The organism is Corynebacterium evansiae (assembly GCF_027570065.1).
Taxonomy (GTDB): Bacteria; Actinomycetota; Actinomycetes; order Mycobacteriales; family Mycobacteriaceae; genus Corynebacterium; species Corynebacterium evansiae.
The window spans coordinates 115,343-230,365 of record NZ_JAKMUT010000004.1; the positions used below are offsets into that span (position 1 = coordinate 115,343).

General features: G+C 63.3%; 102 protein-coding genes and 6 tRNA genes (2 of these 108 only partly in view). 72 read left to right on the forward strand and 36 right to left on the reverse strand.

What is annotated here, in order from left to right:
• From L8V00_RS05670 to L8V00_RS05710, 9 genes are all read left to right on the forward strand, one after another.
• Positions 1-366 carry the 3' portion of a DUF2017 domain-containing protein gene (locus tag L8V00_RS05670; RefSeq protein WP_049049686.1) on the forward strand. The gene continues 204 nt to the left of window position 1, outside the view, so the window shows 366 of its 570 coding nt (coding positions 205-570); the start codon falls outside the window, past its left edge; the stop codon is at positions 364-366.
• Positions 366-1,559 carry a P1 family peptidase gene (locus L8V00_RS05675; protein ID WP_269944464.1) on the forward strand — a complete coding sequence of 398 codons (1,194 nt, stop codon included), beginning with the start codon at positions 366-368 and terminating at the stop codon, positions 1,557-1,559. Before L8V00_RS05670 ends, L8V00_RS05675 begins: the two co-directional genes overlap by 1 nt.
• A 15-nt stretch (positions 1,560-1,574) precedes the next feature.
• Positions 1,575-2,432: a glutamate racemase gene (murI, locus tag L8V00_RS05680; protein WP_269944525.1), complete on the forward strand. Its 858-nt coding sequence runs from the start codon at positions 1,575-1,577 to the stop codon at positions 2,430-2,432.
• Positions 2,433-2,660: 228 nt separating this feature from the next.
• Positions 2,661-3,365: an adhesin domain containing protein gene (locus tag L8V00_RS05685; protein ID WP_269944465.1), complete on the forward strand. Its 705-nt coding sequence runs from the start codon at positions 2,661-2,663 to the stop codon at positions 3,363-3,365.
• The gene (locus L8V00_RS05690) at positions 3,331-8,712 is read left to right on the forward strand and encodes a G5 domain-containing protein (protein ID WP_269944466.1); all 5,382 of its coding nucleotides are present in this window, start codon (positions 3,331-3,333) and stop codon (positions 8,710-8,712) included. Before L8V00_RS05685 ends, L8V00_RS05690 begins: the two co-directional genes overlap by 35 nt.
• A gap of 137 nt (positions 8,713-8,849) precedes the next feature.
• On the forward strand, positions 8,850-9,656 hold the full coding sequence (locus L8V00_RS05695; RefSeq protein ID WP_269944467.1) for an MBL fold metallo-hydrolase: 807 nt from the start codon (positions 8,850-8,852) through the stop codon (positions 9,654-9,656).
• A gap of 77 nt (positions 9,657-9,733) precedes the next feature.
• Entirely contained in the window at positions 9,734-10,504 is a 771-nt protein-coding gene (gene rph, locus L8V00_RS05700; RefSeq protein WP_269944468.1) for a ribonuclease PH, read from the forward strand.
• A gap of 41 nt (positions 10,505-10,545) precedes the next feature.
• Positions 10,546-11,199 (forward strand): non-canonical purine NTP pyrophosphatase, encoded by a 654-nt coding sequence (locus L8V00_RS05705; RefSeq protein ID WP_269944469.1) that lies wholly within the window; start codon positions 10,546-10,548, stop codon positions 11,197-11,199.
• A gap of 143 nt (positions 11,200-11,342) precedes the next feature.
• On the forward strand, positions 11,343-12,737 hold the full coding sequence (locus L8V00_RS05710; RefSeq protein WP_269944470.1) for an amidohydrolase: 1,395 nt from the start codon (positions 11,343-11,345) through the stop codon (positions 12,735-12,737).
• A gap of 3 nt (positions 12,738-12,740) precedes the next feature.
• Here the strand turns inward: L8V00_RS05710 and L8V00_RS05715 are convergent, their stop codons facing one another.
• Positions 12,741-13,106, reverse strand: a complete 366-nt coding sequence (locus tag L8V00_RS05715; protein ID WP_269944471.1) for a DUF3817 domain-containing protein — start codon at positions 13,104-13,106, stop codon at positions 12,741-12,743.
• A gap of 3 nt (positions 13,107-13,109) precedes the next feature.
• A complete protein-coding gene (locus L8V00_RS05720) occupies positions 13,110-13,553 on the reverse strand; it encodes a hypothetical protein (RefSeq protein ID WP_269944472.1) in 444 nt (147 codons plus the stop codon).
• Positions 13,554-13,654: 101 nt separating this feature from the next.
• Between L8V00_RS05720 and L8V00_RS05725 the strand changes: the two genes are divergently transcribed.
• Positions 13,655-13,736, forward strand: a tRNA-Leu gene (locus L8V00_RS05725).
• 24 nt (positions 13,737-13,760) lie between these two features.
• On the opposite strand, the gene bcp is transcribed toward L8V00_RS05725, so the two are convergent.
• Positions 13,761-14,252, reverse strand: coding sequence for a thioredoxin-dependent thiol peroxidase (bcp, locus tag L8V00_RS05730; RefSeq protein WP_269944473.1), 492 nt, complete (start codon positions 14,250-14,252; stop codon positions 13,761-13,763).
• 88 nt (positions 14,253-14,340) lie between these two features.
• Here bcp and L8V00_RS05735 point away from each other — a divergent pair, with 88 nt between their 5' ends.
• Both L8V00_RS05735 and L8V00_RS05740 read left to right on the forward strand, forming a co-directional pair.
• Positions 14,341-14,619: a DUF3618 domain-containing protein gene (locus tag L8V00_RS05735; RefSeq protein WP_011273177.1), complete on the forward strand. Its 279-nt coding sequence runs from the start codon at positions 14,341-14,343 to the stop codon at positions 14,617-14,619.
• 10 nt (positions 14,620-14,629) lie between these two features.
• Positions 14,630-15,835, forward strand: a complete 1,206-nt coding sequence (locus L8V00_RS05740; RefSeq protein ID WP_269944474.1) for an AbrB family transcriptional regulator — start codon at positions 14,630-14,632, stop codon at positions 15,833-15,835.
• A gap of 38 nt (positions 15,836-15,873) precedes the next feature.
• Here L8V00_RS05740 and L8V00_RS05745 read toward each other — a convergent pair whose 3' ends face one another.
• The 4 genes from L8V00_RS05745 to L8V00_RS05760 form a co-directional block, all read right to left on the reverse strand.
• Positions 15,874-16,998 carry an LLM class flavin-dependent oxidoreductase gene (locus L8V00_RS05745; RefSeq protein ID WP_269944475.1) on the reverse strand — a complete coding sequence of 375 codons (1,125 nt, stop codon included), beginning with the start codon at positions 16,996-16,998 and terminating at the stop codon, positions 15,874-15,876.
• A gap of 305 nt (positions 16,999-17,303) precedes the next feature.
• Positions 17,304-18,050, reverse strand: coding sequence for a hypothetical protein (locus tag L8V00_RS05750; protein WP_269944476.1), 747 nt, complete (start codon positions 18,048-18,050; stop codon positions 17,304-17,306).
• 5 nt (positions 18,051-18,055) lie between these two features.
• Positions 18,056-18,247: a hypothetical protein gene (locus L8V00_RS05755; RefSeq protein WP_035005397.1), complete on the reverse strand. Its 192-nt coding sequence runs from the start codon at positions 18,245-18,247 to the stop codon at positions 18,056-18,058.
• Between the two features lie 145 nt (positions 18,248-18,392).
• Positions 18,393-18,465 (reverse strand) — tRNA-Lys (locus L8V00_RS05760).
• A 394-nt stretch (positions 18,466-18,859) separates the two neighbouring features.
• Between L8V00_RS05760 and L8V00_RS05765 the strand changes: the two genes are divergently transcribed.
• Entirely contained in the window at positions 18,860-20,068 is a 1,209-nt protein-coding gene (locus L8V00_RS05765) for a L,D-transpeptidase (protein WP_269944477.1), read from the forward strand.
• Between the two features lie 38 nt (positions 20,069-20,106).
• On the opposite strand, the gene L8V00_RS05770 is transcribed toward L8V00_RS05765, so the two are convergent.
• Positions 20,107-21,093 (reverse strand): squalene/phytoene synthase family protein, encoded by a 987-nt coding sequence (locus tag L8V00_RS05770; protein WP_269944478.1) that lies wholly within the window; start codon positions 21,091-21,093, stop codon positions 20,107-20,109.
• Positions 21,094-21,503: 410 nt separating this feature from the next.
• Here L8V00_RS05770 and L8V00_RS05775 point away from each other — a divergent pair, with 410 nt between their 5' ends.
• Positions 21,504-21,722: a heavy-metal-associated domain-containing protein gene (locus L8V00_RS05775; protein ID WP_035005376.1), complete on the forward strand. Its 219-nt coding sequence runs from the start codon at positions 21,504-21,506 to the stop codon at positions 21,720-21,722.
• A 119-nt stretch (positions 21,723-21,841) separates the two neighbouring features.
• Here the strand turns inward: L8V00_RS05775 and L8V00_RS05780 are convergent, their stop codons facing one another.
• The 4 genes from L8V00_RS05780 to cmrA form a co-directional block, all read right to left on the reverse strand.
• The gene (locus L8V00_RS05780; RefSeq protein WP_269944479.1) at positions 21,842-22,339 is read right to left on the reverse strand and encodes a flavin reductase family protein; all 498 of its coding nucleotides are present in this window, start codon (positions 22,337-22,339) and stop codon (positions 21,842-21,844) included.
• A 27-nt stretch (positions 22,340-22,366) separates the two neighbouring features.
• A tRNA-His gene (locus L8V00_RS05785) sits at positions 22,367-22,442 on the reverse strand.
• A gap of 85 nt (positions 22,443-22,527) precedes the next feature.
• Positions 22,528-23,160: an oligoribonuclease gene (orn, locus tag L8V00_RS05790; protein WP_034964791.1), complete on the reverse strand. Its 633-nt coding sequence runs from the start codon at positions 23,158-23,160 to the stop codon at positions 22,528-22,530.
• Positions 23,161-23,218: 58 nt separating this feature from the next.
• Positions 23,219-24,022, reverse strand: a complete 804-nt coding sequence (gene cmrA / locus L8V00_RS05795; RefSeq protein ID WP_269944526.1) for a mycolate reductase — start codon at positions 24,020-24,022, stop codon at positions 23,219-23,221.
• A gap of 159 nt (positions 24,023-24,181) precedes the next feature.
• Here cmrA and L8V00_RS10095 point away from each other — a divergent pair, with 159 nt between their 5' ends.
• Positions 24,182-24,697, forward strand: a complete 516-nt coding sequence (locus L8V00_RS10095) for a DUF6882 domain-containing protein (protein WP_420840038.1) — start codon at positions 24,182-24,184, stop codon at positions 24,695-24,697.
• 296 nt (positions 24,698-24,993) lie between these two features.
• On the opposite strand, the gene L8V00_RS05800 is transcribed toward L8V00_RS10095, so the two are convergent.
• Positions 24,994-25,323 carry a hypothetical protein gene (locus L8V00_RS05800; RefSeq protein WP_049049698.1) on the reverse strand — a complete coding sequence of 110 codons (330 nt, stop codon included), beginning with the start codon at positions 25,321-25,323 and terminating at the stop codon, positions 24,994-24,996.
• 236 nt (positions 25,324-25,559) lie between these two features.
• Positions 25,560-25,636: transfer RNA gene (locus L8V00_RS05805), tRNA-Arg, on the reverse strand.
• Between the two features lie 198 nt (positions 25,637-25,834).
• Between L8V00_RS05805 and L8V00_RS05810 the strand changes: the two genes are divergently transcribed.
• The 5 genes from L8V00_RS05810 to L8V00_RS05830 all read left to right on the forward strand — a co-directional run bounded on the left by L8V00_RS05810 (position 25,835) and on the right by L8V00_RS05830 (position 32,148).
• Positions 25,835-28,129, forward strand: a complete 2,295-nt coding sequence (locus L8V00_RS05810) for a bifunctional copper resistance protein CopD/cytochrome c oxidase assembly protein (RefSeq protein WP_269944480.1) — start codon at positions 25,835-25,837, stop codon at positions 28,127-28,129.
• A gap of 183 nt (positions 28,130-28,312) precedes the next feature.
• Positions 28,313-28,837: a single-stranded DNA-binding protein gene (locus tag L8V00_RS05815; protein WP_035005371.1), complete on the forward strand. Its 525-nt coding sequence runs from the start codon at positions 28,313-28,315 to the stop codon at positions 28,835-28,837.
• 166 nt (positions 28,838-29,003) lie between these two features.
• Entirely contained in the window at positions 29,004-30,674 is a 1,671-nt protein-coding gene (gene ettA / locus L8V00_RS05820) for an energy-dependent translational throttle protein EttA (protein ID WP_269944481.1), read from the forward strand.
• Positions 30,675-30,839: 165 nt separating this feature from the next.
• Entirely contained in the window at positions 30,840-31,322 is a 483-nt protein-coding gene (locus tag L8V00_RS05825; RefSeq protein WP_035005369.1) for an acyl-CoA thioesterase, read from the forward strand.
• A gap of 115 nt (positions 31,323-31,437) precedes the next feature.
• Positions 31,438-32,148, forward strand: a complete 711-nt coding sequence (locus tag L8V00_RS05830) for a DUF8185 domain-containing protein (RefSeq protein WP_269944482.1) — start codon at positions 31,438-31,440, stop codon at positions 32,146-32,148.
• A 46-nt stretch (positions 32,149-32,194) separates the two neighbouring features.
• On the opposite strand, the gene L8V00_RS05835 is transcribed toward L8V00_RS05830, so the two are convergent.
• The 3 genes from L8V00_RS05835 to pepN all read right to left on the reverse strand — a co-directional run bounded on the left by L8V00_RS05835 (position 32,195) and on the right by pepN (position 36,143).
• Positions 32,195-32,989, reverse strand: coding sequence for a TSUP family transporter (locus tag L8V00_RS05835; RefSeq protein ID WP_269944483.1), 795 nt, complete (start codon positions 32,987-32,989; stop codon positions 32,195-32,197).
• A 2-nt stretch (positions 32,990-32,991) separates the two neighbouring features.
• Positions 32,992-33,381 carry a globin gene (locus tag L8V00_RS05840; RefSeq protein ID WP_111712251.1) on the reverse strand — a complete coding sequence of 130 codons (390 nt, stop codon included), beginning with the start codon at positions 33,379-33,381 and terminating at the stop codon, positions 32,992-32,994.
• An 83-nt stretch (positions 33,382-33,464) separates the two neighbouring features.
• On the reverse strand, positions 33,465-36,143 hold the full coding sequence (gene pepN, locus L8V00_RS05845; RefSeq protein ID WP_269944484.1) for an aminopeptidase N: 2,679 nt from the start codon (positions 36,141-36,143) through the stop codon (positions 33,465-33,467).
• Between the two features lie 42 nt (positions 36,144-36,185).
• Between pepN and L8V00_RS05850 the strand changes: the two genes are divergently transcribed.
• A complete protein-coding gene (locus L8V00_RS05850) occupies positions 36,186-36,848 on the forward strand; it encodes a mycothiol-dependent nitroreductase Rv2466c family protein (protein WP_269944485.1) in 663 nt (220 codons plus the stop codon).
• A gap of 67 nt (positions 36,849-36,915) precedes the next feature.
• Complete coding sequence (locus L8V00_RS05855) at positions 36,916-37,389, forward strand: ribose-5-phosphate isomerase (protein ID WP_005296514.1); 474 nt, start codon at positions 36,916-36,918, stop codon at positions 37,387-37,389.
• A gap of 34 nt (positions 37,390-37,423) precedes the next feature.
• Here L8V00_RS05855 and L8V00_RS05860 read toward each other — a convergent pair whose 3' ends face one another.
• Positions 37,424-37,660, reverse strand: coding sequence for a hypothetical protein (locus L8V00_RS05860; RefSeq protein ID WP_269944486.1), 237 nt, complete (start codon positions 37,658-37,660; stop codon positions 37,424-37,426).
• Positions 37,661-37,842: 182 nt separating this feature from the next.
• On the opposite strand from L8V00_RS05860, the gene L8V00_RS05865 reads away from it, so the two are divergent.
• The 6 genes from L8V00_RS05865 (at position 37,843) to clpX (ending at position 42,846) form a co-directional block, all read left to right on the forward strand.
• Positions 37,843-37,917 (forward strand) — tRNA-Gly (locus L8V00_RS05865).
• Between the two features lie 126 nt (positions 37,918-38,043).
• Positions 38,044-38,117, forward strand: a tRNA-Pro gene (locus L8V00_RS05870).
• Positions 38,118-38,375: 258 nt separating this feature from the next.
• Positions 38,376-39,980: a trigger factor gene (gene tig, locus L8V00_RS05875; RefSeq protein WP_269944487.1), complete on the forward strand. Its 1,605-nt coding sequence runs from the start codon at positions 38,376-38,378 to the stop codon at positions 39,978-39,980.
• 251 nt (positions 39,981-40,231) lie between these two features.
• Positions 40,232-40,798: an ATP-dependent Clp protease proteolytic subunit gene (locus tag L8V00_RS05880; protein WP_011273208.1), complete on the forward strand. Its 567-nt coding sequence runs from the start codon at positions 40,232-40,234 to the stop codon at positions 40,796-40,798.
• A 3-nt stretch (positions 40,799-40,801) separates the two neighbouring features.
• Complete coding sequence (locus L8V00_RS05885; RefSeq protein WP_005296507.1) at positions 40,802-41,431, forward strand: ATP-dependent Clp protease proteolytic subunit; 630 nt, start codon at positions 40,802-40,804, stop codon at positions 41,429-41,431.
• Positions 41,432-41,571: 140 nt separating this feature from the next.
• The gene (gene clpX / locus L8V00_RS05890; protein ID WP_011273210.1) at positions 41,572-42,846 is read left to right on the forward strand and encodes an ATP-dependent Clp protease ATP-binding subunit ClpX; all 1,275 of its coding nucleotides are present in this window, start codon (positions 41,572-41,574) and stop codon (positions 42,844-42,846) included.
• Here clpX and L8V00_RS05895 read toward each other — a convergent pair.
• Positions 42,843-43,652, reverse strand: a complete 810-nt coding sequence (locus tag L8V00_RS05895) for a hypothetical protein (protein ID WP_237746315.1) — start codon at positions 43,650-43,652, stop codon at positions 42,843-42,845. The two genes, clpX and L8V00_RS05895, sit on opposite strands and share 4 nt — an antisense overlap.
• A gap of 175 nt (positions 43,653-43,827) precedes the next feature.
• Here L8V00_RS05895 and L8V00_RS05900 point away from each other — a divergent pair, with 175 nt between their 5' ends.
• The 7 genes from L8V00_RS05900 to ndk all read left to right on the forward strand — a co-directional run bounded on the left by L8V00_RS05900 (position 43,828) and on the right by ndk (position 52,872).
• Complete coding sequence (locus L8V00_RS05900; protein ID WP_269944488.1) at positions 43,828-44,820, forward strand: malate dehydrogenase; 993 nt, start codon at positions 43,828-43,830, stop codon at positions 44,818-44,820.
• A gap of 100 nt (positions 44,821-44,920) precedes the next feature.
• A complete protein-coding gene (locus L8V00_RS05905) occupies positions 44,921-46,009 on the forward strand; it encodes an alpha/beta hydrolase (RefSeq protein ID WP_269944489.1) in 1,089 nt (362 codons plus the stop codon).
• Positions 46,010-46,044: 35 nt separating this feature from the next.
• Positions 46,045-48,843 carry a valine--tRNA ligase gene (locus tag L8V00_RS05910; protein ID WP_269944490.1) on the forward strand — a complete coding sequence of 933 codons (2,799 nt, stop codon included), beginning with the start codon at positions 46,045-46,047 and terminating at the stop codon, positions 48,841-48,843.
• Positions 48,840-50,378 carry a bifunctional tetrahydrofolate synthase/dihydrofolate synthase gene (gene folC / locus L8V00_RS05915; RefSeq protein WP_269944491.1) on the forward strand — a complete coding sequence of 513 codons (1,539 nt, stop codon included), beginning with the start codon at positions 48,840-48,842 and terminating at the stop codon, positions 50,376-50,378. The genes L8V00_RS05910 and folC overlap by 4 nt, the downstream gene beginning before the upstream one ends.
• A gap of 80 nt (positions 50,379-50,458) precedes the next feature.
• Complete coding sequence (locus L8V00_RS05920) at positions 50,459-50,956, forward strand: DUF4233 domain-containing protein (RefSeq protein WP_269944492.1); 498 nt, start codon at positions 50,459-50,461, stop codon at positions 50,954-50,956.
• Positions 50,957-51,069: 113 nt separating this feature from the next.
• Positions 51,070-52,407 (forward strand): peptidoglycan recognition protein family protein, encoded by a 1,338-nt coding sequence (locus L8V00_RS05925; RefSeq protein ID WP_269944493.1) that lies wholly within the window; start codon positions 51,070-51,072, stop codon positions 52,405-52,407.
• A 54-nt stretch (positions 52,408-52,461) separates the two neighbouring features.
• Positions 52,462-52,872, forward strand: coding sequence for a nucleoside-diphosphate kinase (ndk, locus tag L8V00_RS05930; RefSeq protein WP_005296491.1), 411 nt, complete (start codon positions 52,462-52,464; stop codon positions 52,870-52,872).
• Positions 52,873-52,951: 79 nt separating this feature from the next.
• Here ndk and L8V00_RS05935 read toward each other — a convergent pair whose 3' ends face one another.
• Positions 52,952-53,716 carry a cation diffusion facilitator family transporter gene (locus tag L8V00_RS05935; RefSeq protein ID WP_246816898.1) on the reverse strand — a complete coding sequence of 255 codons (765 nt, stop codon included), beginning with the start codon at positions 53,714-53,716 and terminating at the stop codon, positions 52,952-52,954.
• 118 nt (positions 53,717-53,834) lie between these two features.
• Here L8V00_RS05935 and L8V00_RS05940 point away from each other — a divergent pair, with 118 nt between their 5' ends.
• The 3 genes from L8V00_RS05940 to rpmA all read left to right on the forward strand — a co-directional run bounded on the left by L8V00_RS05940 (position 53,835) and on the right by rpmA (position 57,850).
• Positions 53,835-56,957 (forward strand): Rne/Rng family ribonuclease, encoded by a 3,123-nt coding sequence (locus tag L8V00_RS05940; RefSeq protein WP_274707112.1) that lies wholly within the window; start codon positions 53,835-53,837, stop codon positions 56,955-56,957.
• 278 nt (positions 56,958-57,235) lie between these two features.
• Positions 57,236-57,538 (forward strand): 50S ribosomal protein L21, encoded by a 303-nt coding sequence (gene rplU / locus L8V00_RS05945; protein ID WP_034985382.1) that lies wholly within the window; start codon positions 57,236-57,238, stop codon positions 57,536-57,538.
• A gap of 45 nt (positions 57,539-57,583) precedes the next feature.
• Positions 57,584-57,850, forward strand: coding sequence for a 50S ribosomal protein L27 (gene rpmA, locus L8V00_RS05950; RefSeq protein ID WP_035005351.1), 267 nt, complete (start codon positions 57,584-57,586; stop codon positions 57,848-57,850).
• Positions 57,851-57,997: 147 nt separating this feature from the next.
• On the opposite strand, the gene L8V00_RS05955 is transcribed toward rpmA, so the two are convergent.
• The 3 genes from L8V00_RS05955 to L8V00_RS05965 all read right to left on the reverse strand — a co-directional run bounded on the left by L8V00_RS05955 (position 57,998) and on the right by L8V00_RS05965 (position 61,134).
• Entirely contained in the window at positions 57,998-58,780 is a 783-nt protein-coding gene (locus L8V00_RS05955; RefSeq protein ID WP_269944495.1) for an ABC transporter ATP-binding protein, read from the reverse strand.
• Positions 58,781-58,782: 2 nt separating this feature from the next.
• Positions 58,783-59,769, reverse strand: coding sequence for a FecCD family ABC transporter permease (locus tag L8V00_RS05960; protein WP_070487403.1), 987 nt, complete (start codon positions 59,767-59,769; stop codon positions 58,783-58,785).
• 177 nt (positions 59,770-59,946) lie between these two features.
• Positions 59,947-61,134: an ABC transporter substrate-binding protein gene (locus tag L8V00_RS05965; RefSeq protein WP_269944496.1), complete on the reverse strand. Its 1,188-nt coding sequence runs from the start codon at positions 61,132-61,134 to the stop codon at positions 59,947-59,949.
• Between the two features lie 250 nt (positions 61,135-61,384).
• Between L8V00_RS05965 and obgE the strand changes: the two genes are divergently transcribed.
• From obgE to L8V00_RS05980, 3 genes are all read left to right on the forward strand, one after another.
• A complete protein-coding gene (obgE, locus tag L8V00_RS05970) occupies positions 61,385-62,896 on the forward strand; it encodes a GTPase ObgE (protein WP_269944497.1) in 1,512 nt (503 codons plus the stop codon).
• Positions 62,897-63,034: 138 nt separating this feature from the next.
• A complete protein-coding gene (proB, locus tag L8V00_RS05975; protein WP_420840042.1) occupies positions 63,035-64,294 on the forward strand; it encodes a glutamate 5-kinase in 1,260 nt (419 codons plus the stop codon).
• Positions 64,295-64,313: 19 nt separating this feature from the next.
• The gene (locus tag L8V00_RS05980; RefSeq protein ID WP_269944499.1) at positions 64,314-65,618 is read left to right on the forward strand and encodes a glutamate-5-semialdehyde dehydrogenase; all 1,305 of its coding nucleotides are present in this window, start codon (positions 64,314-64,316) and stop codon (positions 65,616-65,618) included.
• Positions 65,619-65,676: 58 nt separating this feature from the next.
• Here the strand turns inward: L8V00_RS05980 and L8V00_RS05985 are convergent, their stop codons facing one another.
• Positions 65,677-66,519: a YwiC-like family protein gene (locus tag L8V00_RS05985; RefSeq protein WP_269944500.1), complete on the reverse strand. Its 843-nt coding sequence runs from the start codon at positions 66,517-66,519 to the stop codon at positions 65,677-65,679.
• 135 nt (positions 66,520-66,654) lie between these two features.
• Between L8V00_RS05985 and nadD the strand changes: the two genes are divergently transcribed.
• The 7 genes from nadD to holA all read left to right on the forward strand — a co-directional run bounded on the left by nadD (position 66,655) and on the right by holA (position 73,749).
• Positions 66,655-67,293 (forward strand): nicotinate-nucleotide adenylyltransferase, encoded by a 639-nt coding sequence (nadD, locus tag L8V00_RS05990; RefSeq protein WP_269944501.1) that lies wholly within the window; start codon positions 66,655-66,657, stop codon positions 67,291-67,293.
• A gap of 56 nt (positions 67,294-67,349) precedes the next feature.
• Positions 67,350-67,823: a ribosome silencing factor gene (gene rsfS / locus L8V00_RS05995; protein ID WP_005296457.1), complete on the forward strand. Its 474-nt coding sequence runs from the start codon at positions 67,350-67,352 to the stop codon at positions 67,821-67,823.
• Positions 67,824-67,842: 19 nt separating this feature from the next.
• Positions 67,843-68,652: a histidine phosphatase family protein gene (locus L8V00_RS06000; protein ID WP_070487374.1), complete on the forward strand. Its 810-nt coding sequence runs from the start codon at positions 67,843-67,845 to the stop codon at positions 68,650-68,652.
• 3 nt (positions 68,653-68,655) lie between these two features.
• A complete protein-coding gene (locus L8V00_RS06005) occupies positions 68,656-69,732 on the forward strand; it encodes a DegV family protein (RefSeq protein ID WP_269944502.1) in 1,077 nt (358 codons plus the stop codon).
• Between the two features lie 136 nt (positions 69,733-69,868).
• Positions 69,869-70,756: a ComEA family DNA-binding protein gene (locus L8V00_RS06010; RefSeq protein ID WP_035005338.1), complete on the forward strand. Its 888-nt coding sequence runs from the start codon at positions 69,869-69,871 to the stop codon at positions 70,754-70,756.
• Positions 70,740-72,701, forward strand: a complete 1,962-nt coding sequence (locus tag L8V00_RS06015) for a ComEC/Rec2 family competence protein (protein WP_269944503.1) — start codon at positions 70,740-70,742, stop codon at positions 72,699-72,701. The genes L8V00_RS06010 and L8V00_RS06015 overlap by 17 nt, the downstream gene beginning before the upstream one ends.
• Before the next feature lie 34 nt (positions 72,702-72,735).
• On the forward strand, positions 72,736-73,749 hold the full coding sequence (holA, locus tag L8V00_RS06020) for a DNA polymerase III subunit delta (RefSeq protein ID WP_070487373.1): 1,014 nt from the start codon (positions 72,736-72,738) through the stop codon (positions 73,747-73,749).
• Here the strand turns inward: holA and L8V00_RS06025 are convergent.
• The 3 genes from L8V00_RS06025 to L8V00_RS06035 all read right to left on the reverse strand — a co-directional run bounded on the left by L8V00_RS06025 (position 73,736) and on the right by L8V00_RS06035 (position 76,100).
• Positions 73,736-74,773, reverse strand: a complete 1,038-nt coding sequence (locus L8V00_RS06025) for an ADP-ribosylglycohydrolase family protein (RefSeq protein WP_035005335.1) — start codon at positions 74,771-74,773, stop codon at positions 73,736-73,738. The genes holA and L8V00_RS06025 overlap by 14 nt on opposite strands.
• A gap of 213 nt (positions 74,774-74,986) precedes the next feature.
• On the reverse strand, positions 74,987-75,250 hold the full coding sequence (rpsT, locus tag L8V00_RS06030; protein WP_005296442.1) for a 30S ribosomal protein S20: 264 nt from the start codon (positions 75,248-75,250) through the stop codon (positions 74,987-74,989).
• 250 nt (positions 75,251-75,500) lie between these two features.
• The gene (locus L8V00_RS06035) at positions 75,501-76,100 is read right to left on the reverse strand and encodes a type II toxin-antitoxin system PemK/MazF family toxin (protein WP_035005334.1); all 600 of its coding nucleotides are present in this window, start codon (positions 76,098-76,100) and stop codon (positions 75,501-75,503) included.
• A 116-nt stretch (positions 76,101-76,216) separates the two neighbouring features.
• On the opposite strand from L8V00_RS06035, the gene lepA reads away from it, so the two are divergent.
• Positions 76,217-78,067 (forward strand): translation elongation factor 4, encoded by a 1,851-nt coding sequence (gene lepA, locus L8V00_RS06040; RefSeq protein WP_070487372.1) that lies wholly within the window; start codon positions 76,217-76,219, stop codon positions 78,065-78,067.
• A 34-nt stretch (positions 78,068-78,101) separates the two neighbouring features.
• On the opposite strand, the gene L8V00_RS06045 is transcribed toward lepA, so the two are convergent.
• A complete protein-coding gene (locus L8V00_RS06045; RefSeq protein WP_269944504.1) occupies positions 78,102-79,841 on the reverse strand; it encodes an FUSC family protein in 1,740 nt (579 codons plus the stop codon).
• A 137-nt stretch (positions 79,842-79,978) separates the two neighbouring features.
• Here L8V00_RS06045 and L8V00_RS06050 point away from each other — a divergent pair, with 137 nt between their 5' ends.
• Positions 79,979-80,509 carry a hypothetical protein gene (locus L8V00_RS06050; RefSeq protein ID WP_269944505.1) on the forward strand — a complete coding sequence of 177 codons (531 nt, stop codon included), beginning with the start codon at positions 79,979-79,981 and terminating at the stop codon, positions 80,507-80,509.
• Between the two features lie 35 nt (positions 80,510-80,544).
• On the opposite strand, the gene L8V00_RS06055 is transcribed toward L8V00_RS06050, so the two are convergent.
• Genes L8V00_RS06055 through L8V00_RS06065 form a run of 3 tightly spaced genes read right to left on the reverse strand, consistent with a single transcriptional unit; the run spans position 80,545 to position 83,241 of the window.
• Positions 80,545-81,231 carry a hypothetical protein gene (locus L8V00_RS06055; protein ID WP_269944506.1) on the reverse strand — a complete coding sequence of 229 codons (687 nt, stop codon included), beginning with the start codon at positions 81,229-81,231 and terminating at the stop codon, positions 80,545-80,547.
• A gap of 57 nt (positions 81,232-81,288) precedes the next feature.
• A complete protein-coding gene (locus L8V00_RS06060; protein WP_239316949.1) occupies positions 81,289-82,218 on the reverse strand; it encodes an NADP-dependent oxidoreductase in 930 nt (309 codons plus the stop codon).
• 21 nt (positions 82,219-82,239) lie between these two features.
• Positions 82,240-83,241 carry a bile acid:sodium symporter family protein gene (locus tag L8V00_RS06065; RefSeq protein WP_269944507.1) on the reverse strand — a complete coding sequence of 334 codons (1,002 nt, stop codon included), beginning with the start codon at positions 83,239-83,241 and terminating at the stop codon, positions 82,240-82,242.
• Between the two features lie 123 nt (positions 83,242-83,364).
• Between L8V00_RS06065 and L8V00_RS06070 the strand changes: the two genes are divergently transcribed.
• The 6 genes from L8V00_RS06070 to L8V00_RS06095 all read left to right on the forward strand — a co-directional run bounded on the left by L8V00_RS06070 (position 83,365) and on the right by L8V00_RS06095 (position 89,529).
• The gene (locus L8V00_RS06070) at positions 83,365-84,030 is read left to right on the forward strand and encodes a metallophosphoesterase (RefSeq protein ID WP_034985356.1); all 666 of its coding nucleotides are present in this window, start codon (positions 83,365-83,367) and stop codon (positions 84,028-84,030) included.
• Positions 84,031-84,169: 139 nt separating this feature from the next.
• A complete protein-coding gene (locus tag L8V00_RS06075) occupies positions 84,170-85,135 on the forward strand; it encodes a serine hydrolase family protein (RefSeq protein WP_070487367.1) in 966 nt (321 codons plus the stop codon).
• Between the two features lie 87 nt (positions 85,136-85,222).
• On the forward strand, positions 85,223-86,074 hold the full coding sequence (locus tag L8V00_RS06080) for a hypothetical protein (protein WP_269944508.1): 852 nt from the start codon (positions 85,223-85,225) through the stop codon (positions 86,072-86,074).
• A gap of 417 nt (positions 86,075-86,491) precedes the next feature.
• Positions 86,492-88,348 carry a BCCT family transporter gene (locus L8V00_RS06085; RefSeq protein ID WP_269944509.1) on the forward strand — a complete coding sequence of 619 codons (1,857 nt, stop codon included), beginning with the start codon at positions 86,492-86,494 and terminating at the stop codon, positions 88,346-88,348.
• Between the two features lie 85 nt (positions 88,349-88,433).
• Positions 88,434-89,288 (forward strand): 3-hydroxybutyryl-CoA dehydrogenase, encoded by an 855-nt coding sequence (locus tag L8V00_RS06090; RefSeq protein WP_011273238.1) that lies wholly within the window; start codon positions 88,434-88,436, stop codon positions 89,286-89,288.
• 43 nt (positions 89,289-89,331) lie between these two features.
• Entirely contained in the window at positions 89,332-89,529 is a 198-nt protein-coding gene (locus L8V00_RS06095) for a CsbD family protein (RefSeq protein ID WP_192816666.1), read from the forward strand.
• 130 nt (positions 89,530-89,659) lie between these two features.
• On the opposite strand, the gene L8V00_RS06100 is transcribed toward L8V00_RS06095, so the two are convergent.
• From L8V00_RS06100 to L8V00_RS06115, 4 genes are all read right to left on the reverse strand, one after another.
• A complete protein-coding gene (locus tag L8V00_RS06100; protein ID WP_269944510.1) occupies positions 89,660-91,048 on the reverse strand; it encodes an aspartate aminotransferase family protein in 1,389 nt (462 codons plus the stop codon).
• 47 nt (positions 91,049-91,095) lie between these two features.
• Positions 91,096-93,063 carry an ABC transporter ATP-binding protein gene (locus L8V00_RS06105; protein ID WP_269944511.1) on the reverse strand — a complete coding sequence of 656 codons (1,968 nt, stop codon included), beginning with the start codon at positions 93,061-93,063 and terminating at the stop codon, positions 91,096-91,098.
• A gap of 11 nt (positions 93,064-93,074) precedes the next feature.
• On the reverse strand, positions 93,075-94,343 hold the full coding sequence (locus L8V00_RS06110; protein ID WP_269944512.1) for a MalY/PatB family protein: 1,269 nt from the start codon (positions 94,341-94,343) through the stop codon (positions 93,075-93,077).
• Positions 94,344-94,432: 89 nt separating this feature from the next.
• On the reverse strand, positions 94,433-95,914 hold the full coding sequence (locus L8V00_RS06115; RefSeq protein ID WP_269944513.1) for a carboxylesterase family protein: 1,482 nt from the start codon (positions 95,912-95,914) through the stop codon (positions 94,433-94,435).
• Between L8V00_RS06115 and L8V00_RS06120 the strand changes: the two genes are divergently transcribed.
• Both L8V00_RS06120 and L8V00_RS06125 read left to right on the forward strand, forming a co-directional pair.
• Positions 95,913-98,048, forward strand: a complete 2,136-nt coding sequence (locus L8V00_RS06120) for a M3 family metallopeptidase (protein WP_269944514.1) — start codon at positions 95,913-95,915, stop codon at positions 98,046-98,048. The genes L8V00_RS06115 and L8V00_RS06120 overlap by 2 nt on opposite strands.
• A 63-nt stretch (positions 98,049-98,111) precedes the next feature.
• Positions 98,112-98,357 carry a hypothetical protein gene (locus tag L8V00_RS06125; protein ID WP_049050220.1) on the forward strand — a complete coding sequence of 82 codons (246 nt, stop codon included), beginning with the start codon at positions 98,112-98,114 and terminating at the stop codon, positions 98,355-98,357.
• 177 nt (positions 98,358-98,534) lie between these two features.
• Here L8V00_RS06125 and L8V00_RS06130 read toward each other — a convergent pair whose 3' ends face one another.
• Positions 98,535-100,703 carry a 4-alpha-glucanotransferase gene (locus tag L8V00_RS06130; protein ID WP_269944515.1) on the reverse strand — a complete coding sequence of 723 codons (2,169 nt, stop codon included), beginning with the start codon at positions 100,701-100,703 and terminating at the stop codon, positions 98,535-98,537.
• Positions 100,704-100,968: 265 nt separating this feature from the next.
• Here L8V00_RS06130 and L8V00_RS06135 point away from each other — a divergent pair, with 265 nt between their 5' ends.
• From L8V00_RS06135 to L8V00_RS06200, 14 genes are all read left to right on the forward strand, one after another.
• The gene (locus L8V00_RS06135) at positions 100,969-102,807 is read left to right on the forward strand and encodes an AMP-dependent synthetase/ligase (RefSeq protein WP_269944516.1); all 1,839 of its coding nucleotides are present in this window, start codon (positions 100,969-100,971) and stop codon (positions 102,805-102,807) included.
• 123 nt (positions 102,808-102,930) lie between these two features.
• Entirely contained in the window at positions 102,931-103,734 is an 804-nt protein-coding gene (locus L8V00_RS06140) for a hypothetical protein (protein ID WP_070487314.1), read from the forward strand.
• Positions 103,735-103,773: 39 nt separating this feature from the next.
• A complete protein-coding gene (gene hemW / locus L8V00_RS06145; RefSeq protein WP_269944517.1) occupies positions 103,774-105,048 on the forward strand; it encodes a radical SAM family heme chaperone HemW in 1,275 nt (424 codons plus the stop codon).
• Between the two features lie 54 nt (positions 105,049-105,102).
• A complete protein-coding gene (hrcA, locus tag L8V00_RS06150; protein ID WP_269944518.1) occupies positions 105,103-106,128 on the forward strand; it encodes a heat-inducible transcriptional repressor HrcA in 1,026 nt (341 codons plus the stop codon).
• 80 nt (positions 106,129-106,208) lie between these two features.
• Positions 106,209-107,354 carry a molecular chaperone DnaJ gene (dnaJ, locus tag L8V00_RS06155; RefSeq protein WP_011273245.1) on the forward strand — a complete coding sequence of 382 codons (1,146 nt, stop codon included), beginning with the start codon at positions 106,209-106,211 and terminating at the stop codon, positions 107,352-107,354.
• A gap of 3 nt (positions 107,355-107,357) precedes the next feature.
• The gene (locus L8V00_RS06160; protein ID WP_269944519.1) at positions 107,358-108,164 is read left to right on the forward strand and encodes a 16S rRNA (uracil(1498)-N(3))-methyltransferase; all 807 of its coding nucleotides are present in this window, start codon (positions 107,358-107,360) and stop codon (positions 108,162-108,164) included.
• Between the two features lie 11 nt (positions 108,165-108,175).
• A complete protein-coding gene (locus tag L8V00_RS06165; RefSeq protein ID WP_035005293.1) occupies positions 108,176-109,171 on the forward strand; it encodes a PhoH family protein in 996 nt (331 codons plus the stop codon).
• 55 nt (positions 109,172-109,226) lie between these two features.
• Positions 109,227-109,775, forward strand: a complete 549-nt coding sequence (gene ybeY, locus L8V00_RS06170) for an rRNA maturation RNase YbeY (protein WP_269944520.1) — start codon at positions 109,227-109,229, stop codon at positions 109,773-109,775.
• Between the two features lie 39 nt (positions 109,776-109,814).
• Positions 109,815-111,182: a hemolysin family protein gene (locus L8V00_RS06175; RefSeq protein ID WP_070487310.1), complete on the forward strand. Its 1,368-nt coding sequence runs from the start codon at positions 109,815-109,817 to the stop codon at positions 111,180-111,182.
• A 64-nt stretch (positions 111,183-111,246) separates the two neighbouring features.
• Positions 111,247-112,203, forward strand: a complete 957-nt coding sequence (gene era, locus L8V00_RS06180) for a GTPase Era (protein ID WP_173362254.1) — start codon at positions 111,247-111,249, stop codon at positions 112,201-112,203.
• Positions 112,204-112,372: 169 nt separating this feature from the next.
• A complete protein-coding gene (locus L8V00_RS10060; protein WP_269944521.1) occupies positions 112,373-113,137 on the forward strand; it encodes a DUF4282 domain-containing protein in 765 nt (254 codons plus the stop codon).
• 3 nt (positions 113,138-113,140) lie between these two features.
• A complete protein-coding gene (locus L8V00_RS06190; RefSeq protein ID WP_269944522.1) occupies positions 113,141-113,524 on the forward strand; it encodes a DUF4282 domain-containing protein in 384 nt (127 codons plus the stop codon).
• Between the two features lie 47 nt (positions 113,525-113,571).
• Positions 113,572-114,321 carry a DNA repair protein RecO gene (gene recO / locus L8V00_RS06195; protein ID WP_034985321.1) on the forward strand — a complete coding sequence of 250 codons (750 nt, stop codon included), beginning with the start codon at positions 113,572-113,574 and terminating at the stop codon, positions 114,319-114,321.
• Positions 114,322-114,345: 24 nt separating this feature from the next.
• A protein-coding gene (locus L8V00_RS06200) for an isoprenyl transferase (protein ID WP_070487307.1) crosses the window boundary here: on the forward strand, positions 114,346-115,023 show its 5' portion. The gene runs 81 nt beyond the window's last position; only the first 678 of its 759 coding nucleotides appear in the window; the start codon lies at positions 114,346-114,348; the stop codon falls past the right edge of the window.

A 115,023-nucleotide genomic window follows, 5' to 3' on the forward strand; every position in this document is an offset into this window, starting at 1 on the left:
GGGCTGGCGCGGCTGCTGCCGAGTTTCTTCCGCGAGGGGGACGAGGAAGTCGACGGCGATGCGGCGCTGACCCGCCAGCTGAACGAGACGGACATCATCAAGACGAAGCTGACGAACCTGCGCTTCGTGGTGGACTACCTGGGGCCGAATGGTTCGGTGAATGTTTCGCTGACGCAGGACGAGGTCCACCCGTGGCTGAGCGCGATCAACGACATTCGTCTGTACCACTCCGCCCAGTACGAGGAGTTCAAAAAGGAGCTGCTGGAGGGGGAGGAGAATTCCGACCAAGCGACGGCGGCGCAGAACTACCTGGATTGGTTGGGCTACCACCAGGACAGTCTGTTGTCGGCGATGATGGGTGAGTAATGAGCATAGAGTTGTTCGGCTGCCAGCCGGGGCCCGCTAATTCTTTGGCGGACGTGGCAGGCATTGGCGTGGGGCACGCGGTGTGCGAGGACGGTGCGGGGGATTCGGGCGTGACCATGATCGTCGCCCCGAAATCCGCCACCGCCAGCGTGGATGTGCGAGGCGGTGGCCCGGGCACGCGCGAAACAGATCTTCTGGCGCCGCACAACACGGTGCAGGCCGTGCACGCCATTGGTCTGTGCGGTGGTTCTGCTTTTGGTCTTGACGCCCTCACGGGGGCAATGGCCGAGCTGGAGCGTAGGGGGATCGGCTTCCCCGTGCTGGGGCCGGAACACCCGGATAAGTTGGTGCCGATCGTACCGGGGGCCGTGATTCTTGATCTGCTGTTGGGGCGCTGGGATTCGCGGCCGGATGCGGCCACGGGAGCAGCAGCGACGGCGGCGGCGCTGGATGCTGTGGTTGGAGATGCGGTTGGCGGGGTCGTCGGCGCGGCTGAGCAGGGCGCTTCGGAGCAGAGAGCGTCAGGGCGGGGAGTACTGAACGGCAACGTCGGCGCGGGGCTGGGAGCCTCGGCTGGCGCGCTGAAGGGCGGCTTTGGTCAGGCCAGCGCCGTGTTCCCCGAAGGCACCCCGCTGGCGGGAGTGACTGTGGCCGCGGGCATTGTGGTGAACCCGCAGGGCGCGGTTTTCGATCCAGCAACCGGCCTGCCGTGGGGACTCGCCGCGGAGCTGGACGGGGAGTTTGCCAGATACGGACTGGCCGACGGCCTGGTTGATGGTGAGCCGGTGGGGGCTGAGGGCGTCAATAGATTAAAGAGCAAGAACGTGCTCGGCACGAAGATCACGGCGGACATGCTGGCGCCGAAGCTCAACACGACGATCGGGGTGGTATCGACGGATGCGCCGCTGACGAAGGCGCAGGCCAAGAGGCTGGCGCTGGCGGGGCACGACGGGATTGCGCGGGCGATTCGGCCGGCGCACATGCCGATGGATGGGGACACGCTGTTCGCGATGGCGACAGGTGAGCACGGTTCGGGGGCTACTGGAGTTGAGAGGGGCGTGGATGACATTGGCATGAGCCTGCTTTCGGCGGTCGCGGCCAACACGGTAGAGCGGGCGATTGTGCATGCCGTGTTGGCGGCGGAATCGGCGTTTGGTGTGCCGAGCTGGCGCGACGTAGTGAAGGAGATGTAGTGAAAGGTGAGTGCCGTGGCTGAGGCTGCTGAGACTGCTGGGGCTAACGTACAGGCGACGCAAGCAAACAATGCGCCGATCGGAGTGTTTGATTCGGGCGTGGGTGGGCTGACCGTGGCGCGCGCTATTGTGGACCAGCTACCGCACGAGAACCTGGTGTACATCGGGGACACGGCTAACTCTCCATACGGGGACAAGCCTCTGGCGCGGGTGCGCGAGCTATCGATTGGGATTGCGGACACTCTGGCGGAGCGTGGCTGCAAGATGATTGTGGTGGCGTGCAACTCTGCCTCGTCGGCGTTTATTCGGGATGCACGGGAGAGGTACTCCATTCCGGTGGTTGAGGTGATCCTGCCTGCGGTGCGGCGCGCGGCGGCGGCGACCCGCAACGGCAAGATCGGTGTGATCGGCACCCAGGCGACGGTGAGCAGTAGGTCGTATCAGGATCTTTTCGCGGCGATTCCGGGGGTCGAGGCGTATGCGCAGGCCTGCCCGCAGTTTGTGCCTTTCGTGGAGCGTGGCATGACCAGCGGGCGGCAGCTGATGGGGCTGGCGGAGAACTATCTGGCGCCGTTGAAGGCCGAGGGGGTGGATACCGTGGTGCTCGGGTGCACACACTATCCGCTGCTGGCCGGGGTGGTGCAGCTGGTGATGGGGGAGGACGTCACGCTGATTAATAGCGCCGAAGAGACGGCGAAGACTGTTTATCGCACGCTGGCAGAGCAGGATCTGCTGGCGGATGAAGATCCGGAGCGGGCGGTGGACCTTTCCTTCGAGTCGACGGGGGATCCGCAGAGGTTTGCGAAGCTGGCTGGGAGGTTCCTGGGGCCGGCGATTAGTTCGGTGTCGCAGATACCGGAGATGGTGCGCTAACGCTTAGGGTTCTCTTATGAAGTGCACCCAGGAGTTTTGCTGTTTTTAGAACTATTGTTCCGGTTGTTTCTGAACCCTGAATACGGTTAGACTATTCGTGCACTTTTAGGCTGACTGTCGTTTAATGAATCAAGATTTAGTACATTCTCAGCCTTTGTGGCTACCTGATCTGTGGAAACTCTAACGGAGCGGGTAGGCGCGTTTAAGTTTTTCAGGAAGGACTGGGGAATGAATTCCTCTCAGAACAAGGTTTCATGGCGGAACGCTCGTAAGGGCGCTGCCGCACTGTCTGCCATCACGCTCGCGTTGGGCTCACTCAGTATCTTTGCCCCCAGCGACTTCGCGCCCGAGGCTACCGCCGCAGAACTCTCCGGCGGCATTCGCGATAAGTCCGGCGCGGTGGAGAAGGATGCTCAGAAGGCCTCCGACCTGCCGGCTGGTTCGTGTACTGTCTCGGAGAGCGCTCCGGAGGGTAGCCAGGCTGGTTTCAGCTGGAATACCTCTGAGCCGTCTGGGAGCAGCCCCGACAAGAAAGCCTGGGGCTTGAGCGTCGCCTTTGATAACTCAAAGGATCGCACGTTCGCTGATTGGAGTTTTACCAATTCAGGCCTTATGGGTGGGTACCTCGATGAGGCTCAAATTCCCGCTATGAATGCCGGTCAGACCCTTGTTGACAAGAAAGTCACGCACAAGGCCGACGAAGCCCTCGTCATTGATGGCTTTAGGCAACAGCGAAACCTGAACCTCAACGCAAAACTGACCGATGCGAAAGTCAAGCAGTTCGCTGAGGCCACTGCCGCGAACCCGGTACGTTACGCCTGGCAGGGAAACTATAAGACTGACCGTACCTCCTCTCCGTTTGCCACCCAGGGGGGACAGCGCAGCCTTTGCGGCCGTCGTGAACCCGTGGCCGAGCGAGAACATCGAATGTAACCCGATCACGGTTTCGTGGGAGAGCTTCGAAAAGCACGTCATTGTCCCTGGCGATGAAACCAAGGTCGGTAAGATCAACATCCCGGATGTGACGGGCGGCGGCACGGATGACTCCATGTCCCGCATGGTTGTGGAGGCCTACGACGGCAACGGCAAGTTCATCGGCACCACCGACCCAGCGGCGTCTGGCGGCACCAAGAACCTGCGTATCGACGAAAAGACCGGTGAGATCTACTTCACCTGGCCTGAGTACCGCGGTACTGACCTGGCAACTGACAAGAACGTGAACTTCTCCGTTCTGGCAAAGCCTCGCAGCGTGGACCAGCTCCAGGCTGCTGCTAAGAGCAACAATGAGTTTATCGAGCACGACGGAGCCTTCAACAGCTCCAACTCGCTGACGCGCTACAACAAGGCGAACGTCATCGACTCCAAGGCGTTCTCCCTGGACGACACCGAGTACCACTCCCCGAAGTACGACAAGACGGATGCTTCGATCATCTCCGGCGTTGATAGCGCTACCGGCCCGCTGGCTACTGAGCCGCAGAAGGTCACCTTTACCCAGACTCCGGATCTGATCAAGGACCTGGCAAAGAAGAAGGGCGACGGCGGCTACGAGGCCAAGGTCGAGCTGGATGAGAAGTACGTCTACGACGGCTGGACTGTCGAGATGGACGAGAACTACAACGTCACCGTCACCGCTCCGGAAAACCCGAAGCCGGGCACCTTCGCTCGCCCTGTCGTTACGGTGGAGTACTCCAACGGTTCCACTGACAAGCTGGAACTCCTCGTGGTTGTTGACCCGAACAACACCCAGGTCACCGACCTCGTGCGCCCAGGCCTGGCCAAGGGCACCATTGGTACCAAGATCACCGCTCAGGTGGGCACCAAGTCCATCATGAAGGGCCACAAGCCGGTTCACCCGGCCAAGTTCGAGATCGACCCAGCCACCGTGCCGGACGGCTGGACCGTCACGGTTGACGAGACCGGTAAGGTCACCGCGGAGGCTGACGACACCGTCGCACCGGGCACGATCATCACCCCGAAGGTCAAGGCAACCTACCCAGACCAGACCACGGACGAGATCGAGACCCAGTTCCAGGCGATCGTGGATATCAAGATCCCGACCTACGACACGGTCACCAATAAGCCGGCGGCAAAGGTCTCACTCAAGCCTCAGGTTCCGGAGCGTGGCCTGAGCGGTAACACGACCGACGAAGCGCCGAAGCGCTACACCTTCCCGGACGGTAAGACTGAGTACACCGTCGAGGACGATAGCGGTAAGTGGACCGTCAAGATTGACGAGAACACTGGTGAGATCACCACGACGATTCCGCGCACCGCTCCTGAGGGCTACATCCTGAACGTCCCGGTTCTCGCGTACTACGACAACGCTGACAAGCCGCAGGAAGTCAAGGGCACCGTCGTCGTTCTCAAGAGCGACCACGCCCCGACCTACTCTGTGGAGTCGACTGGCCCGAACCAGGCCGTGAACCACCAGGTGCAGGACGCACCGAAGGGTTCCAAGTTCTCCTTCGGTAACGATGAGAACGGTGCCCCGATCACTGAACAGGAAGTTGACGGCTGGAAGTACAAGGTTGACCCGAAGACCGGTGTTGTCTCCTCTACCCCGCCAGCAGACTCCAAGCCGGGTGACAAGAAGACCATCAACGTCACTGTGACCACTCCGGATGGCTCCACCCCGCTGGTGCCGGTCACCACCGTGGTGAAGTTGTCTAACAACTGGGAAGCAGAGCCGGTTGTTCCGTCGCAGACGGTCTACCCGGGTGGTACGGCTACCTCGCCGATTGGCGTCGAAAAGCCGGAAGGCATCAACCTTGCTGCGGACAAGCCGTTCATGATCAACCCGGAGGGCAAGGGCCTTGAGGCCACGGGTGAGAACAACGAGTTCGGCAACCCGACCTACAAGGTGAAGACGGCTAACGGCGACTGGATCGTCGGCCTGGATGACAAGGGCAACGTCATCTCGACCGCGCCGGAGACCGCGAAGCCGGGCGACAAGATTGACGTTCCGGTCATCGTGACCTACGAGGACGGCTCGAAGGACAACACCACCGCTACCGTGAACGTCATCGACGTCCCGAAGCGTGAGGTTCCGTTCGACGTTGAGTATAAGTACGACGACACCATTCCGGCCGGCGAGTACAAGGTTGAAACCGAGGGCGTGCCGGGCGAAGAAAAGATGAAGAAGGACGGCACCTGGGAGCGCACCGAGGAGCCGAAGAACGAGGTCGTTGTCATCGGCACCAAGCCTGCCGAGAGCGCGAAGGACGTCGAATGGACGTTCCCGATCCCGTACCCAACCGAGGTTCGCGAGAACCCGGCGCTCAAGCCTGGTGAGATGAAGGTCATTCAGGAAGGCGAGAACGGCGAGCGGACCTACAAGGCTAAGTTCACCTCCAAGGGCGACCAGGCCTCGGTAAGCGAGTCGAAGGTAACCAATGAGCCCCAGCCCCGCATCATCGAGGTCGGCCCAGGTATCCCTGATCAGGAACTGACCAGCAAGAAGACCCAAGAGGTACCGTTCGAGATCGAGTACGTCTACGACGACACTCTTGAGTCCGGCAAGCAGGTTGTCGACGAAGAGGGCGTTCCGGGTGAACAGACCATCACCTCTACCCAGAAGATCAAGGACGGCAAGCCGGACGGCGAGCCGAGCATCAACATCGAGCAGACCAAGGCGCCGAAGAACGCGAAGATCCGCATCGGTACCAAGACCACTGGTGAGACCAAGAAGACTGTTGAGTCTGAGGTTCCGTTCGGTGTGAAGATCGAGTTTGATCCGAACCTGCCTGCTGGCACCTCTGAAACTGTTACTGAGGGCAAGCCGGGTAAGAAGACCATCACCGTGACTCAGAAGGTCACCAACTCTCAGCCGGATGGCGAGGCCACCGTTGAGGAGAAGGTCATCGAGCAGCCGGTTGATCAGGTCATCAAGGTCGGCACCAAGCCGTCCGAGGCGTCTTCGAAGGTCACGTGGACTGCCCAGGTTCCGTTCGAGGTTGAGACCCGCCCGAACCCGGAGTTGAAGCCGGGTGAGGTCAAGGTTGTCCAGAAGGGCGTGCCTGGTGAGAAGACCTACACGGCTGACTTCACCGCTAAGGGTGATCAGGCAACGGTGACCCCTGAGGAGAAGCAGACCAAGGATCCGGTTAGCGAGATCATTGAGTACGGCCCTGCTGCTGAGGACACCACTGTGGTGACCAAGGTTGAGAAGCCGGTTCCGTTCGACACCGAGATCGTCTTCGATGACTCTCTTGAAGAGGGACAGCAGAAGGTTGATCAGCAGGGTGAGCTTGGTACTGAGGTTGTGACCTCGACTCAGAAGATCGTCGACGGCAAGCCGTCCGGTGATCCTGAGGTGAACACTGAGCGCACCAAGGAGCCAAAGAAGCAGATCATCCGCGTTGGTACCAAGACCACCGGCACGAACACTGAGTCCGTTGAGACTGAGATTCCGTACGATGTGAAGGTCGTCTACGACCCGAGCCTGAAGCCGGGCGAGTCCAAGGTCACTCAGGAAGGTAAGCCGGGCAAGAAGAAGGTGACGATCGAGCGAGACATCGTCAACTCCAAGCCGGGCGACCCGAAGATCTCCGAGGAGACCATCGAGGAGCCGGTGGAGAAGATCATCACTGTCGGCACCAAGCCGGCTGAGGCGACCAACAAGGCAACCTGGGTTGCGCCGCTGCCGTACGACACGATCGTGCGCGTGAACCCGGAACTGAAGCCGGGTGAGATGAAGGTTGTCCAGAAGGGTGAGTACGGTGAGAAGGAATTCACCGCCGACTTCACTGCAAAGGACAACACCTCCACGGTGAACACCACCGAGAAGGTGACCAAGCAGCCGGTCCAGCAGATCATCGAGTACGGCCCGAAGGCTGATGACAGCGAGGTTGTGACCAAGCTGGAGAAGCCGGTTCCGTTCGAGACCGAGATCGTCTTCGATCCGGAACTGAAGGCGGGCGAACAGGTCGTCGATAAGCAGGGCGAGCTGGGCACTGAGGTTGTTACCTCTACGCAGAAGATTGTTGACGGTAAGCCTTCCGGCGAGCCGACCGTAACCACTGAGCGCACCAAGGAACCGACCAACGCAATTATCCGCGTCGGTACGAAGCCGGAAGAGACCAAGCCGGTTTCTACGAAGGTCGAGTGGACCGAGATGACCCCATTCGAGACCGAGATCCGCGTGAACCCTGACCTGCAGCCTGGCGAGACCAAGGTTGTGCAGGAGGGTACGCCTGGTGAGATCAAGCACACAGTCAATGTGACTGTGAATAACGGTGAGGTAAGCAAGGAAGAGTCTTCTGAGGAGATCAGCAAGCCTTCTCCGCGCATCATCGAGGTTGGCCCAGCTAAGGGCGTCGAGACTGAGCTGACGGACAAGCACACCGAAGAGATTCCGTACGACACCGTCATCGAGTATGATCCGGACCTCGAAGCTGGCAAGGTCGTCGAGGACCAGGCTGGCAAGACCGGTTCGAAGGAGATCACTAAGACCTGGAAGCTCGTCGACGGCCAGCCAGTAGGCGAGCCTGAGACCTCCGAGGAGATCACGCAGCCGAAGCAGGATCGCAAGATCCGCGTGGGCACCAAGTGCGATTGCAAGCCGACGGAGGACCCGAAGCCGGAAGATCCGAAGCCTGAGGGCCCGAAGCCGGAAGATCCGAAGCCTGAGGACCCGAAGCCGGAAGATCCGAAGCCTGAGGACCCGAAGCCTGAGGACCCGAAGCCTGAGGACCCGAAGCCGGAAGATCCGAAGCCTGAGGACCCGAAGCCTGAGGACCCGAAGCCTGAGGACCCGAAGCCTGAGGACCCGAAGCCGGAAGATCCGAAGCCTGAGGACCCGAAGCCTGAGGACCCGAAGCCGGAAGATCCGAAGGACCCGAACACGCCTGGCGGTTCCACTGGTTCGGTAACCCCGAAGCCGAGCCTGCCTGGCATCATCGGTTCCCTGGGAATCGGCGGGGCCATCGTGGGCAGCGGATCGCTTGGTTCCACCCCGAAACCGGACTCCAAGCAGCCGGGCAAGCCGGGTGCCCCGAGCAAGCCGGACGCAAAGCAGCCGGGCCAGCCGGGCAACGCAGACAAGCCGGGCACCCCTGGCAAGTCCAGCACCCCGAGCCAGCCGGGCTCCAAGGGCGGCACGTCCACCGGCAGCTCCGCAAGCAGCGGCAGCTCCAGCTCTCAGAAGCAGGTTGATAGCCCGCGGATGAGCACCCTGGCCTCCACCGGCGCGAACGTGCTCGGCGTGTTCGCAGTCGGCCTGGCGCTGATCATCGGTGCCATCCCGCTGCTGCGCCGCCGCCGCGAAGAAGGCGAGGCCTAACCGCCACTAGCGTTCAGCGCTAGCGCCTAGCGGACCAGCCAGTTCCGGCTAGTCCTGCGAAAGAAAGGGCGACCACCAACACAACGGTGGTCGCCCTTTCGCACATTTGCCACCGCTTCGTGGCAGAATGACAACCTATGGAACTGGTAGTGCTGGGATGCTCCGGAAGCGTCGAAGGACCCGATAGCGCCGCATCGGGATATCTCGTCCGCGACACAACCACGGCCAACCCCGACCTCCTCCTCGACTGCGGCCCCGGCGTACTCAGCGCCATGCAACGCGCAGACGGCATCGACCCCTCCGCCTGCCACGTCGCCTTCAGTCACATGCACGCCGACCACTGCCTAGACTTCCCCTCGCTACTCGTCTGGCGCCGATTCCACCCCACAGCCTCCTCCACCCAACGCCACCAACTACTCGGCCCCACCATCGCCCAGCGCCACCTCTCCGCAGCCGGCGCCGACGCGCCCGAGCATCCCGACGACTTCACCGACACCTTCGACATCAACGCCTACAAGGTAGGCGAGGGTCTTTTTGACGCCACCACGTACCCAGCCCACCCAATCGGCCCATTCACCCTTTACGCCGCCACCGCCGTACACCCCACAGAGGCCTACCTGCTCCGCGTGGAAGACAACGCAGGCAACTCCCTGGTGTACTCCGGGGACACTGCCTGGACCGACAACCTGGCCCACATCGCAGCGGGCGCAGACGTATTCCTCTGCGAAGCCACCTGGGGCGAAAATGCGGATGGCCAACCCAGCGGCATGCATATCTCCGGCGAAGACGCAGGCCGTGCAGCGCAGGCAGCGGGTGTGGGCAAGCTCGTCCTCACCCACATCCCACCGTGGGGCGACGCAGACGCGGCGGTCCGCGGCGCGGCCCGCCACTACGACGGCGAGATCCTCGTCGCCCGCCCCGGCATGCGCCTGACCGTCGGCTAGGCGCCAGAGCTGCTCCCACGCAACGTCGCAAGCGTCGGCAAGTAGCCCGTCCGGGGCGACTAGTAAACTTAAGCCCCATGACGGAAACCAACGTAGAAAACACCTCCAACGCAGGCAGCAACTTCACCCGCGCGGACGGGCGCGCCACCAACGAGCTGCGCCCGGTGCGCATCACCCGCGGATTCACCAGCAACCCCGAAGGCAGTGTGCTGGTGGAATTCGGCAACACCCGAGTCATGTGCACCGCCAGCGTGGAAGAGGGCGTGCCTCGCTTCAAGAAGGATTCCGGCGAAGGCTGGCTGACCGCCGAGTACGCGATGCTGCCGGCCTCTACCCACGAGCGCATGCCGCGCGAATCCATGAAAGGCAAGGTCAAGGGGCGTACCCAGGAGATCTCCCGCCTCGTCGGCCGCGCGCTGCGCGCCGCCGTGGACCTGAAGGAACTGGGGGAGAACACCGTCAACATCGACTGTGACGTTCTGCAGGCCGACGGCGGCACTCGCACCGCAGCCATCACCGGCGCCTACGTGGCTCTGGCTGATGCGCTGGCCGTGCTGCAAGCTAGGGGCGTCGTACCAGGGCAACCGCTTCGCGCACCCGTCGCCGCAGTATCCGTGGGCATCATCGACGGCGTGCCGTGCCTCGATCTGCCTTACGAGGAAGACTCGCGGGCGGACGTGGACATGAACGTGGCGATGACGGCCGAGGGGCGCTTTGTAGAAATCCAGGGAACCGGAGAGAACGCGGAGTTCACTCGCGAGGAACTGAACACCCTGATGGACCTGGCCGAGGGCGGCCTGCGTGAGCTCATCGAAGCGCAACGGGCGGCGCTGGCGCAGGAACTCTAGATCAGCAGAAGCAAACGCGACAAGAGAAGGGGAGTAGCACCGTGCGGGTACTGGTGGCATCAAGGAACAAGAAGAAGCTGGCGGAGCTGAACCGCATGCTGGAGGCGGCGAACGTGACCGGCATCGAACTCGTCGGGCTGGGGGACGTGCCGGAATACCCGGAGACCCCGGAGACCGGCGCGACGTTCGTGGACAACGCGCGGATTAAGACCAACGATGGCGTGCGCCGCACCGGCCTGCCGACGATCGCCGATGATTCCGGGCTGGCCGTCGACGCGCTGAACGGCATGCCGGGTGTACTAAGCGCCCGGTGGTCCGGCGGCCACGGCGACGACAAGGCCAACAACGACCTGTTGCTGGCGCAGATGGGTGACGTGCCGGACGAGCGACGCGGGGCGCACTTCGTATCCTCCTGCGTGCTGCAGCTGCCCGCCGAAGTGGCGGCGGAGCGCGGCATGGAGACCGAGTATGCAGTGGAAGGGCGCTGGTATGGCCGAGTACTGCGCGCCGAGCAGGGCGAGGGTGGCTTCGGCTACGACCCCCTGTTCGCCCCCGACGAGCTACCGGAAGGCCAGGAAGATCAGCTGGCGGGTAAGTCCGCAGGCGAGCTGACGGCGGAGCAGAAGGATGCTGTCTCCCACCGTGGCAAGGCCCTGCGCCAGCTGGTGGAGATCCTGGCGCAACTAGCGGACTAAAGCCCCACAAGAGGCCGAAGAAGCCGCGGGCCAGTGCGCCGCAGGCCTTGGCGCCGGGCGTGTGCAACCCACGTATGATAGGGCAAGACGCAAGCTCAAACGTGTAACCCGAAGAACGACAAACAAGTGAAAGGATCCCCCGCGTGACCGCCCCCGGCACAGACAGCGACCAGGCCACTTTTAGCCCCACAAGCCCCAGCGGCATCGTGGCCGGATCGCAGGCCGACCTCAGCTGGATGGAGGATGTGTACAAGTTCTTCCACCAGCACCCCGAACTCTCGGGGGCGGAAGAAGTCACCGCACAGCGGATCGCCAAGGAGCTGGAGAACTTCCCAGACTGGGAAGTCACCACAAATATCGGCGGCTATGGCATCACCGCCGTGTTGGAAAACGGCGACGGGCCGACAGTGCTGATGCGCGCCGACTTCGACGGCCTGCCCGTCGCGGAGAAAACCGGCGTGGACTACGCCTCTACCTACTCGCAGCTCAACGCATCCGGTGAGCGCGTGGCAACCATGCACGCCTGCGGCCACGACCAGCACACCACCAGCCTGCTGGGAGCCATGCGCATCCTCACCGAAGAACGTGCCCGCTGGTCCGGTACGGTCGTGGCACTATTCCAGCCGGCCGAAGAGGCGTCCATCGGTGCGCACAAGATGGTCTCCGACGGTCTGGGCGGCATCATCCCCCGGCCCGACGTCTGCCTGGCGCAACACATCGTCGCTGGACCGGCGGGCCAGGTTTACTCCGCGCCCGGCCCGGTGATGACGTCCTCCACCACCATCGAAATCACCCTCCACGGCCGTGGCGCCCACGCCTCCATGCCGCACCGTTCTGTAGACCCGGTAGTGCTGGCGGCCTCGACGGTGATGAAGCTGCAGACAATCGTCTCCCGCGAAGTCCCGCCGAATAAGTTCGCGGTGATTACCGTCGCCTCGGTGGAGGCCGGTAAGGCGAACAACGTGATCCCCGACTCCGCGAAAATCTCTCTATCCTGCCGCTTCTACGATGAGGAACTGCGCCAGAAGTGTGTGGATGCCATCAAGCGCGTGGTGCGTGCCGAGGCGCTGGCCGCGGGTGCTGACCGCGAGCCGGACTTCAAGTTCGTTGGTTTGCTGGGCGCTACGGACAACGCCTCCGAGGTTTACGACGTTGTCCGCCCCCACTTCGATAGCACCTTCGGCGAGGATTCCCTAGAAATGGAGCCCTGGACCGCCTCCGAAGACTTCTCCGTGATCCCGAAGTCCTTCGGCTGCCCCTACATGCTCTGGACCATCGGCATTACCCCGCGCCGCCAGTGGCAGCGCGCCGAATCCGCCGGGCGGTTGGACATCGACATCCCCACCAACCACAACCCGGGCTTCCTGCCGGACCTTTCAACCCTGCAGGTCTCCACGCGCGCGGCGGCCGTAGCGATCCTGGCTTGCCTGCAGTCCGCGTGGGAGAAGCCGGAAGCGGAGCCGCACGCGATGGGCGCGCCCGTGCCTACCGACGAGGAGATCGACGCAGTCGCCGTGGAGACCTCGCTGGTCGAGTAGCCGCTAGTCCAGCTGGAACGCGGTTTTAACCTCGTCGCGGCGCCGCTTCTCCACCACGAAGCTCAGGAAAGGCACCACGCCCGCCAGCATCGTGGTCACCCACTTCGACGGCTCCCACCGCGCCTTCGTGCCCAGATCCAGGCAGGAAATCACGTACACCATAAACACCAAGCCGTGCGCCGGGCCGATGTAGCTAAACCACTCCGGCGCGTTCTCGCTGCCCAGGATCAGATACTTAACAATCATCTCTACCAGCAGAATCAGCAGCCAAATACCCGTCACCACCGCCGCCACGGAGTAAAACTTCAGCGACTTCGCCACGCGCGCCCGGCGCTCCGGGTGGATCGCAGTGGTCTGCTCGTTGGTCATTGCTTAGTGCCCTTTCTGGTCGTTGTTCTCGCGCTCTTTATCTTTGGACGCCCTCATCCGCGCCCGCTCGCGCCTATCATCTACCCAAATATCCTCAGTCTCTTTAGCAGGCTCTTCGGTCTGCAGGAAGTCTTCCGGAACCTCGGTGATTTCATCAGTCGGCTGGGTGGGAGCGGCCGGGGCTTCGTCTCCCAGTAGGCGCTCCTTTTCGTACTGGATGTACTTGCGGTACGCCACAACGAAGAAGATGCCGAAGATCGGCCACTGGATGGCGTAGCCCAAGTTCTGGAAGCTACCGCCGTTGGACTGCCAGCGATCCCACTGCCACCACGCCAGCAGGAGGGTGGCGATGACCGCCAGGATGAGGAAGATGATTTGGATGATGCGAACGCGCAGCGGAAACGGGTGGGCGGGTGCCTTGCCGTCATTGTCTGAGTGTTCGTTCACACTGCAACATTCTACCTGTACTGCCTGTTCCGCCTAATTTCTTTTCACGCCGGATCGCTTGCTAGCATGAAGGGGGAAACGCGGTTGTCCGCGTTCTTTTTGCGCCTGTGGCGGAATTGGCAGACGCGCTGGATTTAGGTTCCAGTGTCTTATGACGTGGGAGTTCAAGTCTCCCCAGGCGCACAAAATTTTTTCAGAGCTCCTTTGCTAGAGCTCCTTGGCGATACGCGCGACGTGGCCGGTGGCCTTCACGTTGTACTTCGCCACGGCGATCTTGCCTTCCTCGTCAATAACGAACGTGGAGCGGATCACGCCCTGGACGATCTTCCCGTAGTTCTTCTTCTCCCCAAATGCGCCATAGCTCTCCATGACGGACTTGTCGGCGTCAGAAAGGAGAGGGAAGGTCAGCTCGTACTTATCGCGGAACTTTTCCAGAGCCTCCACCTTGTCGGGGGAGATACCGACCACGTCCACGCCCTGACCGTTGAGCTCGGTGAGGGAATCGCGGAAATCGCAGGCCTCGGTAGTGCAGCCGGGAGTATCAGCCTTGGGGTAGAAGTACACGATGACCTTGCGGCCCGCGTAGTCCGCCAGGCTCACGTTCTCGCCGGAATCGCTGGGAAGAGTGAACTCCGGGGCCTTGTCGCCGACCTCAAGTCGGATGGGCTGGTTTGCGGTGGTGTTGCTGTTATCAGTCATGCATTCCACCCTAGCGAAAGCGCCGGAGGGTGCGATCATTTACAATGTTCAGGTAGCACTTAAACGTTCGAATAAGGGAGAAACTTCCGTGGCCCGTAGCATCGATGCCATCCAGCGCGACATTGAACGCACCCGCAACCAGCTGGGACGGACGCTGGAGGAGCTGTCCGTCCGTGCGGATCCGAAGAACCTGGCGGATGACGCTCGCGGCCAGGCCGTGAACACCCTCAAGGAGCCGAAGGTGCAGATGGTCATCGGCGGCGTAGTCGCCGGTGTTGTACTGCTTACCGCCCTGGCCGTTGGCTCCAAGCGCAAGGAAAAGAAGCAGATCAAGGAAATCCAGCGCCTGCTGGCCGCAACCCGCTAAGCGGGTAGCGTTGCCCGACTCAGACTCACTGCCTGGCGAAACCATACGCAGCGCCAGGCCGGGCGGGTTCACACTACCCAGCCCCGCGAAGCTGGCCACGCTGGCTCTGCTGACCGTCCTGTCGATCGCCGCAGGCTTCGCCTGCGAAGCGGTGGGAGTGCCCGCTGCCTGGATCTTTTCCTTCCTGATCGTCTTCGGCGTCTACGCCATCTTCAGCGACCGACAGGTCAGCCCGCCCAAAAAGGCGATGATCCCCTCCCAGGTGATCATCGCCCTTTTGTGTTCCTCGCCCCTGACAACTATCGACTTCGGCACCATCGTTTCCTATGCCGGGCCGACGGCCATGTCGCTGATCGTCACGCTGGCGGTTTGCTTGCTGGCCTCCTGGCTGCTGGTGCGCATCCACCGGGTCGGCCCGGCCACGTCGGTGCTGGCCACGCTCGCAGGCGGCGCCAGCGCGATGGTGATGCTCTCCCGAGAACTCAACGCGGACACGCGCTTTGTTACCCTCACCCAATACCTGCGCGTATCTATCATCGTCCTCACACTTCCCGGGCTGGTCACGCTGCTCGGCCGCGTCGAAGGCGACGAGGCAGATGCGGCCGAGGGGGCGTCAACAGGAAAAGAAGGTCTCCTCAACGGCCTGCAGACGAACTGGCAGGGCGTGGTAGGCGCGGTGGTCGTGGGGCTAGCCGTGTGGGCGTTCACGCGGGCGACGGCGCGGTGGTTCAGCATCAGCTCGCCGTACCTGCTGCTGAGTATCGCGTTCGCCATGATCGGCGTGATGGTGTTTGGCGTGCCGCACGAGTTCATCGCGCCGAACGGGCTGCTGGAGAAGCTGGCGTACGCGCTCGTCGGCGTGCAGGCCGGCGGCACCCTGACGAAGGGCGCGCTGCGGCAATTTGTGAAGGCCCTGCCCGTGATCCTGGGCGTGATTGCCCTGATGATCGCCAGCTCTATCGGCACTGCTTTCGCCATCGCGGGCCTGTGGGACTTTAAGGTTCTGGACGCCTACCTCGCCACCGTGCCGGGCGGCATCTACGCAGTTCTCGCATTTGCGCACGACGCTGGCAGCCAGCCGATCGTCACTGTCATTCAAGTGATGCGCATGATCGCCATGCTGGTGGTGGGCGCTTACGCGCCGCAGATCATCCGGTGGGTATTCGGCGCGGGCGCGGCCGACGGGCGGCCGGAGCCGCGCGAAACGCAGCGCTAGTGGGCTGCGATAGGGGAGCAGGTCTGATGGCCTAGTGGTTAGCGCTGGGCGGGGGAGAGTGAGGCGGCGTCCGCAAGAATCTCCATCGACCGCAGCGACTCGGCCGTCGACGGCGACTGCAGAGACACCATGAGCTCGTCGGCTTGAGCGTGCGTGCGGAACTCCTCCAGGTAACGGCGGACAACATCGCCCGTGCCGACAGCGGAGTAACGCAACATATCCAGGATTTGCTGGCCGGCGGGGGAATCGATGAGCATGTCCAGCTCCTCCTCCGTGAGGCTGCGGCCGCGGCCGGCCATGACGCGCACGCGGGTGCGGCAGACCTGGCGGAACTGCTCCTCGGCTTCCTCCTGTGTGTCTGCGGCGGTGACATTGACCGCGGCGATGACGTAGGGCTCCGGGTGGCGCTCCGAGGGCTTGTAGTTATCGCGGTACACCTGCACTGCCTGAGTGAGGGCGGCGGGGGCGAAGTGGCTGGCGAAGCTGTACGGCAGGCCCAGGTGCGCGGCCAGCTGCGCGCCGAACAGGGAGGAGCCGAGGATGTACAGAGGCACCTTCGTGCCCATGCCTGGCACGGCCTCCACGCCGGGGATCTTCGACGGGCCGTTGAAGTAGCCGTAGAGCTCGGCGACGTCCTGCGGGAACGTCTCCGCAGCGGAAGGCTCGCGGCGCAGGGCGCGCAGGGTCATTTGGTCGGTGCCGGGGGCGCGGCCGAGACCCAGGTCAATACGGCCGGGATGCAGCTCCGCGAGGGTGCCGAACTGCTCGGCGATGACCAGCGGGGCGTGGTTCGGGAGCATGACGCCACCCGCGCCCAGGTTGATAGTGGAAGTCTTCGCCGCGATGTGAGCGATGAGGACCGCGGGGGCGGAGCTGGCGATGGACTTCATGTTGTGGTGCTCGGAGTACCAGATGCGCTCGAATCCGAGCTTTTCGGCCTGCTGGGCCCACTGGACGGAACGGTCGAAGGCATCCGCGGGGCGTTCGCCCTTGAAGACGGTGGCGAAGTCGAGGAGGCTCAGCGGGGCGAGGGAGTGGGCTGGGTTTTCCTCGTTCGCTGGGGTTTCGGCGTGCACTGAGTTTGCCTTGCTGGCCGGGGAGTTTCCGCTTGCCGGGGTGCTGCCGTTCGCCTGGGAGCTTCCGTTCGCCGTCGTGTCCGTCATGGTGGGGTTGATGCCTCCTGTTTGGGGTTTGGTTGGGGTTTGCGGGCCTGCACTGCTTTCGGCGCTGAGTGACTTACGTTGTCGGTGCGCTTGCGTTCTTAACTAACGACAACCGCGCTGACAGGGCGAATATTCCCGTTGGGGGAGGAGTACATATTCCGGTTGGGTGGGGAGGGAGAGAGAAACGGCGCGAGCGGGTCGATTTCGGCGGAAACTACCCCGCAGCGGCCGACGACTGCCTGGCAAACGAGGGCAAGTGTCCCAAATCTTCCACTCTACTTTTATAACCTTTCTGTTCGTGCTGGTCAGGGGCTTTTGACGGAACCGTCAAATCGCCCAGAATCCCGAAAGTGGAAGATTTGGGACATTCGGCTCTTTAACCGTTTCCATAGCGGATACCGGGCAGGTGGCTTCACTTTGTACCCTTGCTGTTCCAAGAGCTTGATGGCAAGGTCCGGGTTCTTGCGGATCACGGTCTCCGCCTGTTTTGACAGGTATCGGTTTCTGCCTCGTGCTATGTGCTGTTGCCAACCGTCATGCGTCGGCGCATTGAATTCGTTGGCAAGAAGCTCAATCACATCTTCAAGGCAGACGCGAAAACGCTCATCTCCCATCGGATAATGAATATCTTGCTGTTGAGCCGCGGCATCATACCTTCCTGCTCTAGCAAGTAAGAGGCCAAGGGGGACTGAGTCGGAATGAAACTGGAAGTGGCTGGCAGGCTTGTTACGAGAATTTCTGTCGTACTCGAAGCGAACTACCGGGCGATACTTTTGGCCAGACTGGTACTGAACTTTGAAGGTGCTTGACTCTATCGCCAGATGTTTCTTTGTTGAATTAGTGCATAGGCGAAATTCGCAGGCTAACTGCAGCTTCTTACTGTTTGAGCGGCCAATCTCAAGCTGCTTCGAACGTTTGATTACCGCCCTGAGTTTTTCCTCGTTGATCTCGAAAGCATTAGCCGTGATCTCCCCTACGAGGGTCACGTCGAGGAGAGTAGCGATTTCTTGCGCGAACTCCGTGGCTTGTTCCTCGAAAGTCGCGCGATCCAATGTGATTAGCCTTCAATCAGCCAAGTGAGGGACTCGTAGCGATCTAAAAGGTCAGCCTCTTTGACGTCGAGCGCATCTGCTGCGCGAAGGCGACGTAGGCCATCCACGCCGAGGGGACCCATCTGCTTCACAACCTTGGTACGTTCAGCACGCAGCTCGGCGCTGGTATGGGTGCGCGGAGTTAATGGCGTGGCCATGATCTCTCCAATCGTTGTGTGCGAACGGTGTATCTGAAGTATATAACGCAGAGGCGACAACAGGGCGCGGCCGTTGAAGTCGATGAAGCGAAAGCAAAACCCTCGCCCGCTGGATATGATTCCAAGCGAGCGAGGGGTGAGAATGTGGGCTATCAGGGACTCGAACCCCGAACCCGCTGATTAAGAGTCAGCTGCTCTGCCAATTGAGCTAATAGCCCGTGTTATTCGAAGCGCTGTGCGCCTCGGCAACGTGGAAAACTTTATACCCAGGTAGCATGACAATACAAATCGCCTGGTCAGGGTGGGTAAATTGATGTGTTGTTTAAGCGGCTTATGTGACTGTCCACGTACAGAATTCGGGACGGTACCCCGCGCTGTGTGTGGCAAAGAGACCGATCAATCCGCACCCATACGCCCGCATCCGCAATGTGCTCGTCCGGCCCGTGCGGCAGGGAGCACTCGGACGGTTCGCCGACCCAATCACCGTTTATAACGTTTACGCTACGAACTGCTGGAACCCGCCGAAATGACTAACGCTCCACTGCAGCCAAGCGTTAAGGTTTAGGACAGTCACTTTTCTTACACACACCTTTCCCTTTCTTGGAGTTAGTCTTGCGCAACACCAAGGTTTTCGGACAAACCTTCTCACGGATCACTGCGGCGTCACTAAGCATCGCCCTAGTTACCTTCACCGCATCGTGCACAATCGACCGCGACAGCGACGACCCGCAGATCAGCTCTAATGCCTCAACCGGCGAGAACGGCGAGGGCGAAGAGAAGAAGGATGAAAACAAGCTGACCTCCAACGTGAAGGACGGCGACACCGAGGTCGACGTCACCGAGCACGTGCAGGTCAAGGGCGACAAGAAGATCGACAAGGTCTCGCTGACCAACGACGCAGGCGAGGAAGTCAAGGGCAAGTTCAACGAGGACAAGACCGAGTGGACCGTTCCCACCAAGCTCGGCTACTCGCGCACCTACACCCTCACTGCGAAGTCCGGCGGCCAGAAGCTCGAGCAGACCTTCACCACCATGACCCCCGGTATGACGCTCAACGGTGCCCTGGCCCCGCTTGACGGGTCGACCGTGGGCATCGGCCAAACCATCTCTCTTCGTTTTGACGCCCCCGTGGAAGACCGCAAGGCAGTGGAAGATGCCATTACCGTGGAAACCACGCCGAAGGTGGAAGGTGCTTTCTACTGGATCACAGCCCAGGAGGTGCGCTGGCGCCCAGAGAAGTATTGGAAGCCCGGCACTAAGGTCAGCGTGAAGGCCGACCTGTACGGCACGAAGATCGGCGAAGGCGTGTACGGCGGTGAAGATCGCAGCGCAAAGTTCACCATCGGTGATGCGATGCGGGCCATCGTGGACGACAGCACCAAGATGATGACCATCAAGAAGAACGGCAAGACCGTGCAGACCATGCCGGTTTCCCTGGGGCGCGACTACCAGTACCCCACGCCGAATGGAAAGTACATCATCGGCGACCAGTTCGAGCACCTGACCATGGACTCCTCGACGTTCGGCCTGACGGGTGCGGGGTCGTACGTGACGGACGTGCAGTACGCGACGCAGATGAGCTACTCCGGCATCTACATCCACGCCGCGCCGTGGAGCGTGTACGCGCAAGGCAACACCAACACCTCGCATGGCTGCATCAACGTGACCGTCGAGAATGCCGCCTGGGTGTTTAACAACATGAAGCGCGGCGACATCGTTGAGGTGAAGAACACGCAGGGTGAGACGCTGAACGGCTCTGATGGTCTGGGCGACTGGAACATCCCGTGGAAGACCTGGAAGGCCGGAAACTCGGAGGGGTAGCTGGGGCTGGCTAGTGCAGGCTAGCGCTAGCGCTAGCGTTAGCGCAGGCGCGCGGCGCGGGGGACTGCGCGCGCGATGATCTTCGCCTTTTCGGCTCGCGGCACTTGCACGCGGGCCGTTTTTAGTTCCGCGACTGGGGTGCGGTCTAGCCGCTCGTTCAGCGCGGCGAACAAGTCGTGCGCGCCGAGCACCCCCACCCGGGCCGTCAGCGGCAGCAAAGCCATGGTGCCGCGCGCCTGGGCAAGCTCCGCGCGGATCTCGGAAACCAGTTCAGCCTTCAACTCTTCGGTGAGTTTCGGCAGGTAAGAGCGGTTCAGCCCGACCGTGTCCTCCTGGTAGTCTCGCAGGAAATTCACCTTCTGGAAGGCGCTGCCCAGCGCGTAGGCGCCCTCGTCAGTGCGGGAGCGCTGCTCCGCGGTCAGCGGGTTCCCGGCCTGCTCGGCGTGCGTGGCGAACACCGCGTTGCACATCCACCCGATCACGCCCGCGGATCCGTGCACGTAGGCGGCAAGTGGCAAGGGGTTGGAGCTGGGGGCGTCCGAACGCATGGACGCGAAGAAGTCCACCGTCCAGGATCGTTCGAACCCCGCCCAGCGCGCGGTGGTGGCGAATGCGTGCGCGATGGGGTCGGTGCTGAAGCCGGTGTCTAGCGCCGTGAGGGTGGTCTGTTCGTAATCGTTGAGGGTCTTTGTGACGCCGCAGGCCGGCACGCCCAGCGTCTCAGCCGTACCGTCGACGATTTCATCCGCGATGCGGGCGAGCGCGTAGATGTTGCGGATGTGCAGCTTGATCGTGGGCGCGAGGAGTTCGCTGGCCAGGTAGAAGCTGGTGGAGTAGTGGCGGATGATGCGGGAGGCCGCGGCGGTGGAGGCCTGCGTGTACAGCGCGCCGGGGTCGTCGTGGATACTGGTGGCGGGGTGTGCGGTAGCGCTGGCGCTGCGGTGTGTGGTGGGGCTGGCGCTGGGGTGTGTGGTGACGGTGGCGCTGGGGCGTGTACGAAAGGGGAGTTTGGGCAGGCGGGCCATGGTGATTAATGCTAGCCCACGAGGGTTTGGAGGCTGGGGAGTGCCCTGGGAGGGCAAATGTCCCAAATCTTCCACTCTGCTTTTATATCTATTATGTTTGCGCTGGTAAGGACGTTTTGACGTATTCGTCAAAACCGAAAAAATCTCGAAAGTGGAAGATTTGGGACATTCGCCTTCTAGAGGGGAGGGTGAAGTCCGCGAACATCCGCGCGCATATTTTGGAGAATGCAGGCGTTGTGAGCCCACGCAGCCCACAAAGACATGCTCGCTATGGCGTACCCGCTAGGTAATGCCCGCTAAGGAATCCCCACTATGGCGTTCCCGCTAAGGCATACCATGGAATAAAGCGCGTTCCGAAGCGCTGAATATTAAGAAGGTTACGAAAGCTACGTCAAAGAGAGGCGAACGTCATGAGCACATACACCTACAACGTCACTGGAATGAGCTGCGGGCACTGCGAGAACGCCGTCAAGGAGGAAGTTTCCAACCTTCCGGGCGTTTCGAACATTGAGGTCAGCGCAGACAAGGGGCTGCTGACGTTCGAGCACGACGGGGCAGCAGGGGAGCTGACGGATCAGCAGGTCATCGACGCAGTCGACGAGGCCGGCTACGAAGCCACCCGCGCATAGCGAGAGTGCAGCGCGCTTTGGCGCACGGAGCGCGGTGAGACGTGTGCGTGCCCCGAAGGGGGGAGCGGGGAGGCGCACCGCCGCGCAAACTGTGCGCGCTGCGCACGAGCGCCCCGCCGCTAGAAGGGGCGCAGCCCAGCGATGCTGTAGAACTGGTGGCCCAGGAAAAGTAGCGCAGAATCGTCGGAGATCTCCGACACGTCCAGGACCTCCGCCGCCACCAGCGTAGATTCCCCCGCCTGGGCCGTATCTGAAATGCGCGCCCGCATCACGGCTCGGGAGTTCGGCAGCAGCGGCTCGCCCGTCTCGGCGGTCACCCACCCTTGAGATTCCGCGAAGCGGTCCGCGCCTGAGGTGGCGAAGGAGTGCGCGATGGGGGACTGGGCGTCATTAAGAAAGTGCACCAACATGCTGCTCGACCGCAACAATTTGCCTGCCGAGCCCGTGCGCTTCATCAGCGAGAAACTGATCGATAGTGGGTCGAGCGACAGTGAAGCAACAGATGATGCGGTCAGGCCGACAGGCTTGCCGTCGACGGTCGCGGTGATCAGCGTTACCCCCGCCGGATGTCCGCGGAAGACATCTCGAAACGCTGCTTCAAGATCGGTGTTACTCATTAGCATCACTAGACCTTTGGAAAAATTTGGGGTGACTGACGGGACTCGAACCCGCGACACCTAGGATCACAACCTAGTGCTCTACCAGCTGAACTACAGTCACCATTGCTGTTGAAAACAGCGGATTTCATGTTAGCCCACGCCCTGCGCCTTAACCAAAAGGCCAGCTCGCAAGGGGTGAAACTGGCCTAGATAGGGAAGCGCTCCGTCGCTGCCTTCGCCGCGGCTGTCGCGTCCGCGTTCGATGGGTCGGCCTCCACCAGCATCGCCCGGCGGTAGTAATCCAGCTCGCGGATGGATTCCTTGATGTCCGCCAGCGCGCGGTGCGCCATCCCCTTGGCAGGCTGGCCGTTGTACACATGCGGGTACCAGCGGCGGGCGAGCTCCTTCAGGCTGGAGACGTCGATCATGCGGTAGTGCAGGTACTGGTCCAGGTGTGGCATGTAGCGGTTGATGAACTTCCGGTCCGCGCTGATGGTGTTGCCAGCCAGCGGTGCCACGCCTGCGGTGGGCACGTGCTTCTTCACGTAGTCGAGCACCTGCTCCTCGGCCTCTTCCAGCGTGATGTCGGAGGCGCGGATCTGTTCCGTCAGGCCGGATTCGCCGTGCATCTTCGTCACGACGGCATCCATGCGGGCGAGGTCGCGTTCGGTTGCGTGAATCACCAGGTCCAGCCCCTCGTCGAGTGGGGTGAGGTCCGCATCCGTCACAATCACCGCAATCTCGACGAGCACGTGTTGGTCCGGGTCGAGGCCCGTCATTTCGCAGTCGACCCACACGAGTCGATCGTTTTTGGCAACTTGATTCGGGGTGGTGTTCACGGATGTTCCTTTCTGTTGTTGATAATTCTATGTCTTTTTTGGTGACGCCCCCTCGGAATCAGTCGCTTTCGGTTGCCATTTGGGCATAGAACTTACCCACGATCGGCGCGGTGACCTTCCGCGGCAGGTACGTGGAGACGAAGTTCATGGCCTTGGACAGTGGGCCGGGGACTACACGGAGCTTGTTCTTGGACAGGGCGGTCAGGGTGTCGATGGCGCAGTCTTCGTAGGTAGTCCAGAGGAAATCCGGGACGGCATCGTCAACCTCGGTGAGCTGCTCGTCTTCCTTGCGGGCCTCGCGCACAGGGCCGGGTGCCAGCAGGGTGCACTTAATGCCGTGGTCCTTGAGCTCGTAGTGCAGGGACTCGGTGAAGGTATTGACCATCGCCTTAGTGCCGACGTAGGTGGCGTTTCCGGGGATGGCCATGTTGCCGGCGGCGGAGCCGACGTTAACGATGCCGCCCTCGCCGCGTTCCAGCATGCCGGGTAGTACGGCCTGGGTGAGTTCGTAGAGTGCGGTGGCGTTCAGCTCGAACTGCAGACGCTCGTAATCCCAGTCGAGGTCCTTGAACTGGCCGAAGGTAGCAATGCCGGCGGAGTTGATGATGATGCTGACCGGGGTGGTACGCAGCTCTTCCAGCAGCTCTGTGCGGGCGGGGGCATCCGCCAGGTCGACGGAACGGATCTGCACATCGCGGTTCGGGAATGCATCCGCGATCTCCTGCATGGGGGCCACGGTGCGGGCGACTAGAAGTAGGTCGTAGCCGCGCCGGGCGAGCTCCTCGGCGATGGCCTTGCCGATGCCGGAGGAAGCGCCGGTGATCACAGCGTAGGAGCCCGGGGTGGGGGCGGGGAGGTCCAGCTCTACGGACTTCTGGGACTTGCCCAGGGGGAGGGAGCGGAGGGCGTCAATAGGGTTAAAGCGGCTATTCGCAGTCATGGCTACAACCATAGCGGGCGGCTCGGACAGGGGGTCGAGGTTCAGCGGGCGAGCTGAATTGGGCGGTGTTAGTTTAACCGCATGATCCCCGATATTCGCAGAGTCGGGCAGCACGCGACTCTCTACGCAACAGCACGTAACGAGCAGATTATTGACTTCATAATCGACCACACCGGCGAGGGGTGGCAGTACAACATTGAATCCTATGGCGGCATTCACCGCTTTGTGTTCCAGGGGCCTAAGGGGGAGCTAACAGCTAATGCCCACCTGATCGCTTCTGTCGCTGAGAACCCTCCAACGCTTCTGTGGCGATGGTCTGGGCAAGCTCAGGAAGGGAATACAGCCGGTCTGAATGTCAGCAACGCTGCGGAAGCGATGCGAAAGTGGGGCAACAACAAGATCTACCTGGCTTTGTTAATCAGGAGGTTCCATATCAGCCGGGCGAGGATGCTGTTACTTCGGTTGCGGGGGACGTTGGCGATGCCGCGTTTGAGATTTTTGGCCCACAGACCGTTTTCTTGTACGTCCCCATCAATCAGAGCGGCACATTCGCAACCTTCTTGCTGGATGGGTTTAGCATTCCTATACCAGAGATGACTATCGAAGAGATCTTCGTTAAGTGGGATCGCATACTTTCGCACTGCGATGACCAGCGTGGAGTATCGAAGGTATTTCCCACATGCGACCAGACTGGCGAGTCGAAGAAGTTGAACCCGAGGAGTATCAGCGCGCGTGGAAAATCGTTGACGAAAAGGGCCGTTACTTCGTGGCCGAAATAACGGTTAACAGGGGAGAGCGCTACATGTCCCTTAGTAAGAAGGGACTTTTCACGGAAGAAGGTACCTGACGAGAACTGTCAGGCACCTTCGTGGCCAGAAAAGTGATGCAGTGGTTTAACGCAGGAGGCCAGCCTGCTTTGCAGCGGCGCCGATCAGGCCGATGCCTGCGGCAGCCACGGCGATCCAGGTGAGGGTCCAGCCGAACTGAGTGGCGCCGTAAGCAGTCTTGGCAGAGGAACCTGCCATGACGGATCCTGCAGCCATCTCTCCGGTCGCCTTGGTGTTCGGTGCAGCACCGGTTCCACGGAGGACGAACATACCAACTAGCTTTGCGGCTTCAATCTTCTGAGCGTCAGTGGGCGTACTCGGGGCAGCCTGAGCTGGGGCAGCAGCGAGGCTGAGGGCTGTCGCAGCAGCGACGGCAGCAGTAGCAAAACGCTTCATGGGGTCTCCTTTTGAGGTTTCAAAAACATGCAATTTCTATTGCAATCGCTCTTAGGTTAGACCAAGAAAAGGGGTCGACGCTCAGGAAACGTTAAACCCTTTCTTAGATGAGACGCGTTTCACATCCACGGCAACTCACAAGTAGGGGGCTGAGGCGCCAACGTGTCCACGATGCCGTGGCCGAACTGGCAACCTTGCCACGACTGAAGTGTCAATTATGTCGTGACTCATGACAATGGCGCCCCCGGCAGGACTCGAACCCGCGACACATGGGGTAGAAACCCACTGCTCTAATCCACTGAGCTACGGAGGCATACGAGTAGATGATAATGCACGCGCACGTGCGCTGAATTTGCGGGGCAGCCATACCGTAAGCGTGGCACAGCCGCGCAGGTCGGTACGGGGCAGCGTGGCACTGTCGCGGGGGTTCAGTGCGCCACCACTGTGACGCAACCAACAACACAAAACCGGGAAGTTCACCCTGTCCGGAGCGGAGGGTAAGGTTCCAAACATGTCCTCCCAGGCAGATCAGGAAGCTAAGCAAGCAGCGCAAGCCAAGCCCGCACAGGCGGAAGCGCAAACCCCGACCCAGCCCGCGAAGCTGGGCAACCCCGGCCTCGTGTACCTCATCGGTGCACTCGTCGCCGGGTGTTTCGGCGCGGTCATCGGCTACTCTTTCCTCGGCGAATCGCTCGCCCTGCTGGGCATTCCGGATCCCGGTCCGCTGACCACCATCGGTCTGCCCTTCGTCCGCGGCGCGGCGATTTTCATCGGCTGTCTGGGCCTCGGCGGGTTCCTCATGTCCGCCTTCGGCACGCCCCCGGACAAGCAGGGTTATCTCACCCTCGACGGCTTCCGTGCCGCACGCACGGGCACCTGGGGAATGATCGGTTTCGCAGTCCTGTCGATCCTGCTGATCCCCATGTACATGTCGGACATCTCCGGCAGCCCCCTCAAAGAGGTGCTCAAGCCCGAGTATTGGGGGATTGCGCTGGATCAGGTGTCGGCGTCAAAGGCTTGGCTCTGGGTTGCCATCTTCGCTGGCGTGGCCGGTGGGCTTTCGCTGCTCACGCGCAAGTGGATCTGGCAGCCGATCTTCCTGGCGCTGTCGGTTCTTTCGCTGATCCCGCTGGCGCTGGAGGGGCACTCCGCGGCGGGCGGTAACCACGACTACGGTGTGAACTCGCTGCTCTGGCACATCATCTGCGTCTCACTGTGGGTGGGTGGCTTGCTGGCCCTGCTGGCGCACGCGAAGCGCCGCGGCCCGCACCTGGCCCTCCTCGTCCAGCGCTACAGCACCTTGGCGCTGTTCTGCATCATTGCCGTTGCGATCTCCGGCTTCATCAACGCACTGCTGCGCGTCCACCTGGACGAGCTCTTCACCACCCAGTACGGCCTGGTCATCGTCGCAAAAATGGTCATGACGTTGCTCCTGGCTTGGTTCGGCTGGGAGCAGCGCTCCCGCATCATCCCGAAGCTACGCGAAGGCGAGGGCGAAAGCGGTAAAACCACCAACGCTCAGCGCAAGCCGTTCATCCGCTTCGCTGCACTGGAGATCTTCATCATGGCCGCCACCATCGGCATCGCCGTCTCCCTGGGCCGCATCCCGCCGCCGATCGAGCAGATCGTTGACCTCACGCAGCAGGACGTACTGCTGGGCTACACCCTCACCGAGCCGCCGAGTATCGGGCGTTACTTCACCATGTTCCGCCTGGACCTCATCTTCGGCGTGGGCGCGATCCTCCTCCAAGCCGGTTACATGTGGGCCTGGCTGAGCATCCGGAAGCGCGGCATCGAATGGCCCATCCAGCGCCTGATCTGGTGGACCGCCGGCAACGTCACCCTGCTGTTCGCCACCAGCTCCGGCCTGGGCATGTACTCCATGGCGATGTTCGGCCCACACATGCTGCAGCACGTGATTCTCTCCATGGCCGTGCCCGTGTTCTGGGTCCTTGGTGGCCCCATGACGCTACTACTGCGCGCCCTGCCCGCCGCCGGCCGCGACGGCGTGGCGGGCCCGCGCGAATGGTTGGTCGTGTTCATCAACAACCCGTTCTCGCGCTTCCTGACGCACCCTATTGTCGCCGGAACGCAGTTCGTTGTCGGCTTCTATTACCTCTATCTTTCGCCGCTTTTTGACGCCATTGCGGGTGAGCACGCCGGCCACCTGTTTATGATGCTGCACTTCATCATCTCGGGGTACATCTTCTATTGGGTGATCATCGGCGTGGATGCTGCACCGCGGAACCTCTCGCCGTTCATCAAGATGCTGACCCTGTTTGCGATGGTGACCTTCCACGCGTGGTTCGGTATCGCAATGATGCAGATTTCCGAGCCGCTGAACGCGGAGTTCTACAACCAGCTGGACTTCCCATTCCCGGTGGACCTGGACCACCAGCAGTACTTGGGTGGCAGCATCACCTGGGCTCTGGGTGAGATTCCGCTGCTGGTGGTTTCCATCGCCCACGGGTTCCAATGGCTGCGTTCCGACCGGCGCGAGGCCAAGCGTTTCGACCGCCGTGAAGAGCGCACGGGTGACGAAGAGCTGGAGGCGTACAACGCGATGCTGGCTGGGCTTTCCAGTGGGCAGATCGATACTGGCAACCGCGCGTACTACGGCGATGATTACCACGACCAGGACGTGCAGAGCACTCTGCACTCGGCCAAGCACAAATCGCAGCACAAGGCCCAACATAGGAGCCAGAGCCAAGCCCAGCGCCAGGCTCAGGGGCAGGGCAAAAACCAGGCTCAAGGCAAGGCTGAAACCAAAGCCGAGAACAAGCAATCCCGCGGAAAGTCGGACTAACGCACACCCGGCCGCGAACTGTCAACCCCCTTCTTTTCAACCTGTGGATAAGCGCCTTTGAAGGGCAGAGTTGTCCACAGGGTGGCGTCACGAAGAAAAAGAAAAACCCCGAAACGCGCTAACAATAAAGCCACGCGCCGGGGAACAAGCTTCGGTGCGACAACAAGGAAGGGGACAAGTCAGATGAGCAACAATCTGGCGCAGGCATATCTGGTGGGGAACGCGGTTGACCACCCGCAGATTCGGATCAAAGGGCTGGACGGCGGGCCCACACTCACCACGTTCCGCGTGGCGATGAACCACCGCTACCAAGGCGCGGACGGGCAGTGGAAGGACGGCGACCCGTGCTACATGGAAGTGCAGTGCTGGGGAGCGCTGGGCGACAACGTCAGCGCGACGGTGTGCAAGGGGATGTCCGTGATCGTCGTCGGACGCATCGTGCAGAGCACGTGGGAAGCCAACGGCGAAGATGGCCAGCCCGTGACCCGCAGCGTGCTGCGCGTGCGTGCGACTCACGTGGGTCCGGACCTGAGCGCCCGGAACGTGTTGGTGAACGTCCGCAAGGCTGTGGAGCAAAACGCACAGCAGGCCGTGGAACAGAACGTTCAGCAGAACCTGGCGCAGAACACGGCGCAGAACGGTGGCTCGCCGGAGCTGGTGGGAGTCGGCGCAGGCGGCCAGGAAGAGGAAGTGGAACCTGCGTTCTAAGCGCTAGTCTCAGCGCTAATCCAAGCGCTTAATGGGCGCTAAATGGTGAGGCCGACCTGGGCCGCTCGGGGGAGTAGCCCAGGTCGGCCTTCGCACGGTGGCACCACGTACACTGGGTGGGCGAATACATTGGGACACTAACCACGAAAGGTCAAAAGAGTTCACCGTGGGCGAGTTCATTTACACCATGAAGAACGTGCGCAAGGCGCACGGCGACAAAGTCATCCTGGATAACGTCACGATGGCGTTCTACCCCGGCGCCAAGATCGGCGTGGTGGGCCCGAATGGTGCAGGTAAGTCTTCCATCCTGAAGATCATGGCGGGCATCGATCAGCCCTCCAACGGCGAGGCTTTCCTGGACCCCGGCGCAACCGTCGGCATCCTGCTGCAGGAGCCGCCGCTGAACGAGGAAAAGACCGTTCGCCAGAACGTCGAAGAGGGCATGGGCGAGATCTTCGAAATCCGCCAGCGCTACGAAGAGATCGCCGAAGAAATGGCCACCAACTACACCGACGAGTTGATGGAAGAGATGACGACTCTGCAGGAGAAGATCGACGCTGCAGATGCGTGGGAGCTGGACTCCAAGATCGAACAGGCCATGGAAGCGCTGCGTTGCCCGCCGTCCGATGAGCCGGTGACCCACCTCTCCGGTGGTGAGCGCCGCCGTGTGGCCCTGGCGAAGCTGCTGCTCTCCGAGCCGGACCTGCTGCTGCTCGACGAGCCCACTAACCACCTGGACGCCGAGTCCGTGCTGTGGCTGGAGCAGCACCTGAAGGACTACAAGGGTGCCGTCCTGGCCGTCACCCACGACCGCTACTTCCTGGACCACGTCGCCGGCTGGATCTGTGAGGTCGACCGCGGCAAGCTGTACCCCTACGAGGGCAACTACTCCACCTACCTGGAGACCAAGGCCAAGCGCCTGGAGGTCGCCGGCAAGAAGGACGCGAAGCTGCAGAAGCGACTCAAGGAAGAACTGCAGTGGGTCCGCTCCGGCGCAAAGGCCCGCCAGGCCAAGAACAAGGCGCGTCTGCAGCGCTACGAAGAGATGGCTGCCGAGGCGGAGAAGTACAAGAAGCTGGACTTCGAAGAGATCCAGATTCCGACCCCGCCTCGCCTGGGCAACCAGGTGGTCGAGGTCAAGGATCTGAACAAGGGATTCGACGGCCGCACCCTGATCAAGGATCTGTCGTTCACCCTGCCGCGCAACGGCATTGTGGGCGTCATCGGCCCGAACGGTGTAGGTAAGACCACCCTGTTTAAGACCATCGTTGGCCTGGAACAGCCGGACTCCGGCGAGGTGAAGGTCGGCTCTACCGTGCAGCTGAGCTACGTGGACCAGAACCGCGAGAGCATCGACCCGGAGCAGACTGTCTGGGAGGTTGTCTCCGACGGCCTGGATTACATCCACGTCGGCCAGAACGAAATGCCTTCCCGCGCGTACCTGTCCGCATTCGGCTTCAAGGGCCCGGACCAGCAGAAGCCTTCCAAGGTGCTGTCCGGTGGTGAGCGCAACCGCCTGAACCTGGCGCTGACGCTGAAGCAGGGCGGCAACCTGATCCTGCTGGATGAGCCGACAAACGACCTGGACGTTGAGACCCTGTCCTCCCTGGAGAACGCTCTGCAGCAGTTCCCGGGTTGCGCCGTGGTCATTTCGCACGACCGCTGGTTCCTGGATCGTACCTGTACCCACATCCTGGCTTGGGAGGGCAATGTTGCCGAAGGCCAGTGGTACTGGTTCGAGGGCAACTTCGAGGACTACGAGAAGAACAAGGTCGACCGCCTCGGCCCGGAGGCTGCACGTCCGCACCGCGTAACGCACCGCAAGCTGACCCGCTAGTCGGGAAGCACGCTGAAGTAGCTCGGCGGCGCAGGCCAATTTGCTGGCCTGCGCCGCCTTTCTCGTTTAAACCGTGTAACTACGTGAACCTGTGTGAACGATGTGGCAGTATTGGTTCACGAAACAAAAGTTATCTGTGAGGTTCTAAGCGAGGTTTGAAACGCAATGCCCTTCATCGAACACGAGGCCACCGGGACTCGCTGGCACACCTGCCACCGCGAGCTCCGCTGGTCCGACTTCGACCAATACCAGCATGTCAATAACGCCAAGTATCTGGAATTCGGCCAGGACGCGCGGATGGTCTTCCTCAAAGACGTGCTGATGGAAATGGACATTGCCGTGCCCCCGATGTTCGCGCGCCACACCACCATCGACTACCCATTCCCGCTGTCGCCGGGGGAGTCGGAAGTGGCCGTGGCCTCCTACTTCATCGACGTCGGGCGCAAATCCTGCACCATGCGCCAGGTCGTCCAGGATTCCGTCGGGCGGATCACCTGCACCATCGACGCGGTCATGGTGGGTATCGACGTGATGACTGGGAAGTCCCGCGAGTGGAGCGAACAGGACATCGACAACATCAACCAATTCTTGATCCCGGAGGACCACGAGGTGGTCACCGACCGCGCCACCACCGCCGCGCGCTTCTAGCGGCGCATGAATACTTGCGCGCTTGCAGTCCGGCGCTGTCCTCGCGGACTCGCTGACCCGCAAGCGCCCAGCCCGCGCGAGCTTCAGCTTTGGGGAGGGCTAAGGTGGGGGAACTATGGGCGTCACAATCGATTTACAGGGAACAATTGATTCGCGATCCGCGACCGCGGCAGTGAGTGCCATGCGGCGCGCGGGGGCGGTGATGAAACGCGCGCTGGTGATGGATCCGGGCGCGCTGGTGCGTCTGAGCGCTGTGGGGGAGCGGTCGACGGATCTTTTTATTTCGACGCCCCTAGGCTGCGTGGCTTCCGTCCGAGTGCCCGGACAGGTCGTCGGCGCCGGCAGTGGCGGCACTGTGGCCTACGCCAGCGACGCGCTGGAGGCGATCGTCGCGTTTGAACCCGGCCAGCAGACCCTCGACCTGGGCGCGGACATGGACCTGATGTGGGTTGGCTCGCCGCCTCCGCAGCAGGGCTTCGAGCTGATCGACACGGTTCCGGGGGACGTGGTGCGCGGCCTACACGCGGACATGGCCACGGAGAACGAGGCTAACTCCGGGCCGATGGGGATTGCGCGCAGCCTGCTAGAACAGCAGGTTCTCACAGTGCAGCGCGGTAATGACGCCACCGCCTCCGTTGCCCTGGAGGGGCGAACGATCGCGGCGCTCGGCGGCCTGCGACTGGTTCCGGAGCCGGGGGAGAAGCTGCGGGACTATGACTATGTGCGCGTGAGCGCCAGCGGGTCGTGGATTCGGGTGGATGCACTGGTTGGCAGCGTGTACGCGCCACGCCCCGGTGGACTGGCGCGGGTTCCCGGGCCACGCTAGAGGTTTGGGGAGCCGCCGCACGCGGAGGTGCTGCGACGTGAGCGATTTAGGAACCGGCGTACATGTCGTAGCCCAACTTGGTGCTCATGACCACGACAACGACGAGCAGCGCGATGCGGACAAAGCCGGTTCCCCTGGTAAGCACCAGGCGTGCCCCAATTTGCGCTCCCGCCACGTTGAAGACCGCCAGGCCGAGGCCCAGCAGCCAAAGCACGTGACCGCCGATGGCGAACACGGTTAGCGCGCCCAGGTTCGTGGCGATGTTGATGACCTTCGCCAGTGCGGCGGATTCTACGAAGGATCTGCTAAGAAGCGCGGTGAAAACGATAATGAGAAACGTGCCCGTGCCCGGACCGAAGAAGCCGTCGTAAGTGGCGATAGCTCCCACCGCGAACAGCGCGATGAGCCATCGGCGACGGCTCTGCGATGGAGCGCGTTGGGGTGTGCCAAAGCTGGGTTTGAGGGCGACATACGTGCCAACCGCAAGCAAGAGAATAATCACCAGAGGTCGCAAAACCTCGGAGCTGAGCGCTGCTACCAGCAGCGCACCAGAGGCCGAGCAGGCGAAAGCCAGCGGAACCCCATAGGCCACCAGGCGCCGATCGATCTTTTGGCGAATATCAGAGGATCGGAGCATACGTGCTGCGGCCGATGAGGTGCCGAAAACCGCCGCCAACTTGTTTGTCGCCATTGCCGAGGCTTCGGGGGTCGCGGGTGCCACGATCAAAATGAGGGGGATGAGGACGAGACCACCGCCGCCGACGATGGCATCAATCAGCCCGGCGATGAAGGATCCCACTGCGAGGAGTGAAAACGCCTCGGCAGAAAGATCGGCTAACACTTTTAGAACTGATCGGGAGTGTTGACCAGCATGTGTGCAACTCGCTCCATGTGTTCCCACATGGCCGCGCGGTGCTCGTCGGGGAGCTGTTCTTTATCGATGGTGGCCATGGCGTTGCCCATGAGTTCCAGCCAGCGGTCGCGGGCGGCCGTGTCGATGCGGAATGGGGCGTGGCGCATCCGCAGGCGCGGGTGGCCGCGGCGAGCGTTGAATTCCGCAGGGCCGCCCCAGTACTGCACCAGGAACCAGCGCAGTCGATCCTCGGCGCCTTCGAAATCCTGTTCCGGGTACATCGGCGCGAGGATATCGTCGGTGCGGACCTGGCGATAGAACTCGTGCACGATGGCGCGGAAGGTCTCTTCGCCAACAGCGTCGTAGAAGCTAGAAGTCATGCCTCCAACCTTATCCGTTCTGTGGAAACCGACGGGGCTAGTTAGGTGCAGCCACGCCCGCCGAAGGGGCGCAGCCCCGGCGATTACTTGCCGGCTGCGTCGAATGCGCGGGCAGCCTTGGCACGTGCCACCCGGTCGCGGCCTTCGGAAAGTACGCGGCGCAGGCCACTCGGGGTGTCCTCCGCCTTCACCAGTTCGGCGATGGCGGAATCCGTTGCGTCGCTGTGATCCCAGGACGGGTAGATGCCCTCCAGGGTGCGCAGCGCCATCTCGGAGTTCAGGGACTTCCACCACTCCACGGCGTGGGCAACGTAATCCGTGCTGAACTGTTGCAACAGGTCGGCGTGGCCGACGTGCACCAGGCCCGCGTTGCGGTGGCGCAGGCTCAGGTTGCTCTGCTGCGGAGCCTCCACGGTGAGGGCACGCCAGACCTGCTGCTTGGTCTGCTCGTCCGGCACGGAGGAACGCGCCTGCAGCGCCAATGCCGCACCGCTGGAGGACTTGTCCTGAGCCTCTTCGGCGGCAATCCGCGCCTCCACCTGATCGGCGTTTTCGCCGGTGGCACGGGCTGCGGCGGTCAGCGCAATGATGATCGCCCAGCGCAGGTCCTGATCCACGTTCAGACCCGGAATCACCTCGGCGGCATCAGCCTCGCCCAGCAGCGCGAGCAGCACGCCCGCCGACTCCGCGGAGTGCACGCAGCCCACGTAGGCGCGAACGAACGCCAGCTGGGCCGGGCCTTCGGTCTCGCGCGCCGCCGCCAGGAAGGCCTTGCGCAGCTGCGCCCAGCCCTCGTCCGCCCAGTCCGGGTCGGCGTAGTTTGCAGCCGCCGTGCGGGCCTGAGCCAGAATCTGCTCCAGCACCGCCAGCTCGGTTTCCTCAGCCGCGCCGCCGGCAACCAGGCCAATGAAATCGCGCGCCCGCATCTGCGCATTGCGCGTCATCTGCCACGCCGCGGACCACACTAGGGCACGCGCCATCGGGTCCGTAATGCGCACGATGTTCGGCTTGCCGCCCTCGGCCCCGCCGCTATCCCCGCCGCCGATCGCCGTCGCCAGGGATCCCTCATCCAGCGCCATGTTGCCGTAGGCCAGGTCATCGTCGTTGACCAGCACCAGATCGCCGGCGGGCACGCCCACCAGCTCCGGAACTTCGGTGCGCTCGCCGGAAATATCCAGCTCCACGCGCTTGGTGCGCTTCAGCACATCCCCCTCAAAGCTGTACACGCCCACGGCAATGCGGTGGGTGCGGGTCTCGCCCGCGCCGGGCTGCGCGCCGGACTGCTCCACCGCAAAGGAGCTGTAAGCCCCGTCGTTTACCTCAAAGACCGGGGTCAGGGTGTTGATGCCCGTCGTGCGCAGCCACTGGTCCGACCAGTCGGAAAGGTCGCGCCCCGAAGCCTTCTCCAGCGCCCCCAGCAGGTCCGCGAACGTCGCGTTATCCCAGGCGTGCGCCGCGAAGTGCGCGCGGATGCCGGCGAAGAACTCCTCCAGCCCCACGTAGGCCGCCAGCTGCTTCAACACGCTGGCACCCTTGGCGTAGGTGATGCCGTCGAAGTTGGCCTCCACCGTCTCGATGTCGCCCGCGTCGGAGAACACCGGGTGGGTGGAGGACAGCTGATCCTGCGCATACGCCCACGCCTTCTCCTTGCTGTTGAACGTCACCCATGCCGTGTCGTACTTCGTGGCCCCAGCCTGGCTCATGGCGGCCGACCAGGTGGCGAAGGATTCGTTCAGCCACAGGTCGTCCCACCACTTCATCGTCACCAGGTCGCCGAACCACATGTGCGCCAGCTCGTGCAGGATCGTATCCGCACGGCGTTCGTACTGGTAGTGGCTGGCTGCGGAGCGGAAGATGTACTCGTCGCGGATCGTCACCGCACCCGCGTTCTCCATGGCACCCATGTTGTATTCGGGGCAGAAGATCTGGTCGTACTTGTAGAACGGGTAGCCGATGCCGAACTTATCTGCGTAGTAGTCAAAGCCCTGCTTGGTCACCTCGAATAGCTCGTCGGCATCCAGGTATTCCGCCAGCGACTGGCGGCAGTACAGCGCCAGCGGTACGCGTATCTCCCCGCTGGTCTGCAGGTTCTTTCCCTTCGCCGCTGCGGACTCGGGGTGCTCGGTGATCGTGCCACGCCACTCGTCGCGCACCACGTGCCACGGGCCGACGCAGAACGCAATGAGGTAGGTCGACAGCAGGTAATCCACGGTCGCACTGTGCTTTTTCTTATTGACGCCCTCAGCCTCCGCCACGGAAACCTCATTGTTCGTCACCACAGTCCACTCGGCGGGCGTGGTGAGCTCAACGTCATAGGTCGCCTTAATGTCCGGCTGGTCGAAGCAGGCGAAGACCCGCTTGGCGTCCGCCGTTTCGAACTGGGTGTACATGTAGGCCTGGTCGTCGCTGGGGTCGAAGAAGCGGTGCAGGCCCTGGCCCGTGGTGGAGTACGGAATCTCGGCCTCCACCAGCAGCTCGTGCTGGCCACTAGACAAGCCTTCGAGCGGAATGCCCGTGGTGGCGTCATAAGTAAAGTCCCCAAGTGCCGCGCCATCGAGCTCCACCCGCGACAGCGAGTCCGCGCGCAGGTCCAGGAAGGTGGACCCGGCGCCGGAGGTGAAGGTAATGCGGGTCAGCGAGCGGAAGTGCTTGTTTTCCGGCTTCTCGCCGCCGGAAAGATCCAGCTGGATGGTGTAGTGAACATCGTTGATGAGGCTGGCGCGGTGCTCGGCCTCGGTACGGGTTAGGTTGATGGAAGTCATGCAGACCACCCTAGTAGCCGCGCCGGACAGGGTTCCCGCGCCATGGCTAGAGTGGGGGACATGACCGATACAAAGAACCAGACCGTAACCATGTTCTTCGACGCCATCTGCCCCTTCGCCTGGGTTACCAGCCGCTGGCTGATGGAGGTCCAGGAGGTCCGCGACGTGGAGGTGAAGTTCCAGCCGATGAGCCTCTCCGTCCTGAACGAGGGGCGTGACCTGGACCCCGCTTACCGCGAGAAGATGGATGCCGCGTGGGCGCCGGCGCGCGTGGCTACCGCGATTTGGCAGCAGCACCCGGAGAAGCTCTCCGCCTGGTACACCGCCCTGGGCACCAAGATCCACAACGAGGAGCGCGCGGATGCAGCCGACCCGCACGGCTACGACGAACTGATCGCCGAGGCTCTGGAAGAGGCCGAGCTGCCCGCCGACCTGGCCAAGGTGGGCCACCTGTCCGCCGACGACGAAGGATCTGTAGACGCGGCTCTGCGCGAATCTCAGGACCAGGCGATCGAGCTGGTGGGCGACGAGGTCGGCACCCCGGTCGTTCAGCTGGGCGACGTGGCCTTCTTTGGGCCGGTCATCACCCGCATCCCACGCGGGGAAGAGGCAGGCAAGCTGTTCGATGCCTCCGTGACCCTGGCGGCGAACCCTCACTTCTTCGAGCTGAAGCGCTCCCGCACCGAAGCGCCGGTCGCGGAGTAAGACATCCGCGGTAGAACACTTGCGGAGTAGCGCCCGCCGGCAGCTGGCAACCGGCTAGACTGGCACCATGCGTATTTACCTAGGTGCAGATCATGCCGGTTTCGAGATGAAGAACGTGATCAAGGATCACTTGACCTCCAAGGGCTTCGAGGTTGTGGACTGTGGCGCCCACACCTACGACGCGAACGACGACTACCCGGCCTTCTGCATCGCAGCGGCCAAGTCCGTGGTGGAGGACGAGGGCTCGCTGGGCATCGTGCTCGGCGGTTCCGGCAACGGCGAGCAGATCGCCGCCAACAAGGTTCCGGGCGCGCGCTGTGCGCTGGCGTGGTCCGTGGAGACCGCGAAGCTGGCCCGTGAACACAACAACGCCCAGCTGATCGGGCTGGGCGGTCGTATGCACTCCGAGGAGGAGGCGCTGGCGATTGTTGACGCTTTCGTCACCCAGCCGTGGTCCGAGGCGGAGCGCCACCAGCGCCGTATCGACATCCTGGCTGAGTACGAGCGCACGGGGGAGGCGCCGGCGCTGCCGGAGAACTAAATAACTACTTCTCCGCGAGATCTGCTCGCGAGAACTACTTCTGCGCGGTGGTGTCCGACGAGGTCGGGGCGCCATCGCGTTTTTGCTGCCATTCCTTGACCACGTTGGAATCCCACAGGGTCAGCCCGTTGTACTTGGCCGCTGGCCGGGGTGCGCGACCGCGGCCTGCATAGCTGGTGAAGGTGCCACGAGCTGTGCCGGAGTACTCAGCGCACTGTGATGCTGTCCAGAGCTCCGTGCCGGTATTTTTGTCGACGATAATTGGTTCCATAAAACTAGAATGTACAGCCCATAGGTAACCCATACAATTAGAGTGGCGCATTTGCTACACCTGCATACCCCCGCAACCATGCAGGTTGTGGGCTATTTTCGCCAACTGTGCTGGGGTGATTTTGCTGGATAGCGGGGTGTATGGTGTAACATCGCACAACGTAACGGAAGCAAGCTTCCAGTGGGAATGTCGTATAGTGGCTAATACCTCAGCCTTCCAAGCTGAAGACGCGGGTTCGATTCCCGTCATTCCCTCCAATCTTTTAAGGCAGTTCCCCCCCCGAGCGCAGGCGAGCGCAACGACGGGGGAGCTGCCGTTTTGTATTTCCCAGCAACCAGCCAGTAAAGTAGCGGGCGCAACGTCCCTTCGGGGCATGCAAAGATCGGGATATGGCGCAGTTTGGTAGCGCACTCGCTTTGGGAGCGAGGGGTCGCAGGTTCAAATCCTGTTATCCCGACATTTTTTATTTTCACTCTTTTCTTTGTGACGCCACCCTGCGGTTCGTCGCATTGAAAAGGTGAAATGGGGGTTCGCAGTCCGGATCGGTGAGGGATTCGGCGATCCGCTTAGTGGCCAGGGGGCCTGAAAACCACACCCCAGCGTGATGCGCCTGGCGATGGTTCTATAAAATTGAGCACCGACCGTAAAAAGCGCTGCGAGATAAACGAGAGACCGCGGTGCCAAAGAAGCTATTAATACACAGGAGTGTGCATTCGTGAAGAGCTCTGTAGAAAAGCTGAGCGCCACCCGCACCAAGCTGACGATTGAGGTTCCATTCGAGGAGCTTAAGCCAGAGTTCGACAAGGCCTACGCAACCCTCGCGCAGCAGGTAAACATGCCGGGCTTCCGCAAGGGCAAGGTTCCGGCGAAGATTCTGGAAGCTCGCCTGGGCCGTGGCGTTGTCCTGGATCAGGTCATCAACGAGATGCTGCCTTCTCGTTACAGCCAGGCTGTCGAGGAGAACGACGTGAAGGCCCTGGGCCAGCCGGAGATCGAGATCTCCGAGCTGGAGGACGGCAAGCACATCACCTTCACCGCCGAGGTCGACGTTCGCCCGGAGATCGAGGTTCCGGACTTCTCCGCCATCTCCGTTGAGGTTGCACCGCTGAAGGCCGACGACGAGGCCATCGACGCGGAGCTGAAGAACCTGCAGGCTCGCTTCGGCACCCTGAAGCCGGCTGACCGCGCAGTGAAGAAGGGCGACTTCGTCTCCATCGACCTGTCCGCCACCATCGACGGCGAGACTGTCGACGAGGCCACCACCGAGGGCCTGTCCCACGAGGTCGGCAACGATTCCCTGATCGAGGGCCTGGATGATGCGCTGGTCGGCATGAAGGAGGGCGAGGAGTCCACCTTCACCTCCAAGCTGGTTGCCGGTGAGCACGCTGACGAAGAGGCTGAGGTTACCGTCAAGCTCGGTTCCGTCAAGGAGCGCGAGCTGCCGGAGCTGGACGACGACTTCGCGCAGCTGGCCAGCGAGTTCGACACCCTGGACGAGCTGAAGGAGTCCCTGAAGGGTCAGGTCGAGCAGCAGCTGAAGAACACCCAGGCCGGCGAGATCCGCGACAAGGTTCTGGCCGAGGCCCTGGAGCAGACCGAGTTTGAGCTGCCGGAGGGTGTTGTTAAGGAGCAGGTCGACGCTCAGATCCAGCAGATCATCCAACAGTTCGGCGGCGACGAGAAGGTCTTCGAGTCCATGCTGGCTGCCCAGGACATGACTCGCGAGAAGTTCGAAGAGGATGCACGCAGCTCCGCTGAGGATTCCGTGCGCACCCAGCTGTTCCTGGACGCAGTTGCGGACAAGGAGCAGCCGGAGGTTTCCCAGGAAGAGCTGATGGATCACATCGCCTTCACTGCAAACCAGTACGGCATGGACCCGAACCAGTTCATCATGCAGCTGCAGCAGGCCGGCCAGCTGGGCAGCCTGTTCGCTGACGTCCGTCGCGGCAAGGCTCTGGCGCTGAACATCGCCCGTACCTCCGTGAAGGACACCGACGGTGCGGACGTTGACCCGAAGGAGTACTTCGGCGACGTTGAGGCTGAGGGCGACAAGGCAGACAAGGCCGAGGCTGACAAGGCGGATAAGGCTGAGGAGAAGCCGAAGAAGGCTCCGGCGAAGAAGTCGACCGCTAAGAAGAGCACGGCTAAGAAGTCCACTGCGAAGAAGAGCACGGCGAAGAAGTCGACTGCCAAGAAGAGCACGGCTAAGAAGTCCACCGCTAAGAAGTCGACCGCCAAGAAGTCGACCGCCAAGAAGGCTACGAAGTCTACGGCGAAGAAGTCCACTGCCAAGAAGGCAGCGGAGAAGAAGGAAGACTAAGAGTTTTCCCTGACCGCCGGGACCTCTACTCGAGGTTCTGGCGGTTTTCTTTTTGCCCCGTCCGCCATGCCTTACTCCGGCTCGCTGTCATACCGTGTGCTTACACACTGGACGCTGCCACCCCGTACGGCTACCAAGCCGTGCGCTGACAGCGAACAACCCCACCGGAAGGCACGCTTTGCCGACGGGTGTGACTAGGCTGGGGCGCATACAAAAGTGAACTTTCGTAAAACTTTCGGCAAGGAGCGAAGTTGAGTTCGGAAACCCCAAACCATAGAGACTCAGTCTACGAGCGCCTGCTGCGCGAGCGAATCATCTTCCTGGGCAGCCAGGTGGACGACGAGATCGCCAACGAGCTGTGCGCCCAGATTCTGCTGCTGTCCGCAGAGGATCCGACGCGCGACATCAGCCTGTACATCAACTCTCCCGGCGGCTCCGTCACCGCGGGTATGGCGATCTACGACACGATGAAGTACGCGCCGTGCGACATCGCTACCTACGGAATGGGCCTGGCGGCGTCCATGGGCCAGTTCCTGCTTTCCGCAGGCACAAAGGGTAAGCGCTACGCCCTGCCGCACGCCCGCATCATGATGCATCAGCCGTCCGCAGGCGTGGGCGGCACCGCCGCCGACATCGCCATCCAGGCAGAGCAGTTCGCCTACACCAAGCGGGAAATGGCGGAGCTGATCGCGGAGTTCACCGGCCAGACCGTTGAGCAGATCACCAAGGATTCCGACCGCGACCGTTGGTTCACTGCCCAGCAGGCCAAGGAATACGGTTTCGTCGACCACGTCATCACCTCTGCGAAGGAGAGCTAAGACATGTCAGAGATGCAGATGCCAGAAATGCGATACATCCTGCCGTCGTTCGTGGAGCACTCCAGCTACGGCGCGAAGGAATCCAACCCGTACAACAAGCTGTTCGAGGAGCGCATCATCTTCCTGGGGACCCAGGTGGACGACGCTTCCGCCAACGACATCATGGCGCAGCTGCTCGTGCTGGAGGGGCTGGACCCGGACCGGGACATCACGATGTACATCAACTCTCCCGGCGGTTCCTTCACCAGCCTGATGGCGATCTACGACACGATGCAGTACGTCCGCCCGGACGTGCAGACCGTCTGCCTCGGCCAGGCCGCCAGCGCCGCCGCCGTGCTGCTGGCCGCCGGCACCCCGGGCAAGCGCGCAGCTCTGCCGAACGCCCGCGTGCTGATCCACCAGCCCGCCACCGGCGGTGTGCAGGGCCAGGTTTCCGACCTGGAGATCCAGGCCAAGGAGATCGAGCGTATGCGCAAGCTGATGGAGGAGACCCTGGCACGCCACACCGGCAAGTCCGCCGAGCAGGTACGCATCGACACCGACCGTGACAAGATCCTGACGGCCGAGGAGGCCAAGGAGTACGGCATCGTCGACCAGGTCTTCGACTACCGCAAGCTGTCGGCGCAGAAGTAGCACCCGGCAAACTCTAGCGACCCGCGGGGCTTTCAGCTTCCGCGGGGTTTTTGGTGTGGCGCAGTAGAATTGAAGGCCTACGAGGGTGCTAATCTAGCTGTCCCGCAAGTTACCCGATCCAAGAAAGCCTGATGTCCCGCATGCCTGAAAGCGCAGAGCTCCTGAAGTGCTCCTTCTGTGGAAAGAGCCAGAAGCAGGTCCGCAAGCTGATTGCCGGCCCTGGTGTTTACATTTGCGACGAATGCATCGAGCTTTGTAACGAGATCATCGAAGAGGAGCTGCTGGCGGTCGATCCCGCGGAGAGCTCGGCGAAGCTGCCGAAGCCCGCGGCCATCGCCGAGTTCCTGGATAGCTACGTGATCGGCCAGGACGAGGCCAAGCGCACCCTGGCCGTCGCCGTGTACAACCACTACAAGCGCATCCAGGTCGAGGAGTCGAACGCCGCCGCCCGCCGCTCCGACGACGAGGTGGAGCTGGCGAAGTCCAACATTCTGATGCTGGGGCCGACCGGTTCGGGCAAGACCTATCTGGCGCAGTCGCTCGCCCGGATGCTCGATGTGCCTTTCGCCATTGCTGACGCCACCAGTTTGACCGAAGCCGGCTACGTCGGTGAAGACGTAGAGAACATCCTGCTGAAGCTTCTCCAGGCCGCCGACTTCGACGTGGCGAAGGCCCAGCGCGGCATTATCTACGTCGATGAGGTGGACAAGATCTCCCGCAAGTCGGAGAACCCGTCTATCACCCGCGACGTGTCCGGCGAGGGCGTGCAGCAGGCTCTGCTGAAGATCTTGGAAGGCACCGTTGCCGCCGTTCCGCCGCAGGGCGGCCGCAAGCACCCGAACCAGGAGTTCATCCAGTTCGACACGAAGAACGTTCTGTTTATCGTGGCGGGCGCGTTCTCCGGGTTGGAGAAGGTCATTTCCGAGCGCCGCGGCAAGAAGGGGCTGGGCTTCGGCGCGGAGATCAGCGCGAAGTCCGAGGAGGATCCGAACCCGTTCCAGTTCGTGGAGCCGGAGGACCTGGTGAAGTTCGGCCTGATCCCCGAGCTGATCGGCCGCCTGCCGGTGCTGACCCACGTCGGCCACCTGGACGAGGACGCCCTCGTGCGCGTACTCACCGAGCCGAAGAACTCCCTGGTGCGCCAGTACCAGCGCCTGTTCGACATGGACGGCGTGCGCCTGACCTTCGAGGACGAGGCGCTGCGAGAGATTGCCCAGAAGGCACTGGCCCGCGAGACCGGCGCCCGCGGCCTGCGGTCCATCATGGAAACCCTGCTGCTGCCGACCATGTTCGCCATCCCTGAAGATGAGGAAACCGGCGAGGTCATCATCACCGGCGCATGCGCCCGCGGGGAGGCGGAACCGACCCTGCTGACCCACGAAGAGGTCGCCAAGCGGGATAAGAAGAGCGCCTAGTCGTGATATAGGTCCGATGGCGCCGAGGGGGCGTCATCAACCTCTTCATCCTCATGCCGTGCGTGGTTGTAGAGCGACGCGGCGACCGAGGTACCAATCACCGAAGAATGCGAAGCGTGGGTGTACGACGCGCCCTGGTTGGTGGGCATCGTGGTGGTGAGGAAGGCGATGACCGCATCGCACGTCAGGGTCCGCAGGCCATCCTCGTTTTCGGGGGTGCTGGAATCCATGCCGTACAGGGCATGGAACGTTGGGCCCTGGGTGACGGCGAAGGAGCACAGCGCGGTGATGAGTGCATAGGTATCCTCCGCGGAGACGCCGCTGCGAAAGGCGCCAATATCGTGGCCGCGCATTAGCACGCGATCCAGGTGCAGCACCACCGGGGAATCCTCTAAAACGCCTACGCGGTGGACGAGCTCCGGATCGCCCAGCAGATTCTCCGCCACAATCAGGCGCACTGCGTCCGGGTGGGTGGCAAAGCGCGTGTAGGTGGCGGCGACGAGCTTGCGCATCTCGCGGACAGGGGAGCTTTCCATCTCCGGGTTGTCATAACCATTTAGCGGCACGGGCCAGATGGAGGAGTGGGCATAACGCAGCGCTTCCTCGTACAGGCGAGCCGGGGAATCCAGCAGCTCGCAGTTCTGCGGCAGGCGTGCGGCCTGGGTGATCGCGGCCAGGTGTTCAGGAGTGAATGCGGCACCGACCCGGATGGCGATGGTCACGGCGGTGTTCATGGCCTGGATGTACTGCTGTTCGCCGAGGCCATACCAGGCCGCAGAGGCGGGAAGGTGGGGCTTATTCTGCACCAATTCAGTTTATCTATGAAGGGGCTGAGCCTGCAGCGATGTGCAGTTAATCCAGGCTCGTGCGGGGGTGGTTTGATGTGCGAATGCAGTGAGAGTGCAGGGTGTCGGGCAGGTTATTACAGTAGGGAGAGGATTTAAGAAAACTCTCACCAACGCATTGCTTAAGGAGCCCCGCGTGACCACCAACAACCAGAATGCCGTTACCGTCACCGTCACGGGTGCCGGCGGCCAGATCGGCTACTCCCTGCTGTTCCGCATCGCCAAGGGGGAGGTCTTCGGCGACCGCGTAGTGAACCTGCGCCTGTTGGAGACCGAGCAGGGCCTGCAGGCCGCCCGCGGCGTGGCCCTGGAGCTGGCCGACTGCGCCTTCCCGCTGCTGGGGGAGGTCACCATCACCGCCGAACTCGACGAGGGCTTCAAGGATGCCAACGCAGTCTTCCTGGTGGGCGCCAAGCCCCGCCAGAAGGGTGAGGAGCGCGCAGACCTGCTGGCCGCCAACGGCAAGATCTTCGGCCCGCAGGGCAAGGCGATCGCCGAGCACGCCGCCGATGACGTCCGCGTGATTGTCGTCGGCAACCCGGCCAACACCAACGCGGCGATCGTTGCGGCCCACGCAGAGGGCCTCGACCCGCGCCGCGTTACCGCCCTGACCCGCCTGGATCACAACCGTGGCCTGGCGCAGGTGGCGGACAAGCTGGGCGTGGCAGTGCGCGACCTGAAAAATATGACCGTCTGGGGCAACCACTCCGCCTCCCAGTTCCCGGACGTTACGGAGCTGACGCTGAACGGTGAGAAGGTCGCCGACAAGCTAGATGCGGCGTGGGTAAACGATGAGTTCATCCCGCGCGTAGCCAAGCGCGGCGCGGAGATCATCGAGGTCCGCGGGCGCTCCTCGGCAGCCTCCGCGGCAAGCGGCGCGCTGGACCACATGCGCGACTGGGTGAACGGCACCGCCGAGGGCGACTGGGTTTCCGTCGCACTGCCTTCCGACGGCTCCTACGGAATCCCGGAGGGTCTGGTCTTCTCCTTCCCCTGCCGCTCTGTTAACGGCGAGTGGGAGATCGTGCAGGGCCTGGAGATCAGCCCGGCGCAGCAGGAGCGCATCGATGCAAACATCAAGGAGCTGCAGGAGGAAAAGGCCGCTGTCGTGGAGGCTGGCCTGCTGTAGTTTCCTGCAGTTCTCGGTAGTTTTTCTGTAGTTTCCTAAGGATAAACTTTTTTCTGCATATCGCCACCCGGCCGCCTGGTCGGGTGGTTTTATGTTAGGCATGACGAATCCCACTGACACCACAGCCCCTATCCACTCCCAACCACTCCAGCACTCGCTTTTCAGCCAGCTCATCGCCCGCGCCGGGTGGCTGTTGCCCGCGATCCCCGAGCCGGTTCTGCGCATCTTCGGCTCCCGCACTAACTCCGACGGCGAACGACTGGATTCCGACGTGCGCGCCTCCAGCCTGGTCACCGACCTGATGCACCCGGCGGACTATTCCCAGCAGCCCGTCGAAGCCACCCGCGCGGTTGTGGAGGACGCCGCGTACATGGCCGGCGGACACGTCACCCAGGTCGGCTCCGTGGTGGAGGAGCGGATCCGGGGCGTGCGCGTACGCCACTACCGTCCCACCGGGGCGGTCTCGCCGGACGAGGACCTGCCCACCCTGGTGTACTTCCACGGCGGCGGCTGGGTGGTTGGTTCCCTCGACTCGCACGATTCCACCTGCCGCTGGCTGTGCGAAGCCGCCCGCGTAGCCGTGCTCTCCGTGGACTACCGCCTGGCCCCGGAGCATCCTTTCCCCGCCGCGCCGGACGACTGCTGTGACGTGGTTGATGCGGCCATGGCGGGCGAGGTTAAGGGCGTCAATAAGAATAGGGTGGCCGTCGGCGGCGATTCCGCGGGAGGCAACCTGGCCGCCGTGGTGTGCCTGCGCCGTAAGCGCGAAGGCCAGGAACAGCCGCGTGCGCAGCTGCTGTTTGTGCCGGTCACGGATCTTTCCAGGCTGGATACGCCCAGCCACAAGGAGTTCTCCAAGGGCTACTTCCTGACCCAGGCGCACATGCAGTGGTATCGCGACCAGTACCTCACCGACGACGTGCAGCGGCTGGACCCGGACGTTTCACCCCTGCTCGCCGACGACGTCAGCGGGGTGGCTCCGGCCTATGTCGCCGTCGCCGGGTTCGATCCGCTGCGCGACGAGGGCACGGCCTATGCCGAGAAGCTGCGGGAGGCAGGTGTGCCCGTTTCTTTCCGACGCCACCCCGGCCTGATCCACCCCTTCGTGAATTCTTCGGGCGTGTGGCGTAATTCCGGGCGGGCGTTGGACGAGGCTGCCGGTGTGTTGCGGGCGGCGCTCGAGATGTAAACGCTCAGTGGGTGAGCGGGTGGTAGGCGGGGTGTATGCCCTGTCCGGGCCGTCTACTAGACTTGGCAGACGTGAGTGACTCCAGTTCTAAGGCAAATGGCTCTAACCCGATTGGTGCCGACCGTTCGGCACAGCTACCCGCGGCATGGAATCCCGCCGCAGTAGAGGAAACCCTCTACCAGGGATGGGTGGACTCCGGCTACTTTAAGGCCGATCCTTCCAGCGACAAGCCGCCCTTCAGCATTGTGCTGCCGCCGCCGAACGTGACCGGCCAGCTGCACATGGGCCACGCGCTGGACCACACGCTGATGGATGCGATGGCCCGCCGCAAGCGCATGCAGGGCTTCGAGGTTCTGTGGCTGCCCGGCTCCGACCACGCGGGTATCGCGACCCAGACGAAGGTCGAGGCCAGCCTGAAGGAAACCGAGGGCAAGGACCGCTTCGACTACGGCCGCGAGGCCTTCGTGGAGAAGGTCTGGGAGTGGAAGGACCAGTACGGTGGCGTGATCCAGCGCCAGATGCGCGCCATCGGTGATTCCGTGGATTGGTCGCGCGAGCGCTTTACCCTGGACGATGGCCTGTCTCGCGCCGTGCAGACGATGTTCAAGGAGCTTTTTGACGCCGGCCTGATCTACCGCGCGAATCGCATGGTGAACTGGTCCCCGGTGCTGCAGACTGCGATCTCCGACATCGAGGTTGTGTACTCCGACGACGAGGGCGAGCTGGTGAGCATCCGCTATGGCTCGCTGGACGATTCCGAGCCGCACGTGGTCGTGGCCACCACGCGCGTGGAGACGATGCTGGGCGACGTGGCCGTTGCCGTGCACCCGGAGGACGAGCGCTACGCGGACCTGGTGGGCAAGACCCTGCCGCACCCGTTCCTGCCGGACCGCCAGATGATTGTGGTGGCCGACGACTACGTGGACCCGGAGTTCGGTACCGGTGCGGTGAAGATCACGCCGGCGCACGACCCGAACGACTTTGCGATGGGCCAGCGCCACGACCTGCCGATGCCGGTGATCATGGACGAGACCGGCCACATTGCGAACACCGGCACCGAGTTCGACGGCCTGGAGCGCTACGAGGCGCGCGAGAAGATCCGCCTGGCGCTGGAGGAGCAGGGGCGCATCGTGGCCCGCAAATTCCCCTACGTGCACAGCGTGGGCCACTCCGAGCGTTCCAAGGAGGCCGTGGAGCCGCGCCTGTCCGAGCAGTGGTTCGTCAAGGTCGAAGAGCTGGCGAAGATGTCTGGCGATGCGATCCGCTCCGGCGACTCGGTGATCCACCCGTCCTCCCAGGAGCCGCGCTGGTTCGACTGGGTGGACGACATGCACGATTGGTGCATTTCCCGTCAGCTGTGGTGGGGCCACCGCATTCCAATTTGGTACGGCCCGAACGGCGAGATCGTGTGCTGCGGACCGGACGATGAAGCCCCGACGGGCGAGGGGTGGCGCCAGGACGAGGACGTGCTGGACACCTGGTTCAGCTCCGCCCTGTGGCCGTTCTCCACGATGGGCTGGCCGGAGAAGACCCCGGATCTGGAGAAGTTCTACCCAACAAGTGTGCTGGTGACGGGCTACGACATTCTGTTCTTCTGGGTCGCCCGCATGATGATGTTCGCCACCTTCGCCTCCAAGCACACCCCTGAGGTGCTGGGCGCCGGCAAGGACGGCCGCCCGCAAATTCCGTTCAAGGACATCTTCCTGCACGGCCTGGTGCGCGACGAGCACGGCCGCAAGATGTCGAAGTCCCTGGGCAACGGCATCGACCCGATGGACTGGGTGCGCGACTACGGTGCGGATGCACTGCGCTTCACCCTGGCGCGCGGCGCCAACCCAGGCTCCGACCTGCCGGTGGGTGAGGATGCCGCTCAGTCCTCCCGTAACTTCGCCACCAAGCTGTATAACGCCACCAAGTTCGCCCTGATGAACGGCGCGCGTGTGGGCGAACTGCCCGCCCGCGAGACCTTGACGGATGCCGACCGCTGGATCCTGGATCGCCTGGAAGAGGTTCGCCAGCTGGTAGACGACGCGCTGGACCGCTACGAGTTCTCCCTGGCAAACGAGAATCTGTACCGCTTCGCCTGGGGCGAATTCTGCGACTGGTACCTGGAGATCGCCAAGGTGCAGATCCCGCGTGACTGGGACAGTGCCACGGAGGCACAGGTCCAGCGGGGCATCAGCACCCAGATCGTGCTGGGCCGCGTGCTGGACGCAGTGCTGCGCCTGCTGCACCCGGCCATGCCCTTCGTGACTGAGACGCTGTGGAAGGCGCTGACCGATGGGGAAGAGGGCTACTCCGACTCCCTGGTCACCGCCGAGTGGCCGACTGCAGACCTCACCAACGGTGGGGTGCAGACCGATGCCGATGCGGTACGCCGCATGGCGGACGTGGACAAGCTGGTCACCGAGCTGCGTCGCTTCCGCAGCGACCAGGGTGTAAAGCCCTCCCAGAAGGTGCCCGCCGCCCTGGACTTCGCCGCCGCTGACCTGGCCGACTTCGAGGAGGCCGTGCGCTCCCTGGTGCGCCTGGAAACCCCGGAGGAAGACTTCGCGGAGACCGCTTCCATCGAGGTGCGCCTGTCCCAGGCCACGATCGCCGTGCAGCTGGATACCTCCGGCACCGTCGACGTTGCCGCGGAGCGCAAGCGCCTGGAGAAGGACCTCGCGGCAGCTCAGAAGGAGTTGGATAACGCGGCGAAGAAGCTGGGCAACGAAAACTTCCTGTCCAAGGCTCCGGAGAAGGTCGTCGAGGGAATCCGCGAGCGCCAGCGCGTCGCACAGGAAGAGTTCGAGCGCATCACTGCCCGCCTGGAAGGCCTGCCAAAGGCATGACCGACGACAAGTTCACCGACGACAAGGTCGGGGATAGCTACCCGGAAGAGGTCACGCTCGACGATGCAGGCCTAGCCCTGCCTATCGACGGTGTGGGGGCGGACGAGGCCGAGGTGGCGTCAGTAAAAGAACGCCCCATTACGCCCGAAGACCTGGCCGCGCTGGCGGAGGTCGACGCGGAGCTGAACCAGCGCTGGCCGGAGACGAAGATCGACCCGACGCTCGAGCGCGTCGAGATGCTGATGGATCTGCTCGGCCACCCGGAGCGCGCCTTCCCGGTGATTCACGTGGCGGGCACCAACGGCAAGACCTCCGTGGTGCGGATGATCGAATCGCTGATGCGCGCATTCCACCGTCGCACCGGGCGGACAACCAGCCCGCACCTGCAGATCGTCACCGAACGCATCGCCATCGACGGCAAGCCGCTGCACCCACGCGACTACGTGGATACGTGGCGCGACATCCAGCCGATGGTGGAGATGGTGGACGCGAAAAGCCAGGCCGAAGGCGGCCCGCAGATGAGCAAGTTCGAGGTGCTGGTGGCCATGGCCTACGCGGCCTTCGCCGACGCGCCGGTGGACGTGGCCGTGGTGGAAACCGGAATGGGTGGGCGCTGGGATGCGACGAACGTGGTGAACTCCGACGTTGCCGTGATCACCCCGATCGGGCTGGATCACACGGACTACCTCGGCGACACGCTAGAGGAAATCGCAGGCGAGAAGGCGGGCATCATCAAGGCCCGCTGGGATGCCGACGATCTGCTCACCCCGCCGGACAACGTGACGATCGTCGCCGAGCAAGAGCCGGCGGCCATGCGAGTGCTGCTGGAAGAGGCCGTTGCGAAGGATTCCGCCGTCGCCCGCGCCGCGAGCGAGTTCGGTGTGGTCTCCAGCCAGATCGCCGTCGGTGGGCAGACCGTGACCATCCGCGGCCTGGCTGGCGAGTACTCGGATATTTTCCTGCCGCTTTCCGGGGAGCACCAGGCGCGCAACGCCGCCGTGGCACTGGCTGCCGTGGAGGCGTTCTTCGGTGCCGGAGCCGAGCGGCAGCTGGACGTGGACACGGTGCGGGAGGGCTTCGCCTCCGTCGCCTCGCCCGGCCGCCTGGAGCGCGTGCGCTCCACCCCGAGTGTGTTTATCGACGCCTCGCACAACCCCCACGGGGCGAAGGCCCTGGCTGCGGCCATCGACCGCGACTTCGAGTTCCGTCGGCTGGTCGGCGTGGTCGGAGTGCTGGGGGACAAGGATGCCCGCGGCATCCTGGCCGCCCTGGAGCCGGTGATGGACGAGGTCGTGGTGACAGAGGTGAATTCCCCGCGCGCCCTTCCGGTCGACGTGCTGGCCGAGTACGCGCGGGATGCCTTCGGCGAGGAGCGCGTGCACGTGGCCGCGAACCTGCCGAGTGCCGTGGAGGTCGCCACCCAACTGGCCGAGGACGACGAGGACGGCGTGCTGTCCGGCGCTGGCGTGCTGATCACCGGCTCGGTGGTGACGGCCGGGGAGGCTCGCACGCTGTTCGGCAAGGAACCGGCGTAGGCAGTCAGCACAGGCGCCGGGGCACTCGCCGGCGCCAGGAAAATTTTTAAACGGAAGATCTACCAAGGAGCTGCAGAATCGTGGCACAGAACCCGCACAACCGCAGTAAGGCTGGCGAGGACAGTGGGCAGAACGAGTACGGCCCGCTAGGTCCCGGCCAGGCCCCGGCCAACGACCCGCTGAAGGGGCTGCGCGGTGTGATGGCCGGAACGCACATCATGGAAGCCATCGTGATCCTGCTGGTGCTGACCGTCATCACCCGAGTGGACGCCGGTTCCGCCGCCACGACCTTCAACTTGGTTTACGTGATCGGCCTGGGGGTTGCGATGATCGTCGCTGCCTTCCTGCAGAAGGCCAAGTGGGCTGACTGGTTGAACATTGCCCTGCAGGTGCTGGCCGTCGCGGGCTTCATCGTGCACCCGGCGATGGGTGCGATGGGCGTGATCTTCGCTCTGTGCTGGTGGTACATCTACCACCTTCGCTCGAACCTGATGCGCCGCATGGAGCGCGGCCTGCTGCCCTCCCAGCACCTCGATGAGGAAGGTAACGTGCGGCGCCCGGCTACCCCCGCTGACTAGTCTTTATGACGCCACATTTGCACCACCTTTAACATCGGTAACACTCACCTGGGAATACCCTTAAATAGGGGTAAGTCTCCCGCTACCCCCGAATGTGGTTTATTATCCGGTGCATGACGTTAACGCGCCGTGCATTTTTCCGTTCTTCCACCGCTTTGGGAGCCGCCGTTGGTGGCTCCCTCCTCTTCGCCAACCGCAACAACATGGGGGTCTTCTCCTCCGCCGACGACGCACTCCCCGGTGCAGATCCCGCCGGAGCCGCCGGCGCACCGACCCCTGCCGAGCAAGAGGGCTTCACCGGGACGGGAATCGGCGTCAACCAAAAGGGCGAGCTACCCGGAGGCACCGGGTACCTCACGGTCACCTTTGCGCCCGCAGCGACCGAGGCAACGCAGGCGACCCTGCGCTTCGAGTTCCAGGACGGCCGCACCGAGGATCGCGTGGTCCAGCCCGAGGCGCACGACCGCGAGGGCGATGATTCCGCACTGAAGTCCGAACCCGTAGAGCTGCCCGAGGGTGCCACGGCCGTCTGGCTGCCCGGCGAGGTTAACGACCCGGCGACGCGCCTGTTCCTCCACATTGTAGAGGCTCCGAAGGGGCAGGAAGAACAGATCTTCGGCGCGGGCATTGCACCCTACGCTGCACCGATGGGACTGCCCTCCAACCCGGCTGAACTGCAAAGCAGCCTGGAGACCGGAGCTGCTGGCTTGGCCGGCTCCCTGGCGCTGGCGGGCACCATCGCCGGAATCCTGCAGTCTAGTGGCCTGGCCAATCCGGGTGCTCCGGCTCCGGGTGGCGGCGCTGGCATCGGTGGTGCGAACGTGATCAACGGCCTGCGCGTGGTGTCCCGCCGCGAGTGGGGTGCCAATGAGTCGCTGATGGGGTGGACTCCCCGCTTCACCCGCGCGCAGCTCATTACTGTGCACCACACGGCGATAGCCACTCCAGTTAACGGTGACTATGCCGCGAACGTCCGCAGCATCTACGCCTTCCACGCCTCTTCGGCGAATGGCGGTCGCGGATGGGGCGACATCGGCTACCACCTACTGATCGCCCCGGACGGCACGGTGTTCCAGGGGCGCACCACCGGCACGGATGGCCAGGCGGTATTCCAATCCGGCAGCCTGGGTGCATCCCCTATGTCCGTCACCGCAGGTCACGTGTACAACGCGAACGACGGCAACATCGGTGTGTGCCTGCTGGGTAACTTCATGCAGCAGGCTCCTACCCCCGCCGCGATCAACTCCCTGGTGCGCGTTCTTGGCCACCTGTGCCGTGGGCTGGGCCTGGACCCGCGCGGCCACGTGCGCTACGTGAACAACGCGGCCCGCCTGAACCTTACCCGCCGCACGATCACCGGCCACCGCGACTGGGGCGACGTCTCCACCGCGACCGCGTGCCCGGGTGACCGCGCCTACGCGCTGATGAATCAGGTGCGCAGCCGCGTGTAGCGCTGGGGTGTCGCGGCGCTGTGGTGCCGTGACGCCACGTGTAGAATCACTGGCATGACTGAACGCACTCTTATTCTGATCAAGCCCGACGGTGTTAAGAACGGCCACGTGGGCGAAATTATCTCCCGCATCGAAAAGAAGGGTCTGAAGCTCGTGGAGCTGGACCTGCGTACCGCTGACCGCGAGACCGCGGAAAAGCACTACGCTGAGCACTCCGACAAGCCTTTCTTCGGCGAGCTGGTGGACTTCATCACCTCCGCTCCGCTGGTTGCCGGCATCGTTGAGGGCGAGTCCGCTATCGCCGCTTGGCGTCAGCTGGCCGGTGGCACCCACCCGGTGGAGAAGGCCACCCCGGGCACCATCCGCGGCGACTTCGCCCTGACCGTCGGCGAGAACGTTGTCCACGGCTCCGACTCCCCGGAGTCCGCTGAGCGCGAGATCGGCATTTGGTTCCCGAACCTGTAAATAGTTAGACAAATTAACCGCGGGCGCAGCGCGTCCGCGGTTTTTGCGTATCTGGGGGCTTATGTCCGGGGCTTAAGGCTTAGCCGCCGTGGCGTTCCTGGAAGTCCTGCGAGCCTTCCTCAGTCAGCGTGACCCATTTCCGCGCCCCATCGGCAGAGCGTAGCTCTCGAATCTTCACGGCCTTGCCTTGTTGGACCAGTTTGTCCAGCGCCTCGTTCACGCTGTGAGCGGTCCAGCCGTAGTGCGACAGATCCTCCTTCAGGGCGTCGCTCAGAATTTGCAGGCCGCCCGGCACGCAGCGGCGGCAGTAGAGGAAGGCCTGCAGCCACTCAGTGGGGTTCTTAATCTCCATATCCTGTTGTAGCTTCTTCGGGTCGGTGTAGCGGGCGGGGCGCCAGGCGTCAAAAGTAATGACCCAGTACATCAAGCCCGCGGTGATCAGGGCGGCAATAGCGGCGAAGCCCCACCTGCCCTGGCCACTAAACATGCTTGCGGCCTGCGATAGGCCGAAGACGAGTGCTAGCACCAGCACCAGGCGGCCTTCTTCTTTCCAGCTGAAGGGAGTACGGGCGGCTTCGGCGTCTGTCTTCATGGGGGAGTAGGTGTTGCCGCGCACGCCGCTCCGCCGCAGGTAGCGCCACCACACGACGCAGGCCAGGATGGCGGTGGCGAGGATCCCCAGCGCCGGCAACGGCCCAGTAACCGGTGCACAGAGGATGAACATCGTCAGCGCGAGAATCAGTGAAACCACGAACTGCGCGGCCTTGCTGGGGCGCATGCCGTTCTGGACATCGGTGAGCACTGTCCGGTCGAAGGCGACGGAGGGGCGGGAGGGGTTGGGCATAGCGTTCAGCGTAACAGCCGGGCGCTTTAGCGCAGGGTTGTCGGATGGGTTGTCGGATGGATGCGTGGCGATATGAGACAATGGGGGACAGATCGGATGCCCACAACGACGATGCGGCATGGCGATCAGGAAAACTTTGAAGACTTTAAAAGGAGATTTCGTGGCGACTATCAGCCCGGAAATTGCAGCTCAGGCTGCGAAAATTGATCGAGAGAGTGTGGGGGAGAAGGTTCGCGTCCACACCGTTGCCAAGCAGTTGGGGATCCGCGCGACGGACTTCCTGGGCATTCTGGCGGACCACGGCATTGAGGGGAAGAAGACGGCCTCGTCGCTGACTCAGGCACAGGTCTTTTCTGTTTTGGACGCCCTCAGTGCCAACTCTGAGCCGTCTCAGGCAGACGAGAAGCCTGCGAAGAAGGCTACTAAGAAGACTGCCAAAAAGACTGCGAAGAAGCAGACGAAGAAGGCTGCCAAGAAGACTGCGAAGAAGTCTGTCGAGCCTGCAGAGGAAAAGCCCGCCGAGCAGAACGAAAAGGTGGAGCAGACTGCGGAGGAGGCCGCTGAGAAACCAGAACAGAAGCCGACCACGCGAACTGCTAAGCGCTCTGCGAAGAAGACGGCGAAGCGCGTCGTAAAGAAGTCTGCCAAGAAGGCCGATAAGGCCGATAAAGAAGGGCAAGCAGAACAGGCGGAGCACGCTGAGGAGACAGAGCAGAAGCCGGATCAGACTGAAGCGCAGGTAGCGAAGCCGCAGGAGGAGAAGGCTCAGGAAGAGAACTCTATACCGAAGCCGGTGCGCCGCCGCCGAGTCCGCCGAGTCGTGCGCCGCGTGGGAAGTGCGCGCCGGGCGGAGGAGCGGGCGTCACAAGAAAAGGGCGGACGCAACAACGACCGCGGTGACGTACCGGAAGAGACCCCCGCGAAGAATGTCGCGCCCGAGGATCTGCACCCGGCCGAGCGCGCCACCGAAGATCTGGTGGACGAGCCGGTGAAGATGAAGGGCTCCACCCGCCTCGAATCGCAGCGCCGCTGGCGGGCGAAGAACCGCGACAAGAACTACAAGGCCATCACCCGCGCCGAATTCCTGGCGCGCCGCGAGTCCGTGGAACGCACGATGATCGTCCGCGACTCGGAGCGCACCGACCACAAGGGCATGATGACGCAGGTCGGCGTGGTGGAAGATGGCCAGCTGGTCGAGCACTTCGTGGCGGATGCGACGCACCAGTCGCTGATCGGCAACGTGTACCTGGGTCGCGTGCAAAACGTGCTGGGCAGCATGGAGGCAGCCTTCGTGGACATCGGCACGGGCCGCAACGCCGTGCTGTACGCAGGCGAGATGGACTGGCGTTCGCCGCACTTGCACTCCAAGAACCGCAAGATCGACCAGGCGCTGCGCCCGGGCGACCAGATCCTGGTGCAGGTGCTGAAGGATCCGATTGGACACAAGGGTGCGCGCCTGACGAACCGCATTAGCTTCGCGGGCCGCTACCTGGTGTACTTCCCGGCGGGCACGACTGCCGGTATTTCCCGCAAGCTCCCCGCGGGCGAGCGCAAGCGCCTGAAGGACATCCTGGGCGAGGTCATCACTGGCGATGGCGGCGCGATCATCCGCACGGCTGCGGAGAACGCGACGGAAGAGCAGATCACCGAGGACGTGCAGCGCCTGGAGAAGCGTTGGCAGGAGATCCAGAAACTGGAGAACAAGGAGCGCAACTCCAAGGGCTCCAAACCGGTGACGCTCTACGAAGAGCCGAACATGCTGATCCAGGTTGTGCGCGACGTGTTTAACGCGGACTTCTCCGAGCTGATCATCGACGGCGATAAGTCCTGGCAGGCTGTGCGCGACTACCTGGGTCGCACCTCCCCGGAGCTGATGGACCGCGTGAACAAGTGGAACCGTGGCAAGCACGACGGCCAGGATGCCTTCGCGCCGCTGGACCTGGACCAGCAGCTGGAAAAGGCAATGGCCCGCAAGGTGTGGCTGCCATCGGGCGGCTACCTGATCATCGACCACACCGAGGCCATGACGGTCATCGACGTGAACACCGGCTCCTTCGTGGGCAGCGGCGGCAACCTCGAGGCCACGGTCACGGAGAACAACCTCGAGGCGGCCGAGGAGATCGTCCGCCAGCTGCGCCTGCGCGACATCGGCGGCATGATCGTCGTGGACTTCATCGACATGCTGCTGCAGCAGAACCAGGATCTGGTGCTGCGCCGTCTGTCGGAGTTCCTGGGCCGCGACCGCACCCGTCACAAGCTGGGCGAGGTGACGTCGCTGGGTCTGGTGCAGCTGACCCGCAAGCGCCTCGGCACCGGCCTGCTGGAGACGTTCTCCACCCCGTGTGAGGCCTGCGAAGGCCGCGGGTTCATCATGCACCCGGACCCGGTGGAGCAGAAGGACCCGGAGCCGCGACGCGACCACGGGCACCGCAAGGAGCGCCAGCAGGCTAAGAACCAGGGGAGGAACCAGAACCAGTCCAAGAGCCGGAACCAGGGCAAGGATCCGGAGCGGAGCCAGCGCGAGGACAAGCGAGCACACCGCGAGGACAAGCACGCGCAGCGCGAGGACAAGCAGCCCCAGCAACAGTCCCAGCAAAGTGAGCCCCAGCAGGGCGAACCCCAAAATGACAAGGCCCAGAATGACAAGCCTCAGCAGGGCACGCGCCGTCGGGTGCGCCGCGTAGTCCGCCGCGGCAACCCGCACGCCGCCCAGGCCGCGGAGCGAGAGCAGCAGCGGGGGCGCAACGCCAAGGCATCTAACAGCGACATCGACAGCATCGTCGCCAGCGCCCGCAAGCGCTCCGCCCAGGAGGATCCGGACGAGCCCTCGGCAGCCAACAACGCCGAGCGCCCGGAGTACTCCGGGGAGGGTGCAGGCGCGAACAAGACCACGAACAACAGGTCCCGCCGTCGCCGCCGTGTAGTGCGTTCGGCGCACACCGGCGCGCGCACTGATCGCTCTGCTCGCACCGAACGTGCTGCTCGCAGTGCTCGCTCTTCTTCGGGTCGGGACGCCACCTCTTCCGCCGCCAACCGATCCAGCTACGAGGAAGCCAAGCGCGAGTTCGAGGAATCTCCACGCCGGAAGCGGCAGACACGGGGCAACTCCAAGTCTGACTTTGCCCCGCGGCCGGAGGACTTCGGCGTCACAAAAAATAGCGCCGAAAAGAGTGCCGAGAACAAGACCAAGAACACCCGTTCGCGTGGCCGTCGCCGGCGAGTGGTGCGCAAGACGAACTAGTTCCGAGCGAAAGCGAAGGGATTTGGTTTTTAGCCCCCTGACCGGGTAGTCTTAACCAGTCGCTGTTCGTTCCGCCGGTGACCAGCCTTAACGCGCGCGTCGCCGGGGACTGCGCGAGTGCACTAGCTTCCAGCAGGGTGCGTTCGCACAGTGTGCACAGAAGTGCCCCGGGCACTTTTGGGGGAACGAACGCAGCTAAGCAAAAGTAACAGTCAGGATGCTTCCTTCCCGCAGGGGGCTGCCTGAGCCGATTAGAGAAATAAAAGGGGTAGCCCTACATGTACGCGATCGTCAAGACCGGCGGAAAGCAGTACAAGGTTGCCGAAGGTGACCTCGTCAAGGTCGAGAAGATCGAGGGTGAGCCGGGTTCGTCCGTGGCTCTCACCCCGGTTCTCGTCGTCGATGGCGCAAACGTCACCACCGGTGACAAGCTGGCATCTGTAAATGTCAACGCTGAGATCGTGGAGCACGTTCGCGGACCGAAGATCCGCGGCATGCACTACCGCAACAAGACCGGTTACAAGCGCCGCTACGGCCACCGTCAGACCCTCACGGTTCTGAAGGTCACCGGTATCAAGTAAACTACCGAGACACTTTGATTTTCTTCCTTAAGGAGGGAGAGACTAATGGCACACAAGAAGGGTGCATCTAGCTCCAACAACGGCCGTGACTCCGAGTCCAAGCGTCTCGGTGTGAAGCGCTTCGGCGGCCAGCAGGTCAAGGCCGGCGAGATCCTGATCCGCCAGCGTGGTACCTCTTTCCACCCGGGCGTTAACGTTGGCCGCGGTGGCGACGATACTCTGTTCGCCCTGAAGGCCGGCTCCGTCCAGTTCGCTACCAAGCGCCGCCGTCGCGTGGTGAACATCGTCGAGGACGAGGCTGTCGAGGCCTAAGCTTCTAGAGAGCTTCTAGAGCCTTTTAGGCACGAGCCTTAAAACCACAAGAATCCAGTGGACGCAGCAGATGCGTGCACTGGATTTTTGTATTTTGATAAGCCCTCCCGGTGCACAAGCCATCAAAAGCCACCGGGGAGGGCGGGCTTACTCCTCTACCGGGCAGATGACGGGTGTGCCGTCATCGTCCAGCACTTTGGCCCGCAGGCCGTAGACTTCCTCAAGCAGATCCGGAGTAAGCACCTCCGCGGGCTGTCCTTGCGCCTTTAGGCACCCCTGGTGCAGCACAATCAGCCGGTCGCAGTAGCGAGCAGCCAAGTTCAGGTCGTGAATCGCAATCAGCGCCATCGAATCGTTCCGGCGCACTTCGCGACTAATGAGTTGCAACAATTCGACTTGGTGCCGCAGGTCCAACGCCGAGGTTGGCTCGTCGAGAAGCAGAACTTCCGGCTCGCGTACCAACATCTGTCCGACGGCAACCAACTGGCGTTGCCCGCCCGAAAGCTGATGGACGTGGCGCGAAGCCAGATGAGTGATCCCGAGCCTGTCCATCACCGCGGCGGCTCGCTCCTGTGCGGCTTTAGCTGGGCTAGTGCCGTTGATGCTGACCTGCGCCGACGAGGATCGCCGCGCAGCCACAAGGATCGACTCGAACGCCGTGAGCGACGCACTCGACAGCAGATCTTGCGGCACATAGCCGATAGCTTCACGCCGCGCACTGCCGGTTAGTGCTTCGCCGTTGCGGGTGATGTGGCAGGTGCCTGATGACGCCCCCTGTATCCCCGCGATCGTCTTCACCAGGGTGGACTTACCAGCAGCGTTCGGTCCTAGTAGGCCAGTGATGCTGCCTGGCGTGAATCCGGTAGCGGTGACTCCCTTCAGCACCGAGTGCTTGCCATAGTGGACGTGAATATCTTCCAGAGCGAGCATGCTTAAGACCTCCAGATGGTGCGTCGGCGGGCGAAGATTAGGATCAGGAAGAACGGCACACCCACCAGGGACGTAATGATGCCTATGGGGACCGCGACACCTGGAACAATCGTGATGGAAACCGCATGGGCAGCAGACAGCAATAGCGCACCGGCGGCCATGGAGGCCGGGGCGAAGTACCGTTGATCTTCGCCTACCAGCATTCGCGCGACGTGAGGGCCTACCAGGCCAATAAATCCGATCACGCCAGCAAAAGCCACCGCACTGGCAGCCAGCAGGGATGCAACAACCAGCGTGGTCACGCGCAGGCGTTGGACGTTGATTCCCAAAGCTGCGGCTCGGTCGTCGCCTAGCCGGAGCGCGGTGAGCTTCCAAGAATTCACAACCGTGAAGGGGATTGCTATAGCCAGGGTTCCCAGGAGGATGGCGTTAGACGTCCAGTTCGCTCGCTGCAGCGAGCCCATCGTCCAGAAGACAATCTGCTGTAAGGCCTCAGTGGTGGCGCTGTATTGCATAAGGGAAAGCATCGCCTGAAAAAGAAAGACCAGAGCGATTCCCAGCAGAATCATCGATTCCGCACTGGCTCCCCGCCACACTGCGGCGCCTGCCACAACGAACACCGCAACCAAGGCCGCCACCCACGCCACAGCGGCGAGATTGAATTGTGGGTTGCTCAGCACCGTCCAGCCCAACACGATGGAGGCAGCACCTCCAAAGGCTGCTGCTGCGGAAATACCCAAAGTGAAGGGTTCTGCGAGGGGATTGTCCAGGATGGTCTGCATGTGGGCGCCGGACAAGGAAAGTCCTGCCCCAATGAGAACCGCCATGCCCGCGGCCGGCAGGCGCAGGTTCCACAACACCGTGCGGGTAGTTTCGTCCACACCGTTGGGGTTGAACAGTCCATTCCAGAGTTCTGCCCAGCTGAGGTTAATCGGGCCGACAACGGTCGCGACGGTGAAGGCCACTAAGGCGCCAAGTGTCAGAACCATAATGGCCAGGATCTTGCGCCGGGATTGACGGCGATAATCCGCTATGACGTCACCAGTGGCCGCGCGTGCATCGACTGAGTCATCTGGATCGGTGGGGCCGACTGAATCGGGAGTGCTAGTGGCAGGGGATGAGGTTGGGGTTACAAGCTGAGACATCGAACTTCTTCTCGGTTGGGGTTAGCTCTTGGCGGAAATGAAGAACGTTCCGGAGTACTCAAAAGGCATCCACTTCTTGTGGAAGTCAGCGAAATCTCGTTCCACATCAACATCCTGGAACAGCTCCGGGTGTAGCCACTGGGCGAATTGCTCCAGGGCGAACACATTGAGCGGGGAATCGTAGAACTGGTGGTAGGCAGCGTGCAGGTTTCCTTTCTTCGGAGCCTTTAGGGCGGTGAAACCTGGCGTCGAAAGAAGCCCCTTGAGGGTCTTTTCTGCAGTAGCAGGCTGAGCGCGATAACCGAGCTCGACATGGGGCAGCACCTCCGGCTCGTCCGGATCCTTGGCCCAGGAACCGCCGGTTGCGATGATTTGCTCGGGCTGTTCAGCAAGGATCTTTTCTGCAGTGAGGTCACCGGATTCGGTATCCAACAACTCATCGCCCATGTTCTTGCCGCCGGCGGCATTGACGAGGTCACCAAGGTTGGAATCCTTCACAGTGGAACAACAGTCCTTCATGCCGGCTGCCCGCCATACCAGAGTCTTTGGCTTGTTCTTAGCCGCGCTGACGCGGTCAGTGATGTCCTTTACCTTGCTGTCGTAGAAGTCATTGAACTCCTTCGCCTTATCTTCCTTGCCGAAAAGTTGGCCGTACATGGCGATAGTCTTCGTGGTGTTCTCCAGCGGCTTCTGGCGAAAATCACTGAACACGTACTTCAGGCCGGACTGGTCCATCTTTTTCAGTAGACCGGATTCCTCGGCGGCCTTTTTGTGGTCCAGGGAAAGGACGGTGATGTCCGGCTTGTGGGAAAGCAGTGCCTCCACGCTGACGTCACCCTTGGCGATGTTGCCCACCGTCGGCAGGTCGTTGTACTGCTTATGCACCGCAGAGAGCTTCGCCTCGTAGGACGGAGCTGCCTTGTGCAGATCGGAGCCGATGGCCACCACGTTTTCCGTTGGGTTTTCTTTGTTCAGCAGCGAGGTGGCAAACAGTCCGCGGCCTTCTGCGAGAAGGACTTTTTTCGGCTGCGAATCAAGGTGGACCTGGCGACCGGTCACGTCGGTGATCGTAACGGCGTTACCGGATCCGTTGGCGCCATCGGAACTTTCGGAGTTGCTGGTGCCGGCTGCGCCACAGGCTGCGAGGCCCAAGGTGGCGGTTGCTGCAACTACAGCCACGCAGGCTTTGCGTAGCGGAGAAAAACGCATAGTTATTCCTTTGTGTGAGGGGTGTGTTCAGAAGGCCAACCTCGATCAAAAGGTTAGCCTAGCCTTATAGGAGCAAGGGTAGGCTAACTATAGTTCATAGTGATTGTGGTTGAAAGGGAGGGGGTGCTCTTTCGACCGTCTATGCCTCACCTGCGCCCCGTGTATGCCAAAGGAGTGCGCACTTTAGGCTGATGTCCGAATAGCCGATAGACTCGGAACCCGAAGATTTAATTGGGGCGAAAGGAAAGCCATGCCACAGTTCGTTGATCGCGTAGTGCTGCATTTGCAGGCCGGTGACGGCGGCCACGGCTGCGCCTCCGTCCACCGCGAAAAGTTCGTCCCCCTCGGCGGCCCCGACGGCGGAAACGGCGGCCACGGTGGAGACATCATCCTGGAGGTTTCCCCGCAGGTACACACCCTGCTGGACTTTCACTTCCACCCGCACATCAAGGCCCAGCGCGGCAACAACGGCGCCGGCGATCACCGACACGGTGCGCGCGGGGAAGACCTCGTACTCCAAGTGCCGGAGGGCACCGTGGTGCTTAACTCCAAGGGTGAGGCGGTTGCCGACCTAACAGGCAAGGGCACGCGGATGATCGTCGCCGCGGGCGGACACGGCGGGTTGGGAAACGCAGCGTTGGCGTCCAAAAGCAGGAAGGCCCCGGGCTTCGCGCTACTGGGTGAACCTGGCGAGGCAAAGGACGTCATCCTCGAACTCAAGTCCATGGCAGACGTCGGCCTGGTGGGCTTCCCGTCGGCAGGTAAGAGCTCGCTGATTTCCGTGCTGTCGGCTGCGAAGCCGAAGATCGCGGACTACCCGTTTACGACCCTGGTGCCGAACCTGGGTGTGGTCAACGTTGGCCACGAGGTGTTCACCGTCGCCGACGTGCCGGGTCTGATCCCCGGCGCTAGCGAAGGCAAGGGCCTGGGGTTGGACTTCCTACGCCACATCGAGCGCACCGCCGTTTTGGCCCATGTTGTGGACGCCGCCTCGCTGGAGGCAGACCGCGATCCGGTCGCGGACATCAAGGCCCTGGAAAAGGAGCTGGCTAACTACCAGGAGGAACTGGCGAGCGACTCCGGGCTGGGCGACCTACGCGAGCGCCCGCGCGTGATCATCCTGAACAAGATGGACGTACCGGACGCTGCGGACATGGCCGACCTGCAGGAAGAAGAGCTCAAGGAGTTCGGCTGGCCGATCTTCCGCATCTCGACTGTGGCGCACAAGGGCTTGGACGAGCTGAAGTACGCGCTGCTGGACATCGTGAAGGCCCACCGCAAGGCCAACCCGGTCGAGGAAAAGCCCGCGCAGGTGATTACCCCGAAGGGGCTGCGCAAGCGCTCCGGCGGGCGATTCGCCGACTTCGAAGTGGAGGCCGACCCGTCCGCCGAGGATGCCTTCATTGTTCGCGGAGAGAAGATCGAACGCTGGATCCGCCAGACCGACTTCGAAAACGACGAGGCCGTGGGCTACCTGGCCGACCGTCTGGCGAAGGCCGGCGTGGAGGAAGCACTCTACAAGGCCGGCGCGGACGCAGGCAGCGAGGTAACGATCGGGGAAATCACCTTCGAGTGGGATCCGCAGACCGCCGCCGGTGTGGACGTCATGCGCAGTGGGCGCGGCACCGACATCCGCCTGGAGCAGAACACCCGTGCTACCCCGGAGGAACGCAAGCGTGCCTCGCAGGCCCGCCGCGGCCTGATCGACGAGAACGATTTCGGCGACGGGGAGGCCGCAGAGCGCGAACGCTGGCAGGGGTAGCCACGTTGAACCAATCTGCACAACCCCGGGAGCGGGGCTGGCATACTGGTAAGTATGTCATCCTCCGATTCCGACATTGCAGACGAAAAAGAGTTCAGTTCAGCCCAGTCCGCGTTTAGCTACGCAGGACCGGGGGAGATGACTCCCGAATTAGCCACGCCCGTGCCTACCTACGGGCAAAGGCCAGTGCACGAGCCGGGCCCAGTTGTGCCCGCGACGTCCATTGAATTCCCCGAGCCGGAGGCGGACGAAGACGATCCGGCGATGGGGCACGATTCCTCTGTCCGCGCCGACATCGCCCACGCCCGCCGCCTGGTGGTGAAGATCGGCTCTTCCTCCCTGACCGACGACGACGGCCGTGTGGATCCGAACCAGATCGACATGATCGCCGACGCGCTGGAGGCGCGCATGGCGCGCGACACCGACCTCATCGTCGTTTCCTCTGGTGCTGTGGCCTGTGGCATGGGGCCTCTGGAGCTCGCCCAGCGCCCCACCGACCTGGCTACCAAGCAGGCCGCCGCGTCTGTCGGCCAGGTGCTGTTGGCCCAGGAGTGGGCGCGTAGTTTCGCCCGTTACGGTCGCACTATCGGCCAGGTTCTTCTTACTGCTTCGGACGCCGCAGAGCGCGACCGCGCACGTAACGCCCAGCGCACCATTGACCGTTTGCGCCAGCTGAAGGCCGTGCCGATTGTCAACGAGAATGATACGGTCGCTACCTCTGAGATGCGCTTCGGTGACAACGACCGCCTGGCCGCTTTGGTGAGCCACCTAGCCTTCGCGGATGCTTGCGTGCTGCTGTCCGACGTGGACGGCCTGTACGACCGCAACCCGGCCGAGCCGGGCGCCCAGTTCATCGCCGAGGTGAAGAGTTCCAAGGACCTGAAGGGCGTGGCTGCAGGTGACGGTGGCCGCCTGGGCACCGGCGGCATGGCGGCGAAGGTATCGGCTGCCCGCCTGGCCTCGCGCGCAGGTGTGCCGGTGTTGCTGACTTCCACGGAGAACATCGGTGCGGCCCTGGATACTGCGGAGGTAGGAACCTGCTTCTGGCCGGACCAGGATCGCCTGAGCGCATGGAAGTTCTGGGTGCTGTACGCTGCAGATTCTTATGGCCAGCTGCACCTGGATGCCGGCGCGGTTCGCGCCGTGACGGAGAATCACAAGTCCCTGCTGTCGGTGGGCATCACCAAGGTCGAGGGCGATTTCTCGCAGCGCGACGTGGTGGACCTGGTGGGGCCGGACGGCAACATTGTTGGCCGTGGCGAGGTGGCATACGACTCCGCCATGCTGCACGACCTGATTGGCCAGTCGACCTCCGACCTGCCGGAGTTTGCCCGCAGGCCGGTGGTGCACGCCGACTACATGTCTCATTACGCTAACCGAGCGCAGCTTAGGGGCTAGTTCGCTAGCATGGGTTGGTATGACAAACTCCAACGAAGCTAAAGAGAACACCCTTTCCCCGGAACGCCAGGCAGAACGCGACGAGGTTCTAGCCAAGGCTAAAAAGGCCAAGGAGGTCAGTTCCCAGCTGCTGCTGAACACCCAGCAGAAGAACGATCTGCTGGCTGACGCAGCAGATGCGCTGGAGGCTAATGCGGCGGACATTATCGCCGCCAACGAGAAGGATATTGCAGCGGGCAAGGAGCGCGGCTTCGCCGACTCCCTGCTGGACCGTCTTGCCCTGGACACCGAGCGTATTTCCGGTATTGCCGGCGGCCTGCGCCAGGTCATCGGGCTATCTGATCCGGTGGGTGAAATCGTCCGCGGACACACCCGCCCCAACGGTCTGCGCATGAAGCAGGTGCGCGTGCCACTGGGTGTGATGGGCATGGTCTACGAGGCCCGCCCTAACGTCACGGTCGACGCTTTCGGCCTGGCCATCAAGTCCGGCAACGTGCCCCTGCTGCGCGGCTCCAAGTCTGCCCGCCACACCAATGAAAAACTGGTGCAGATCCTGCAGGATGTTGCCGAAAACCACAACCTGCCGCGTGAGCTGGTACAGCTGTTGCCGTGCGATACTCACGACTCGGTGCAGGACCTGATTACCGCCCGTGGCCTGGTGGATTTGGTTATCCCACGCGGTGGCGCTGGGCTGATCAACGCTGTGGTTCTGGGTGCTACCGTGCCCACTATCGAGACCGGTACGGGCAACTGCCACTTCTACGTCGACTCCTCTGCGGACATTGAGGAAGCTACCAAGCTGGTTATCAACGGCAAGACCCGCCGCTGCTCCGTCTGCAACGCCACCGAGGTTGTACTGCTGGATTCCGCCCTGCCGGACCCGGACAAGATCTACGTACTGGAGGAACTGCAGAAGGCCGGCGTGACCCTGCACGGTGAGAAGAAGCAGCTGGATCCGCTGATCAACGATGTCGTCCAGGCGGAGGAAACCGACTGGACCGACGAGTACCTGAGCTTTGACATTGCAGTGGCGATCGTCGACGGCGTGGAGGAAGCCGTGACCCACATCAACCGTTACGGCACCAGCCACACTGAGGGTATTGCCGCCCGCGACTACAAGACCACCAGCTACTTCGAGCAGTACGTCGACGCAGCCGCTGTCTCCGTCAACACCTCTACCGCCTGGACGGACGGAGAGATGTTCGGCTTCGGCGCGGAGATCGGCATCTCTACCCAGAAGCTTCACGCCCGCGGCCCGATGGGGCTGCCGGAGCTGACGAGCACCAAGTGGGTTATCAACGGCGAAGGCCAGGTTCGCCCCTAAGTGTGGCGATGGCGTTCACTTTTCCGGTTGAGAAGTGGGCGTCATAAAGAAAGAACAGCTACACCACCAGCGTAAGGCTCGCGCCGAGCGCCAGAACCAGACACATCGGTATCTCCCACATGCCGACCTTCTTGGGCGTCCACTCGCGGGGGTTAGCCTTGGCGATCGGTGGGATCAGCTTGGCGCGCAGGGCAGCGGCGGCCATCACCAGAATCATCAGCGGGCCGCTGGCGGTGTAACCACCGTCGATAGCGGCCGTGACCGAGGTGATGAGCGTGACCAACAAAGCGATGCGGTGATAGCGCAGGGAGACCCGCTCGAAGGGTGCATTATCCCTCTCGCGGATGATCGTCTTCACATAGAAAATCGTGCCCGTGAAGTACAAGCCGATGACGAGGGTGGTTACCCATATGGCGACGGGCGCCTCGCTGAAGAACCACGGCAGGACGGAGAAACCGCTGGCCGAGACCGCGACGATGTACATGAGGGCGCTGGCCACCGTGGTGGAGATACCGGAGATGAGGCTGCGGGGGCGCCTCCTGAAGACCTCCATCAGAGCCACCGCGATCAGCGGCACAAACGGCACGCACCACCACAGCAATCGCGGCTGCAGATACAACACAATCACGGTGAAAATGGCTGTGAGGGCACCGTACGTCAGCGTGGGCCAGAGGTAAGCGCGACGGCGGGCAGGGGCGCGGGTTTTGAACCACAGGCCGAAGGCGAAGAAGGTGAAGTAGCCGAAGACCCAGGCCAGAGGCATAAAAGTCAATGCCAACCACTGCACCGGATTGCCGTAGGACGGAGCGATAACGGCGGCGGTGATCAGACCTGTGGTGATTGGCAGAATGAGCATTGCCCATGCGCCGTGTTGGTTTGGAACCCACGCGTTTGTACTCATCGCTAGATCGGACACTCCCTGCTGTTTCACCTATAATTTGGGCGATCGTACGCCCGCACCTCTTAAGACTAGAATCTTCCGGCAGTCAATATAAAGACCGCAGACGGCCCGGAGAAAGAAAAGGCAGAATCAACAGTGCAGAACACCACCACACAGCCCACCCGGGTTGGCATCATGGGCGGCACGTTCGACCCCATCCACAACGGGCACCTGGTAGCCGGTAGTGAGGTTGCGGATCTGTTTGACCTGGATGTGGTGATCTACGTGCCCACCGGCCAGCCATGGCAGAAGAAGCACAAACAGGTCTCCGCGGCAGAGGATCGCTACCTGATGACGGTCGTCGCAACGGCCTCGAACCCCCGCTTCCTGGTTTCTCGGGTAGATATTGACCGCGGTGGGGATACGTACACCGTGGACACTTTGGCAGACATCCGCGCCCAGTACCCAGAGGCCGAGCTGTTCTTCATTACCGGCGCCGACGCGCTGCAGAAGATTGTGACGTGGCGGGACTGGGAGAAGATTTTCGACCTGGCGCACTTCGTAGGTGTGACCCGCCCCGGTTATGAACTGCCGAAGGGCGACGAGGGTAGCGACGATCCACTATCGCAGGAAGTTGCTGCCGGGCGCCTGTCTTTGGTGGAGATTCCCGCCATGGCCATTAGTTCCACCGACGTGCGCGAGAGGGCGACGAATGGCCGACCCGTGTGGTACCTGGTGCCCGATGGCGTGGTGCAGTACATCGCCAAGCACGGCATGTACGTTTCCAGCGAATAGCTGGCGGGTTGCTAGACTGGATGTGTTTTAAACCAATCATGAAGGGCTGAAGTTTTTTGACTGCTACTGCAGATTCGATCGCGCTCGCCGGAGTGGCGGCGCGCGCAGCGGCCGAGAAGTTGGGGGAGGACATTCTGGTCCTCGATGTCTCGGACCGTTTGGCCATTACGGACGTGTTCGTCATCGTCAGCGGCGATAACGAGCGCATGGTGAACTCCATCGTCGACGAGGTGGAGTACGAGGTGGGCCAGGACGGGCCTAAGCCAACCCGCCGCGAGGGCCGCGGCGAGGGCCACTGGGTGCTGCTGGACTACGGCAACGTTGTGGTGCACGTCCAACGCAAGGAAGAGCGCGAGTTCTACGCGCTGGATCGCCTGTGGCGCGATGCCCCGCAGATCGAGGTCGAGGGCGTGGAGCAGGTGGACCGCGGAAGCAACTGGGATGCCGATGCAGAGGTGGACGTTCTGGAAGCCACCAGCATCGACGACCTGCCGCTGGCCGGCCCCGCCCCGGACGCGGACGAGCTGTAGAAGCTGATAAGTCTTCACCATGGGCGAGCGCAGGGTCTTTTTGGTCCGTCACGGGCAGACGGAATACAACGCCAAGGGGCGTATGCAGGGACAGCTGGATACTGACCTGTCCCCGGTGGGTGTGCAGCAGGCCAAGGTCACCGCGCAGATGCTGGGGGATAAGCGCATCGCGCGGGTGATCGCCAGTGACCTTAAGCGCGCCTACGATACGGCGTTGATCCTGGCCGAGCCCTTCGGCTGTGAGGTGACGACCGACACCCGCCTGCGGGAGACGGACCTGGGCCAGTGGCAGGGAGCCTCGCGCGAAGAGGTAGATCGCGACTTCCCCGGGCAGCGTGCGTATTGGCGCCACGATCCGCAGTGGGCTCCGCCGGGTGGCGAGACGCGCCTGGAGGTCGCCGAGCGCGCCTACGCTGTGATCGAGGAGATCATGGCTACCGATGTGTTCGACGAGGGCGACGTGATGATCGTCGCCCACGGCGGCACGATCGGTGCGCTTACCGCCCGCCTTCTGGATCTGCCGGTGCGCTACTACCCGGTGTTCACGGGCCTGGGAAATGCCTGCTGGTCGCAGCTTTTGGCGCGCCCGCGTTTTACTGGCGAGGCGGCGGGCACCACTCCGGTGGCGGTCGACGGAAGCACGGTGCCGCTGGTGCCTTCCAGCCGCGCCGACTGGTGGAAGCTGCCGCAGTGGCACCTGGAGGGCTGGAACTTGGGCGTGGCCACCGACGCGAGCCCGGACGAGGGCGCCCTTCCAGGTGCTGCCCCTAGTTCTTTTGGTAATGACGCCACCCGCTCCAACCCGCACAACCCCAGCGAAGGCAGGTAGGTAGTGACTGTCCAGATCGTCACCGATTCCTCCTGCTGTCTGTCCAAGGAGCTTGCAGAGAAGGCCGGCATCACTGTGCTGGACTTGCACGTGGAGGGCGAAGGGGAAGAACAGACGACTTCGAGCCTGAGCAGCCTGGAGCTGACCGCGAGCTACGCCCGCCTGATGGAGCGCGGCGGGGATGCGGGCGTGCTGGCGCTGCACCTTTCCAAGCAGTTGTCCGCAACGTATGCGAATGCGTGCGTGGCGGCGGGAGTGTTCGACGGCCAGGTGAAGGTTCTGGATACCAAGAGCATTGGCATGGTGCTGGGCTTTGCCGCGCTGAGCGCCGCCGAAGTCGCCCGCGAAGGTGCGGATCTGGACACCGTGGTGGCGGTGGCCGAGGAGTCGCTGAAGAACTCCTCGCTTTGGTTGTACGTCCACCAGCTGGACGTGCTGCGCAAGGGCGGGCGCCTGTCGGTGGGGCAGGCGCTGCTGACCTCCACACTGGCGATTAAGCCGATTCTGCAGGTGACCGAGGGCAAGCTGACATTGGCGGCGAAGACCCGCACCCAGGCCAAGGCGATGGATCGCGTGGTGGATCTGGTGCGCCGCCTGGTGATTGACGAGGCAGTAGCGGGTAAGGGCAATCCGCGGGACGTGCAGATTGCCGTGCACCACAGTGATGCCGAGGACCAGGCCGTGGACCTGTCGGCGCGGCTGGGGGAGATGATTGAGCAGCTGAACCAGCTGGAGGCCCCAACCGAGCCGCCGGAGCCGCGCCCGCACTCGCTGCGCAGGCAGGTTCGGATAGAGACCTGGAAGTCCTTGCCGCAGGTAGAGGTCAGCATCGTCAGCATTCCGGAGGTCCTGCAGCTGCACGTGGGGCAGGGGGCACTGGGTGTGGCGGCGACGCTGCGAGGTACGCCGGAGAACGTCGAGGCGACCGAAGTAGCGGCAGAGGCGGCCGACACAGAAGCAGACGATTCTGCCGAGGAAGCAGCAGATAAGTCCGCCGAGACTGCAGAGGCGCCCGATGCACCCGTGGCGAACGGCGAGAAGGCCGAGGATAACGGCGCAGAGAGCAGCGACACCGAGTAACTCAGGAGAGACTTCAGGGAGCTTCTACTCGCGGGTTATCCACAGGGGAGGGGTTTTCCACAGCCCCCTGGGGTTTTGACGTGCCGTTTGCGGTGCCTGACGGCTGGCGGTCTATAGGGCATGGTCTGATCGGCGCATGTCCACACGACGTATGCGGCAGAGTTCTGCCGACAAGGTTCGCGCCCGCGCCGAAGCCTTAGCCCAGCCCATGCCGGAGCATGAGCTCGCCAACGTTGACCTAGACACGCACACGGTCATAGGCAGCACGGCATCCAGGGGGCTTATCGTCACGGTGGTCGTGGCGGTCCTCATCAGCGTCACGTTCTTCGCCTGCCAACGGCAAGATTCGGATGACGGGGCGGGAGTAGGCGGCGCCGATATACTGGCGACCACTGGCGAGCCCGGGGTACCTGGTGGCACCACTGAAACAGGTGCGGGTGGTGCCGCGACGGCAGACGGGACGGGGTTGGCCCCGGCGGGGGATGGCGGCCAGGCAATCGAGCAGGACGATAACCAGGAAGTCGTGGTGAGTGTGCAGGGGATGGTGCATCACCCCGGGCTGCTTCGGGTGCAGGCGAGCACCCGGGTGGGCGAGGCCATAGAAGCCGCAGGCGGCGGTTTGCCTAAGGCGGTCGTGTTGGGCATCAATCTGGCGGAGCCGGTCAGCGATGGCATGCAGATCGTGGTGGATGATCGTGGCTCGCGCGTGGTGTACGCCGGTGGAGCGCAAGCCGCGCCGGGTGGAGCCGGAGGCGCAGGTGCGGACGGGACGAAACCTGGTGGGGCAGGCAGCGGGTCAGCAGCGCAGGGAGGTAAAGCCGACGGCGCAGACGGCAAAGTGAACCTCAACACCGCCGACGCCGCGCAGCTGGAAACCATCAGCGGCATCGGGCCCGCCACCGCCGAGGCCATCATCGCTTGGCGAGAATCCAACGGCTCCTTCACCAGCATCGAGCAGCTCCTGGACGTCCGCGGCATTGGCCCGGCGAAGTTCGAAGCGATGCGCGATGCCGTCACTATCTAGCTCGCTAGTGTTGGGCGCGCCGGAGCCGTTCAGTCCGGAAGCCGTCACCAAAGCCCGCGGTGTTGATCTGCGACTCGTCCCCGTCGCGCTCGGCTGCTGGCTCATGGCCACCGCGATCATCCTCACCCGCAGCTTCTGGCCACTTGTCGTAGGAGGACTCATCACGCTCGCCAGCGTTGCGTGGTGGTGGCACGCCCGCCGCAGTTACGGAGCCCCGTGGCGCCGCCTCCTCGCGCGCAGCGCTGCGACTGTTGGGGCCGTCGCCAGCGCGGTGGGCCTGGGCACGTGGTGGCGGATCTTAATTATTGACGCCCAGCCGCTGCTGCAGGACCTCTCCACTACAGCGGGCAGTGTGCAGCAGCGGGTAACGGTGGCGGGCTTGCCGAAACAGGTCGCTGAGGGGACGGTGCTGGTCCCCGTGCACATCGACGGCCTGGGGGAGGTGCCGCTTTTTCTACGCCCCGACTTGGCCGGTATTGGCGCCGGTGTTGGAGGCGACGGAGTAGGCGGAGGCACAGCGAGCGCGGGCGACTTCACGGCTCTCCAACCCGGCATGAGCTTCGACATTGCTGCCACCATGCGCCCCGCCCGCGGGGCAGAGATGGTTCCCGTCACCCTGTCCGCCGCCCGAGCTCCGGAGAACATCACCGACCCGGAGGGCATATGGGGCGTCACCGCCTGGCTGCGCAGAGGCTTCCACGCGCTGTGCGCAGACCTGCCGTGGGAAGCCGGGAAGATCCTGCCCGGCATGGTGATGGGGGACGTCAGCATGCAGGATTCCACTCTGCGCAACCAGTTCACCGTCACTGGGCTAAGCCACCTCAGCGCGGTCTCGGGCTCCAATGTCGCGGTAGTCACTGGAGCCGCGTTGGTGCTGGCCACGGCCTGCCGGGCGGGGCGCCTCACCCGGCTGCTGGTGGCAGCCGGCGCCCTCGTGGCCTTCGTGCTGCTGGTCGGCCCGGAACCCAGTGTGCTGCGCGCGGCGATCATGGGCAGCGTCGGCCTGGTGGCGGTGGCTTCTGCCCGCTGGACGGACATCATCGCCTCCTTGAGCGCGGCCATTATCGCGCTGATGGTGCTTTCCCCAGGCATGGCCATTAGCTACGCCTTCGTGCTCTCGGTGGCGGCAACGGCGGGCATCGTGGTGGTGCTTCCCTGGTGGTCAAAAGCCGTGCTGGCTAGGATGCCGCTGATTCCCTGGCTGCCCGCCCACGAGCGACCCACCCAGCTGCAGGCGATGGTGGTGCGCATGGTTCTGGTGGCTATCGCAGCGGACCTGGTGACCATTCCGATCATTGTTCATATGACGGGGAAAGTCTCCCTGGTCGCGGTCGTCTGCAACCTGGCGGTGACGGCGGTGGTTCCAGTGATCACCGTACTCGGGCTCATGGCAGCACTGCTGGCGGCGATCTATCCACCGGTGACGATGCTGCTGGCCAAGCTCATTGTCGCCCCCGCGGTGCCATGCGCGGCATGGGTGCTGCAGGTGGCCCGCACGGGGTCTGGCGCGCCGATGCTCGCCACCCCGGGCGGATGGCTATGGGCGGGTATAGCCAGCGCTCTGCTGGCGGTCTTGCTGGCGAGCGTGCGCTACGCCAGCTACTGGCGCACCCTCCGCTGGGGCTGGGCCACGCTTATGTGCGGGGTGCTGATGATAGGGGTGTGGGGACGAGGGGGCGTCATAAAACTAGAAACACCAGACGCGCCCGCAGCAATCCAGACAGAGCCGGTGGACCTAGCCGGTAAGGCAGTGTTTCAAGTTCGAGACGACGACCAGGCGATGCGGCAACAGCAACAGATCGACGCAGTCGTGGCGGAGAAAGGGGGAGCGCAACAGGTGGCGGTGATCGTGACGCAGTGTGGAAAACCCCACGACAGACCCAGCTTTATGCCCAACGGGGTGCCCGTGTACTACCCGTGCAAGGACAAGGTGGAGATCCGTTAGAAGTCGCGCGCGCAGATCTGGCAAGATCGAACCCATGAACCGCCCCGAGCATCCCGCACCCATCAACCTGATCGTCGGCGGCGATGACTTCCTGGCCGAACGGCGCAGGCAGGGCATCGTCGACCAGGCGCGGGCCGCCAGCGGAGACCCGAACCTGCCGGTAGAGATGCGCAAAGCCTCTGAACTCAGCGCACCCGAACTGGCCGAACTGCTAAGCCCCAGCCTGTTCGCCGAGGACCGCATTGTGGTCGTCACCGGCGTGGAGGACACAGGCAAGGAGATCGTCGGGCTGCTGGAACAAGCCATCAAAGACCCAGCCGACGGGGTGGTGCTGATCATCGTGCACACCGGCAAAGGCCGCAACAAGAAGCTGGTGGATAGCTGGCCGAAACTCGGCGCGGTGGTATTCCAAGCCGGGGCACTGAAGGGCCGCGAACAGCTGGCCTTCATCGACCAAGAGTTCCGCAGCCAGGGCGCGCGCGTGACCCGCGAAGTGTGCGAACTGCTGCTGGACGTGGTGGGCAGCGACCTACGCCAGCTGGCCAGCGCCATCAGCCAGCTCATCGCTGATACGGACGGCCACGTAGATGCTGCAGCGGTGAAGCGCTACTACCAGGGCAAAGCGGAGGTCAGCGGCTTCGAAGTAGCCGACTACGCCATCGCCGGAAACGTCCGCGCCGCAGTGGCGCTGGCGCGCCGGGCGCTACAGCTGGGCGTGGCGCCGGTTCTGCTGGCCAGCGCGCTGAGCTCCGGGATCGCAGACATTGCAAAGGTGGCGGGCGCGGGCAACATCAACTCCCGACGGGATGCGGCGAAGTTCGGCATGGCACCGTGGAAGCTGGACAAAACGATCCGCACCGCCCGGCGTTGGACCACCCCCATGATCGCGCAGGCGGTGCAGATCACCGCGGAGCTAGACGCGGGAGTGAAGGGGCACAGCGCCGACCCCGACTTCGCGGTCGAGGACGCGGTGCGCAAAATCGCCTACGTCGCTGGCGGGCAGCCAGAGCGCAGATTGCGCAGCGGGTACAGCGCTACCGGGCGTTAAAGCCCTTCCACACGCCGCAGTGCACCGCGTCGTCGTAGCGCGACTCGAAATCGTACTCACGGGTTTCCTCCCATGCGTCCACGCCACCCTCCAGGTGGGAGCCGATCAGCGCGCCAGTCAGTGAAGCGCGAGTATTGCGGTTGCCCGGCCAGTTCACGGCCACGTGCAGGAAGTCGTGCGGGGCGTACTGATCCTGATTATCCAGGTACAGTTGCGCCAGCAGTAGGGCGGAGGCGGTGCAGGAGCCTGCGTCCCACCCACGACCCAGAATCTGCACGAACTTGCCGCTATGGCGGTACAGCTCCTCGAAGTCGCCCTGCTGCAGGAACGGGGTGAGGTGCTCGTGCACGGCGCTGACGCGCGAGATCAGCTCACTCAACGGAACGTCGGGGCCGGTCAGATCTGTGATCAAAGCCTCGTCCAGGTCCGTGAGGATGTCCAGCTTCTCCTCGTTGGTCAGCAGGCTATCGTTATCGAAGTTCTCGTCGCCGGCCAAGCCTTCTGCGACGTCGAGCAGGCGGGTGCCCTTCTTAGCAGCCAGCATGCAGGCCACCATCGCGCACGCGGCGCGGGCCACGCCCGAGTCGTGAGTCAAGATGCCCTGCAGGACGGACCAGCCCACGCCCTCATCGGCGGGAGCGAGCAAAGCACTGGCCGCCACGCGCATTACGGCACCGGAGCCGCCCGAGTGAGTAGCCACATCGTCCCAGTGCTCCGCCCCGAGCAGGCTTAGCCGCTCCAGAGACTCGGTGTTCGAAGCCCCGGGGTGGCGGTCGTAATCCCGGTCGCCGTGGTAGTTGATGAAGTGCTGGCCGATGGCCTGCATGCCCTCTTCGCGGTCCAGGTCCCCGTCGTCAATCTCCGCCATAGCGGCGCACAGGGCCAGGGTCATCTGCGTAGCGTCGCTGATCACCAGCGAATCGGGTAGCGGGGTGCGTTCGGGCTGTGGCTCGTTCAAGTACGGGTAACCCCACGCATCGCCCAGGGCGGTGCCGAGTAGGGCTGAGCGGAAGCGATCCTTCATCCCTTTGTCGAACTCCTTTGAAAAGTCATTAGCAGCGGTCAGCTGTGGCTGTATCCAGCCCTAATCTAGCTCTTAAGCTTAGGGCATAACGAAAACCCGCACCCGGGGGAGGTTGTTGCTGTTGTTGCTTTGTGACGCAACGTCTCAACCTCTGTAGAAGGGTGCGGGCCTCGATTCAGGCAAGTGCCGGCTGGAGAATCTTTTGGATAAACCTTAGGCCATCTTGTTGAAGCGAGCGGCCATGCCGGACTTCTTGTTTGCCGCGTTGTTGCGGTGGATGGTGCCCTTGGTGACGGCCTTGTCGTAGAAGCGGGAAGCGACGCGCAGCTGAGCCTCAGCGGCTTCCTTGTCGCCAGCCTCAACGGCGGCGTTGAACTTGCGGGTCTCGGTGCGCAGGCGGGAACGGATAGCCTGGTTGCGCTTGCGAGCGATCTCGTTGGTGAGAACGCGCTTCTTCTGCTGCTTGATGTTTGCCATGGTGGCGTGCCTCTTCTTTCAAAAAGTCTTCGGAAAAAATCTGTTCAGGGGAGCGGGCTCCCGCCGCGGCCGCGCGGTCTCTAACACCCCACCCAAGGTCCTGTGGGATGCGGCGTGGCCTCGCAGTGCGTCTCTATAACGGCGCTGGCACTAGGGGTTAGCGCTAGTGGCTGCTACGAGCAGCACTGTGAACTCGGGAAATGTTAGCAGCAGGGGAGCAGAAAAGGCAAAAAGCTCCGGGCGGGTCTTTTTAGCCCCAGCCGTACTCCTGGCGCAGCACGTTGGCTACTCGATCGAAACGGCGGGAGGGTAGCGGGATGCCGCGGCGTTGGATGTGAGATTCCGGCACCTGCAGCACCTTATCTATACGCACCCAGCTATCGCGGTCCGCGCCGGAGCTCCACGGGCCGGTTCCTATGGGAACCCAGATCGGCTGATCAGCGTACTCCTCGCGGGAGGAAATCAGCAGGGTGAGAAGCCGGTGGCTCTTGCGCCCGACCACAAGCACTGCGCGCCGCTCGGGGGGCACTCCCTTCTTCGGGCGGATGTCTGCCCACACGACCTCACCAGCATCCGCCTGCCCGTCCATGTCCGGGATGTAGGTGACCGGGCGGGCGAGCTCCCGGCTGGGAGTCTTGATGGTTTCGTCCCGGTCGCCTGCCAAACCGGCGTACTCCGCCCCCATTCCCAGGTGTGCATTAAGTTCGGCAATGCCGCGCTTCAGAGCCTGCCGGCGCGTGAAATGGCGGATATAAAACCGCTGGAAGAACCCCTTGATGGCCCCAATGGGATTGCGGGATTTCCCCCGTGGGGGCGTCACATCCACAACACTTCCTTCGGAACCAGCCATAGGTGACAGATTACCCGAACCACGTGCGCACAGTAATAAGGTTCGCAGCTAAACCCCGTCTGCTACTTCCGGGGCGATGCATAGTAGGGTTACGCATAAGCGAAAGAGGAGGGCAAATGGCAGCCAAGCAGAAGAATTACGCCACGGAGACGTTTACGGACCCAGAGAGGATCCGTAACTTCTGCATCATTGCCCACATCGACCACGGCAAGTCCACCCTGGCGGACCGTATCCTGCAGATGTCGGGCGTGGTCGAGGACCGCGACATGCGCGACCAGTACCTCGACAACATGGACATCGAGCGCGAACGTGGCATCACTATTAAGGCGCAGAACGTGCGCCTGCCCTGGGTGCCGAAGACCGGCGCGCACGCGGGCGAAGAACTGGTGATGCATCTGATTGATACGCCCGGCCACGTGGACTTCACCTACGAGGTTTCCCGCGCCCTCGAGGCGTGTGAGGGTTGCATCCTGCTGGTCGACGCAGCACAGGGCATCGAGGCGCAGACGCTGGCGAACCTGTACCTGGCGATGGAAAACGACCTGGAAATCATCCCGGTGCTGAACAAGATCGACCTGCCCGCGGCAGATCCGGAGAAGTACTCCCTGGAGATCGCGCACATCATCGGCTGCGAGCCAGAGGACGTGCTGCGCGTATCCGGCAAGACGGGCGAAGGTGTGTCCGAGTTGCTGGACAGGGTCTGTGAGCTCGTGCCCGCCCCGGTCGGCGACGCCGATGCGCCGGCCCGTGCCATGATCTTCGACAGTGTCTACGACATCTACCGCGGCGTGGTGACCTACGTGCGCATGATGGACGGCAAGCTGGAATCCCGCCAGAAGATCCAGATGATGAGTACCGGCGCGACCCACGAAACCCTGGAAATCGGCGTGGTCTCCCCAGAGCCGACGAAGACCAAGGGGCTCGGTGTGGGCGAGGTTGGCTACATCATCACCGGTGTGAAGGACGTCCGCCAGTCCAAGGTGGGCGATACGATCACTTGGGCCGTCAACGGCGCGGAAACCCCGCTGAAGGGCTACCAAGAACCGACCCCGATGGTGTACTCCGGCCTGTTCCCAATCAGTGCCGACCAGTATCCGGACCTGCGCGAGGCCATCGAGAAGCTGCAGCTCAACGATGCCTCCCTGACCTTCGAGCCGGAGACTTCCGTGGCCCTGGGCTTCGGCTTCCGCTGTGGCTTCCTGGGCCTGCTGCATATGGAGATCACCCGCGCTCGCCTGGAGCGCGAGTTCGACCTAGACCTGATCTCTACTGCTCCTTCCGTGGTGTACCGCGTGGTCAAGGAGGACGGCAGCGAGGTGCTGGTGCGCAACCCTTCGGACTGGCCGGGTGGCAAGATGCGCGAGATCTACGAGCCGATCGTGAAGATGACCGTCATTGTGCCTGCGGAGTTCCTGGGTGCGACGATGGAGCTGTGCCAGTCCAAGCGCGGCCAGATGGGCGGCATGGACTACCTCTCCGAGGACCGCGTGGAGCTGCGCTACACCATGCCTCTGGGTGAGATCATCTTCGATTTCTTCGACCAGCTGAAGTCTCGCACCAAGGGCTACGCTTCGCTGAACTACGAGGAAGCCGGTGAGCAGCTGGCTGACTTGGTGAAGGTGGACATCCTGCTGCAGGGCGACCCGGTGGACGCGTTCAGCGCTATTGTCCACCGCGAGAATGCCCACTGGTACGGCAACAAGATGACCGTGAAGCTCAAGGAGCTCATCCCGCGCCAGCAGTTCGAGGTGCCGGTACAGGCCGCCATTGGTTCCAAGATCATTGCCCGCGAGAACATCCGCGCCCTGCGCAAGGACGTTCTTTCCAAGTGCTACGGCGGCGACGTGTCACGTAAGCGCAAGCTGCTGGAAAAGCAGAAGGAAGGCAAGAAGCGCATGAAGGCCATCGGTTCGGTTTCTGTTCCGCAGGAGGCCTTCGTCGCGGCTCTGTCTACTGACGCCGACTAGATCTACCGACTAGATTTATTGACGCCCACTAGGCTCAGCCGAGCTGGCGCACCGCCGCGGCCAGGCGGTTGATCTCGCTTAAGGAGAGCTCCTCGTCCGCGTGGGCGTTGCAGTAATCCAGCAGGGTATATCCGGTGAGCTGCAGTTGGTTGTGCTTGGCCCACATGCTGCGCGCATAGGGCGAGTTGTTGTTGATCATCTTCATCATGTGCTTGCGCTCGCTGAGCAGCTCGAACTGCAGATCGCGGCGCGCGTAGAGCGCGTGGTCCGGCGGGTTCATCAGCAAAGCGCCCAGCAGGGCACCCATTGCCGCTTCGCAATGGCCTACAAGGCGGCGGTGGTAGTGGGCGTCCGACGTAGTACGCCACAGCCACAAGAAGATAAACGAGCAGATAACCGCAATACACACCTCGGCGAGGCGGTCGATCACCACGTCGCCGAGCGGGCGGTCGAGAGAGTTGCCCATCATCAGCGCCATGGGGGTGGTGAAGATGACGGTGAACGCATAGTTCTTGACGATGAAGAACTCGGCGGCGAATTGGCAGGCAGCCAGCAAGAACAGCAGGGGGAGGCCGCCGATCTGGAAGGCATGGGCGATGGCGAACAGGCCAATGCCCAGCACGGATCCTAAGAGTCGGTGGACGCCGCGGACGGTACCGGGGATCTTCTCCGGACCCCATTGCAGGATCAGCAGGGCGGTGATCACTCCCCAGTCGGGACGGTCCAGGCCCAACCGGATAGTGATGGCACAAGAGACCAGGCTGGCCAGCACTACCTTTTCCATGCTGAGCTCCGCATGGCTGTGGATATTGAGTGAACGGCCGAAGCGGTACTTCACCGAAGGCTTGTGGTGTGGGATTGCGGTGCGGGTGGGGTCGACCATGCCGTTGGTATCGGAGAAGTCCTCGTCCGTATCCACGTAGCCTGAGTGCGCGCTGGCGGACATGAGTTTTTGGCGGGCCTGCTGCACCTGCACCACCAGGTCGCGCTGCGACTCGCGGATGACCCTGCCACCGGAGACGATGCCCGCGCCCATGAGCGTGGTCCACGCCTCGGAGAGGGAAGTGCGGGCCAGGTAGTAGTTGCCGGGGCTTGGATCTTCAGCGAAGTCTGCTACTGCGTTGTTAAGGGTGCGAATGGCCTGCTGCTCGGGGCCGCGCGGATTAAACAGGGCGGGGAACATGCCCACGATGATGGCGACGAATGCGCCGAACAAGGCCCAACCGCCGATGGCTAGCGGGTTGAGGTCGTTGCGGGCGATCATCGTGGCACCGCCGGAGACCATGACGATGAAGAAGCCGCCCGGTGGCGGCAGGCGCAGTGCGTTCTGTGCGTAGGTGAACACGCCGGAGAGGAAGGTGCAGTACACGCCGGCGATGAGTAGCCACCAATGCGAGCCGCCGGAATCCATGTGCTCCCACATCATCTTGCCCAGCCAAGCGGCGATGGTGGGGCAGGCGGCCAGCAGGACGGCGGAGAACGCCATCACCTTCAGGCGGATGCGGTACGGCAGATTGCCGCCGTAGATGACGGTGAACGCTCCTCCAGCAACTAGCAACATCGCATCGGTGTGGCCCAACGACCATGCGATAGTGCCGGGGATCAGCAACGACAGTGCGGCTCGCAGTCCACCAGCCCAGCCCGAGGCCTTTGAGTTGAAGGTACTGAACAGTTCCCAAGCGCTCGGGCGTTGGGGGATGGGGAACTCCGCGGGGTTGCGCGGGGGCTTCGGGGATAGTGGGGAGGGCTGATGGTCGGGGCTGGTTTGGCTCACTGCGTCTGTATGTTTCCTCTTATGCGTCGGCGAAATAGGACGTCCATTGGGACAGTCCAAAGGGACATTCACAGTGTAGCCCTCGAAATCGAACAATGAGCTGTGGGTTGTCCGGCGCAGTGCCTACACTGAGATCCATGAGTTACAAGGACCCGCAGCGCCCGCAGGATAAGGATTATCTGGCTGGCTGGATGCCCGACGAGGATCCACATGATGGGCAGGTCGTGCGCACTTCCGATGAGCAGGATCTGGAAGCTCGTCGCATTCGGTTGTCGAAGTACCGCCCGAGCACCGCGAAGAAGATCGCGGCCTGGCTGGCATTGATCCTGGGTGCGATGATGCTGTTCGGGATCCTATCCGGCTCGATGGAGGGCGTCGAGGGTGCCTTAAGGATCTTCCTGGCGGTGCTCTACTGTCTTATGTTTGCCGGACCGGCACTGTTCTGGATGTATGCGAACAACCGCGATACCAAGGCGGTTCGGCAGTGGGCTGCCACGGAGTCCGATTACCGGGAAGTGTGGGAATCCTTCGACTCGGCGACACAGTCCATCTTCGCGCGGCCTTCACTGGCAGACGAGCTGCCATTGCTACCGAAGCGCCCCTGGCTGTGGATCTGGATCGCGGAGTTCGCGGTGATCGCTACTGCCGGCGCGCTGACCCCTGCCTAGCTGCCGCCTGAACCGTGAAGGGCGCAGGGGGAGTCCTACTGGGGAGTGGCGATTGTGAGGTAGTCGACCCACTTCTTTTGCTTCAGGGCGAAGTCTGCCCCAAAGTCGTAATCGTTCGATTTGCCTACCTGACAAGTTAGAGTGCTGCCGTCCGAGCCCACGCGGCAGTCCATCGCATGAGTATCACCGGAATCGGGGTCGGTGACTGTGATGCTCGCACGGGGTAGAGCCGTCACGTTAGGGTTGCTAGACCTATAGGCGTAGGTGGGTTTCAATGCCTCTGCGTAAATCGCATCAGCGAACTCGCATGATGTTAGGAGAGGAACGCTGATGTCAGCGCCATTTGCAGTGACCCCGCAGTCATTTCGCGGGTAGGCAGGGCCTCCAGCGGAAGAGGAACGTTTGCGTTTGCCTCGCGTCGGCTCAGCTGCGCGGCTGTTGCTTTCTGCGGCAGAGCTGTGACCGGAACCGTGGTTTGAAGCCGGTGGGGTGGGGTTGGGGCCGGACTTCTTGGTGGACTTTGCGCGCGTGGATTCGTCTGCCTTGTCACCCTTCTTGGAGTCGTCCTCCGTAGAGTCTTCATCCTTAGCTGCCGAATCCTGCTGTGCAGAGCTGTTGGCGGAGCTGTCGGAGCCGGCGGCATCGTTGGAGTCTTCAGAACCGCAGGCGCTTAAACCCATTGCGGCGACGGTGAATAGAGCAAGTGCAGACATGCGCTTCATGAAAACGTCCTTAAGTAAAGGAATGAGTCGTATTAATGAAGAAGCCTAGCGCTTCCGCTAGTCATTCACAGTGAGAACGACCTTTCCCAGCGCGTGGCCCGACTCGACCTCCTGGTAGCCCTCAGCGGCGGCGCTGAAGGGTAGTTCCCTGCCGATCACCGGGCGCATCGCGCCCTCCACAACCAGCCGGGCGAGCTCCGCGAAACGCTCCTGGGTACGGATGCGAGTGATGCCGCTGCCGCCCAGGCGGGCGGCCAGCTGCTTGTCGGCAGCGCTGCGGATCGCGCCCTCTGGTGCAAGATGCGCCAGCCCCTCCAAGACCCCGCCGCCGACGAGGTCCAGAATGCCGTCCACCGGCGGAACGGTGACGTGGGAACCGGTCTTGCCCAGTTCCGCGGTATCCATAAAGCGCGCCCCCAGGCGCTCTACCAGCACCTTCTTGCGAGCACTGGCGATGCCGATGACCTCAATGTCGAAATGCCGCGCCAACTGCAGAGCATGCGTGCCTACGCCACCGCCCGCGCCGATCACCAGCAGGCGGGCGCCCTCATCCGGCCAGGTTTCCAGGTTGTGCAGTTCCGCCAAAGCGTCATAGGCGGTCCCGGCGGCCGCGGGGAGGCAGGCCGCATCCGTGGCCTCTACACCGCTGGGGATAGCTGCGGTCGAGGTGGCGTCCAAAAGAACAAAAGAATCACTCGCAGCACCAGTGCTGGAGAAAGCCGAGCCAAAGACGCGATCACCTGGCGAAAACCCGGTGGAAGGGTCGGCCTCGACGACGATTCCGGCGGCCTCGCGGCCCATGGCCATGGGGAAGGAGACCGGGAATGAGCCCTGGCGTTGGCCGTTCCGCACTTTAATGTCGCCGGGGTTCAGACTGATCGCCGTGGGGCGGATCAGCACGCTGCCGGGCTGCCAGGTGGGGTCGGCGACGTCAAGGAAGCTGGTGACCTCGGGGCCGCCGAAGGATTCAAAGCCGAAGATACGCATGAACCCCATGGTAGGGGTCCGCTAGTTCTTGGCGAAGCGGCGCATGAGGAAAGCGAACAGAGCGCCGGAGATGTTGTGCCACACGGCGGCGACCGCACCGGGGATAGCGGCCTCTGGAGCCCAGTACTTGCCCGACATGCCAGAGGCCAGGCCAGCGGACTGCGTGGCGACTTCGATGGCGGTGGTACGGCGCACAGCGGGGGATTCGCCGGTAGCGCGGGCGGCGAAGTAGCCCAGGATGTAGCCGATGGTGTTGTGGATGATGACGGCGACCAGGACGGTTACGCCGACGTTCATCAGGGTCTCCGAAGATTTAGCCACTGCGGGGAAGACCACGCCACCGATGGCGATGATGGACAGCCACGGCAGGACCGGCAGCAAGAACTGGACGATGCGGTCGAAGATCACACGGATGACCAGGCCGCCGATGACGGGCAGCAGCACGGTCTGGACCAGGCTCCACGCCATGGAGGCGCCGTCCACCGGGGTTTCCTCGCCCGCGAGCAGCAGCATGATCACCGGGGTGACGATCGGGGAGAGGATCGTGGAGACGGAGGTCATGGTCACGGACAGGGCGACGTCGCCCTTGGCCAGGTAGGAAACCACGTTGGAAGTAGTGCCGCCCGGGACGGAACCCAGCATCAGCAGGCCGACCGCCAGCATGGGGTTCAGCCCCAGCAGCTTGGCAACGGCCACCGCACCCAGCGGCATGATGACGAACTGCGCCAGCACGCCGATGAAGATCGGCATGGGGCGCTTGATGACCAGTGCGAAGTCCGGCAGCGTCAACGTGAGGCCCATGCACAGCATGATGATGGCGATCATCGTGGAGATGTGCGCCGCCAGGGGAGTGAAGGTGTCCGGGCTGGCCAGTGCCAGGCCGGCGCCGATCAAGATGAATGCGGGGAACGCCCACACGGCAATGGTGGCGGAGCGTTCCTCGGAGGCATTGGTGGCATTGGCGGCTTTGGTGTTTTCCGCGCCGGTTTCGGGCGCTTCGGTTTTCTTCTCTTCGGTCGTCATGTGACCAGTATATGAGACGACAGTCTCAAAGTATGAAATTCTCCGAAAAGCCTGCCGTGAACGGGGGTGGGGAGATTAGTTAGAGTGGTTCTAACGGCTTGCGCCCAACAGAAGGAGTGACCAATGAATCAACCCCGCACCTGGTTCACCAGCGACCTGCACCTTGGTCACCCCTTCGTCGCCGAACTACGTGGCTACGGCACCAGCGGGGAGATCGATGCGGACGTCGAGCGGCACGACGCAACGATTCTGAGCAACCTCACCAGCGCCCTGGCTCCGGGCGACACGCTGTGGGTTCTCGGCGATATTTCCTCTGGGTGGGGTCCGCAGGAAGAACGAGCGCTGGACCTGCTGGCCGAGGCCTTCTCTGGCCTGGACGTCACCGTTCACCTGATCGCCGGCAACCATGACTCCTGCCATCCGCTGCACGCCAACAGCGCCGAGCGGCAGCGCCGCTTCCTGGAGGTTTTCGATTCCGTGCAGCCCTACCAGTGTGTGGTCCCGTGGGATCCGGACGGCGACGGAGTGGCCGATAACGAGGACCTAGCTAGGAAGGCCGATACCGAGGTTGCCTGGCTGTGCCACTTCCCGCGCCCCGGTCAGGATCACGAGGGCATGGAGTCCCGTTACGACTCGCTGCGCCTGGACGTGCCATACGTCATTCACGGCCACCTGCATTCCGCGGCGCCCATCACCGGCCCTGGTCAGGTCGACGTTGGAGTGGATGCGTGGGGCCTGCACCCCGCCCCTTATGAAGAGGTTATGGAGCTTCTTTACCGCGACGCCTAGCGCTCAAAGCAGGTGCATAAGCATCTATTTATGTATATTTATGCTGTGCGTTTATCGCTCGGGGCACTTTGTTGGCCCTTTTTCTAGGTGACGCCAACTTCTCGGCGCGCAACAACATGAATAAACGGGACTTGAGGTTATGACGTTCGACTTTTCCCAGTACACCTACCGTCCGCGGCATGCGGCAAAGAGCTCACGTTCTGCCGCAAAGGGGATCGCCACCGCGGCTCTAACCGCCTCCATTGGTGTGGCAGGGTTCGCCGTCCCGGCGAATGCCGCGCCTGCCGGTCCGCCCGCCGGCTCGCAGCTTCCGCCCATGCCGCAGGTTCAGCTGCCCCCGCCGCCGCAGCTCCCGCAGTTCCCACCGTTGCCTCCGGTTCCGCAGGCTGTGGAGGATGCGCTGAACCAGCTGGGAATGTCCGCCAACCAGATCCCGGGTTCCTCCGCCCCGCAGCGCCCGGCACCGCACCGGCCCGCACCGAACAACGGCTACAAGGTGCGCACGATCCACAACGTGCCTGCGCGCACCTCCATGGCAGTGGTGACCAATAACGGCATTGCCAAGACCCCGAACGCGGATGAGTCTCGCCCGGGGCTTTCCATCGTGAAGCTGTACATGGCGGACTACGTGCTGCGCTACGGCGATCGCAGCAACTCCGATCGCTACCTGGCAGAGCGCATGATCCGCTTCTCCGACGACGGTGCAGCCTCCAAGATCTACCGCAAGTACCCGCGATCTATCAGTACCATCGCCCGCGAGTATGGCCTGCGCAACACCCGTGCAGCCGCCCACTGGGGTAACTCCTATACATCCGCGACGGATACCGCTCTATTCCTGCACAAGCTGCGTATCCGCCACCCGCGCTCCCTGGTTCTGCACTGGATGCGCACCGCCAGCCCCGTGGCGGCTGACGGCACCCGCCAGAACTGGGGAACGGTGCACCTGCCGGGTGTCAACGGCACGAAGTGGGGCTGGTCCGATTACGGTCGCCAGACTTTGGCCTCGGCCTCCTTCGGCAACGGATACACCGTGGCCTCCTTCTCCTGGGGCGGCCGTGCGGTGCAGAACGCAGATACTCGAGCGGCAGCAGGATACCTGCGATAGTCTTAAGCCTCGAAGTGCAGCGACACATAAGCAACTAAGGCACATGAAGGATTGAGCTCGGCTCCTGGCACGGAAAGTTTTTAGGTAATGGCACCACAGGACAAAAACCCTTTCAACAGCGGAGGCAACGGCGCGGACGGGCAGAACGCCGACAACCCGACCGAATACTTGGGGCAAGCCAAGTCGGAAGGGGCGAGTGCGGAGCCCCCGCAGTACCGCCGCCAGGATGATCAGAGCACGCAGGTATTCGGAGCCTCCGGTACTGGAAACTCGCAGGGCTACCAGAACACGGGCGGTCAGGGGTACGGTGCGCCCGGTTTTAACCCTCAGGGTGGCTATGGCCAGGCTGGCCAGCAGGGCTACGGTCAGCCTGGTCAGCAGGGATACGGCCAAGCTGCCTACGGCCAACAGGGTTATGGGCAGCAGGGATACGGCCAACAGGGCTATGGCCAGGCCGGTTATGGTCAGCAGGGTTACGGTCAGCAAGGGTATGGCCAGCAGGGCTACAGTCAACCGGGCCAAGCATATGGTCAAGCTTATGGCCAGCCCGGCCCTAATGGCTCCAACGGGCAGGGAGGCAACGGCAACGTAGCCAAGATCGTCGTCGGCCTGCTGGTGCTTATCGCACTGGTAGTTGGCGGTGTGCTGATTTACAACCTGGTCTCCAGCGACGACGAAGGCGACGAAAAGCCCACCTCCTCGACATCCGAGACCACGGATACGACGGGGGAGAACAACGAAGAGACTTCGGGGAACCAGAACGAGGACAACCCAATGACCTCGATCCCCACCCCCTCTGGTATCACGTTGCCCTCGGACTTCCCGGACATGTCTGATTACCAGGATCAGCTCGACGACAGCCTGGAAGATTTGGAAGAGATGCTGAGCAGCATGACCGAGAGCCCCGTCGTGCCTACCGGTAGGCCCAGCTACAACTAGCCAGGCCGCGGGCGGAGCCTAGACCGCGGTGTCTAGAACTCGGTGCCTAGAACGCGGAGCCTAGAACCCAGGGCTCCAGCCTCAAACAAACACAAGAAACCCCCAGGCGGACTTAAAACCTGGGGGTTTCTTGCTGACGTTTCAAGAGGAGAATGACCGTTCGTATGTGGATCCTTTCTGTCGACCACTGAGCACTAATCTAAAGTGCCTTCCTGGAAAAACCCTGTGTACGGTCTGCAAGGTCGCTACGCGTTAAATAGGCTTTTCCCGCAAACGATAAAACCCCTGTTCAAGCGCGGAAAACGGGCTCGCTGCAATCAAGTATTTTCACTCTGAGGACATGATTGTCCGGGCGAGGGGATAGGGTATTGCAAGACCTACACACGTTCGAGTACGAAATTGGGGAGTGATCCCGCCATGGAAGGCGAAAAATCTACAGTCGCGGCAAACGCGGAAAAAGTAAAGGTCGACCCGTTAATTTTCTGGGTTGCCTTCGGCTTCATCGTTGCCTTTGTCGGCTACGCGATCATCTTCAAGGACAGGGCCGCAGAAAGCCTGCAGACCGGCGCAAACTGGCTGCTGGAGAACTTCAACTGGCTGTACATCGGCAGCATCTCCTTGGCCTTCCTGTTCCTCATCGTTCTCTTCGTCTCCCGCTTTGGCCGCATGCGCCTGGGCGTGGAGGGCGAGGAGCCGGCATTCCGAACTTTGTCCTGGTTTGCGATGCTCTTCGCCGGTGGCCTCGGCTCCGTGCTGATGTTCTACGGTGTGGCCGAGCCGATGAACCACGTCGTCAACGTGCCCATGCAGGACGCAGAACCGATGAGCACCGAAGCGATCGGCGAGGCCATGGGCTTTACCCTGTATCACTTCGGCCTGCACATGTGGGTTATCTTCGCCCTGCCGGGCCTTGCTCTGGGCTACTTCATCTACAAGCGCCACCTCCCGCCGCGCGTATCTAGTATCTTCGCGCCCATCCTCGGCGCCAGCATTTACTCGTGGCCCGGAAAGCTTATTGACGCCCTGTCTATCATCGGCACCGTGTTCGGCATCGCGGTTTCGGTCGGGCTCGGTACGCTGCAGATCAACTCTGGCCTGGCCAAGGTGTTCGGCGCGGAGACCGTCGCATGGGTGCAGATCAGCATCCTTGTCGTCATCGTGGCGGCGTCGTCCATCTCGGTATCCACGGGACTGTCGAAGGGTATCAAGTGGCTGTCCAACATCAACATCCTCGCCGCAACTTTGCTGATGGTGTTTGTGCTGCTGACCGGCCCCACGCTTCTGCTGCTGCGCGGCACGATGGATGCCACCAGCCTGTACGCGGAGTACCTGCCGAAGATCATGTTCTGGTCCGACTCGCAGCAGGTAAACCCCGGCTGGCAGGGTAAGTGGACGGTCTTCTACTGGGCGTGGACGATCTGTTGGTCGCCTTTCGTGGGCATGTTCGTCGCCCGCATCTCCCGTGGTCGTACCGTCCGTGAGTTCATCGGTGGCGTGCTGCTGCTGCCGACTGCGTTCACCATCGTTTGGTTCTCCGTCTTTGGCTACGCCGGCCTGGACATCGAGAAGAAGGAGCCGGGCGTGCTGACCCAGCCGATCGTGGAGGAGGGCGATCCCGCCACCGCGCTGTTCACCTTCTTGGAGCACTTCCCGTGGACCCTTGCCATCAGCATCCTGGCGCTGTTCGTTATCGCCATCTTCTTCGTCACCTCCATCGACTCTGCGGCGTTGATCAACGACATGTTCGCCGCCGGTGAAGAGGGCAAGACCCCGCTGATCTACCGCCTGCTGTGGTGCATCATGATCGGTGCCGTCGCAGGATCCATCCTGATCATGGCTCCGGATTCCGGAATCGACGCGCTGCAGCAAACCGTGATCATCATTGGCTTCCCATTCGTGCTGTTCAACTTCGTGATGATGTTCTCCCTCGTGAAGGGAATGAACGACGACTCTGCGGCGCGCCCCGAGCCGCCGAGCCGCCAGTGGGGCAAGACCGACTCTGCGGAGAAGCTGGCCGAGCACGAAGCTCGCCCGGCCCCTGGCTATGACAACGAGGGCAACGAGCACGCCCGCTTCGAATACGACGCGGAAGGAAACCTCGTCATCCCTGGCAACGTGCGCATCGAGGGCGACCTGGGAATCGTCGGCGACGTGGACAATGAGGCGGAAGTCGCCCCCGCGCGCCCGATGTACGACCAGGAGGGCGAACTGATTACGGAAGAGTCGACTGAGCCCGAAAGCTCGGCGGACGATGAGGGCGTCAATAAGGAATAGATCAGGAAATGCGTTAAGCACAATCGCACCTACAACATCGGTAGGCTGGATCTAGTACGAATAAACCTATAAAAAAGGAGTGACCATGGTTCAGCGTGTAGGTGTTATCGGTGCAGGTCTAATGGGATCCGGCATCGCAGAGGTCGCCGCCAAGGCCGGCAGCGACGTGCTGGTTTGGGAGGCCAAGCAGGAGTTCGCCGATGCGGGTAAGGCTCGCATCGAGAAGTCCCTGGAGAAGGCCGTCAGCCGCGGCAAGCTGTCCGAGGAGGACCGCGACGCAGCTCTGGGTCGACTGACCTTCACCACCAAGCTCGAGGACTTCGCGGACCGCGAGCTGGTCATGGAGGCCATCATCGAGAACGAGGACATCAAGAAGGACGTCTTCGCCAAGCTGGACGAGATCGTCGAGGACAAGAAGGCGCCGCTGTGCTCCAACACGTCCTCCCTGCCGATCCAGACCATCGCCAGCGCCACCAAGAACCCGGGCCGTGTGCTGGGTCTGCACTTCTTCAACCCCGTTCCGGTTCTGCCGCTGGTGGAGGTCATCCCGGCGCTGACCACCGACGAGGACGTCGTTGAGGTGGCTCAGACCTACGCCACCGAGAAGCTGGGCAAGCAGGCCATCCGCGCGAAGGACCGCTCCGGCTTCATCGTGAACTTCCTGCTGGTGCCGTACATGCTCTCCGCAGTGCGCATGGTGGAAAACGGCGTGGCAACCCCGGAGGACATCGATACTGGCATGAAGCTGGGCGCTAACCACCCGATGGGTCCGCTGACCCTGGCAGACATGGTTGGCCTGGATACCTGCGCCTTCATCGCTGACGTCATGTACAAGGAGTTCGGCGACCCGAGCTACGCCTGCCCGCCGCTGCTGCGCCGTATGGTTACCGCAGGTCACACCGGACGCAAGTCCGGCAAGGGCTTTTACGAGTACAATTAAACCCACGACACTCGCTAGACGAAAGGAAGGTCAATATATGTCCATCGACGATCTGAAGAACAAGGCAGAGGGCGCCGCAGGCCAGGCCAAGGAGGCCGCCGGCGAGGCTACCAACAACCAGGATCTGGCCAACGAGGGTCGCGCAGACCAGACCAAGTCTGACATCAAGGACAAGGCCAACGAGCTGAAGGACAAGGCTTCCGACGCTGTAAACAAGGTTCTGGGCGACGCTCAGAAGTAAAGCTCAGAAGTAAAACTGAGAGCGAGAAAGTCCCGGCTGAAAAATTTCAGCCGGGACTTTTGCTATTGCCGGGGTGTTCCCAGGGCCGGAGCTCGAGGAACGCCCCGGCGCGCTGGCGCGTGCCGGAGCCTTACAGCGCCTGGTCGACGACCGCTGCCGCGCGGTCGACGATCTCCAGTGCCCAGTTCAGCTGCTCCTCGGTGGTGATCAGTGGCGGGGCGAAGTGTAGGCGGTGGCCGGAAACCATCGGCCAGATGCCGGCCTTCTTCAGCTCGGCGCCGAACGCACCCATGGCCTCGCCACCCATCGGGGTCTTAGCCTCCTGGTCGCTGACGAACTCGATGGCCCAGAAGAAGCCCTTGCCGCGGACGTTGCCCACGCTCGGGTGGTTCTCCGCGATCTTCTCCATAGCCGGGGCGATAACGCGCTCGCCCAGCTCGGCAACCTTCTCGAAGGTGTTCTCCTCGCGGTAGACCCTCTGCGCAGCCAGGCCGGGGGCGGCCGCCAGCGGGTGGCCGGAGTAGGTCAGGCCGCCCGGGTAAGGCTTGTCGGCGAAGCGCTGGTAGACGGCCTCGTTCATCATCACGCCACCCAGCGGCGCCATGCCGGAGTTCACGCCCTTGGCGAAGGTAACCAGGTCCGGCTGCAGATCCTTGCCGCCGTGCTCGTAGGCGAACATCTTGCCGGTACGGCCGAAGCCGACCATGACCTCATCGGCGATGTACAGCGCACCGTGGCGGTCGCAGATCTCGCGCACGCCCTGCAGGAAGCCCTCCGGCGGGACGATGATGCCGCTGGAGCCCACGACGGACTCGATCAGCACGGCGGCCACGTTGTCCTCGTACACCAGGGTTTCCTCCAGCGACTGCAGAGCGCGGGCGCACTCTTCCTCCTGCGTGGAGGAGTAGAAGGCGCTGCGGTACAGGAACGGGCCCCAGAAGTGCTTCACGTCGCCGTCGGTGGTGGGGTTGCCGTGGCGGCGAGCCTCACCGGTGGCCATGATCGCGGAGCCGGTAGCGCCGTGGTAGCTGCGGTAGGCGGTCAGGATCTTGGACTTGCCGGTGGTCAGGCGCGCCATGCGGATGGCGTGCTCGATAGCGTCCGCGCCGCCGTTGGTGAAGAATACGTGGGAGAAGTCGCCCTGCGCCTGCTCCACGATCTCCTTGGCCAGCTCGCTGCGCACATCGTTGGAGAACGCGGGGTTCTGGTTGGTGATGCGGGTGGCCTGCTGCTGAATTGCCTCTACCAGCTTCGGGTGGGCGTGGCCCAGGTTGGCGCTGACCAGCTGGCTGCCCAGATCCAGGTAGCCGTTGCCCTGGTAATCGTAGATCCACACGCCCTCCGCGTGGCTGAGCGGCTGCGGATTGATCTTATCCTGCGCCGACCAGCTGTGGAATACGTAGTTGCTGTCGTTGTCGCGTACCTGCTGCTCTGCGGTCGTTGCTTCTTCGGTACCGACGCCAACTTTCGCGCCGTCGAAGGTAGTGAACTCGGTGATGTTAGGGGGTAATTCAGTCATTCCCCCAGGCTACTCCTGTGTGTCGGCATCGGCAGCGGAGGTGCTGTCTAAGACTGTTCCCGGGTGGCCTGCTCCGTAAAGCTTTCGTCGTAATCCTCGCGGTAATCCTCGCCGTAGTCTTCGTCGTCTTCAGCGCCTGGCTCGGCGAAGCCGAAGCGCTTCAGGCGCGCCCGATCGGCGGCGGAGGAGGAGCTGGTCAGTTGCAGCAGTTCGTTGTAGATGCCGCCGCTGGTCGCCAGCTCCGCTGGGGATCCGACCTCGCAGACATGCCCCTTGTCCAGGGTGACGATCTTGTCTACGTCGGCGATGGTGGACAGGCGGTGGGCGATGACGATGGTGGTGCGGCCCACCATCAGCTCGTTTAGGCCGGCCTGCACCACGCGCTCGGCCTTGGTATCCAGCGCAGAGGTGGCCTCGTCCAGGATCAGCACGGGCGCGTCCTTCAGCATCGCGCGGGCCACGGCGATGCGCTGCTTCTGCCCGCCGGAAAGGCGCAGGCCGCGCTCGCCGATCAGCGTGTCGTAGCCGTCCTTGAAGTGCATGATGAAGTCGTGGGCGAAGGCGCGCTTGGCCACCGCCACGATCTCCTCGTCGGTTGCGTCGGGCTTGGCGTAGGCGATGTTTTCCCGCACTGTGCCGGAGAACAGGGCGGGTTCCTGGAACACCACGCCGACGGAGCTGCGCAGCTCCGCAGCCGTCATGTCCGCCACGTCCTTGCCGCAGACCTTAAGCTGGCCCTCGGTGGGGCGGTACAGGCCCAGCAGCAGGTTCACCAGGGTGGACTTGCCGCCGCCGGATTCGCCGACTAGCGCCACCTGGTCGCCCTTGGCCGCCTGGAAGGTGACTTCGTGGATGACGGGCTCGCCCTTGAGGTACTCGAAGCTCACGTGGTCGAAGTCGATCACCGGCCCGGTTTCCGGGGCGGACAGCTGTGGGCGCACGGCCTGGTCCACGTCCTCTTGGGATACCAGCATCGGCCCACCTGGGCGGGCGGCCTCCAGCAGGGGAGCGGTGGCCGAAGGCTCCTCCAGCTCCTCCATGGTCTCGAAGTACTCGCGGGAGCCCGCGGCGGCGCGCTGGGCGGTATCCACCATCCAGCTCATCATGCCGGCCGGCTGGCGGGCCATCACCACGTACTGCAGCAGTAGAACCATGTCGCCGAGCGTGAAGTCGCCGTGCAGGGTGCGCCAGAACAGCATCAGGTAGATGGCGAAGAAGATGATGTTCATCCCGCCCATGCGCAGGACGTCCATGAAGTGCCACCAGCGGGACTGCTCGCGCGTCAGTTGGATCGTGTCTGCAAAGTGCTTCTGGAACAGTCGCAGTTCGCGCAGCTCGGAGACGAAGGACTTCACGACCTTCACCTGGCCAATGACCTCCGCAAAGCGCCCCTGGGCGACGTCGATGTGCTCATTCTTTTCCTTCTCCCACACCATCCACTTCTTGGAGGTCAGCATGGTCAGGTACAGGTACATCGGGAAGATAATGGCCAGTAGCAGCGCCAACGGCCAGTAGTAGATCGCCGTGATGACCAGGATCATCACCACGGTGATCAGCATGGAGAAGAAGTTGTTGGCGAAGGACTTGATGAAGTCCGTCAGCCCCAGGATGGAGCGGTCCAACCGGGAAATGATGGTGCCGGTGACCTGTTTGTCGTAATAGCCCTGCGGCAAGGCCAGCAGCTTGGCGTAATAGCGGTTGGAGAGGATCTGGCGCATCCGCATCGCCATCACGTCGCCGAACCAACCGCCGATGTTGCGGATGATGGTGTTCGCCAGTTCCACCGCCAGCAGTCCGACCGCCAGCCAGATGACGGTCTTCGTGGCGTTCTCAATGGCGGCGTCGGAGGCCCCTCCACCGCCGACGGTGTCCACGATCGTGTCGGTGGCCAACTTCACCAGGAAGGGAGTAGCCAGTGCCAGCCCCGCGGTGACGAGGCTGGTGATCATCACAATGATGTAGAACGGCCACAGTTCCTTGGTGGAACGCAGGATACGGCTAAAGGCATTAATCACACCTAGCCAAGTTAATTGTTCACGTGCGCCTTAGCGAATTCCGCGATGCGGTCCAGGGCCTCGTTGAGGATCTCCCGGGACGTTCCGAAGTTGATGCGCACATGCCCCGCACCCTGGGCGCCGAACATGGTGCCCTCGTTGAAGGCCACACGGGCGCCTTCCAGCAGCTTCTGGCCCGGCTTCTCCTCCAACCCCGGAACCTCGCTGAGGTCTACCCACAGCAGGAAGCTGGCCTCGGGGCGGATGAACTTCGCGCCGGGCAGCACCTCCGGCAGGCGGCGTTCGAGCAGGTCCAGGTTGCCCTGTAGGTACTCCAGCTCGCTGTCCAGCCAGGCCTCGCCGTCCGTGTAGGCGGCTTCGGCGGCGACCTGCCCCAGAGTGGAGGCAGATCCGGTGCGCAGCGGGCTGACCTTCGCCATGGCTGCGCGGTCGTCCGGGTTGGTGAAGATCATCTGCGCGCAGTGCAGGCCTGCGGTGTTCCAGCCCTTCGAGGTGGCCAGCACTGTCACGGTCACCCGCGCAGCGGTCTCGCTGAGCGTGGCCAGGGGAGTGTGCTTGTGCGGCGCGTAGACCACCGGCGCGTGGATCTCGTCGGAGATCAGGCGCACGTTGTACTTGTCAGCCAGTTCCACCAGCTTGGCCAGCTCTTCGGGGCGCCATGCGCGACCCAGCGGGTTGTACGGGTTGCAGACGATCATCGCGCCCACGCCCGCCGGGTTGTCGGTGCTGGCGAAGGCGGCCTCTAGGGCCGCGTAGTCGAAGGCCCACTCTTCGGCGCCATCCTTTTCCACCTTGGTCATCTCCACCTCGACCTTCGGGCGCTTGACTGCGCTCGGAACGTCGAAGAACGGGTGGTAGCTCGGCACGGGGACGATCACGTCGGAGCCCTGGGGCGTCAATTCGTCGATGGCCGAGGCCACGCCCTTAACTACGTCCGGCACGAGCCGCACCCACTTCGGGTCGATCTGCCAGCCGAAACGGCGATCCAGGAAGCCGGCCAGCGCCTTCTCCACCGAGCCGTTGCGGCGCTCGTAGCCGAAGTATTCGTGGTTCACGCCCGCCTGGATGGCCTGCTTGACGGCGGGGCAGGTGTCGAAGTCGGTCTCGGCGACCCAGAGGGGCAGCACGTCTTCGTCATAGACGGTCCACTTCATCGTCCCGCGGGCGCGCAGCGTGGCGAGGTCGGGGACAGATACGGCGGAATCCTGCGGACGTGTGGCCCGGGTGTTCTGGGTGGCCTGGGCGTTCTGGGGGCTGTTGTTTTGGGTGGTTGCGTTCATAGCGTCCCACCCTAGCACTCTAGACCGAGCTGTCTAGTAGCCGTCTAGAAACGGCCTATTGCGGGCGCTGAACTAGCCCAGATTGAGCCCTAACGGCTCGGGTACAGCTCCGGATAATCCTCCCGAATCTGCTGGTAGGCATCTTCCGCCACCTCGCGGGTCACCTCACCTCGCGCGGATGCGTCCGTGTCGAAACGCCGCACCATACGTCGCGAACCATAGGGTGGCCACTCCGGATCTTCCCCGCGGGCGAAACGCGAGACGATCCCGTGAAACTCCGTCGCCAGCGGCTGCAAGCGCTCAGCCGCGGACTCGCCGCAGAAATACTTCACTGTTTTGGGCGCGACCGTGAGGGCGTCAAAAACCAAAGGCAGATCCGCGCAGTGCCAGGCCGATTGGCTCCCGTGAAACTCATAGGCCCAGCTCGTATCGCGTTTCTCCTCCATGATCGCCACGGCCCAGCGTTTGATGGCCGAATCACCGATGGCCATTCCTATCGGGTTTTCTGACGCCCACCGCACCCGCGCCCCCAGCTTCCATTCCGCGTAGCGTCCCAACGCCTTGGCTGCTTGCCGCACCAACGGGTTTTTGGAGCCCAAGCGCTTATCGATGGCACGGGCGAAAGGCATCTTCGTGAACTCCTCACGCAGGGTGCCGATCAGCAGCGGCACGTCGCGCATCTCGCTGGGCCGGAAAGGATACGGCCCCACGGCACAGTCCGAACCGTAGAAGCGGGCGTAGCGCCGGTAGGCGCGCTGCAATTGTTCGGGGGAGAGGCTGGACAGGTGCTTGCTGGTCAGTGGGCCACCGAGGACCGCGCGGGCGACATGCTCGCGGCTCGGCCAGCCCTCGCGCGGGAACCCGGGGCTCAAGATCACGGCGCGGTGCACCAAGCCTTCGGTGCGCGGATTGCACAGCGTCCAGGCCGTCAGCGCGCCGCCGGCGGACTGACCCATCAGCGTGACTTGCTCCGGATCTCCGCCAAAAGCCGCGATGTTGTCCCGCACCCAGCGCAGGGCGGCCACAATATCCTCGGCGCCGCGGAAGTACTCCGGCTCGGTGTTCGGATCGGCCGAAGCGTCCACGTCGGCGGGGTGATCCTCGTCCAGCAGAGGCAGGAAGCCCTCCAGGCGGTAGCGGTAGTTCAGTGAAACGTAAACGAAACCCTCCTCGGCGAAGCGGACACCCTGGTACCAGAGTTCGTCGGCGAAGCCTTCCTCATAGCGACCACCGTGGATGAACACGATTACAGGTGCCCCAGACTTGGTGCTGGCTGTGGGGATGGAGCCAGATCCAGACTTGGCCTTGGGATGGAAGTCAGACTCGATGATGGAAGGGGGTGCGTCGACCGGGCAGGTGATGGATAGGGATTGGCGGTGGGTGGCGGTAGAGGGGTCGCCGAAGAAGAATCTAAAAGGGACGGCAGGGGAAGGAGGGGCGAAGCGTTCGCCCGAGGCGTAGGGGATGGACTCGAAGCGGAGGACGGAACCGCGGAGGAAGCCACGACTGCGACCCTGATTGATGGCCACATCAACGTAGTCCTTGGCCTCAGGGATAGAGTAGGGGATCATGGATTACCTCCAAAACGCTTCCGAACTGCCTTATGAACTGCCCGACTTCGCGGCTGTCGACCTTGCCGAGCTGGTGCCCGCCTTCCGCACCGCTCTGGTGGATCACGCCGCGCAGATCGCGGCGATCGCGAACAACCCTGAGTCTCCCACCTGGGAAAATACCGCCGAGGCGTGGGAAGAATCGGGGCAGATGCTGCAGCGCGTGCTGGCCATTGTTTTTAATTATACGGGCGCAAATGCCACCGATCAGGTGCGCGAGATCGAGGCGACCATCAGCCCGGAGCTGGCGCGGCACTTCAGCGAAATCTGGCTGAACCGGAGGCTGTGGGAGCGCATCTGCGCCCTGCCCGAGCAGCCGGAAGGCAGCGAGGAGGAGGCCCTGCTGCGGGAGCTGAAGAAGAGCTTCATTCGCGGCGGCGCGGAGCTGGACGATGCACAGCGGGCAAGCCTGCGCGACATCGACGCCCAGCTGGCCGAGCTGACCACTGCCTTCGGGGCGCAGCTGCAGACCGCCACCGAGGACGCGGCGGTGCTGCTGACCGACGAGGCCGAGGTCGCGGGGCTGAGCGCGGCGGACAAGGAGTACTTCGCCAAGGCCGCCATCGAACGTGGGGAGGAAGGCTGGCTGATTCGCCTGGGCCTGCCGAGCATCCAGCCGGTGCTGGAGTCCCTGGAGAACCCGGCTGCGCGCGCGAAGGTGCACGAGGCATCGCTGAACCGCGCGACCGGCAGCAACGAGGCCACGCTGCTGCAGATCGTGCGCCTGCGCGCCCAGCGCGCCGAGCTGCTGGGCTTTGCCAATCACGCCGAGTTCGTCGCCGCCGCCGAGACCGCCGGTAGCCTCGCGGCGATCGAGGATCTGCTGAATCAGGTGACGCCCGCCGCCGTGGCGAACGCGCACGGAGAGTACAAGCGGGCGCTGGACAAAATGGCCGTGAGCGGCACATCGAGCGCAGCGGACGCAGCGGACACAGCGGGTACAGCGGGGCTGAGCGGTGCCGACTGGCCCTACTGGGATGCCCAGCTGCGTGCTGAAGAGCTGGACGTCGATGAAGCCGAGCTGAAGAAGTACTTCCCGCTGGAACAGGTGATGGTCGACGGTGCCTTCTTTGCCGCCAAGCGCCTCTACGGCATCGACCTGCGGGAACGCACCGACCTAGCCGGCTACGCGCCGGGCGTGCGGGTATGGGAAGTCACTGAGGGGGAAGAGTCGCCCGTCGGCATCGGCCTGCTGCTGACCGACATGTACGCCCGCCCCACCAAGCGCGGCGGCGCGTGGATGAACTCCTTCGTCGAGCAATCCAACCTGCTGGGCAAGGCGCCTGTGGTAGTCAACGTCATGAACATCGCCGAACCCGCCGAAGGCGAGCAGGCGCTGCTGACCCTCGACGAGGTGCAGACCGTCTTCCACGAGTTCGGCCACGCCCTGCACGGCCTGCTCTCCGACGTGCGCTATCCCACGCTGTCTGGCACCAACGTGCCCCGCGACTTCGTGGAATTCCCCAGCCAGATCAACGAAAACTGGGCCTTGGAGCCCGCCGTGCTGCGCAACTACGCCCGCCACGTGGAAACCGGGGAAGTCATCAGCGGCGAGTTCGTCGACGCGATCCGCGCCCAGGCGAAGTGGGGCCAGGGGCTGGCCACCACCGAGTTCCTGGCCGCCTGTTGGCTGGACCTGGCCTGGCACAAGCTCTCCGCCGCGGAGGCGGAGAAGCTCGCCGCCACCGACGATGCCGCCGCCCAGGTGGAATCCTTCGAGGCCGAAGCCCTGGAGCACGCCGGGGTGGACGTCAACGGTGCCCTCGCCCCGCGCTACCGCTCGGCTTACTTCAACCACATCTTCGCCGGTGGTTACTCCGCCGACTACTGGAGCTACCTGTGGGCGGAGGTGCTGGACGCCGACGGTTTCCAAGCCTTCGTCGATACCGGCGCTGCAGTGGGGGAGTCTGGGGAGTCTAATGACGCCGCCGCCGACCTCGACGACGATGATGTCCGCTTCGCGGGCGAGCGTTTCCGCCGCATCATCCTCTCCCGCGGCGCTAGCATCGACTTCGAAGACGCATTCTGGATGTTCCGCGGCCAGCAGCGCAACGTGCAGCCGCTACTTGACCGCCGCGGGCTGAGCCAGGGGTAGGCGTCAAGAAAAATACAGAAGACCAACAGAGAAACAGGGAATCAGAAAGGGTGAGCGCCACCAATGATGGAATGGCTGATCAACGCGCCGGTGTGGATCCAAACCCCGCTGGTGTTCCTCGCCCTATTCGTGGTTTGCACCGTGTTGGCCTTAGTATGGCAGGTGATTGCGCTGCGGATTTTCCCCGCCAGCGCGGAGGAACAGCGCGTGCACGGGGCGCTTTCGCTGCACGAGATGTTCGCGAGCCGCAGCTCGGTGCCGTTAGACGGCGACGCTAAGCGTAGCGCCGGAGACGACCAGAAGCGCTAAGACGGACCAGAAGTGGTCAGAAACAGAAACAGAGACAGAAGAGACGGAGAGGACTAGCAGCCGATGAAACACCACTCCAAGGTGCGCCAGGCGTTGGCCCTGCTGCTGGTTCTGCTGCTCGTGGCCTGGCTGGCCACCAGCGTCTTCTAGCCCAGCGCGCTCCCAGCGAGCGCGCTGCTAGCCCTCGCCGCGGGTGGCGGCCAGCACGTCGCGAGCCAGTGGCATGTTCGCCAGATCCTCCACCAGCACTGGGTTGCCCGCGCCGTCACACAGCGGTACGCGCCAGTTCGGGTACAGGTCCTGCGTGGTGCCCGGCTGGTTCTGCGCCCGCAGGTCTCCCACCAGATCCACCAGCGCGGCGCAGCGTAGCAGCGACGGTGTCTGCGCAATGTAGCGGTGCATGGCGCGCAGGATGTACGAGACATCCGGGCGGCGCTCGCGCCCGTGCCGCGGATCGTCCAGTTCCTGGCGCAGGTCGTTAAGGAAGTAGCCCTCGCAGTCCATTCCGCGGAAGCCACCGTGGCGGGCGATGGTGCCCAGCACGTCGACCTGCCAGTTGGCATCCTCGGCGAACTCGTCGTCCGAGCTGCGGGTCAGCACTCCCAGCTCCTCGCGCAGGTCGATGTGCCCGCCGCGCAGGTAGCTGGCGGTCGGGGGCAGGTCGTGTGTGGTCACGGAGGTCAGGCAGGTACGGCGGTAGGCCTCCGGCGGTTTCGCCCCGTTGGCGTCGCCCTCAAACCACACGATCGAGGTCCCCATCACGCCGCGGCTGGCCAGGTAATCCTGCACCCACGGCTCGAAGGTGCCCAGGTCCTCGCCGACCACTACGGCACCGGCGCGGTGAGCCTCCAGCACTAGCGCACCGACCAGCGCCTCGTGGTCGTAGGTGACGTACGTGCCCAGGGTGGGGGATTCCATGCGCGGGATCCACCACAGGCGGAACAGCCCCAGCACGTGATCGATGCGGATGCCGCCGGCGGTGCGCAGGATCGTTCGCAGCATGTCGCGCCACGGACGGTAGCCTTCTTCGGCCAGCTTCCAGGGGTGCCACGGCGGCTGCGACCAGTCCTGGCCTTGCTGGTTGTAGCCATCCGGCGGGGCGCCCACGCTGGCTCCGGGAGCCAGTACGTCGGCCAGAGTCTGCGCATCTGCGCCACCGGGATGCACGCCCACGGCCAGGTCGGCCATCAGTCCGATGCTCATGTGTTCGGTTAGCGTGTTCTGTGCATGCAGTTCCTGCTCCTGGCAGAGCATCTGCATCCAGGCGTAAAAGTCGCTGGTCAGCTCCGGATCGTTGGCGGCGCGCTCGCACCATTCGGTGAAGCCCACCAGTCCCGCGCCCTCGCGCTCACGGAAGTCACGCAGCTGCTTCGCGCGCTCGTCGCCGATCCCTGCGGCGTACAGCAGGTGTAGGGCCTTGATTTTGGACGCCACCACGGGGTCCCGCTCCAACAGGTCAGCCGTGTGATTGCGCTTCTTCAGCGGGGCGGCGAGCTGCTCGATCTCCGCGTGCAGCTCGGGGTGTGCGGCGTACTCAGGAGTGTTCTCCACCCGGATGTAGATGGGGTTGGTGTACCGGCGGGTGGTCGGCAGGTAGGGGGAATCCTCCACCGGGGGAGCGGCCTCCGCTGCGTGCATGGGGTTTACCAGCACGAAGTCCGCCCCGCCGAGCTTCTGCAGGGAATCGCTCAAGACCTCGAGGGTGCCGTAGTCGCCGATGCCCCAAGCGTCGCGGTCGCGCAGGGAGTACAGCTGCGCCATTACTCCGGTGCGCGGGGCATCCGGTAGTTCCAGGGCTTGGGGGGAAACCAGCAGGGTAGAAGTAGCCTCCGTGGAATCGGCACGGGCCTCGAGCTGGTGCCAGCCCGCGGGCAGCGCGGGTAGCTGGAAAGTGGCGGTGCCGAAAGTGGTGGCGGCGGCTTCAGCACCGACGGTGATGGGATCGACCCATTCATTGAGCTGTTCGAGGGGGATGGTCTCGCCGTCTTCGGTGCGGACTTGCACCTGCAGGGATTCGCCGTCGATGCAGTGGACATGCAAGGTGCGGGGGCGGTCGGCGATGGCGGTGACGGTGGGAGGCAGCATGCGGCTATAGCGGGCGCGTAGCAGGTCCTCGATGGCCGCCTGTGCAATCTCTTCGGTGAGGGCGTCGGGGTCCTCGGGCAGATCCAGACCCAGCTCGCGGAGTGCGAAGAGCACGGTGCTGCTTTGGACCTCTACCCTTTGGCCGTTCTGGCCGGTGTACCAGGTGGCCACGCCGCACTCGGTGGCCAATTCGTTGAGGATTGCATTGACATCGGAGGCATTTGCGCCGCCGGATTCCACAGAGCTAGTCACAACTGCCATTGTGCAGGGCACCGGGCGCATCTTCCACTTTTCCAGCCTTTTGCAAAAAAGGGGCGAGCGGGACAGCGGGGAGATAGTGGGGAGAAGGCCGCAGCAGCGGGTGTGGGGAATTTTGCCGAAGGTTCGACGTGATTCACGCCACTCATATATGGTTGTAGAAGTATAAGTCACGTTGAGGCTGCGGGCGCAACGACCGAAATTGCGCCCGTTATTCACGTAAAAACCCAGGTCAGGCAACTGTCAGGACATGAACAAAGGGAGCAGCATGACGGAGTACACCTCTGAAGCCCTATACACGATCGACGAGCACGAGACCTGCCTAACGGCAGTCCGTGACCTCGGCGCCGAATCCCCAGACGGGGTGCTGTTTAAGCGTCCGAAGAACTTCGACTGGGTGGACGTCACCGTCTCCCAGTTCCTGGACGACGTTTACGCAGTAGCCAAGGGCCTGGTTGCCAACGGTATCGAGCAGGGCGACCGCGTGGTCATCATGTCCGACACTCGCTACGAGTGGACTGTGCTGGACTACGGCATCTGGGCTGCCGGCGGCATCACCGTGCCGATCTACCCATCCTCCTCCACCTCCCAGTGTGAGTGGATCGTGGGCAACTCCGGCGCGAAGCTGGCCATCGCTGAAAAGTCCGGCCACACCACCCGCCTGAAGACCTTCGTCAAGGAAGGCGACCGCCCGGAGGGCGATGACTCCGCGCACCTCAAGCGCGTGCTGGAGATCAACAGCGGTGCCATTGACATCCTGGTTAACGACGGCCAGGAAGCTGGCATCGGGCAGGACGTCCTGGAAGAGCGCATCGCCAACACCCGCCACGATGACGTTGCCTCCATCGTTTACACCTCCGGCACCACCGGCCGTCCAAAGGGCTGCAAGCTGACCCACCACAATTGGCTGGCTGAGGCCCGTGCCATCCTGACCCACCCGGTCGGCCGCGCCGCTGCTTTCGGTTACCGCAAGCTGACGTTCCTGCCGCTGGCGCACGTGTTCTCCCGCGCGATGGCTCACGCTGCCACCGTCGGTGGCGCTACCCAGACCCACTGGAGCGACATGAGCACCCTGGTTGCTGAGTTCCAGCGCACCAAGCCGAACCTGATCTGCTCTGTTCCGCGCATCTTTGAGAAGGTTCACGCGGGTGTGAAGTCCAAGGCCACGGAGGGCGGTGGCGTCAAGGCCAAGATCTTCAACTTCGCAGAGCGCGCCGCAGTCGACTACTCGAAGGCTCTCGATACCGACGAGGGGCCATCGCTGAAGCAGAAGATCGACCGCGCCATCGGTGACAAGCTGGTCTACTCCAAGGTGCGCGAGGCTATGGGTGGCGAGCTGGATTACGCGATCTCCGGCGGTTCCGCACTGAACCCGGAGCTCATGCACTTCTTCCGTGGCGTGGGTGTGACTCTGTACGAGGGTTACGGCCTGACCGAGTGCACCGCCGCAGCCTGCACTAACTTCGCCCCGGACAACATTATCGGCACCGTCGGCCGCCCGCTGGGTGGCATCACCGTCAAGATCGCCGATGACGGCGAGATCCTGCTGAAGGGCGACATGGTCTTCGCCGGCTACTGGGAGAACGAGGAAGCTACTGCGGAATCCTTCACTGAGGACGGCTTCTACCGTACGGGCGACCTGGGCAAGTTGTTGCCCACCGGCCACCTGAAGATCACTGGCCGCAAGAAGGAAATCATCGTCACCGCCGGTGGTAAGAACGTGTCGCCTGGCCCGATGGAGGACATCCTGCGCTCCGCTCCTCTGATCTCCCAGGCCATGGTCGTTGGAGACGATCAGAAGTTCGTCGGCGCCTTGATCTCCCTGGACGAGGAAGCTGCCAAGAAGTGGAAGGAAAACAACGGCGTCGCCGAGAACGTCTCCATCCGCGAGCTGGCGAAAAACCCGGTCCTGCGCTCCGAGATTCAGGATGCGATCAACGAGGCCAACGCCACTGTCTCCCACGCTGAGGGCATCAAGAAGTTCCGCATCGTCCACCGCGACTTCACCGAGGAGAACGACGAGGTCACTCCGTCGCTGAAGCTGAAGCGCTTCGTTGTGGCGAAGAACTTCGCCGACGATATCGCCTGGATCTACAACTCAAAGTAAGTTAAGAAATCCGCTCCGCGACACCGGCCACGCCTCCGCGCGTGACCGGTGTTCTTGTTTTAGAGTTGTCTGCGGTATCAACCAACACATGGGCTGTGACGGGCCCAGGGGAGAGGAGAACGCGTGCACTACGATGCTGCCCTGCGCGTTCGCGAGCTCACCCAAAATATCTACGACATTGGCGACGAGATCGCCGATTACATCAATCACGTCTCCCAGGCCATCGCCGATTGGGATGCCGACCTGGTGGAAGACTGCCTGCTGGAGCTGGAGGAGATCGTCGCAGAGGGGCGCGCTGAGGTGCGCCCCGGCCTGTCCGAGCTCAACGGCCTGCGCCAGGCTTTCGTCTCCGGCGTGCGCGCCGGCAGCATGTCCGGCGTGACTCCCTCGCGCACCCCTCGCGCCCTCGGAGGCAGCGTTGCCCGCGGCAGCGACTACCCGCACCCCGGCCGCACCTTGAGCTTTATGCACAGGAAGCCCGGTGCGTCCGCTCGCCGTTCTCTTTCTGACGCCACCACCCCAACCGCCGCCGGCACCAGCGACCCGCGCAGTGCCCGTGGCGCGGAGTTCGCTGATACTTCCGCCGAGCACGCGCCGGCGACGATGGCCTCCACGGCCTCCTGGCGCATGTGGCTGCGCGAGCAGGCCGAGCGTATCCGCGCGGACCTGCGCGAGGTGGAGGACTGGGTGATCAACCAGACGCAGTGCGCCCTGGAATCCCAGTCCGTGCTGCTGCCGCAGGCATACGTGAAGGCCGAGCAGCGCACCATCGAGCTGGTAGGCCACTGGCGGGAGGTCATTGCCCGCCAGCCGGAGCTGGCCGCGGGCATGCGCGGCGAGGCGCCGCCGGAGTTCCTGGCAGAGCGCGCCCGGGTGGAGGAGATCGTCGGCCGCCTGCAGCGACGCAAGCGCGGCACTGCGGTCTAGCGCCAGTACCGCCAGCACGGCTAGTACTATGCACGTAGTATGCATGGCCTTTATATCCACGTCCCCTTTTGCTCCACCCGCTGTGGCTACTGCGACTTCAACACCTACACCCCGCAGGAGCTCAGCGCGGCCGACGGCGGCGCTGCAGAGGGTAACACCATCCCCGGCTACCTGGATGCCCTGGAGCGTGAGCTAGAGGTCGCCGCCGAGGTGTGGGATTACCCCGGCGAAGTGCAGACCGTCTTCTTCGGCGGCGGCACGCCCTCCATGCTGGGCCATGAGGGGCTGGCCCGGGCGCTGAACGCCGCTCGCCGTACCGTGGGCCTGGCGGCAAACGCGGAGGTCACTACCGAGGCGAACCCGGAATCCACCAGCCCGGAGTTCTTCGCAGGCTTGCGCGAGGCGGGTTTCAACCGCATTTCCTTGGGCATGCAGTCCGCGATGGGGCACGTGCTGAAGGTGCTGGAGCGCCAGCACACCCCGGGGCGCCCGATTGAGGCAACCCGCGAGGCCAAGCGGGCCGGCTTCGAGCACATCAACCTGGACGTCATCTACGGCACCCCCACCGAGACCGACGACGACCTGCGGCGCACCCTCGATGCGGTGCTGGAGGCGGACGTCGACCACGTCTCCGCCTACTCCCTGATCGTGGAGGACGGCACGGCCATGGCGCGCAAGGTGCGGCGCGGCGAGCTGCCCGCCCCGGACGAGGACACTCTGGCGGATCGTTATGACGCCATCGACGCCCGCCTGCGCCAGGCCGGTTTTCACTGGTACGAGGTCTCTAACTGGGCCAAACCCGGCGGCGAATGCCAGCACAACCTGATCTATTGGCGCTCCGGGCAGTGGTGGGGCGCAGGCCCCGGCGCCCACGGATGCGTGCGGCTGCGCGGGGAAGGCCACAGCGAATCAGGCCTGGTGAGGTTGGTGAATGCGAAGCGTCCGGCGACCTATTGGAATGGGCTGCTGGGTGAGGCCGAGGGGGCGTCAATAAGAAAGGACGGCCTACCCGTGCCAGGGTCGGTGGTGACGACCGAGCGCTTAAGCAACGACGACCTGCGCACAGAACAGGTGATGCTGCGGCTGCGGCTGGCCGAGGGGTTGGACCTGGCGGAGCTGGCGGGCGGAAGCGATGGCGCGAACAGTGCTAACAGTGCTAATCCCGCCCAGAACGCGGAGCTGGGACAGGTGATCGAGCGCTACACAGGCCTGGGGCTGCTGGACAAACGCGGCGAGCGCCTAAGATTGACGGATAAAGGGCGCTACCTGGCCGACGGAATCGTCACGGACATCGTGTTGGCGCTCGGGCTTTAAGGGCCAATCGAGAGCTAATTGAGGCTAATCGGACTCACGCGAGGAGTGAAGGATTTGTCGAGCGGAACTGAACACAGAAGGAACCAGGTGCTGCGGGCGATCGTCAGTGATTTCATCGCCTCGCACGAACCGGTGGGCTCGAAGATGCTGGTGGATAAACACCAACTGGGCGTTTCCTCCGCGACGATCCGCAACGACATGGCGGTGCTGGAAGCCGAGGGGTACATCACCCAACAGCACGCCTCCTCCGGGCGCATCCCCACGGTGAAGGGCTACCGCCGCTTCGTGGACGGCATCCACGAGGTCAAGCCGCTGAGCACCCCGGAGCGCCGCGCGATCCTGGACTTCCTGGAACACGGCGTGGACCTAGAGGACGTGCTGCGCCGCAGCGTGCAGCTGCTATCCCAGCTGACCCGCCAGGTGGCCGTGGTGCAGATGCCGGACCTGCGGCGCGGGCGGGTGAAGCACTGCGAGCTGGTGAAGTTGGGCAGCCACCGCATCCTGCTGGTGCTGATCACCGACACCGGGCGCGTGGACCAGCGCAACGTGGATCTAGGCCAGCCGATCAGCGACGACGACCTGCCGCGGCTGCGCGACCTGGTGAATTCCGCGATGGTGGGGCGCACCCTGGACGACGCATGCACGAACATCGCCGCCCTGGCCAACGAGGCCAAGGGCAACAGCATGCCCGAGGAACTGCGCGACGTGGCACTCGTGGTGACGACCGTGCTGGTGGAGACTCTGCTGGAGCGCCCGAACGACCGGCTGATCCTGGCGGGCACGCCCAACCTGATGCGCACCAGCGAACTCAGCCCCGTGGTGGAGGCCCTGGAAGAGCAGGTGGTGGTGCTGAAGCTGCTGAATAGCGTGCGCGACCTGCAGGTGCAGGTGAGCATCGGCGAGGAGAACGAGGACGAGGAGCTGCGCGGCGCCTCCGTCGTATCCGCCGGCTACGGCAATGCCAACGCGGTGCTCGGCGGCATGGGAGTGGTGGGGCCAACCCACCTGGACTACTCCGGCACCATTTCCTCTGTGACCGCCGTGGCGCACTACGTCTCGCGGATTTTGAGCGAGGAGTAGGAATAGTAGGATAGTGCAGTTGGTTTAGGACTAAAGACTGCAAGCAGCTTCAAGATAGACGTGAAAAGGACCCGCTGAACGTGGCTCGAGACTATTACGGAATCCTCGGTGTGGATCGCGACGCTACGGACGCCGAAATTAAGAAGGCGTACCGCCGCCTGGCGCGCAAGTACCACCCGGACGTCAACCCTTCCGAGGAGGCTGCGGAGAAGTTCCGCGAAGCCTCCCTGGCCCAGGAGGTGCTGACGGACCCGCAGAAGCGCCAGATCGTGGACGCTGGTGGCGACCCGGAGGAGCAGGGCTTCGGCCAGCCGGGAGCCGGTGGATTCGGAGGCTTCTCCGGCGGCGGCCTGGGCGACATCTTCGACGCATTCTTCGGCGGTGGCGGCGGGGCACGCGGCCCGCGCGAGTCCCGCGTGCGCCGCGGCAACGATGCGCTGGTGCACCTGGAGGCCACGCTGGAGGAGGTCTACGCGGGCATCGACCGCGAGATCACCGTGGAAACCGCCGTGCTGTGCGACGTGTGCGACGGCTCGGGCTCGGCCTCCAAGGCCGCGCCGGTGACCTGCCCGACCTGTCAGGGCGCGGGCGAAGTCATGGAGTTGCAGAATTCCATGCTGGGCCGCGTGCAGGTGCGCCGCGCCTGCCACCGCTGTGCGGGCACCGGCGAGGTTATCGAGGACCCGTGTGAGAACTGCGCGGGCGACGGGCGCGTGCGCGACCGCCAGACCCTCAAGGTTTCCATTCCCGCCGGCATTTCCGACGGCATGCGCCTGCGCATGAGCGGCAAGGGCGAGGTCGGCCCGGGCGGCGGCCCGGCTGGCGACCTGTACGTGGAGGTGCACACCACCGAGCACCCGTACTTCATCCGCGAGTCCGACGACCTGCACGTGAACCTGCAGGTGCCGGCGGTAGACGCGGCCCTGGGTACCTCCGTGGAGGTCAAGCTGCTGGACGATTCCATCGCCACCGTGGACATCGCGCCGGGCACCCAGCCGGATGCCACCATTCGCCTGTCCGAAAAGGGCATGCCGCACCTGCGCCGCGAGGGCCACGGTTCCCTGATCGCCCACGTGGAGGTCATGATCCCCACCGACCTCAACCACAAGCAGCGCGACCTGCTGGAGAAGCTGCGAGAGGCCAGCTCCCAGAACGCTGGCGTGGCCTCGAAGGACGAGTCCCACAGCGGCTTCTTCTCCCGCCTGCGCTCGAAGTTTGGCCGCTAATCCATGACGGATCCGGTGTTCATCCACCCCATTCCCGAGCCGGTTGCCGTCGGCGATCGCTTCCGTTTGACCGGCTCGGAGGCCAAGCACGCCTCCGTGAAGCGCCTCGAGGTGGGCGAGGGGTTGGTCATCACCGATGGCGCCACACGCGCGGTTCAAGGTTCTTTTCTTGGTGACGCCACCGTGGAGGTCGCCGACATTCTCGAGCTGCCCACCCCGCACCCGCGGGTGACGGTGGTGCAGGCGATTCCAAAGTCCGATAGGGCGGAGCTGGCCGTGGATCTGGCGGTACAGGCGGGCGCAGATCGGATTGTGCCGTGGGCTGCCCGCAGGGCTATCGCCAAGTGGGATGGCAAGGAGGCCAAGGCGCACGCGAAGTGGGAGAACGCCGCCCGGGCGGCCGCCAAGCAGTCCCGGCGTTTACAGATCCCGGAGGTTACCCAGCTGGTGCGCAGCCCGGAGGAGCTGGCGCGGGTGCTGGGGCTGGGGGAGGCCGGCACCGCTGCGAGCGGCACCGGCGCCGTCCGCGTGCTGGTGCTGCACGAGGAGGCCACCGAGCCGCTGCCCGCGGTCGTCACTGCGGCAGTAGGCAGTGTCAGCGCCGCAGCCAGTGACGCGGCCAGTGACGCGGGCGCCACCGAGATCGCCCTTGTCGTCGGCCCCGAGGGCGGCATCAGTCCGGAGGAACTCGCCGAGTTCGAGCAGCTGGGAGCCACCCCGGTTCGCCTGGGGCCGGAAGTTCTGCGCACCGCCACAGCCGCCGCTGTTGCGCTGGGAGCCATCGGCGCTGTCACGGACCGTTGGCGGTAGGATCGATACACATGACGTCACCCAACTCCGCTAGGTCACCGCGCCCCCGCGTAGCCAGCTCTACCGTGGAGCTCGACCCGGAATCGGTTCTGGCCGTCGCCGGCCCGGCAGATGAGAACCTGCGGGTGCTGGAGCACGCCTTCGACGCGGACATCCTGACCCGCGGCAACCGCGTGACGATCCGCGGCGAGGCCTCTGAGGTCTCCCAGGCGCGCCGGGTGTTGCAGGAGATGATCAACCTGGTCAGCCGCGGCCATGCGGTGGATCCGGCCGCCACAAAGCGCGCGATCACCCTGGTGGAGGAGCAAGCCCCGGCGCTGGTTTCCAGCAGCGATTCCGCACCCATCGTCTCCTACCGTGGCAAGACGGTGCGCCCGAAGACGCCTGGCCAGCAGGAGTACGTGGAGGCCATCGACGAGGACGCGATCGTATTCGGCATCGGCCCGGCCGGTACGGGTAAGACGTATCTAGCGATGGCCAAGGCCGTGCAGGCCCTGCAGGCCAAGGACGTCAATCGCATCATCCTTACCCGCCCGGCAGTGGAGGCGGGGGAGAAGCTGGGCTTTCTGCCCGGCACGCTCAGCGACAAAATCGACCCCTACTTGCGCCCGCTGCACGATGCGCTGCGGGAGATGGTGGATCCGGAGACGATTCCCCGGCTGATGGATACCGGCGTGATCGAGGTCGCGCCTCTGGCCTACATGCGCGGCCGCACGCTTAATGATTCCTTCGTGGTGCTGGACGAGGCGCAGAACACCACCCCGGCGCAGATGAAGATGTTCCTCACCCGCCTGGGCTTTGGCTCCAAGATGGTGGTCACCGGCGACCTGAGCCAGGTGGATCTGCCGAACCGTCAGGAGTCCGGCCTGAAGGTTGCCCGTCAGGTTCTGCAGGGCGTGGATGGCGTGTCGATCATCAACTTGGATTCCGACGACGTGGTGCGCCACCGGCTGGTCTCCAAGATCGTGGAGGCCTATGGCACCTACGAGCTGGACAATGAAATTTAACGGAAATCTAGCGGAAATCTAGCGGCAAGCACGAACTACCAAAGGCAAGCACCCAATGAGCATCGAAGTTTTTAACGAATCCGGCCGCGGCGAGGTCAACGAGGAAGAGTTGATCGACGTCGCCCGCTACGCCCTGTGGACCCTCGACGTCCACCCGGCCGCCGAACTATCTATCCACATTGTGGACCTGGAAACCATCGAGGACCTGCACGTTAGGTGGATGGATCTGCCCGGCCCTACCGATGTGATGAGCTTTCCTATGGACGAATTGACGCCAGGTTGGGGCCGCAAGGATGCGGCGGAGCCCTCCCCGGCGATGCTGGGTGACATCATGCTGTGCCCCGACTTTGCCGAAGGGCAGGCGACCCGTGCGGGCCACTCCCTGGCTCACGAGCTCGACCTGCTGACCGTCCACGGGGTGCTGCACCTGCTGGGCTTCGACCACGTCACCCCGGAGGACGAGCAGAAGATGTTCGCCCTGCAGAATGAGATCCTGGCGAACTGGTACGACTCCCAGGAGGAGCGCGGCGTGAGCTTCGCCCCGAAGCCAACCGGCGCCGGGGCCTTCCCCAGCGCCGCGGACCGCGACGATACCCAGGACTAGAACCCACCCAAACCCAGGAAGACCTAGAAGCTTCGAAAGATGACGATCGACATCCCCTTATCCATCCCGTTCGCGATCCTTGCGCTCTTCCTCGGAGGTGTGCTGTCGCTGGTGGAAACGGCAGTGTCCTCGCTCTCCGCGGCGCGGGTGGAGAACCTGGTGAAGGAGGATCGCCCGGGCGCGGCCCGGCTGGAGCGGGTGCTCGAGGGGCGGGCTGGCCACATTAACCTGTTGGTGCTGCTCCGCACCATCTGCGAGGTCTCCGGCGCGGTGCTGGCCGCCGCCGCGTGTGTGGAGCTGATGGGCTCGCGCGGCTGGGCTTTCGCCACCGCCATCGTGATCGTCACGCTGCTGACGTTCATCCTGATCGGCGTGCTCTCCCGCACGCTCGGCCGGCAGAACCCGTACACCATTAGCCTGGCGACCGCCCCGATCCTGCTGGGCCTATCCAAGCTACTGGGCCCCATCGCCAAGCTGCTGGTCGGCGCGGGTAACGTGCTGACCCCCGGCCGGGGTTTCCGCAACGGCCCCTTTGCCTCCGAAATCGAGCTGCGCGAGATGGTGGACATCGCCTCCGAACGCGGCGTGGTGGAGATGGACGAGCGCCGGATGATCCAATCCGTATTCGACCTTGCCAACACCTCGGCGCGCTCCGTGATGGTGCCGCGGCCAGAGATGGTGTGGATTGAGGCCGACAAGACCGCCGGCCAGGCCACCAGCCTGTGTGTGCGCACCGGTCTTTCCCGCCTGCCCGTGGTGGGCGATGACGTGGACGACATTGTGGGCGTCATTTACCTCAAAGACCTCATCGCAGAGACCTATCACATGACCGACGGCGGCAGCTCCATCCGCGTGCGCGACTGCATGCGGCCTGCCGTGTTCGTGCCGGACTCGAAGAAGCTGGACGACCTGCTGGAGGACATGCAGCGCGACCAGATCCACATCGCCATGCTCATCGACGAATACGGTGCCGTGGCGGGGTTGATCTCTATTGAGGACATCCTGGAGGAGATCGTCGGCGAGATCACCGACGAATACGATACGTCGGAGCAAGCGCCGATCGAGCCGCTGGAGGACGGCAGCTACCGGGTGCAGGCGCGCCTGTCGCTGGAGGAACTCGAGGAGCTTTTCGAGGACGTAGAGTTCAGCGAGGCGCAGCACGAGGAAGTGGATACCGTCTACGGCCTTGGAGCCTTCGAGCTGGGCAGGGTGCCGATCCCGGGGGCGGAGATTTCCACCGCCGGTCTGCATGTCCGTTACGAGGGCGGGCGCGACCGCCGTGGGCGCGTGAAGATCCGTACCGCCGTGGTGACCCGCGAGCAGCAGCCTGAAGGCACTGGTGATGCCAGCCGCGATGGTGAGGCGGCGGAACAAGATAAAGCCGCTGGCGATAAAGAACAGCAATAAGGGATACTTGATGACCATGAACGATCCTTATATCCCCGAAGACCCCTTCGACCCGGGCGCGGGAATGCCCGAAGGGGCGGGCGTGGCGCCCGAAGAGATGGAAGTGCCGGAGGAATACCGCGCTCCGGAGGGCTTCCGCTCCGGGTTCGTCAGCTTCGTCGGCCGCCCCAACACCGGCAAGTCCACCCTGACGAACGCGCTGGTGGGGGAGAAGATCGCCATCACCGCCGACCAGCCGGAAACCACGCGCCACCCCATCCGCGGCATCGTGCACCGCGAGGACGCGCAGATCATCCTGGTGGACACTCCCGGACTGCACCGGCCCCGCACGCTGCTCGGCGAGCGGCTAAACGAGGTGGTGAAGGAAACGTACTCGGATGTGGACGTCATCGCCATGTGCGTGCCCGCGGACGAGAAGATCGGCCCGGGGGATCGCTGGATTGTGGACGCCGTGCGTTCCGTCGCCCCGAAGACTCCGCTGATCGGTGTGGTGACGAAGCTGGACAAGGTCTCCAAGGACCAGGTCGGCGCGCAACTGCTGGCGCTACACGAACTGCTGGATGGGGCGGACGTGGTGCCGGTTTCCTCCACCAAGCAAGTGCAGCTGGACGTGCTGCTGGACGTGCTACGCGACCAGCTTCCGGAGGGGCCGAAGTTCTACCCGGACGACCACGTGACCGACGACGACCGCGATACCCGCATGGCCGAGCTGATCCGCGAGGCCGCGCTCGAGGGGCTGCACGATGAGCTGCCGCACTCCGTGGCCGTGCAGATCGAGGAGGTTGTGCCGAACCCGCAGCGCGAGGGCGTGTTGGACGTGCACGCGGTGATCTACGTGGAGCGCGAAGGCCAGAAGGCGATCCTGCGGGGCAAGGACGGTCGGCGCCTGTCGCGCATCGTCCACCGCTCGCGGCTGGAGATCGTGAAGATGCTGGACCAGAACATCTATCTGGACGTGCACATTAAGGTGGCGAAGAACTGGCAGTCGGACCCGAAGCAGCTGGGACGGATGGGGTTCTAGCGGCTTGGTCTTGACCTGGGGCTGAACTGGGTTTGACCATTTTTTAGTTCTGAGCCGGTGCGCGGAAGCGAAGTGCGATAGTTTGGTCTAGACCTTGATCTTGAAATTTCGTGGCGCATGGCGCGCCCCTAACCAGGCGCATGGATTGCGCCGCTAGGAAGGGCTACTAGTGACAACTCCGTCTAACCCCTACGGTTCCGATGATTCCGGCAAGCACTCGGCAGACGGTGCTGGCGACAATGGCGCTGGCTACGGCGCTGGCGATAACGGCGGCCTGAACAACGGTTCCGGACAGGACCAGACGCAGGACTACTCCCAGGGCTTCGGCCAGTACGGCCAGGACCAGCAGGGTCAGTACGGCCAGGACCAGCAGGGTCAGTACGGTTCCTACGGCCAGGATCAGTTCGGCCAGCAGGACCAGTACTCCCAGCCGAGCTCCTACGGCCAGCCGGGTCAGTACGACACGAACCAGTTCGACCAGAACCAGTTCGGCCAGCAGGAGCCTTGGGGCCAGCAGGAGCCTTGGGGCCAGCAGAACCAGCCGCAGGGTGCGGCCGGTTTCCAGGCTTACCCGAACCAGCAGATGGCGAACACGACGGGCACCGACAACGACGGTTTCTTCGCTGCCCTGTTCGACTTCAGCTTTAACCGCTACGTCACCCCGTCGGTGGTGAAGGTGCTGTACATCCTGCTGATGATCGTCGTCGGCCTCGTCGTACTGCTGGCGATCATCGGCCTGCTTGCGGCGATGGCGCAGGACGCTTCCGCAATCATCCTGGCGCTCATCGGCATCCCGCTGGTGCTCCTCGGTGCCGCGGCGTGGCTGGCGGTCTACCGCGTTGGTCTGGAGGTCGCTGTGTCCATCATCCGCACCGCGCAGTCGGTGCAGTCCATCGACGAGCGACAGGCGCGTAACTCGACCAACGGGAGCTAGCCGATGGGAAACGAATCTTTTCTTTCCGGGCTCTTCGACGTTAGCTTTGAGAAGTACACGACCCGTTCTTTCCTGCGAGTGCTTTACATCCTCGCCACGATCGTGATCGGTCTGTACCTGCTGTTCTCTTTGATCGGAACCTGGACCAATAGTTCCTTCCTCGAGTTCTCTGCCTATGGGTCCTACTCCGATCAAGGCCAGGCCTATGCGAAGGTGGATTTGAGCGGCGGGGATTCCGTTGGAGGCAAGCTGATTTCCTCCGTGGTTTCGATCTTCCAGTCGATCGTTAACCTGGCGGTCGTCCGTATTGTCCTGGAGGTCTTCGCGGCGCTGACCAGTACTTCCGCCGCGTGGGCTCGCATCAAGCAGCGGGGTATGTCCGCCTAGCTTGTCTAAGCCCGATCACTTTGCAGCAAGCGCTATACTGGCTGCCTATGAGTAGAAGGTCTCGTCCCAGCTTCCGGGACGAGGCCTTTGTGCTTCGCACCTACAAACTGGGCGAGGCCGACCTGATCCTCGTCCTGCTCACCAAGGATAATGGCCTGATCCGTGCCGTAGCCAAGGGCATCCGCAAAACCCGCTCCCGTTTCGGTGCCCGTCTGGACCGTTTTTCCCGCGTTGACGTGCAGATTTATCCTGGCCGTTCACTGGCCAACGTCACCGACGCCGCCACCGTCGCCACCTACGCCTCGCCGATCGTCGCGGATGTCGATCGCTTCTACGCTGGCGCGGCGATGCTGGAGATGGCCCAGGTCTTTGCCGCCGAGCCTTCGTCGGCGCACTCGATCTTTTTTCTTTTGGACGCCGCGCTCCAGCAACTAACCACCTCAGCCCTCCCTCCGGTCAGCGTGGCCGACGAGTTCGTGCTGCATGGCCTGGAAGTCGCCGGCTGGGAGCCCAGCCTGGTCGACTGCGCGCAGTGCGGCAAGCGCGGCCCCCACCGGGCGTTCCACCCGGGGGCCGGTGGTGCGGTGTGCGTGACGTGCAGGCCTCCGGGCGCGTTCACGCCGCCGTCGGCGGCGGTACACGCCCTGTGGCTGCTGAAGAAGGGGCGTCACGAACAAGCAGCCCAAGTACTCCGCGACCAGCAGGGGCAAGACATCGCGGCACAATCGCACCGCCTGCTACTGGCACACGTGCGACAGCAGCTCGAGGTAGGCTGCCCGGCTTACGCGGCGCTATAGGGGCAGTGGTGCGGGTGTGGCAATATGGTACGGGTGAGTAGCACTGAATATCCGCACGTGGACCGTTCCGAGATTCCGCCGGAGCTCCGTCCGAAGCACATCGCGCTAGTGATGGACGGCAACGGGCGCTGGGCTGAGGAGCGCGGCATGGTCCGCACCGAGGGGCACCGCCGGGGCGAGGCTGTGCTGATGTCCTTGGTGGAGGAGTGCATCGAGCTGGGCGTGGATTACCTTTCGGCCTATGCGTTCTCCACCGAGAACTGGCGCCGGTCAGCCGACGAGGTGCGTTTTCTGATGGGCTTCAACCGCGACGTGCTGCGCCGCCAGCGCGACTACCTGAACAGCCTGGGGGTGCGGATCCGCTGGGTGGGGCGCCGCCCGCGTCTGTGGCGCACCGTGATTGCGGAGCTGGAGCAGGCCGAGGAGCTGACGAAGAACAACACGACCATGACCTTGGGCATGTGCGTGAATTACGGTGGCCGGGCGGAGATCGCGGACGCGGCGCGCTGGATCGCCGAGGATGTGAAGGCCGGTCGGCTGAAGCCCCGGCAGGTGAACGAGAAGACGTTCGCCCGCTACCTGGACGAACCGGACATGCCGGACGTGGATCTGTTCCTGCGGCCGTCGGGCGAGATGCGAACCTCGAACTTCCTGCCGTGGCAGTCCACCTACGCGGAGATGGTGTACCAGGATGTGCTGTTC

Bases quoted from the DNA above. Each gene is read 5' to 3' on its own strand.
- L8V00_RS06115 (WP_269944513.1), bottom strand. From the start codon at position 95,914: ATGATCCCCTACTCTATCCCTGAGGCCAAGGACTACGTTGATGTGGCC.
- L8V00_RS05675 (WP_269944464.1), top strand. From the start codon at position 366: ATGAGCATAGAGTTGTTCGGCTGCCAGCCGGGGCCCGCTAATTCTTTG.
- L8V00_RS06165 (WP_035005293.1), top strand. From the start codon at position 108,176: ATGACGTCACCCAACTCCGCTAGGTCACCGCGCCCCCGCGTAGCCAGC.
- rpsT (WP_005296442.1), bottom strand. From the start codon at position 75,250: ATGGCAAACATCAAGCAGCAGAAGAAGCGCGTTCTCACCAACGAGATC.
- L8V00_RS05770 (WP_269944478.1), bottom strand. From the start codon at position 21,093: ATGGCCCGCCTGCCCAAACTCCCCTTTCGTACACGCCCCAGCGCCACC.
- L8V00_RS05910 (WP_269944490.1), top strand. From the start codon at position 46,045: ATGCCCTGTCCGGGCCGTCTACTAGACTTGGCAGACGTGAGTGACTCC.
- L8V00_RS05775 (WP_035005376.1), top strand. From the start codon at position 21,504: ATGAGCACATACACCTACAACGTCACTGGAATGAGCTGCGGGCACTGC.
- recO (WP_034985321.1), top strand. From the start codon at position 113,572: ATGAGTAGAAGGTCTCGTCCCAGCTTCCGGGACGAGGCCTTTGTGCTT.
- L8V00_RS05985 (WP_269944500.1), bottom strand. From the start codon at position 66,519: ATGAGTACAAACGCGTGGGTTCCAAACCAACACGGCGCATGGGCAATG.
- L8V00_RS05860 (WP_269944486.1), bottom strand. From the start codon at position 37,660: ATGGAACCAATTATCGTCGACAAAAATACCGGCACGGAGCTCTGGACA.
- L8V00_RS10095 (WP_420840038.1), top strand. From the start codon at position 24,182: ATGATCCCCGATATTCGCAGAGTCGGGCAGCACGCGACTCTCTACGCA.
- L8V00_RS06065 (WP_269944507.1), bottom strand. From the start codon at position 83,241: ATGACGACCGAAGAGAAGAAAACCGAAGCGCCCGAAACCGGCGCGGAA.
- L8V00_RS05905 (WP_269944489.1), top strand. From the start codon at position 44,921: ATGACGAATCCCACTGACACCACAGCCCCTATCCACTCCCAACCACTC.
- L8V00_RS06135 (WP_269944516.1), top strand. From the start codon at position 100,969: ATGACGGAGTACACCTCTGAAGCCCTATACACGATCGACGAGCACGAG.
- L8V00_RS06190 (WP_269944522.1), top strand. From the start codon at position 113,141: ATGGGAAACGAATCTTTTCTTTCCGGGCTCTTCGACGTTAGCTTTGAG.
- L8V00_RS05745 (WP_269944475.1), bottom strand. From the start codon at position 16,998: ATGACGGACACGACGGCGAACGGAAGCTCCCAGGCGAACGGCAGCACC.
- pepN (WP_269944484.1), bottom strand. From the start codon at position 36,143: ATGACTTCCATCAACCTAACCCGTACCGAGGCCGAGCACCGCGCCAGC.
- L8V00_RS05965 (WP_269944496.1), bottom strand. From the start codon at position 61,134: ATGCGTTTTTCTCCGCTACGCAAAGCCTGCGTGGCTGTAGTTGCAGCA.
- L8V00_RS06010 (WP_035005338.1), top strand. From the start codon at position 69,869: ATGTCCACACGACGTATGCGGCAGAGTTCTGCCGACAAGGTTCGCGCC.
- L8V00_RS05885 (WP_005296507.1), top strand. From the start codon at position 40,802: ATGTCAGAGATGCAGATGCCAGAAATGCGATACATCCTGCCGTCGTTC.
- L8V00_RS05715 (WP_269944471.1), bottom strand. From the start codon at position 13,106: ATGACCAACGAGCAGACCACTGCGATCCACCCGGAGCGCCGGGCGCGC.
- rplU (WP_034985382.1), top strand. From the start codon at position 57,236: ATGTACGCGATCGTCAAGACCGGCGGAAAGCAGTACAAGGTTGCCGAA.
- L8V00_RS06085 (WP_269944509.1), top strand. From the start codon at position 86,492: ATGGAAGGCGAAAAATCTACAGTCGCGGCAAACGCGGAAAAAGTAAAG.
- bcp (WP_269944473.1), bottom strand. From the start codon at position 14,252: ATGACTGATAACAGCAACACCACCGCAAACCAGCCCATCCGACTTGAG.
- ybeY (WP_269944520.1), top strand. From the start codon at position 109,227: ATGAGCATCGAAGTTTTTAACGAATCCGGCCGCGGCGAGGTCAACGAG.
- L8V00_RS05685 (WP_269944465.1), top strand. From the start codon at position 2,661: ATGAATTCCTCTCAGAACAAGGTTTCATGGCGGAACGCTCGTAAGGGC.
- L8V00_RS05840 (WP_111712251.1), bottom strand. From the start codon at position 33,381: ATGACTTCTAGCTTCTACGACGCTGTTGGCGAAGAGACCTTCCGCGCC.
- L8V00_RS05855 (WP_005296514.1), top strand. From the start codon at position 36,916: ATGCGTATTTACCTAGGTGCAGATCATGCCGGTTTCGAGATGAAGAAC.
- L8V00_RS06035 (WP_035005334.1), bottom strand. From the start codon at position 76,100: ATGGCTGGTTCCGAAGGAAGTGTTGTGGATGTGACGCCCCCACGGGGG.
- L8V00_RS05695 (WP_269944467.1), top strand. From the start codon at position 8,850: ATGGAACTGGTAGTGCTGGGATGCTCCGGAAGCGTCGAAGGACCCGAT.
- L8V00_RS05980 (WP_269944499.1), top strand. From the start codon at position 64,314: ATGACAAACTCCAACGAAGCTAAAGAGAACACCCTTTCCCCGGAACGC.
- hemW (WP_269944517.1), top strand. From the start codon at position 103,774: ATGCATGGCCTTTATATCCACGTCCCCTTTTGCTCCACCCGCTGTGGC.
- L8V00_RS05850 (WP_269944485.1), top strand. From the start codon at position 36,186: ATGGCTAGAGTGGGGGACATGACCGATACAAAGAACCAGACCGTAACC.
- L8V00_RS06090 (WP_011273238.1), top strand. From the start codon at position 88,434: ATGGTTCAGCGTGTAGGTGTTATCGGTGCAGGTCTAATGGGATCCGGC.
- L8V00_RS05940 (WP_274707112.1), top strand. From the start codon at position 53,835: ATGGCGATCAGGAAAACTTTGAAGACTTTAAAAGGAGATTTCGTGGCG.
- proB (WP_420840042.1), top strand. From the start codon at position 63,035: ATGACTCCCGAATTAGCCACGCCCGTGCCTACCTACGGGCAAAGGCCA.
- L8V00_RS06160 (WP_269944519.1), top strand. From the start codon at position 107,358: ATGACGGATCCGGTGTTCATCCACCCCATTCCCGAGCCGGTTGCCGTC.
- L8V00_RS06075 (WP_070487367.1), top strand. From the start codon at position 84,170: ATGACGTTCGACTTTTCCCAGTACACCTACCGTCCGCGGCATGCGGCA.
- rpmA (WP_035005351.1), top strand. From the start codon at position 57,584: ATGGCACACAAGAAGGGTGCATCTAGCTCCAACAACGGCCGTGACTCC.
- holA (WP_070487373.1), top strand. From the start codon at position 72,736: ATGAACCGCCCCGAGCATCCCGCACCCATCAACCTGATCGTCGGCGGC.
- era (WP_173362254.1), top strand. From the start codon at position 111,247: ATGCCCGAAGGGGCGGGCGTGGCGCCCGAAGAGATGGAAGTGCCGGAG.
- L8V00_RS05815 (WP_035005371.1), top strand. From the start codon at position 28,313: ATGAGCAACAATCTGGCGCAGGCATATCTGGTGGGGAACGCGGTTGAC.
- L8V00_RS05825 (WP_035005369.1), top strand. From the start codon at position 30,840: ATGCCCTTCATCGAACACGAGGCCACCGGGACTCGCTGGCACACCTGC.
- L8V00_RS06070 (WP_034985356.1), top strand. From the start codon at position 83,365: ATGAATCAACCCCGCACCTGGTTCACCAGCGACCTGCACCTTGGTCAC.
- ndk (WP_005296491.1), top strand. From the start codon at position 52,462: ATGACTGAACGCACTCTTATTCTGATCAAGCCCGACGGTGTTAAGAAC.
- L8V00_RS06055 (WP_269944506.1), bottom strand. From the start codon at position 81,231: ATGAAGCGCATGTCTGCACTTGCTCTATTCACCGTCGCCGCAATGGGT.
- L8V00_RS06125 (WP_049050220.1), top strand. From the start codon at position 98,112: ATGATGGAATGGCTGATCAACGCGCCGGTGTGGATCCAAACCCCGCTG.
- L8V00_RS06025 (WP_035005335.1), bottom strand. From the start codon at position 74,773: ATGAAGGATCGCTTCCGCTCAGCCCTACTCGGCACCGCCCTGGGCGAT.
- L8V00_RS06100 (WP_269944510.1), bottom strand. From the start codon at position 91,048: ATGACTGAATTACCCCCTAACATCACCGAGTTCACTACCTTCGACGGC.
- rph (WP_269944468.1), top strand. From the start codon at position 9,734: ATGACGGAAACCAACGTAGAAAACACCTCCAACGCAGGCAGCAACTTC.
- L8V00_RS06015 (WP_269944503.1), top strand. From the start codon at position 70,740: ATGCCGTCACTATCTAGCTCGCTAGTGTTGGGCGCGCCGGAGCCGTTC.
- L8V00_RS06000 (WP_070487374.1), top strand. From the start codon at position 67,843: ATGGGCGAGCGCAGGGTCTTTTTGGTCCGTCACGGGCAGACGGAATAC.
- L8V00_RS05960 (WP_070487403.1), bottom strand. From the start codon at position 59,769: ATGGTTCTGACACTTGGCGCCTTAGTGGCCTTCACCGTCGCGACCGTT.
- L8V00_RS06080 (WP_269944508.1), top strand. From the start codon at position 85,223: ATGGCACCACAGGACAAAAACCCTTTCAACAGCGGAGGCAACGGCGCG.
- L8V00_RS05800 (WP_049049698.1), bottom strand. From the start codon at position 25,323: ATGAAGCGTTTTGCTACTGCTGCCGTCGCTGCTGCGACAGCCCTCAGC.
- L8V00_RS05755 (WP_035005397.1), bottom strand. From the start codon at position 18,247: ATGGCCACGCCATTAACTCCGCGCACCCATACCAGCGCCGAGCTGCGT.
- L8V00_RS05935 (WP_246816898.1), bottom strand. From the start codon at position 53,716: ATGCCCAACCCCTCCCGCCCCTCCGTCGCCTTCGACCGGACAGTGCTC.
- L8V00_RS06175 (WP_070487310.1), top strand. From the start codon at position 109,815: ATGACGATCGACATCCCCTTATCCATCCCGTTCGCGATCCTTGCGCTC.
- obgE (WP_269944497.1), top strand. From the start codon at position 61,385: ATGCCACAGTTCGTTGATCGCGTAGTGCTGCATTTGCAGGCCGGTGAC.
- L8V00_RS05810 (WP_269944480.1), top strand. From the start codon at position 25,835: ATGTCCTCCCAGGCAGATCAGGAAGCTAAGCAAGCAGCGCAAGCCAAG.
- L8V00_RS06110 (WP_269944512.1), bottom strand. From the start codon at position 94,343: ATGAACGCAACCACCCAAAACAACAGCCCCCAGAACGCCCAGGCCACC.
- L8V00_RS05955 (WP_269944495.1), bottom strand. From the start codon at position 58,780: ATGCTCGCTCTGGAAGATATTCACGTCCACTATGGCAAGCACTCGGTG.
- lepA (WP_070487372.1), top strand. From the start codon at position 76,217: ATGGCAGCCAAGCAGAAGAATTACGCCACGGAGACGTTTACGGACCCA.
- L8V00_RS06060 (WP_239316949.1), bottom strand. From the start codon at position 82,218: ATGCGTATCTTCGGCTTTGAATCCTTCGGCGGCCCCGAGGTCACCAGC.
- L8V00_RS05925 (WP_269944493.1), top strand. From the start codon at position 51,070: ATGACGTTAACGCGCCGTGCATTTTTCCGTTCTTCCACCGCTTTGGGA.
- folC (WP_269944491.1), top strand. From the start codon at position 48,840: ATGACCGACGACAAGTTCACCGACGACAAGGTCGGGGATAGCTACCCG.
- L8V00_RS06130 (WP_269944515.1), bottom strand. From the start codon at position 100,703: ATGGCAGTTGTGACTAGCTCTGTGGAATCCGGCGGCGCAAATGCCTCC.
- L8V00_RS05830 (WP_269944482.1), top strand. From the start codon at position 31,438: ATGGGCGTCACAATCGATTTACAGGGAACAATTGATTCGCGATCCGCG.
- L8V00_RS06120 (WP_269944514.1), top strand. From the start codon at position 95,913: ATGGATTACCTCCAAAACGCTTCCGAACTGCCTTATGAACTGCCCGAC.
- clpX (WP_011273210.1), top strand. From the start codon at position 41,572: ATGCCTGAAAGCGCAGAGCTCCTGAAGTGCTCCTTCTGTGGAAAGAGC.
- L8V00_RS05780 (WP_269944479.1), bottom strand. From the start codon at position 22,339: ATGAGTAACACCGATCTTGAAGCAGCGTTTCGAGATGTCTTCCGCGGA.
- L8V00_RS06050 (WP_269944505.1), top strand. From the start codon at position 79,979: ATGAGTTACAAGGACCCGCAGCGCCCGCAGGATAAGGATTATCTGGCT.